Origin of the sequence: Tenacibaculum retecalamus, from assembly GCF_027941755.1 — a bacterium.
GTDB lineage: Bacteria > Bacteroidota > Bacteroidia > Flavobacteriales > Flavobacteriaceae > Polaribacter > Polaribacter haliotis_B.
In genome coordinates, this window is sequence record NZ_CP115916.1 from 785,960 (window position 1) to 901,302 (window position 115,343).

Sequence of the window (115,343 nt, forward strand, 5' to 3'; positions counted from 1 at the left end):
AGATGCTATTGAAACAATTGCATTGGCAACTAAAAATGCTGGATATAAATTTGGAGAAGAAGTAATGATCGCTTTAGATTGCGCTGCTGCCGAATTTTTTGTTGATGGAAAATATGATTATACAAAGTTTGAAGGTGCAAAAGGAAAAGTGCGTTCTAGTAAAGAACAAGCTGATTATTTAGCAGAATTGGCAGAAAAATATCCTATTATTTCTATTGAAGATGGAATGGATGAAAATGACTGGGAAGGATGGAAATATTTAACTGAAATTTGCGGTGATAAAGTGCAGTTAGTTGGAGACGATTTATTTGTAACCAACGTAGAGCGTTTATCTAGAGGAATTGAAAACGGAATTGCAAATTCAATTTTAATTAAAGTAAACCAAATAGGAACGTTAACGGAAACTATTGCTGCAGTTAATATGGCGCATAACGCAGGTTATACTTCAGTTATGAGTCACAGATCTGGTGAAACAGAAGACAATACTATTGCCGATTTAGCAGTAGCTTTAAACTGTGGACAAATAAAAACTGGATCGACTTCTCGTTCTGATCGTATGGCAAAATACAATCAACTTTTACGTATTGAAGAAGAATTGGATGATGTTGCTTATTATCCGCAAGAAAAAGCTTTCAAAATAAAGTAATTTAAAATTTACGATTTTAATCAATATAAAAACCTTGCCTAGATGGCAAGGTTTTTGCTTTTACAGAAATCAAAAATCAATTATTTTACAGCTAACAATAACAGTGATTAATGCATAAGAAGAAAATACTAAAAAGTATGGAGAGGTATCTATAGATAGGTTTTTAGTTTGAATTATAGCCTAACTTAGTAATGCGTAATTCTGAATTCACTTCAGAATCACATCGTTATTATAAATAATATTTTATAGCAATGGTTTTAAACAAGTTTCGCTTAACGTAGAGTGAGTTATTATTAATTATCGATAATCAAAATGTAAACTACAAAAACCACACAAATAGACGTTTTTTGGTTTTTTTTTATGTAATTAACAATAAAATATATCTATTTTCAGATATTAAAAATCTATCAAAACCTATTTTTAAAATACTACAAAAAATGGTATCTTCGCAATTCACTTCAATCATAAAATTCAAGAGATAAAAATGGCAGATATAGCAAAACTACAAATTGGTGATAAGACGTATGAGTTCCCTATAATAGAAGGAACAGAAAAAGAGAAAGCGATTGACATTAAAACGTTAAGAGGTGCAACCGAGGGGGTTATTACTATTGATCCAGGATATAAGAATACAGGTTCTTGTAAAAGTGCTATTACATTTTTGAATGGAGAGGAAGGAGTTTTAAGATATAGAGGATATTCTATTGAAGAATTAGCAGAAAAAGCAGATTTTTTAGAAGTTGCTTATTTATTAATTTTTGGCGAATTACCTAACAAAGATCAGTTAGAAAAATTCCATAACGATATTAGAGAAAAAGCAATTGTAGATGAAGATATCAAAAAAATCATCGAAGCTTTTCCTAAGAATGCCCACCCGATGGGAGTTTTATCATCATTAACAAGTGCATTGATAGCATTTAATCCTTCTTCAGTAAATGTAGATTCTGAAGAAGAAATGTACAATGCAATCGTTAAAATTTTAGCAAAGTTTCCAGTATTAGTTGCTTGGGCAATGCGTAAAAAACAAGGATTACCATTAAACTATGGTTCTAAAAAATTAGGATATGTAGAAAACATTATGAAAATGATGTTTGAGCAGCCTAATGAAGATTACACCATAAACCCAATTATAAAAAACGCTTTAGATAAATTATTAATCTTACACGCTGATCACGAACAAAACTGTTCAACATCAACAGTAAGAATTGTAGGTTCTTCTCATGCAGGTTTATTTGCTTCTCTTTCTGCAGGGATTTCTGCACTTTGGGGCCATTACATGGTGGAGCAAATCAAGCAGTATTAGAAATGCTTGAAGCTATTAAAGAAGATGGTGGTGATACTAAAAAGTACATGACAAAAGCAAAAGATAAAAACGATCCTTTCCGTTTAATGGGATTCGGACACCGTGTTTATAAGAATTTTGACCCAAGAGCAACTATTATTAAAGTAGCTGCCAAAGAAGTATTAGAAGATTTAGGCGTTAAAGACCCTATTTTAGAAATCGCTAAAGGATTAGAGCAAGAAGCATTAAATGATCCTTATTTTGTTGATAGAAAATTATATCCAAATGTAGATTTCTATTCTGGTATTATTTACCGCGCAATGGGAATTCCTGTAGAAATGTTTACAGTAATGTTTGCTTTAGGTCGTTTACCAGGTTGGATTGCTCAATGGAAAGAAATGAGAGAAAACAAAGAACCAATTGGGCGTCCTCGTCAAGTTTATGTAGGTGAAAACCATAGGGAATTTGTAGACGTTAATAAAAGATAAACTAACAAAAAATGCCATTTAAAATTTAGATGGCATTTTTTATTAAATATAATTGATGATGAAAGAAATTAAAATTATCAAAAACAGGTCTGATATTGGAGCAGGAACACGCGGATCAGATATGGGAGTAGATGCTATTGAAATTGCTGCTATTAATCAAAACAACGATTTTTTTAATCGTTTTGATTATGAAGATGTAATTACAGAAAATGAATCGGTTTACAACAAAAAAAACAATTCGTTTGGTAAGCAAATAAACAGTGTTTTTAATCAATGTAAAAGATTAAGTAACCACGTAAAAGTAAATTTACAAGAAGGTAAATTTCCAATAGTTCTTTCTGGAGATCATTCTTCAGCTTTAGGAACAATAAGTGGAGTTAAGGCAGCGAATCCAAATAAAAGAGTTGGAGTAGTTTGGATTGATGCGCATGGAGATTTGCACACGCCGTATACATCTCCTTCAGGAAACATTCACGGAATGCCATTAGGAGCCGTTATTTCAGACGACAATTTAGATTGTCAGATAAACGATGTAGATAGAGATACTACTGAAATATGGGATCGAATGAAAAACATCGGGATGCCAGGGCAAAAAGCTTTACCAGAAGATATTGTCTTTTTCGGAGTTAGAGATACTGAGGAACCAGAAGAAAAGCAAATGGAAAAATATGGTATTAAAAACTATATGGTTGCCGAAGTTCGCTATCGCGGATTAGAAGTTTGTGTAAACGAAGCTTTAGAAAAGTTATCTGATTGTGACATCATTTATGTGTCTTTTGACGTTGATGCGATGGATTGTGATATGATTTCTTACGGTACAGGAACACCAGTTCCTAAAGGTTTTGACGATAAAGAAATTGTTAAAATTATAAACGGTTTACTAGCTAGTAAAAAAGTAGCTTGTGTAGAATTTGTAGAAGTAAATCCATTGTTAGATTTAAAAGGAAATAAAATGGCGGAAACAGCTTTTAAAGTCTTAGAAGAAGTTGCTAAAACTATTCAAGCATTATAAGTAATAGACTATTATAAATAGGTAAAAGCATACAAATATATATTTGGATGCTTTTTTTTATTACAAAATAGCTGTTTTTTAAAAAATAAGAATACATTTGTCTCGTAAACTTTAGGAGTAGCTATTAAATTAGTTTGAGAAAAATCCTTAGAACCTGATTTGGTTAATACCAGCGTAGGGAAAAGTTATCTTCGATAAAATTATATCGAGTTACTACCATTCGGTTTACAGTAATATTATATAAATATGATTACTATAAAAGTAAACCAAAAAGACCATCAAGTTTTAGAAAACCAAACATTACAAGAGTTTGTTGAATATTTAAAAATTCAAACAAACGGAATTGCTATTGCTATAAATAGTACTGTGGTAAAAAGAACAGATTGGTCTTTAAAGTTACTTCAAAATAATGATGATATTTTAATTATAAGATCTACTCAAGGAGGATGATTTTTATTTTAAAAGCAAACTATTTTATCAAATGAAGAACAAAGACACAGCACCAAAGCAAAACGGAATTACAAGAAAACCATTTCCGAATTCTAAGAAGATTTATGTAAACGGAAAAATTCACCCGCAAATTAAAGTAGCAATGCGTGAAATTTCGTTAAGTGACACGGTTGATTCTATGACAAAAAAGAAAACGCCAAACGAACCTGTAACAGTTTATGATACTTCAGGGCCTTATACTGATCCTACTAAAGAAATAGACGTGCATAGTGGAATTGAAAGAATTCGTGAATCTTGGATTAAAGACCGTGGTGATGTTGAGCAGTTAACTGAGTTTTCTTCAGAATACTGTAACGAACGCTTAAACGATGCTAGTTTAGATCATATGCGTTTTAAGTTATTAAAAAATCCTTTAAGAGCTAAAAAAGGACAAAACGTAACACAATTACATTACGCTAAAAAAGGAATCATTACTCCAGAAATGGAATATATTGCTATTCGTGAAAATCAGCGAATAGATGAAATGACCGAAATAAGAAAACAACACAAAGGAGAACATTTTGGAGCTAATATTCCAGATAAAATTACTCCAGAATTTGTGCGATCAGAAGTAGCTAGAGGTCGAGCAATCATACCATCAAACATAAATCACCCAGAAGCTGAACCTATGATTTTAGGAAGAAATTTCTTAGTGAAAATAAATGCAAATATTGGTAACTCTGCCGTAACATCATCAATTGAAGAAGAAGTAGAAAAAGCTGTATGGGCTTGCCGTTGGGGAGCAGATAATATTATGGATTTATCTACAGGAGAAAATATTCATGAAACCCGCGAATGGATTATTCGTAACTCACCAGTACCAGTAGGAACAGTGCCAATTTATCAAGCATTAGAAAAAGTAAACGGAGTTGCAGAAGATTTAACATGGGAAATTTTTCGTGACACGTTAATAGAACAAGCCGAGCAAGGAGTAGATTACTTTACTATTCATGCAGGAGTTTTGTTACGTTACGTACCAATGACAGCAAAACGTGTTACAGGAATTGTATCTCGTGGAGGGTCAATTATGGCAAAATGGTGTTTAGCACATCATAAAGAAAGTTTTTTGTATACACACTTCGAAGACATTTGCGAAATATTAAAACAGTATGATGTTGCCTTTTCATTAGGTGATGGGTTACGTCCAGGTTCTGTAGCCGATGCTAATGATGAAGCACAATTTGCAGAATTAGAAACCTTAGGAGAATTAACACAAATAGCACGTAAGCACGAAGTACAGTGTTTTATTGAAGAGCCAGGGCATGTACCAATGCACATGATTAAAGAAAATATGGAGAAGCAAATAGAACTTTGCGACGAAGCTCCTTTTTATACTTTAGTGCCTTTAACAACTGATATTGCACCTGGTTATGATCATATAACATCAGGAATTGGTGCCGCTATGATTGGTTGGTACGGATGCGCAATGTTATGTTATGTAACGCCAAAAGAACATTTAGGTTTACCAAATAAAGAAGATGTACGAGTAGGAGTTATAACTTATAAGTTAGCAGCCCATGCTGCCGATTTAGCAAAAGGACACCCAGGTTCTCAGCATAGAGATGATGCTTTAAGTATGGCACGTTTTGAGTTTCGATGGGAAGATCAGTTTAATTTAGGATTAGATCCAGAACGCGCACGTGAATATCATGATGAAACTTTGCCTGCTGCTGGTGCTAAAATTGCACACTTTTGTTCTATGTGTGGTCCAAAATTTTGTTCAATGAAAATTTCACAAGAAGTACGAGACTTTGCTGCGGTAAATAAAGTAGAAGGAACAGAAGTTTTTGCCAAAGGAATGGAAGAAAAATCGAAAGAATTTAAAGAAAAAGGATCAGAAGTATATTTGTAAAATAATAAGGAAGTTCCTACGCCTTGAAAAAAGGCGTAGTCGGGCTTTCCGTTATATCTTTTGCTTGTTCTCGATATAAATTTATTTCGTTTTACTACATAAATTCACTCGAACAGACAGCAAAAGGATGCCACTACAACCCCTAACCTAAAAAAACACCTGTTATTACGAGGAGGAAACGACGAAGTAATCTAGCATTTCAATAATAAATTAGATTATTTTTGTATAAAATTAATAGCTATTAAAATCAAACTAATATGATTGTACTTATTGCCCCAGAAAAAGATGTAGAAAACGAAATTGTAATTCTACACCAATTATTTGAAGCAGGATTAGCATATTATCATCTTAGAAAACCATTTAAGAGTTATGAAGAACATGTATCTTATTTAAATCAAATATCAGAGAAACATCACACTAAAATAGTTGTTCATTATTTTCATGAATTAACAAATGAATTCAATTTAAAAGGAATCCATTTTCAAGAACAAAAAAGACGAGATGCTTTAGAAAACGGAAGTCGATATTTTATAGGATTAAATATGTTAGGAAAAACAATGAGTAGTTCTTTTCATGAACCAGAAGAATTAGCCGCTTGCGATATCGAATTTGATTATCATTTATTAAGTCCAGTTTTTTCATCTATTTCAAAAGAAGGATATGAAGGAAGAGGTTTTAATGTAACAAATATTGATAAATCAATTGTTGGGATGGGGGGAGTTAATGTAGAAACGATAACTGAAACCATGCAATTAGGATATAAGGGTATTGGAGTATTAGGAGGTGTTTGGAATACAGAAAATCCTGTAGAGAGTTTTAAGAAGATAAAAGATAAGTTTGATTCCTTAGTTTGATTAAAAGAAAATTCTAGCTGTCAGTTCGAGTGTTTTATGAAGTGATAACGGAATAAAAATGTATAGAGAATATGTTTCTAAAACTAAGTTATTCAGAAAATTAAAATGTAATTATCAGTTTAAACGCAGTCTAGAACTAAATAAAAATAATTTGAATACTAAAAATTATATACTAACCATTGCAGGTTTAGATCCGTCAAGCGGAGCAGGAATTACTTCAGATATTAAAACATTTGAGGCACATGGTTTATACGGATTGTCGGTATGTACTGCGGTTACTGTTCAAAATGATGTTGATTTTAAAAATTGTGTTTGGATAGATGAGCAAATAATTATAGCACAAATTGAAACATTGTTTGAACGTTTTCCTATCTCAGTAGTAAAAATAGGAATTATTCAATCTTGGAATGTTTTGTTAGCTGTAATTCAAACGTTGAGAAAATTAAATCCAACAATACAAATTGTAGTAGATCCAATTTTAAAAGCAAGTGCAGGATTTGAATTTCATACAAATCAAAATTTAAAAACACTCGAACAAGTATTAGATAATTGTGATTTTATAACACCAAATTACAACGAAATAAAAGCGTTATTTCCTGATAAGGATATAGAAGAAACTATAGCCTTTATTTCAGAAACAACAAATGTTTATTTAAAAGGAGGTCATAGAACAGATAAAAAAGGATGGGATGAAGTATACTATAGTAAAATAGTAAAAATGAATATTCCGCCTATATCCGATACCGTTTTTGAGAAACATGGTAGTGGATGTGTTTTATCATCAACATTGGCAGCTAATTTAGCTTTAGAATTTTCTTTAGAAGATGCTTGTAAAAATACAAAAAGGTATACCGAACAATTTTTAAATTCAAACGAATCACTTTTAGGAACCCATAATTATAAATAAAATGATAAGTAAATTACATTATATAACACAAGGTAAAACAGCACAAGAACATTTAGATAATATTCAAAACGCTTGTGCATCTGGAGCCGAATGGGTACAATTACGATTAAAAGGTTTTGATCCTAAAACGATTTTAGAAACGGCAAAAAAAGCAAGAGAAATAACAGGGCACTTTCAAACCCGTTTAATTATAAACGATTACTATAAAGTAGCTAAAGAGGTAAATGCAGATGGAGTTCATTTAGGGAAAAGTGATGCTTGTCCGTTAAAAGTACGTGCTTATTTAGGTAAATTCTATTCAGTTGGGGGAACAGCCAATACTTTAGAAGATTGTAAAAAATTACTAGAAAAGAAAGTTGATTATATTGGTTTAGGCCTTTTCAATTTACTGAAACTAAAAAGAATTTAAGTCCAGTTTTAGGAGTTGAAGGATACCAGCAGATTGTTAAAGAATTACAAACAGAAACGCCAATAATAGCTATCGGAGGTATTACTTTAGATAATGTTACAGATGTTTTAAAAACAAAGGTTTACGGTGTAGCCGCATCAGGCGTAATAACAAAAGACTTTACTAGTATTCCTGTTTTTCATAAAATTTTAAATACACCAAGTATGCAAGAGCAAGTATACAAAATGGATGACAAGTAGTTTTGTGTGTCTCCTCGAGCGCAGTCGAAAGGTTTTTTAGCTTCATAAATTATTTAAAAAGACTCGACTACGATCAACCTAACAAGAAATAAGATGAATAATATATTAAAAATAGCAGATAAAGAATTTACATCGCGTTTATTTACAGGAACAGGAAAATTTAGTTCTTCAATTTTAATGAAAGAAGCACTCCTAGTTTCAGAAAGTGAATTAATAACTGTAGCTTTAAAAAGAGTAGATGTTCAAAATAAAGAAGATGATATTTTAACACATTTAAATCATTCAAGAATTAATTTATTACCCAATACATCGGGTGTTCGAACAGCAAAAGAAGCTGTGTTTGCCGCAGAATTATCAAGAGAAGCATTGGAAACTAATTGGGTGAAATTAGAAATACATCCCGATCCTAGATACTTATTACCCGATCCTATTGAAACTTTAAAAGCGGCAGAAGAATTGGTGAAATTAGGATTTGTAGTAATGCCTTATATTCATGCCGACCCTGTTTTATGTAAGCGATTAGAAGAGGTAGGAATACAATGTGTAATGCCATTAGGTGCGCCAATAGGAAGTAATAAAGGATTAAAAACACAAGATTTTTTAGAAATAATTATAGAACAATCTAATGTTCCTGTAATTGTAGATGCAGGTATCGGAGCACCATCTCATGCAGCTTATGCAATGGAGTTAGGAGCCGATGCTGTATTGGTAAATACTGCTATTGCAGTATCTCAAAATCCAGTAGCAATGGCAAAAGCATTTAAAATGGCGGTAGAAGCTGGTAGAATGGCGTATGAAGCAAAACTAGCACCGATAAGACAAGAAGCAGAAGCAAGTAGCCCGTTAACATCGTTTTTAAATTAAAAAACATCACTTCGAGTAGGTTTATTGAAAACGAATGAAAATGATTGGTGTCGAGAAATATTATAAATTAGGTTCTCGATATATTTTAATTCGTTTCACTTATTAAAATTACTCGAACTGACAATAGAAAAAATGGATAATACATTTAATACAATATTCGACACTTATAATTGGGATGATACCTTAAAAAGTATCTTTCATAAAACTACTGTTCAGGTAGAGCTTGCTTTATCAAAAGATAAACTCGATTTAGAAGATTTTAAGGCATTAATATCTCCAGCAGCAAGGCCGTACATCGAGCAAATGGCACAGAAGAGTAGTTTACTTACTAAAAAACGATTTGGAAATACCATACAAATGTATGCACCAATGTATTTAAGTAATGAATGCCAGAATATCTGTACATATTGTGGTTTTAGTATGACGAATAAAATACCCAGACGTACTTTAACTGATACTGAAATTTTAAAGGAAGTGGCTTTTTTAAAAGAAAAAGGGTACGATCATATTTTGTTAGTTACAGGTGAAGCGAATAGAACAGTTGGTGTTGCTTATATAAAAAATGCAATCGAATTAATTCGTTCACAATTTTCAAATATTACGATTGAGGTGCAACCTTTAGATCAGGATGAATATGAATCTTTAATTGAAGCAGGATTGTACGCTGTATTAGTTTACCAAGAAACGTATCATAGAGATGAATATAAGAAACATCATCCTAAGGGGAAAAAATCTAATTTTGATTACCGTTTAGATACGCCAGATAGATTAGGAAAAGCAGGGATTCATAAAATAGGATTGGGTGCTTTATTCGGATTAGAAGATTGGCGTGCTGATAGTTTTTTTACAGCCTTGCATTTAAAATATTTACAGAAAACATATTGGAAAACAAAGTATTCTATTTCGTTTCCAAGGTTACGACCTCATTCTGGCGGATTAGAACCAAAGGTAGAAATGACTGATGCCGATTTAGTACAATTAATTTGCGCTTTTCGTTTGTTTGATGAAGATGTAGAGTTGTCAATGTCTACCAGAGAAAGTGAAATTTTTAGGAATAATATTGTTAATTTAGGAGCTACATCAATTAGTGCAGAATCTAAAACGAATCCGGGAGGCTATACGGTAGAACCACAATCGTTGGAGCAATTTGAAATTTCTGATGAACGAAGTACAGAGGAAGTGGTAAAAATGTTAAAAGATAAAGGTTTAGAAGTCGTTTGGAAAGATTGGACGCATTTTGAGTCAATAGAAAAATAATGAATTTAACTAGCGAAGAACAAAAACAATATAATCGTCATCTTATTTTAGATAAAATAGGAGAAGCAGGTCAATTAAAATTAAAGGAAGCAAAAGTTTTGGTGATTGGAGCTGGCGGATTGGGTTGCCCTGTATTGCAATATTTAACAGCAGCAGGTGTTGGAACAATCGGAATTATAGATGACGATATTATTGATCAAAGTAATTTGCAGCGTCAAATTTTATATACCATTGATGATATTGGTTTGTCGAAGGCTGAAACAGCAGCAAAGCGATTATCGAGGTTAAATCCGTTTGTGAATTTTAAAGTATATAAAGAAAAATTAACAAACGAAAATGCCATTTCATTGTTTGAAAAATATGATGTTATTGTTGATGGGAGTGATAATTTTTCAACTCGATATTTAACAAATGATGCCGCTGTAATTACCAAAAAACCATTGGTGTACGGCGCAATTTTTAAGTTTGAAGGTCAGGTTAGTGTGTTTAATTATAAAAGTAGCGCAACTTACAGATGTTTATATCCGACACCACCAAAACCAGATGAATCTCCAAATTGTTCTGAAATTGGCGTTTTGGGAGTTTTACCAGGAATTATTGGTGGCTTACAAGCAAATGAAACGATTAAAATTATTTGCGAAATAGGGGAGGTTTTAGCTAATAAATTATTGATGTATGATACTTTAAGTATGCGTCAAATGATTTTAAAATTTGAGAAATCAGCTGATACAGCGGTTACAGAATTAGAAAAAGACTATGATTTTTTCTGCGGAATAAAATCAGTGAAAAATGAAATTACTTTTGATGAGCTTCAAAAGAATTTACCGAAATATAATTTATTAGATGTGCGTGAAAATTGGGAGCGTCAACAACATCATATTAAAGGACAACATATTCCTTTAGGAGAATTACAAAATAGATTTAAAGAGTTAAATTTTGATAAACCTCTCGTTGTGTATTGTAAATCGGGAATAAGAAGTAAAAAAGCAATCGCCTTTTTAGAAGAGGCAATTGATGAGGTTATTTTTATCAACCTAAAAAACGGATTGAATTAAAAAAATGCGTTTCCTTTTTTATAAGAGAAACGCATTGTGTAAATTATGGATTGGTTGACCATAAAGAAGCTCCTTTAAGCATGGCTCTTCTAGGTAAAGATAAACCAGCTACAATTAATTCTGCAAAGTCATCGGGTTGTAATACTTTTTCAGGATTCCCATCTGTAATTCCTAACTCTAAAGACATATCTGAAGCAATAGTACTTGGTGTAAGCGTACAAACTCTAATGTTGTTTTTACGAACTTCTTTCATTAATGATTCCGATATTCCGATTACTGCAAATTTAGAAGCAGAATAAGCTGAGGTGGTTGCATTACCACTTAATCCGGCAGTAGATGCAATATTAATAATATCACCTTCGTTTTTTTCAATTAAATAAGGTAAAACTTCTTTGGTAACATAATACATTCCCATTAAATTGGTTTGTATAATTTGTGTCCAATCTTCAACAGGCATTTCGTTCAGTGAACCAAAAGCAGCAATACCCGCATTGTTTACTAAAATATCAACAGTGCCAAATGTATCTATAATCTCTTTTATTCCTTTTTGAACTTCGTTGTAATGGCTAACATCAAAGACAGCATAAGTCGCCTCAACACCATATGTTTTTATTTCGGTAACTGTACTAAGCAGTTGTTTTTCGTTTCTACCAGTAATGGCAACATTTATTCTTTTTTTAGCAAAAGCAATAGCGGTGGCTTTTCCTAAACCTCTACTACCTCCAGTTATGATGGCTTTTTTATTCGTTAAATTTTCCATTTATATTATAATTGGTTTTTATAGATAAAGGTATTATTTTTTATGTAATTAAACTGTTAAAAGGATGGTTAGTAATGTCAAATTAAAAATTAGAGAACTACTCGTGTTTAATTTTTATAAGAGGAACTATCCGAAGGTTTTTTTATCTTTTTTTATATTTATGGTTGATTTTCTGTAATTTTGAATAATTCATATAAAATAAAAAACTCACCAACTTGGTGAGTTTTTTTTATACTAAAATATATTTTTTACTTTGTAGTTTCTCCTTTATCAACAGTTACACGGTTCTCGCGATTAGCAAGTTCCCATGCCGTATGAAAAACTAAACGAGTTCTGTTTTCTAACATCTCGTAGTTAATTTTGTCAGGTGTATCTGTTGGCTGGTGGTAATCATCGTGTGTACCGTTAAAATAGAAAATAACAGGAATGTTATTTTTTGCAAAATTATAATGGTCAGAACGATAGTAATAACGATTCGGGTCTTTTTCGTCGTTATATTTATAGTCTAAAGCTACGTTTGTGTATTTCTTGTTCATTGCTTCAGAAATGTCATGTAACTCGGTACTTAACTTATCAGCTCCAATTAAATACACATAATTAGGGTTTCCTTTATGGCGATCATCAACTCTACCAATCATATCAATATTTAAATTAGTAACGGTATTAGCTAAAGGGAAAATAGGATTTTCAGTATAATACTTAGAACCTAATAAACCTTTTTCTTCACCTGTAACATGTAAAAATAAAATAGAACGCTTTGGTTTTTTACCTTCGTTATAAGCTTGTTTAAAAGCTTCTGCAATTTCTAAAATGGCAACAGTACCTGAACCATCATCATCGGCACCATTATATATTTTTCCGTTTTTAACACCTTCGTGATCTAAATGTGCAGAAATCACTAAAATTTCCTCTGGTTTTTCTGTTCCTTTAATGAAAGCAACAACGTTTTCAGAATCTTTTAAAATCATTCCTCTACGATTATTACTTAAGTAAGCAGAAGGAACTTTTTGAAAATAGTTATCGCTTCCTAAAGGAGATACAATTCCTTCATTTTTATAAAAATCTCTTAAATAGTTAACTGCTTTTTTTTGCCCTGGCTCTCCAGTATTACGTCCTTCAAATTCATCAGAAGCATATATAAATAAATGTTTTCCTAAATCTTTAGCAGTAATAGTTTTTGCATATTTCGCAGCATAATCTACGTTAGCATCATCTTTATGCTCTGTACTTGAAGTGTCTTTACTTGCTCCACATGCTGTAAAAACAATAGCACTTGCTATATAAAGTAATTTTTTCATTAAGGTTTTTGGTTTGATTAGTTTTCAAAAATAATAATTGGTAATAAACAACAATTTTAGTTTTTCTTTATTATGAATTGTTCTAATGTTTTGTTAAAACTAATCAATTCTTTTGGGAATAATTGTTCAAAAGCATTTTGATTAATTAGTTCTTTAGCTGTTCCGCTATAAATTTGTTGTTCAGAAAGCAAAACAAATTCATCTGCTAATTGAATCGCAATGTTTACTTCATGAGTAGAAATAACAATGGTTTTTCCTGTTTTTTCAACTAGTTGTTTTAATAATGAAAAGATTTTAAATGTATGATGGATGTCTAAATGAGCAGTTGGTTCATCTAAAATAATAATTGCTGTATCTTGAGCTAAAGCACGTGCGATAAGAACACGTTGTAACTGTCCGTCACTTAATTCGTAAAAACGTTTGTCTTTTAAGTGTTCAATAGCTGTTTGTTCAATTGCCCAAAGAATTTTTTTAAGGTCTTTGGATGATAATTTGTCTATCCAATTCGTATATGGTTGGCGACCTAAAGCGATTAATTCGAAAACGGTAAGTTGACTTTGGGGTAAGCGTTCAGTTAGCACCAAGCTTAAAGAAGTTGCTAGTTCGTGGTGCGAATAATCAGTAATCTTCTTTTTGTTAATTTCTATGCTTCCGCTCAAAGGATTTTGAACTTTAGATAGTGTTCGTAATAAGGTAGATTTACCGATTCCGTTTTTACCTAAAAGCGCTACAAATTTTCCTTTTTCAACAGAAAAATTAATGTTGGAAGCAATAATAGTTTGTTGCTTTTTTGTTTGATAACCTATTGAAAGGTTTTCAGTTTTAAGAACGATATTTTTTTTAGAATCAGTCAACTTTATACGTATATTTTCTTTTTTCGTACTAATAACCAAATAACTACAGGTGCACCAAATAAAGAAGTGATTGCGTTAATTGGTAAAGTAAATTCACTTGTAGGTAATTGCGCAATGGAGTCGCAAATTAATAAAGCAATCGCACCAATAAATGCAGATGCAGGTAATAGTATTTTATGATTTGAAGTAACAAAAATCATTTTAGCTATATGAGGTATTGCTAAACCTATAAAAGCAATAGGTCCCGAAAAAGCAGTGATAACGCCAGTTAATAAACTTGTGATTAATAAGATAATGTTTCTGCTTTTTTTGATGTTGATACCTAAGCTTTTTGCATAATTTTCACCTAATAAAAAACTATTTAAAGGTTTTATGATGGTAAATGTGCCTAAAATACCAATGCTATAAATAATTCCGAAAACAATAAGTTCTGTCCACGATAAGTTTCCTAAGCTACCAAAACTCCAAAACATATACTGTTGAATTTGATCTGCTTCACTAAAATAAGATAAAACACTTATTACAGCTGAAGTTAACGACCCAAACATTAATCCGATAATTAAAATAGACATGGTATTTCTAACTCTATTTGCTGCAATAATTACTGCCGATAAAACAAGAAACGAGCCTAAACTAGCTGCGATTGCCATAGCCCAATTAGAAAAAATAAAGGAAGAGAAAAATCCTCCAAATAAGCCAGAACCTAAAATGAGTAAAGCCACACCTAGGCTAGCACCCGAAGAGATACCTAATACAAATGGGCCTGCTAAGGGGTTTCTAAATAGGGTTTGCATTAATAATCCGCAAATAGCCAAACCAGAACCTACCATGATTGCTGTAATAGCTTTTGGTAAGCGGAAATTTAAAATAATGGTTTGCCAGCTGTCTTTAGAAGCGATACCACCAGTAAGCGAATTAAAAATATCTTTAAAAGGAATAGATACCGAACCTAAACTGATGTTTATAAAAAAGCATAGTATTAGTAAAACTAATAAAAAAACAAAGTGTTTTGTGTGTTTTCTTGACGAGTTCAATTAATCGATTGATTTTAAAAATTCAACTAATTTTTGAATTGCTAATCCACGGTGGCTAACAATATTTTTTTCTTCAGAAGTCATCTCTGCAAATGATTTATTAAATCCTTCAGGCTTAAAAATAGGATCGTAGCCAAAACCTTTTTCTCCTTGCTTTTGAGTTAAAATAGCACCTTTACAAATGCCATCAAATAGAAATTGTTTTCCATTTAAATTCAAACAAATAGAAGTTCTAAATTGTGCTTTTCGATCAGTTTTCCCGTTTAATTCAGTCAATACTTTTTGCATATTATTTTCTGAGTTGCTAGGTTCACCAGCATAACGTGCAGAATATACTCCGGGAGCTCCGTTTAAGTTTTCAATTTCTAAGCCAGTATCATCAGCAAAACAATTAAAACTAAATTTTTGGGTAATGTAATTTGCTTTTATTTTTGCATTTCCTTCTAAGGTAGTTGCAGTTTCTTCAATGTCATCAAAACATTCAATATCTTTTAAACTTAATAATTCAATATTGTTTGGTAACATTTTTTGAACTTCAGCAAGTTTATTTAGGTTATTTGTGGCAAAAACAAGTTTCATTAATCAATTTTTTAGAGTAACAAATGTATTGTTTTTTATCATCTTTGTAGCTGCTGTTTTTAAGCAAATAATAAGCTACTTAAAATTATTATTTTTAGTAGAAAAAACTAATATAGTAAAAATGAAAAAGCGAAATTTAGAACACTCTAAATTTCGCTTTTTTAAATTGGTTTTTTAAAAGTCGTTTATGCTTTTAATTTGCTTAATTCTAATTTTTTAGAATTAATTTCTTCTTGTATTTTATTTAATCGTTCTTGAATTTTAACGATAATAGCTTCTTTACGAGCAATACTTTCTTTAGAAGTAGTAGGGGCTTGTTTCGCTTTTTCTAACTTCGATTTCATTCTAGCCAAGCCTTCTTTACCACTAATTAAAATTTCTTCATTAATGCTAATGTCATCTTCATAATCGCTAATTAAAGTACCTTTTTCTTTAACGATAGATTTTTCTTCAGCTTTAATTTCATTGTCTAATTGTTCTAATTTTGCAACCTCTAAACGTAAAGCTTCTTGTTCTTTTAAATAAGCAATTTCTTTTGCTTTACGGTTTTCTTCTAATTTTTTACGTGCATTTTCTAATTTTTGCTTACGTAAAGCTAATTCACTAACGTTGTCTTTTATAGGAGTGTCTACAGTATTCTCTACTTTTTTAGCAACAGTTTTTTTAGGCGTGTTTTTCTTAGTTTTTCTTGCTAATTTTCTTTCAAGAGATGTTAAATCTTCTTTTTGACTATCAATTTGAGAATTTAACTTTGTAAGTCTATCTTGCATGCTAGCAACAACTTTCTGTTTTCTGTTAACGTTAGTTTTAGTTGCTTTTCCGCTTTTTTTAAAATCTTCTAAATTTGCAGTAACACGTTTTAAGGCTTTTATACCACTCATTAGAATTTCTTCATTAGCACTAACCTGATCTTTTTTTACTTTTATTTGATTTCTTAAATCTTTAAAACCGTTTTGAGCGTTTATTTGTTGTAAGCCAACAAAAAAAATAAAAAAAGAGCTGTGAATAAATGTTTTAATGTTTTCATTATGATTTGTTTATTGGGGTTTTCAAAAGTGTTTTTTAAGGGCGACAAAATTACGATTTTTTTTGTAATTAAAATAAAGTTTAAAATAAAACTATTCATGATGATAAGGTTCATTCTTAAGAATTGTAAATCCACGATAAATTTGTTCAATAATTAATAAGCGGATCATTTGATGAGAGAATGTCATAGTTGATAACTATAATATTAAGAGAGAAAATTAAAATGTAAATTGCAAACAAATTGAACTAAAAGCACCGTTGTGTCTGATATGTCATGTAAATGTCGGGTTAAATTCAATAAGAATAATTAATAAGAATTAAAATAGAAGTTAACATTGTATGATAAATAAGAACATTCATATTATGAAACAACCAGAATTAGGAAAGCGTATTTTTCAATTAAGAAAAGAAAAAGGATTAACACAAGAAGAATTAGTAGAACAATGTAATATTAATGTAAGAACAATTCAGCGAATTGAAGCAGGAGAAGTAAATCCTAGAAGCTATACTCTTAAAACCATTTTAGAAGCTTTAGGGGAGGATTTTAAAATAATAGATAAAAATAATTCTTCAAAAAACAATCAGAATGAATGGACTAATAATGAATTAAAGATATTAAGAAATAGTAGAGTTTTTGCAATTCTTTACTTAGTAATTACTTTAATTGGGCTAATTATTGAAACGTATCTTGTAGCTAATCACATACAATATGAAAAAGTATTTTTTTTAAGAACACTTTACATGATCCCTTTTTTTATAATATTAATTTACTTTCTGAAAGGGTATAAAATAATAGCAGAAAAATTTAATAATAGTTTTTTAATTAGCGCGGTTAAAGTTTATATAGTTACAAGTATTATTATGCTTATAATCACTTTTTTTACAACCTCGCCAGGATTTTTAAATAGTTTAGATATCGTTTTAAGCATTTTGTTAATGTTGGCTTTTGGAGCGGGAGAATTAATTATGGGACTAGGTATTTTAAAGTTAAAAGAAAATTTAGGGTCATTAGCTCAAATAACAGGTGTTGTAAAAATTGTAAACGGATGTATGTTGATTACAGTAATATTGTCTCCAATTTCTTTGTTTTTTATGATTCCAATATTAACTCTTGAAATAGTATTTATATTCAATACATATAATAAGGTTGAAAAACAGCTTTTAACTACTCATGATGATAAGGTTCATTCTTAAGAATCGTAAAGCCTCTGTAAATTTGTTCAACAATAAATAAACGAATCATTTGATGAGAGAATGTCATTTTTGATAAAGATATTTTTCCGCTTGATTTTTTGTAAACCGCATCCGAAAATCCGTAAGGACCACCAATAACTAATACGAGTTGTTTAATGCCCGAATTCATCTTTTTTTGAAGATATTGAGAAAATTCAATCGATGTAAAATGTTTTCCTTTATCATCTAATAAAACCAACTGATCGGTATTTTGAAGCTTCGATAAAATTAATTCGCCTTCTTTTTCTTTTTGCTGAGATTCGCTTAAGTTCTTTACGTTTTTAATATCCGCAATAATATCAAGCTCAAATTTTATATAATGTTTTAGCCTATTCTGATAATTATCAATTAACTGAATCAAATTTTTATTATCAGTTTTACCAATAGCAAGTAGTTTAATTTTCATGCTGTAAAATTATGAATTATGAGCTACGAATTAGTATTTTTACATCAGAAATTATTAAAAACATGATATCAAAAGAACAATTTAATACAGAACTAGATTTAATTATTTCAAATGCCATTCGCGAAGATATAGGTGATGGAGATCACACCTCACTTTCTTGTATTCCTTCGGATGCTACCGGAAAAGCAAAATTACTGGTAAAAGATGATGGAATTATAGCCGGAGTTGAGTTTGCTAAAATGGTTTTTAAGTATGTTGATGCTGATTTACAGGTAGAAACTTTAATTAATGATGGTGATGAAGTTAAGTTTGGAGATATTGTTTTTTATGTTTCAGGAAAATCGCAAGCTATTTTAATGGCAGAACGTTTGGTGTTAAATGCCATGCAACGTATGAGTGCCATTGCAACGAAAACAAAGTTTTTTGCTAATTTATTAGAAGGCACAAAAACAAAGGTTTTAGATACTCGTAAAACAACGCCAGGTATTCGTGCTATAGAAAAATGGGCAGTTAAAATTGGTGGCGGAGAAAATCACAGATTTGCCTTATATGATATGGTAATGATAAAAGACAATCATATCGATTTTGCAGGCGGAATTACACAAGCAATTACTAAAACTAAAAAATATTTAACAGAGAAAGGTTTAGATATTAAAATTATAGTTGAAGCACGTAGTTTGGAAGAAATTAAAGAGATTTTATCAAACGAAGGTGTGTATCGTATTTTAATAGATAACTTTAATTATGAAGATACGCGCAAAGCAGTTGCCTTAATTGGTGATACTTGTTTAACAGAATCTTCAGGCGGAATTAACGAAGAAACAATTCGTAAATATGCTGATTGTGGGGTAGATTTTATTTCATCAGGAGCTTTAACACACTCGGTTTATAATTTAGATTTAAGTTTAAAAGCAGTTGATTAATTTAATATCAGTAAAATGAAAAAACAAATAATTATTGTAGCGTCTTTAGTATTTGCAATGTCTTGTAATACTGACAAAGCAAAAGAAACAAAGCAAGAAAGTAAAAAAGATATGGCTGTAGAAAACCCGTTATTAATTAAAAGTACCTTAGATTATGGTGCGCCAGATTTTACTAAAATACAAGATGCACATTTTATGCCAGCTATTTTAAAAGGGATGGAATTGCAAAACGAAGCAATACATAAAATTGTTGCAAATACGGATGCTCCAACTTTTAATAATACCATTTTAGCTTTAGAGGAAAGTAGTAAAACCTTAGACAATGTAACGGCTGTTTTTTATGCTTTAGCTGGAGCAAACACCAATGATGTTTTAAAAGAAAATGAGAAAGAATTAGCACCTAAGTTTTCTAAACATAACGATGATATTTTGTTAAACACGCAGTTGTTTGCTAAAGTAAAGGCCGTTTATGATAATTTAGAAGAATTAGAACTTGATGTAGAATCGAAACACTTAGTAAAAGAATATTTCAAAAACTTCTCAAAAGCAGGAGCTGATTTATCAGAAGATAAAAAAGAAAAATTAAAAGAAATTAATTCAGAAATAGCAAGTCTAGCTAATGATTTTGGTAAAAAATTATTAGATGCAAGTAAAAAAGGTGGAGTTGTAGTTGCAGATAAGGAAAAGCTAAAAGGATTTTCTGAAGAAAAAATTAAATCTATTGAGAAAGATGGGCAATTCGAAATTCAGTTGATAAATACAACGCAACAACCATCATTACAAACGTTAGAAAACAGAGAGGTTCGTAAAGAATTATTTGAAAAATCAATCCATAGATCTGATGCTGGTGAATACGATACAAGTGAGTTGGTTAAAAAAATGGTGGCTTTAAGAGCTCAAAAAGCACAAATTTTAGGTTTTGATAATTACGCAAGTTGGAGCTTACAAGGAACCATGGCGTTAACACCCGCTAAAGTTTTTGAAATGTTTGAAGGATTAATTCCGGGTGCTTTAACTAAAGTTGCATCAGAAACAAAAGAAATTCAAGCTGAAATAAATAAAGAAGGTAAAGATTTTAAATTAACTGCCTATGATTGGAATCATTATGCTGAAAAAGTGCGTAAATCTAAATACAATTTAAATGAAGAAGAGGTAAAACCTTATTTCGAATTAACAAATGTGTTAGAAAAAGGGGTGTTTTTTGCGGCTACAAAATTATACGGAATCACTTTTAAAAAACGTACTGATATTCCGGTTTATCATCCAGATGTTGTAGTGTATGAGTTATTTGAAGAAGACGGAAGTAAATTAGGATTATTTTACGGTGATTTTTTTGCAAGAGATAGTAAACGTGGAGGTGCGTGGATGAGTGCTTTTGTAAAACAATCTAAATTACGTAACCAAAAACCAGTAGTTTATAATGTGTGTAATTCGCCAAAACCAGCAGCAGGTGAACCTGCTTTAATTAGTTTTGATGAAGTAGAAACGATGTTTCATGAGTTTGGGCATGCATTACACGGTTTATTTGGTAATCAAACATACGCATCGATTTCAGGAACAAGTACTGCGAGAGATTTTGTTGAGTTTCCGTCGCAATTTAACGAAAACTGGTCAACACATCCAGCTGTTTTAAATAATTATGCGGTACATTATAAAACAGGAGAGGTTATTCCTGCCGAATTATTAAAAAAGATAAAAGATGCCGGAACTTTTAATCAAGGATATTCAATGATTGAAAACTTAAGCTCATCAAGTTTAGATATGCAATGGCATACAATTTCGGTGGATACTAAAATTAAAGATGTTGCCAAGTTTGAAGCAGCGGCATTAGAAAAAATGAAATTAAAAGTAGCGGAAGTACCACCAAGATATCGTTCAACTTATTTTGCACATATTTTTAGTGGAGGTTATGCAGCTGGATATTATTCTTATTTATGGACAGAAATGTTAAGTCACGATGCTTACGATTGGTTTAAAAACAACGGATTGTTAACACGTGCAAACGGAGATAAATTTAGAAACGAAGTGCTATCAAAAGGAAACACGATGGATTATGCAAAAATGTATCAAGTATTTGCAGGAAGAGATCCGAAAGCAACACCAATGTTAAAAGCAAGAGGTTTACAATAGTTAGATTGTCATATCGAGTAAATTTTGAGGAACGAATAAATTTGTATCGAGATGTTTTTAGTATTCATAAACGTCATAAGATTATTTTAAAATGAACGATTACTTCGATAGTGAAACATTTAATAAAATAGATTTTGCACAAGCAAAAATCAAAAAAGGAGAATATGATAATTGTACGTTCACGGATTGTAATTTCGAGAACGTACATGCATCAAATATCCAATTTGTGGAGTGTGAGTTTATCGATTGTAATTTTAGTAATGCAATAGTTGCAAACACTGCTTTTAAAGAAGCTTCGTTTATTAATTGTAAAATGATAGGTGTAAAATTTAATGAGTGTGATTCGTTTTTATTACAGTTTAGTTTTAAAGAATGTCAATTAAATTTCTCGTCATTTTATCAATTAAAAATTCCGAATACAAAATTTATAGATTGTAATTTACAAGAAGTAGATTTTACAGAAACTAATTTAACAAATTCGGATTTTGAAAATTGCGATTTGAAAAAAACGATATTTGATAGAACTATTTTAGAAAAATCAGATTTTAAAACTGCTTTTAATTTTAATATTGATCCTGAAGAAAATAAATTAAAAGGAGCAAAGTTTAGTAAAGAAAATATTATAGGCTTGTTACAGAAATATAATATTGTAGTTGAGTAACTTTTAACATAGTTTATTTTATGATAACTTTGTTTGATGTTATTTTGAAACAAGTTGAAAAAGAAGATTATGTATTTAATTTTTAACGTCAACCTGAATTTATTTCAGGTTCGTATATAGATTAATTAAAATGTGTCATTCCTGCGAAGGCAGGAAACTCATTCTAAAAAAAGATACTTTCAGATAGGGTATCTATTTTAAAAAAAAATGATAGTGAAAAGGAAACACCAATAAATGACCAAACAAACAGAAAGTAACCTAGAAAAAATACCAGTAGTAAACATTTTGGTAAAACTTGGAAAAAAAATAAAAATTCCAGGTTTACAAGGTATGTCATTATACGATGTAATTGAAATGTATATTATAGGTATTGTAAAAGGGGCTTTAACAACGCGTGCAGGTGGAATTGCATTTAGTTTTTTTATGGCAATATTCCCTTTTTTACTGTTTATTTTATCACTGATTCCTTATATTCCTATCGAAGGATTTCAGGATAATCTCTTCTGGTTAATTCAAGAAATGTTGCCTCCTAAAACTTTTGATGCCGTAGATGTGGTGTTAAAAGATATTATAAATAATCAATATAGCGGATTATTATCTTTCGGATTTTTAGCTTCAATATTTTTAATGACAAATGGTGTAAATGCTATTTTTGGAGGTTTCGAATATTCGTACCATGTAACAGAGATGAGAAACGTTTTTACAGCATACATTGTTTCGTTAGGAGTTTCGTTATTAATGTCTCTTTTCTTAATAATAACAGTAGTTGCAATCATTTTTTATCAAATAGCATTGTCAAGAATAGATAATATAGGTTGGTTAGATACCAGTGATTTAGATTTGTTTTATTGGGGAAAAGGCTTGTTGTTTTTAATAATGATTTTCACGATTGTTTCGTTGCTATTTCGCTTTGGTACTAAACAGGGTAAGGAAGTGAAGTTTTTTTCACCAGGAGCTATTTTAACCACAGTATTATCATTATTTACATTTTATATATTCGGTGTTTATGTAACAAATTTTGCAACTTATAACCAATTGTATGGTGCAATAGGTACGTTATTAATACTCATGTTATTTGTGTGGTTAAACGCAATTATATTGCTTTTAGGGTTTGAGTTAAATGCATCTATTTATAGTTTAAAACGTGTAAATAAAACTTTATAATTCGCCTATAAATTCAGATATTTGCCAATTAAATTGGATTAAGTATTTCACTCTTGTGAAATACTTACTTTTAAGAAGTAGAATACAGCATACAAACATTTAAAAAATAAGTATTTTAAGTTTTGAGAAAAACCTCATAATTTATAATTCATAATTCATAATTATTTACATGAAACCATCAATCCCAAAAGGAACTAGAGATTTTTCATCAAACGAAGTAGCAAAAAGAAATTATATTTTTAATATAATAAAACATTCGTTTGAAAATTTCGGATTTCAACCTATTGAAACACCAAGTTTCGAAAACTCATCAACTTTAATGGGAAAGTATGGGGAAGAAGGAGATCGTTTAATTTTTAAGATTTTAAATTCTGGGGATTATTTAAAGAAAGTTGATGATACTTTATTGACTGAAAAAAATAGTCAGAAAATAATATCAAAAATTTCAGAAAAAGCATTGCGTTACGACTTAACAGTGCCATTTGCACGTTATGTGGTACAACACCAAAACGATATTACGTTTCCTTTTAAAAGATATCAAATTCAACCTGTTTGGAGAGCTGATCGCCCGCAGAAAGGACGTTTTAGAGAATTTTATCAATGTGATGCCGATGTAGTAGGAAGTAAATCCTTATTGCAAGAAGTAGAGTTTGTACAGTTATATGATACTGTTTTTAGTAAGTTAGGTCTACAGGGTACGACTATCAAAATAAATAACAGAAAAATTTTATCAGGAATCGCTGAGGTAATCGGAGCTTCAGATAAATTAATCGATTTTACAGTAGCTTTAGATAAATTAGATAAAATTGGTAAAGAAGGTGTTGTAAAAGAAATGCTTGAAAAAGGAATTTCGGAAGATGCTATTGAAAAAGTAGCTCCGTTATTTAATTTTTCTGGAACAAATAAAGATAAACTAGCTTCTTTGCAAAATATGTTGCAAACTTCGGATGAAGGTTTACAAGGTGTAGCAGATTTACGAACTGTGGTAAGTATGATTGAAGAAATTAGCTTATCATCAGCATCGTTAGAGTTAGATGTAACTTTGGCTCGTGGACTAAATTATTATACAGGTGCCATTTATGAAGTTGCTGCACCAGAGGGTGTAAAAATGGGGTCTATTGGTGGTGGAGGTCGTTATGACGATTTAACAGGAATCTTCGGATTAAAAGATGTAAGTGGCGTAGGTATTTCTTTCGGATTAGACAGAATTTACTTAGTGATGGAAGAGCTTGGTTTATTTGAAGAAGTTGAATTGCCTAAACCAAGAGTATTGTTCTTAAATTTTGATGAAACTGAGAATTTATCAAAGGTAAAAGCAATTAAAAACTTAAGAGAAAATAACATAAAATCTGAGTTGTATCCTGATACTGCAACGAGCAACAAACAGGAAAAGAAGCAATGGAAATACGTTAGCAATAGAGGCATACAATTTGTGGTAACTACTATTGAAAACAATATGTTTGTTTTAAAAGATATGATAAACGGAGAGCAAACTACTTGTTCTTTAGATGAATTGATAAGTAAAGTACAGTAAGTTAACAACTAATTTGTAAATTTGCGCCCTAATAATTGAAAGAAATGTTTGAAGTTAAGAGCAACAAAATGAATGACGAGAGAATAGACGAGATAGGAGAAAACCACATAAGCACATCAGCAGAATCGCCAATACGCTCAGATGCTTTTGATATCTCGGATCAAGAAAAAATTAAAAGAATTGAAGAAAGTGTTAAAGATATTTTAATCACTTTAGGAATGGATTTAACAGACGATAGTATGCAAGGAACACCAAAGCGTGTTGCAAAGTCTTTTGTAAATGAAATTTTTATGGGATTAAACCCTGCAAATATGCCAAAGGCATCTACGTTTGACAATAATTACAATTATGGTGAAATGTTAGTGGAAAAAAATATCGTAGTATATTCTACTTGTGAGCATCATTTATTACCAATAATTGGTCGCGCACATGTTGCTTATATTTCTGATGGAAAAGTGATTGGCCTTTCTAAAATGAACCGTATTGTAGAATATTTTTCTAAACGACCGCAAGTACAAGAGCGTTTAACAATGCAAATAGTGCAAGCAATGCAAGAAGCATTAGGAACACAAGATGTAGCTTGTATTATTGATGCAAAACATTTATGTGTAAATTCAAGAGGTATAAAAGATATTGAAAGCAGTACTGTTACCGCTGAATTTGGAGGTAAGTTTAAAGAGAAAGATAGAAAACGAGAGTTTTTAGATTACGTAAAAATGGATACAAAATTTGATTAATATCAAATATTTAAATATAAAAAGTCGATTAGCTAAAGGTAAATCGACTTTTTTTTGCGTTAGTTTTATTTTTTAGTGGTATTTCTAACTCATTTATGAGGTGTATTTTAGTAAAGGTTATTACTTAGGATAAAACAATGTGAGCAGATTATATAGAGGATTTTACATTTTAGTAACTTGTAAGTCAGTAAGTAAGGTTTTTTTTCTGTATTTGTGTAAAATATAGGGGCAAAAAAGAGTAATTAAGAAATGTTTATTAAAATAAAATGTAAATTTATGTTGTTTCTAATATTTTGGCATTACATTTGCAATTCAATAAACGTTGTTAGCACTTAAGCAAGCAACAAATAATTTTTTATTATGAATAAAGGTACCGTAAAATTCTTCAACGAATCAAAAGGATTTGGATTTATCACAGAAGAAGGAAGCAACAAAGAACATTTTGTACATGTTTCAGGATTAATCGACGAAATTCGTGAGAATGACGAAGTTGAATTCGAATTACAAGAAGGAAAAAAAGGATTAAACGCTGTTGACGTAAGAGTATTATAATATATATTATTACCAGAGTAAACTTTTTAAAAAAAGCCTATCAACTATTGATAAGCTTTTTTGTTTTTACTTGTTAAATAACCTTAGCGAAAGAGTATACATGTGAATAAATTTACAGCTAATTTTAATAAAATCAATTATTTATGTTGATTTTATAATTTTTGGCATTACATTTGCAATTCAATAAACGTTGTTAGCACTTAAGCAAGCAACAAATAATTTTTTATTATGAATAAAGGTACCGTAAAATTCTTCAACGAATCAAAAGGATTTGGATTTATCACAGAAGAAGGAAACAACAAAGAACATTTTGTACATGTTTCAGGATTAATCGATGAAATTCGTGAAAACGATGAGGTTGAGTTTGACTTACAAGATGGAAAAAAAGGATTAAACGCTGTAAACGTAAGAGTATTATAATATATATTATTACCAGAGTAAACTTTTTAAAGACAAGCCTATCAATTATTTGATAGGCTTTCTTATTTTTTTATATAAAATATTTTAAATGAAAGACGGTAGAAATAGAAACCATATTCGTGTTGGTTGTGAGGTTGAGGTTATTCAAAAAAATCATCAAAGATCAGGTGAATTAACTTCGGGTATTGTAAGTAGAATATTAACAAATTCAGCTAATCATCCTCATGGAATTAAGGTGCAATTAGATTCTAGAATTGTAGGAAGAGTAAAAAATATAAAAGAAGATTAGATGAACTAATCTTCTTTTATATTTTTTAATTTTTTTATTCCGTCAACTAAAAACCAACCTGCAAACAATACCCTAACTAATAAAAATAGGTATTTGCTTTCGGTTCTAAAGCTTAAAAGTACTCTGTAACTTTCTTTATCTTGAAAAAACTGAGAGAAAGTTGCTGTTAGAATAAATAATCCAATGATTATATATAGGTAAGGCAATACTTTTTTCATTAATGAACAGGTATTTTTATGGTGTATGTTTTTCTGCTTTTATTATTAAGTTTAGTTTCTCGTAACCAAGGATTCACTAATTTTAAATCCTTATAAGTAATTCCGCAGTTCTTTGCAAAATCTGCAATATTTGTTATGGTGGTATCTACTTTAACTTCGTAGGTGTCTGGATAGGTATATAAATCTTCTTGATCGTAAGAAAAACCGTATTTTTTAGGGTTTGATAAAACTTCTTTTAAAGCTAAAATCCTAAAAATATATCTACCTGTTTCAGTGTTTAAGAGTAAATCATAATAGTCATCAACTTGTTGTTGTCTTAAACGTTGAGAGATTCTACCATTCCCCGCATTATATGCAGCAGCAGCTAAAGTCCAAGAACCTAGTTTTTTTTTAGCTCTTTTTAAATATTCGGCAGCAACTCGTGTCGACTTTTCTAAATTATAACGTTCATCTACGTTTTTATTAACTTCTAACCCATATTCACGACCCGTAGCAGGCATAAAGTGCCAATATCCAGCAGCACCTTTAGTAGAAGGGATGTTAATTAAAGCACTTTCTGCAACGCATAAGTATTTAAAATCATCAGGTAAGCCATATTCTGCTAATAATGGTTCTATAATAGGGAAAAATTTATTGGCGCGTTTTATCAGTAATAATCCGTTAGATTGCCAGTAAGTATTTACCAATAATTCACGATCCATACGTTCTTTTATATCAGCTTTTTCTAAAGGAACTCGCTCGCCTGCTAATTCCATATGACTAGGCGTTTTTACGGCTCTAATTTCATAACTTTCAGCAACATTTTTTATTTCGGGTTCGTTCGTTTGACTAATTGTATTTGTAAATAGTACAGCTACAAAAACAATAGTTAGTAGCGATAAAAATCGGATATATTTATTCATTTTCTTTCTGTTTAATTTTTGAACATTCTTTCTCTAAAATATTAGAAATAGTTTTGGCTTTATTTAAAACCATTATGTGTGTACCATTTTCTATTTCAATGCTGTTTTTAATGTGTTTAAAAGGAAAAACTTCATCTTTTTTTCCATGTATATGTATAATATTGGCCAATGGTTTATCTTGTTGCCAATGTAGTACATTATATATTGCCCATTGCAAATATTTAGGATCTCTAACAGAAAGATACATTTTGTATAATTCTGCTCTTTTCTTTAAATAATCATTAAAAAAATAATGTTCATATTTTTCGATATTTGCAATAATTTTTGAAGGGAAAATTTTATAAATCTTAGTTATTTGAGCTAATTTTAATCGTTTAGGAAGCTCTTCATTACTTTTTACACTAGATATAATAATTACCTTTTTACAAGTGATAATTTTACTCATTTCTTGTACAAGTATGCCTCCGAAAGAAACACCAATTAATATGGGGTTTTCATGTTGAATTGCATTACACATTCTCTGTGCATACTCTTGTATACTTTCATTTATTGATGTTGGGATTAACCATTCTAAAAAATAAAGTTCGAAGTATTCTTCAGGCAATGAAAGGTACTCAAATATTTTAGAACTAGCGGCTAAACCAGGCATAAAATAAATAGGCGTTTTTGCCATTATTCAAAGAGTTTTTTATCAAGTAAAAGACCTTCAATATATTCATGTATATCAATTAATTCATCCGGAATTTCATTCCATAAACGAATTTTAACTTGTTTTCCGTTACTTACAATATACGTACTTGCTAAATCAGTTATACGCGGGTCATCGTATGTGTCTTTAAACTCGTTAAAATCTTTTTTAGCAAGCATTTTAGTAAGTTGTTCTAACTGGTTACTGGTAAGTGTAAACTCACGAGTTCCTTTTTCAAGTACGTATTTAATTCCGTTGTAGGTAACATTACCATTTTTATCAATAGTAACATTATAAACAACGCAATCTCCAAAACAAGGTGTTTTTCGAATGCTTATTAGTGTGTTTTCTTCTTTGTTAATTAATTCACTCAATGTTTCTTTTGTATTGATATCAACCAATCTAAAAGCATTTGTTTTTTGTAATTTATCTAACCAAAAAGTTCTTTTTCCTTCGGGAACGGCAATTATTCCAATCTTTGAAGAGTTCTTGTTATATGCCATTTTACGAAACGTTAAACCGCTATTTTTAAGCAATGATTTAGCATCTTCTATTTTCTTAGGATTTTTAAAAACTACAATTAATTCGTTTTCAGCTATTTTAGGTTTTTCGATTGCTTTTTCAACTACTATTTCTTTTTCGATAGGTTTAACCTCCTTTTTTTGTTCCTTTTTAGGAGCGTTACAGGCTAAGATTAAAGCGAAAAACAATACTAGTAGGTATTTCATAATTTTATTTTAAGGTAGTTGAAAAACTATTCACAATTTAAGCAATAACTTCGTTTTTTACAAAGTTAAAACGAACTAAACCGTCCTCGTCAATTTCGGTTAAGTTAACAGTATGAAGTGTGTTAACTAATTCTGGGTTCCAAGGTGTTTTTACTTTTACATAATTCTGAGTAAATCCGTGAATATAACCTTCTTTATTTTCACTTTCAAAAAGTACCGTTAACGTATTTCCTATTTGAGTTTCATAAAAAGCTCTACGTTTTTTAACAGATAAACCACGTAACATTTTACTACGTTTTACACGTACATTTTTGGCAACTACACCATCCATATCAACAGCTTCTGTATTAGGTCTTTCAGAATAGGTAAATACATGTAAATACGAAATATCCATTTCGTTTAAATAGTTGTAGGTTTCTAAAAATAATTCATCTGTTTCACCAGGAAAACCAACAATAACGTCTACACCAATACAAGCATTTGGCATTACTTCTTTTATTCTAGTAACTCTATTTGTATAGGTTTGCGTTAAATAACGACGCTTCATCTTTTTTAACAATTCATCAGAACCAGATTGCAACGGAATGTGGAAATGCGGAACAAAAGTGTCAGATTTAGAAACAAAATCGATCGTTTCATCTTTTAATAAATTAGGTTCGATAGACGATATTCGCAAACGGTGGATTCCATCAACTTTATCTAATTCTTTAACCAATTCTAAGAAAGTATGTTCATGTTTTTTGTTACCAAACTCACCTTTACCGTAATCACCAATATTAACTCCTGTTAAAACGATTTCTTTAATTCCCTTTTCTGATATTTCTTTGGCATTTTTTAAAACGTTCTCTAAAGTATCAGATCTAGAAATTCCTCTTGCCAACGGAATTGTACAATACGTACATTTATAATCACAACCATCTTGTACTTTTAAGAAAGCACGGGTACGATCGCCAATAGAATAGGCACCAACATAAGAATCGGCTTCTTCAATTTCGCAAGAATGTACTTCGCCAATATCGTTTTTAGTTAAATCGTTGATGTAACTAGTAACATTAAATTTTTCGGTAGCACCTAAAACTAAATCTACACCATTAACATTGGCTAATTCTTCTGGTTTTAATTGCGCATAGCAACCTACACCAATTATAAAAGCATCTTCATTTTGTTTTAAAGCTGATTTTACAATCGATTTAAAACGTTTATCAGCATTGTCAGTAACCGAACATGTGTTAATTACATATATAGCTGCTTTTTCATCAAACTCAACACGTTCAAAACCTTCAGAAACAAAATTTCTAGCAATAGTTGAAGTTTCAGAAAAATTTAATTTACATCCTAAAGTGTAAAAAGCTACTTTTTTATCTACGTTCATTCTTTTAATATCCTTAATAAAAAACAAAAGCCTTGTGTAAGTCTTTAATTTTTTAGAAGTTCGTATGGTGTATTTTTATAAATCTGTTTTAAACAGTATTTATCAACTGCAAAATTACAATTTATTCATGATTTTTGAAACCGAAAGATTACGCATTAGAAAACTTCTTTTAACTGACTTAAAACCTTTTTTTAAGTTAGAAAGCAATCCTATTGTTTTACAATACGCTACAGGTGAAATTAAAACAATTATTGCGTGTGAAATAGAGCTTAAAGAATTGATGGATAAGTATGATAAGTTAAAAAACGATTTTTGGATTTATGCTATCGAACGAAAATACGACAACAAATTTATAGGAACCGTTGCTTTGGTGAAAGACAATATAGATGATGAAATAGGGTATCGGTTTATTGAAGAATATTGGGGTAAAGGATATGCAACTGAAATTTGCAAAGGACTAATTTCTTATTGTAAATTTGTAGGAATGAAAAAAATTGTAGGCTATGTAGTTGATGAAAATATCGCTTCAGCTAAAATATTAAAGCGATTTAATTTTACAGAAGTAAAGAAATTTATTAGTGATGATATCGGCTTACCAGAAACTAAATACGAATTAATATTATGATTGAAGATTCATTAACACCACCATATTACGCGGTTGTATTTACAACTGTATTGTCTGAAAACCAAGAAGGGTACGAAGACATGAACAAAAGAATGGTAGAATTAGCAAAACAACAAGAAGGTTATTTAGGAGTTGAATCAGCTCGTTCGGAAGTTGGAATTACGGTTTCCTATTGGCGAAGTTTAGCATCAATTACACAATGGAAAAATAATTTATTACACATAGAAGCTCGAGAAAAAGGAAGAGAAAAATGGTATACAAAATACCAACTCCGAATTTGTAAAGTAGAGCGAGAATATGGATTTGAAAAATAATAACAATTAAATGTACGCAACAATATCTAAGGTTTTAAGTACTTTTTTAAAACAAAGCACTATTTTTAAATACGGATTTAATATTTCGCCAATGTATCGAAGATCTACAGGTAAGATTATAGAAGTATCTGATGATTTATTTAATGTGAAAGTTAAAATTCCTATTAGTTATAAAAACAAAAATTACGTAGGTTCTATATTTGGAGGAAGTTTATTTTCAGCCACCGATCCTGTTTTTATGATTCAGTTAATGAATATTTTAGGAAACGATTATGTAGTTTGGGATAAAAGCGCCAATATTAAATTTAAAAGACCTGCAAAATCAAATTCGTTTGCTGATTTTATATTTACTGAAGATGAAATTCAGCAAATAAAAGAACGACTAAAAGATAAGCAAGAAATAGATTTGCAAAAAGAAATTAAAATTACAAATAAAAACGCTTCAATTATATATGCTGAAGTTTCTAAAATCATATACATTGCAGATAAATCATATTATAAAAATAAAAGAAAAAACAAGTAAATTTCTTATTTTAATAGTCCTTTTTATAAGTTTTTATTCTTGTACTAAAGAAGCCAGTTCTTTTTCAGAAACTCAGGTTTTTCGTTATAACGAACACTCTAATATTACCTCTCTTGATCCTGTATTCGCAAAAGATCAACGTAATATTTGGGCGGTAAATCAACTGTTTAATGGTTTGGTTCAGTTAGATGATAGTTTGCATGTACAACCCGACATTGCTAAAAACTGGGCGATTTCTGAAGACGGAAAAACATATAAGTTTACTTTAAGAAATGATGTAGAATTTCATAAACATTCGCTATTCGGAAAAGATTCAACAAGAAACGTAACAGCTCATGACTTTGAATATTCATTTAATAGATTATTACATAAAAATGTAGCCTCTCCAGGAGGTTGGGTTTTGCAGAATGTAGCAGATTTTAAAGCAGAAAACGATTCGCTTTTTACCATCAATTTAAAACAGCCTTTTCCGCCTTTTTTAGGGTTATTGGCAATGAAATACTGTTCGGTAGTTCCGAAAGAAGCTATAACTTATTTTGGTAATTCTTTTAGAGCAAATCCAATAGGTACAGGTCCTTTTAAATTTAAATTATGGGTAGAAAATACAAAATTAGTATTACGTAAAAATCCGTTGTTTTATGAAAAAGATATAGCAGGAAATTCGTTACCATATTTAGAAGCTGTCGCAATTACTTTTTTACCTGATAAGCAGAGTGAATTTTTGCAATTTATACAAGGAAACCTCGATTTTATGAAAAGTTTAGATGCTTCTTATAAAGATGATATTTTAAATACAAACGGAACTTTAAAAGAGAAATATGTTGGTAAAATTAAGATGGAAACCGGTGCATATTTGAATACTGAGTATTTAGGGATTTATTTAGATGGAGAAAATGAACATCCAACGAAATCAAAATTAATAAGACAAGCTATAAATTACGGATTTGATCGTGTAAAAATGATTAAATTCTTACGAAACGGAATAGGAACACCTGCTACAAGTGGATTTATACCAAAAGGATTACCGTCATTTAATAATCAAAAAGGATATTCTTATCAGCCAGAAAAAGCGGCTGCTTTGGTTTCGGAATATATAAAGGTAACAGGAAATGAAAATCCAGAAATTACAATTACTACGAATGGTAATTATTTAGATTTATGTGAGTTTATTCAGCGTGAATTGCAAAATATTGGATTACAAACTAAAGTAGATGTAATTCCGCCCTCAACTTTACGACAAGGAAAATCGAGTGGAAAGCTACCTGTTTTTAGAGCAAGTTGGATTGCTGATTATCCTGATGCAGAAAATTATGTCTCGTTATTTTATAGTAAAAATTTTACACCAAACGGACCAAATTATACACATTTTAAGAATGAAAAATTTGACGAGCTATACGAGAACTCAATAAAGGAAGTCGACGTTAAAAAGCGTTATGAATTATATCAGCAAATGGATAGTATTATTATAGAGGAAGCTCCGATTGTTCCGTTATATTACGATGAAGTAATTCGTTTTAGTCAAAAAAACATTCAAGGATTGGGAATAAATCCTATTGATTTACTGAATTTGAAGCGTGTTAAAAAGAACTAATTTAATTACCAGTGTAAGCGTGTCATAATAGGGTAGTGGTCTGATAATTTAATGTCACTATATGTTTTGTATTGATTTATAGTGGCTTTATTATCCGTGAAAATAAAATCGATACGCATTGGATACATATATCTAAAAGATTTACCTAAGCCAGTACCAGCCTTTAAAAACGCATCTTTTTTGTTTTTTGATAGTTTTTGATATACCCAAGAATAAGCTGTATTATTAAAATCGCCACACACGATTTTTTTCCCTTTCCAAGAATATTCATGTTGTAAAATAAGTTCTGCTTGAGCTACTTGTTTTTCAAAACCATTTGCGAGACGTTTAAATAAACGCTCAGAGTCTTTTTGCCCGAAATTTACTTCCTCCGGATTTATTTTTAAAGATTCTAAATGCACATTGTATACACGTATAGTATCCTTGTTTTTTACAATATCAGCAAAAATAGTATTGTTAGCGCTTTTTTTGAAATTTAAAGAACCAGAGTTTACAATTGGATATTTTGAGTAAATGGCAAGTCCGAATTTATTGGCTTTCGATTTCGTTTTAATGTATTTATACGGGAGTTTTATGTCTAATAATTCTGACCTATAAAATTCTTGCATTGTAATAACATCAGGATTCTCGTTGTTAATAAATTCATATATTTTTTGTTCGGTAGTAACGTCATCCAAATGCTTGTAATGATTAAATAAACGAACATTATAACTCATTACTTTTAAGTCGTTATTTAGTATAATTTCTTTTCCTGAAAACTTTATGAGCGGAGGTGAAATAAACCAGCCTATCACTAATATAACTAGAGATAAAAAAGCATTTTTGTGTGCTTTAAGTAACCAATACACAAAAAAAGTGATATTTAAAATAAATAAAAGAGGTACAAACAAACTAAAAACCGCAAGCGCAGGAATTGTTTTAGGAGATATAAAAGGCAACACATAAGAAAGTAACAAAACAGTTGCGAAAACTGAATTGATAAAGAATAACAACTTATATACAAGTGATTGTTTTTTCATTTAATTATTTACCTTCTTTGAATAAAAAATCTTTTTCACTTTTGGTTAAAGTGTCATAGCCCGATTTACTTATTTTATCTAAAATAAGATCTATTTCTTTTTGGTTTTCTGATTTTTTAAAAGTGTTTTTTGACTTTTTTTATTTGATTTATAAACTGTTTTTAAAGGTTTTTCTTTCTTTTTAAAGAATTTTTTTAAAGGTTTTAAAATCTCTAATTCTTTATTGCTTGCTCTTACAACATATAAAAAACCAAATAAAGCACCACCGATGTGCGCAAGATGGCCGCCAGCATTACCAGCAGGAATTTGTATAACATCAATAGCGATCCAAATGCAAGCTAATACCCATAATTTCACAAAACCAATTAAAGGAAACTTTAATTCGTAATTAGGAATATAGGTTGCAATACCAATAAAAATTGCCGAAATACCTGCGGATGCTCCTAAAAGCACACTGTTGTCTGCTATTCGTTGCAATGCAGGAAAAAAATTATAACTCGCAATAAAAATAATCCCACCAAAAAGTGTTCCTAAAAGATAAAAATTTAGCAGTTGTTTTGAGGTAAAATATTGTTTAAAAAGGTGACCAATATAAAATAAAGCAATTAAGTTTAAAAGGATATGAAGAAAACTAGTGTGTAAAAATCCGTAGGTAATAATTGTCCACGGTTTAGATAAAAAATCATCAAAATTGGCAGGCAAAGAAAACCATTCAACCAATAAATTATTATTAGATTGAAATAAAAAACCAAAGGTATTGGTAATAAAAACTAATAAAAAAACAGCAAGGTTTACGTAGATAAGTTGTTCTACAATACCTGCATTTTTAAAACGATATTTTAAGTTTTCTAATATGTTCATTAATTTATGATTTTATGAAGCTCTGTAACCAAGTATAAATAGCAAACATTATTATTGGTATAAAAAAAGGAATATTTAAAACAAATATAAAATTAAATAAACCTAGGGCAAAAATAAGAACACCATATAAAAAACCAATATTTTTTATAAGATTAAGATTTTTTTGTAAAGAATGGGTAATTGGAATAATCGAGCAAAGTAAAGCAATAGTTAAAAATTGTAAATAGTAGTTTAAATCAAATATATAGTAAAGAGCAGTTGATGTAATAATGCATAAAGATAAGAAAATAAAGGCTATAGCAGTATTTTTTTCTTCTTTACTTAACAAGTGTTTACTATAAGTATTTGTAATAAGTATAGCGCTAGATATAGGTGTAATAATCCAAGAACCTAAAACAAATGTAAAATATAGTAGTGCTAATATAGGAATCATAAAAGAATAACCTAATTGTTGACTTAGAGAGTCTGAAAATCTATACAATAAATAAAGACCAATAATAAAACCCCATTGATATTTTGAACTTTTATTTTGTATCCAAAAAGAGTATTTTAAAAAATATCGGTAAATAATGTTTTTTGCTTTTATAGATTCTATCATACCTTCTTTAGCATACTCATCATTAGGATCATTTTGTAATGCTTCTTTAAAATGTACGTTAGCTTTTTTATGATCACCTAGTTCTAAATTTGTCCATCCAGCATTAGCATGTGTAAAATAATCATTAGGGTTATCTTCTAGGGTATTTTGTAAAGTTTCGAAAGCTTCTTCTTTTCTATTTAATTTAGTAAGCGCTTTTGTTCTAGTATTTAAAGATAATGAGTTTTTTGGGTCAATCTTTAAACCTTCATTTGCAGTTTCTAAAGCTTTTTCAAATTGTTTTTTTGCTATTTGTATTTGAGCTTTATAACCGAAGTAGTTTGCTTCATGTGAATCTAAAGAAATAGCTTCAATTATATGTTTATAAGCACTATCTATATTTTCAATTGAAAAATAATAAATTGATAGTAAATAATGTATTTCATCTCTATCAGGATGATTTTCAAGAAGAGATTTGGTTATTTTGCCTAAAGATTCTATTTCATCTAATTGATAGAAACATAAAGCTAAATAATATTTTGAATAATAATCATTTGGTTCTTCTAGTAAAAATTCTTTAAATGATTTTATAGCATCAGCATATCTATTAATATTATAAAATTGTAACCCTCTGTTATAATGGTTATTCATATTTTATTTTTTTATATTTAAATATGAAAGAATATTATCATACAATCCTGATTCATTAGAATATAAAGCATAATTTTTTGCAGAGTTAAACCACTCTTTAGTGCTAGGTTTATGTTTCTTTATTGCTCTACTTAAACTACTCATCGTTATCGGTTCTAATTTGCCTGTTTTGAATGATTCTTGTAATTTATCTTCTATAGAAATATCTATTGCTGCTTGAATATCAGCTCCTGAAAAATCATTAGATGCTTTTGAAAGTTTATTAAAATTAATACCCTCTTTAGGTTTTTTTTCTAGTAATAGTTCAAAAATTTCTTTTCTAGCATTTTCATCAGGAGGAGACACAAAAATAATTCTGTCAAACCTACCAGGACGTCTAAAAGCTGGGTCAAGATGCCAAGGGGTGTTAGTTGCTGCTAAAACTAGAATTCCATCATTGTTTGAACTCAAGCCATCAAGTTCCGCAAGAAACTGATTTATAACAGTTCTATTTCCACCTTTATTAACATCATTTCTATTTGCTCCAAGAGCATCAATTTCATCAATAAATATTACACAGGGTGTGTTTTGTCTAGCTTTTTCAAAAATTTCATGAAGATTACGTTCGCTACTCCCTATCCACATGTCTAAAATGTCATTAATACCAATATTGATAAAGTTTGCATTGATTTCTCCTGCAGTAGCTCTAGCTATATGTGTTTTTCCACATCCAGGAGGTCCATATAATAAAATACCACCACCAATCTTTTTACCATAAGCTTTATATAATTCAGGATGCTTAAGAGGTTGAATTATTTTTAGAGAAATTTCATTTTTAACTTCTTCCATTCCTCCAATATCACTAAAATTAATTGTAGGTCTATCTAATGAATCAATAGCATCTTCATCAGTTTCCTCAGAAAAAGGAATATGATTTTCACGTAATTGGCTATCTATTTCTTCGTTGCTGTATTTTGAATTTATTTCTAAAATATGCTTGTAAACCTCTTGCGCTTCAGTGAATTCACTTAACTTTATTAATACTTTACATTGTAATTCTAAAAGAGCTATATTATTAGGTGTTTCTGGTAATATGTCTTCAATAATAACTAATGCAGTGTCATTTTTCTCTAAAGAATAATATATACTAGCTAAATTTTCTTTTGCTTTAATATTTTTATTGTCAATTCTTAGTACTTCTAAATATTGCTCTTCAGCACTTTTCAAATCGAAAATGGCTTCGTAACATTTACCTAAACGTAATTTTAAAGGTAAATTTTGTGGTGATAAATTTAGAGCTTCTTTTAAATCTTTAATTAATTCGTTATACATAACAATTTATTTGTTTTTTTTCCAATACCAAGCAATAATAAAACCAATAGCTGCACCCGCAACATGTGCAAATCTAGCAACGTTATCTCCAGGCAAACTAAATGTTCCTATAAAAAAGTCAGAAACTACTAAGGATATAATTAACATACTCAGAGGAATTGGAAAAGGAATAGGGAAAACTAAAATTTTGGCTTTAGGGAAAAATGTTGCAGAAGCGGCAAAGATACCAAATACAGCTCCAGAAGCTCCAAGGCTTACTTTATGGTAAATATTTACAATTTTATTAAATTGTTCCTGTGTAATAGCGCCAGTTATTCTTTGGTCATTTGTGCTTCTTGAATCCAGAATGTTAATTATTTCTAGTTTATTTAATCCCGCATTATTAAAAATGGAATAGATTTCATTAAATTGATAGTAATCAATAAGTGTATAAATTAAGCTAGCACCAATACCAGCAGATAAATATAGAAATAGAAAACGCTTAGCTCCTAAAAATTGCTCTAAAGCACTACCAAACATCCATAAACCTAACATATTAAATAATAAATGCCCCCAACTACCATGCATGAACATACTTGTTATGCATTGCCAAATACCAAAAGTATCATTTAAAGGAAAATGTAAATTAGTAATGTTAGTTAAATCCATATTAAGAAACATTGGAAAAACAAACATTATAAAATTTATTATTATTATATGCTTTATAGTATCAGTTAGTTTAGGTATCATTTTTATCTTATTTATTAAAAATGGTGTCAATTTCGTTTAAAGTCAATGTTTTAAACGTTGGTTTACCAAATGGTGATGTGTTTGGTTCTTTACAAGAAAATAAATCGTCTACTAAATTTTCTTGTTCTTTAATAGCTAACACAGTTCCTGTTTTTATAGCTAGTGATTTTGCAAAAGATTTTGCCATTACATCAAAATGACTAAAACTAGTATCAGGTACTTCTAATTTAATGTCGTCTAATAATTGTTCTAAAATCAAGGTAATTTGGCTTTCACTGATTGATGTAGGTATTCCGCCAATAACGACACTTTCTTTAGTGAATTCATCAAACATAAAACCAGCACTTTCTAAATCCGATTTTATCGTATATATCATTTCAATATCCGCTTTAGAAAAAGAAATATTTACAGGAAATAACAATTGTTGACTACTAGCTTCTTTTACGGTTATATTCTCTAAAAACTCTTCGTATAAAATACGTTGATGCGCTAATGATTGATTGATTAATACAACCCCTGATTTAATAGAACTTAATAAATATTTTTTTTGAATTTGAAAAGTTTTACCCGTTTCAGTTTCTTGATGACTTTCAAAAAGTTGTTCTTGTTTTACGTTGTCTAACGGTGCTGTATTGGTATATAAAGCTTCCCAATTACTGGTGTCTTTTTTGAAGTTAGATTGATAACTTACCGATTTTGAACCCTGTGAATCGTTTGAGTTATTTGATTTTGATTCGTAGCTGGTTTCTGTTTTAAACGGATTAAATGTAGGGTCTACACTAATCGGAGGGACAGAAGATGATGTGTTTTTTTTGCTGTAATCATAAGGGGTATCAAGCGTGGCATCTCTATTAAAATCTAGTATAGGGGCAACATTGTATTGCCCTAAACTATGTTTTACGGTAGCACGTAAAATAGCATATAGAGCTTTTTCATTATCAAACTTAATTTCCGTTTTTGTTGGATGTATGTTTATATCAATACTATTCGGCGGCACTTCTAAATATAAAAAATAAGAAGGATGCGAACCATGTTCTAGTAAGCCTTCGAAAGCGTTTGAAACGGCATGATTTAAGTAAGAACTTTTTATAAATCGGTTATTCACAAAAAAGTATTGTTCACCTCGTTTCTTTTTAGCAAATTCAGGCTTTGCTGTAAAACCATTGATGGTAATAATATCGGTTTGCTCAGAAATAGGAACTAATTTTTCGTTCATCTTTGCGCCGAAAATAGCTACAATTCGTTTACGTAAATTACTTTTTTTTAAATGATAAACTTCTGTATTGTTATGGTGTAATAAAAATGAAATATTAGGATGTGCTAATGCAACTCTTTGAAATTCATCTACAATATGACGTGTTTCAATCGTATCTGATTTTAAAAAATTTCTTCTAGCAGGGATGTTGTAAAACAAGTTTTTAACCGCAATACTTGTTCCTTTAGAAGTTGAAACAGCTTCTTGAGAAACAATTTTACTTCCTTCTATTTTTATTTGAGAACCTAGTTCTTCCTCTTCTTGTTTAGTCTTTAACTCAACATGTGCAATGGCAGCGATAGAAGCTAAGGCTTCGCCACGAAAACCTTTGGTGTTTAAGTTAAATAAATCTTGGGCATCTTTAATTTTAGAAGTCGCATGACGCTCGAAACTTAGGCGAGCATCGGTAGCACTCATTCCTTTACCGTCATCAATTACTTGAATTAAAGTTTTACCAGCATCTTTTATTAACAGTTTTATAGAACTAGCACCTGCGTCAATCGAATTTTCTACCAATTCTTTAACTACAGAAGCAGGTCGTTGTACTACTTCACCTGCAGCAATTTGATTCGCCACATGATCAGGAAGTAATTGTATAATATCTGACATTAGTTGTTTTTAGATAAAAATATAGAAAGATCAAAGTCGATAAAAAATAAAAATAATAACAGTAAAATAGCAATTATAATTAAGATTGTTGGGTTGAATCCGCCATTTTCAGAACTTTTAAATTCATTAATTGCAGCAGTAAATTTTCCTTTTAAATTTTTTGATTTACCAACAGTTGTACGGTATTTATCAAATTTATGTTTTACTTGATACGGATTTCCTTCGCCTTTGTAATAAGTAGGCTTGTAATCGAACTTTTTATTTTCTCTTTTAATAAATCCCATAGAATGCGGTTGTTTTGAATACTGTAGTGTAACAAAAATCACACCAAATTAAGACGAAATTCAAAGTTACTGAATTATGAATAATTGGTCAAAAATTATGACTAAATTAAAGTTAAAAAAAGAACCAAAATGATAAACATCTTGGTTCTTTATATTTTAATTGTATTTTTTATGATCTCTAAAACCCTAAAGAGCCTTTAGGTCTTTCTAGGTTTTTAATAGCAGCCATTTTTACAGCAGCTACAGCACATTCAATACCTTTATTTCCTAATTTTCCTCCAGAACGATCTATAGATTGTTGCTTAGTGTTGTCAGTTAAGACACAGAAAATAACAGGAACATCGTATTTAATATTTAAATCTACAATTCCTTGTGTTACTCCTTCACAGACAAAATCGAAATGTTTTGTTTCTCCTTGAATTACGTTTCCAATAGCAATAACAGCATCTACTTTCTGAGATTCTATCATTTTTTTACAGCCGTACACCAATTCAAAACTTCCTGGTACATCCCAAGAAACAATATTACTTTCTATTGCGCCACAGTCTAAAAGTGTTTCAATAGCACCTTTTTGCAGGTTACCAGTAATTTCAGGATTCCATTCTGAAACAACAATCCCAAATCGAAAAGATTTCGCATTTGGGATTGAAGCTTTATCGTAATATGATAAATTTGTTGTTGCCATTATTGAGCATATTTTGCGCTGTTGATATATTTTTCAATATCTCTACCTTGATCAGTAGTAGCGTATTTTTCTTTAATGCTTGTATATAATTTTTCAGCAGTACTGTATTCCTTTAAGTCCATCGCAATTTGAGCTGCTTTGAATAAAAATAAAGGAGATGTAAAGTCGTTGTCTTTTTTGTTGGCTGCTTTTTGGTAATAAGCTAAAGCATCTTCAGGTTGATTAATATCAGCAAAAGCATCCCCGATAGCACCTAAAGCAGTTGGACCTAATAATTCATCTTCAGAATTAAAGTCGCTTAAATACTCGATTGCTTCTTCGTATTTTTTCATTTTTAAGTAAGAAATACCTGCGTAGTAGTTTGCTAAGTTTCCAGCTTTAGTTCCACTAAATTCAGCAGATATATCAGTAAAACCATATTTTCCATCACCACCAGTTAATCCTAAATTATATAAAGAGTCTGCGGCAACACCTGCTGAAGTACTTGCTTTATCAAAGAAACTTCTTGGGTAAGCTAATTCGTTAGAAGCCTCTTTTTCATTTGGCTCTGAAACAAAATTAGTATAGGCTAAATATCCTAAAATTAAAGCCGCTACAGTTATCAATCCATAAAATAATGGTTTGCTGTTTTTTTCAATCCATTGTTCTGATTTGTTGGCTGTATCGTCTAAAGTATTAAATACTTCGGCAGTAGTACTTTGAGATTCATCAAAGTTTTCTACTTCTTCTTGTGCAAACTTTTCTTTTTTAGGTTTATAACCTCTTTTCTTGTATGTAGCCATAATTGCTTAAAAATTAGTGGCGACAAAAATAGGTTTTTAAATTGGATTTTAAAAATCGGTTATTCGTAAAAAATTTGATAATTTGCGCTTTCTTTTTCGAAACAATTCTCATTCATGTATTTGCAGAAAATATCACTAGTAAATTTTAAAAATATAGAAACACAAACCTTTGATTTTCAGAAGAAAATAAATTGTTTTGTGGGAGATAACGGAATTGGAAAAACCAATGTGTTAGATGCTATTTATTATTTATCTTTTGCAAAAAGTTATTTTAATTCGGTCGCTGGACAGAATATTCGTCATGGTCAAGATTTTTTTATGATCGAAGGAGATTACTTATTAGGCAACAGAAATGAGAAAATTTTGTGTTCTTTAAAAAGAGGTCAGAAAAAAATGCTAAAAAGAAACGGTAAGGCTTATGAAAAGTTTTCTGAGCACATCGGTCAGTTACCTTTGGTAATTATTTCACCTGCGGATAGAGATTTAATTGTTGAAGGAAGTGAAACTCGTAGAAAATTTATAGATGGTGTTATTTCTCAGCAAGATAAAAACTATTTACAAGGTTTAATTTCGTATAATAAGATAATAAGTCAGCGTAACGCATTGTTAAAGTATTTTGCAGCAAATAGAATTTTTGATGCCTTAAATTTAAAAGTGTACGACGAACAATTAGTTGAGTACGGAACCGTTATTTATAACAAAAGAAAAGCTTTTTTAGAGGAGTTTGTGCCTATTTTTAATGAAAAACACCAAATTATATCGGGCGCTAAAGAAGAGGTGAATTTACGTTATAAAAGTCAGTTACACGATTTTTCTTTAACAGATTTGTTTGCGCAAAGCTTAGAGAAAGATAGGTTATTACAATACACGTCGTCAGGAATTCATAAAGATGATTTAAATTTCGAAATAGGAGAATATCCGATAAAAAAATTCGGCTCTCAAGGACAACAAAAATCATATTTAATAGCTTTAAAGTTAGCGCAGTTTGAGTTTATAAAAAAGCAATCTAACGTAACTCCGATTTTATTATTAGACGATATTTTTGATAAATTAGATGAAAATCGTGTTGCACAAATAGTAGATTTAGTAAATAATGACGCTTTTGGACAGATTTTTATTACCGACACACATTTTAATCGTACCGAGAGTGTTATCAAAAAGAGCAATCAAGAATATCAGATTTTTAAATTATAATGTCATGGATAAGAGAAAACGGTGAAGCAATTATTAAAAAAGTTACTTCATTTTGTTAGTAATGACGTATTATCATAAATAATTATGGCAAAAAGAGAAAGCGATAGTCTTTCAATGAAAGATTTATTGGGGAGTTATATAAAAGAAGGAAACTTACATAAAGGTTTTCAAAAAATCCATATAGATGAAGCCTGGGGTAAAATGATGGGGCCAGGCGTGGTATCTTATACAAGTGAAGTGAAATTGCAAAACGGAACTTTAATAGTTAGTTTAACTTCATCAGCTTTAAGAGAACAATTAAGTTACGGAAAAGATAAAATTATAACTATGATTAATGAAGAAATGGGAGAAGAGCTAGTAAAAAAGTTAATGTTAGTATAATAATCTCCCCAATTTGTGGTGTTTTTATCGTTGGTTTTTAGATAGCTCTATTAAAACTTTAATTGCTTTGTTAGCATCTTTTTTATCAACGAAAATATGATCGTGATAATAACCAGCAATTACATTGCAGCTAATATTGTTTTTTGCTAATTCAGTTGAAAAAACAGCTGTTAAACCTACAGCATCAAGAGATGAGTGAATCATAAGTGTAATCCAAGAAGCAATATATTCATAATTTAAGCTCAGTTTATCTGCTTTTTCTTTCTTAATAACAATAGTTGTTCCTTCCTTTTCTTTAAATTCACAAATAGTATCTTTCCTATCAATTATACTAATGTCTTTTACTGTAGAAAACACATAATCCCCATCCATCAATTTAGGTGTCATTTTTTTTATTAATTCAGATAAATTTGTTTCTCCAGCCATTTGATTTATATTTAATGAGCTAAATTAGTATTTTTATTTTTCTAATTATTTTTTAGTATGCATACTATTAAATAAGCTCTAATTGTACTGGTTTGTTTTAGAGGTAAATTAAAGAGTATAAAAATGTTAAAATGATTTTTGAAACAAACCTGTAAAAAGATTAAAGTTAGAAGCATAAAAAAACTCGTTACTGTACAGTAACGAGTTTTTTTATATTTTAAGAAGTTAGCTCTTAGAACATTTCTCTACCAGAAAAATGGAAAGCACCTTCAATAGCAGCATTTTCATCAGAATCAGATCCGTGAACAGCGTTTTCACCAATAGAAGTAGCAAACATTTTACGAATAGTTCCTTCAGCAGCATCAGCAGGATTTGTAGCACCGATTAAAGTTCTAAAATCTTCAACAGCATTGTCTTTTTCTAAGATAGCAGCAATAATTGGCACGCGAGTCATAAATTCAACTAATTCACCAAAGAAAGGACGTTCGTTGTGCACAGCATAAAAAGCTTCAGCATCACGCTTAGTCATTTGAGTTTTTTTCATTGCTACGATTCTAAAACCTGCAGCATTAATTTTGTCTAAAATTGCACCAGTATGTCCGTTTTCAACACCATCTGGTTTAATCATTGTAAAAGTTCTATTTGTTGCCATCTGTATTTTTTTTAATAGTTATACGTGTGAACGTCACACAAAATCGGCGCGAAATTACACAATTTTTTTAATTTAATTGTATATTCGCCACTTATGATTTTAAAACACTTTACAGAACTCAAAGAATTTTTATCACAACCTAAAAAAATTGTGATCATTGGTCATAGAAATCCAGATGGTGATGCCGTTGGCTCTACTTTAGGATTAAAACATTATTTAGATAAAAAAGGACACACTGCTCAGGTGGTTATGCCGAATGAATACCCAGATTTTTTACATTGGATTCCTGGTTCAGATACCGTATATCGTTTTGATCACCAAAATAAGCAAAGTGTTCGGTCTTTAAGTAATTCAGAAATTGTATTTCTTTTAGATTTTAATGCATTACACAGAGTAGGAGGTGATATGCAGAATACTTTAGAGCAATATGGGAATGATTTTGCATTGATAGATCATCATCAACAACCAGACGATTTTACCTATATGTATTCTGATACTATAATGTCATCAACTTGTCAAATGGTTTATAATTTCATCGAAATGATGGGTGATGTTGATTTGATTGATAAAAACATAGCTACCTGTTTATATACAGGTATTATGACCGATACAGGTTCGTTTCGTTTTAGATCTACCACAAGTACAACACACCGTATTATTGCAGATTTAATAGATAAAGGAGCTGAAAACGATAGAATACACAGTAATGTGCTTGATGCAAATTCATACAGTCGACTTTTATTGTTGGGGCAAGCATTAAGTAATATGAAGTTGTTGCCAGCATATAAAACAGCGTTTATAACTTTATCCGAAGAAGAAAAGAAAAAGTTTAATTACGAAAAAGGAGATACAGAAGGGGTTGTAAATTACGCGCTTTCTTTAAAGGGAATTGTATTTGCGGCTATTTTTATTGAAGATAAAGAGCAAGGAATCATTAAAATGTCACTTCGTAGTAAAGGGAAGTTTTCTGTAAATCAGTTTGCTAGAAACCATTTTAGTGGTGGCGGACACGACAATGCTGCTGGTGGTAAAAGTTTAGAGTCGATGGAAGATACGATTGCAACATTTACAGCGTTATTACCTAATTATCAAAAAGAATTAGCAGCGTCTTATGAAGTTTAATATAGTTTTTTTCTTACTAGTTGTTTTAAGTATAAGTTCTTGTAAAGAGCCTGAAGCAAGAAGGCCTAAAAAACAAGGAACCGTTAATTTTTATAAAGAAGTTGTTGCTAAAAACAAAAAACTAAATGCTTTAGAGAAAGAGCGATTAGAAAACTTTATTTCTAAAGATACAATTCATAAATATATAGCTTCAGAAAGTGGATTTTGGTATACTTATGTTGTTAAGGATACTTTAAATACCGTAAAACCTAAATCGGAAGATCTTGTTTTGTTAAGCTATAATGTTTCTGATGTACAAGGAAATATTATTTATCAGAATAAAGAAAGAAATTATAAAGTAGATAAAGAAGATTTTATTCCTGCATTACAAGACGGAATAAAGTTGATGAAAAAGGGAGAAACAATTACATTTGTAATTCCGTCTTATAGAGCTTTTGGTGTTGTAGGAGATGGAAATAAGATAATTGTAAATCAACCAATAAAAAGTACTGTAACATTAATCGAAATTAAATAACAAATAAATAAAAATGAAATTAACTAAAATTTTAGCAGCAGCAGTTGTAACCTTATCAATTGTATCATGTGGTAACAGTCAATTTGAAACCAAAAAATCATTAACAACAGAAATAGATTCTGTAAGTTATAGTTTAGGATTAGATATGGCTAATAAAATTAAAATGAATTTTGACGATATAGATCAAGGTTTATTTGTTCAAGGGTTTACAAACGGAATGGACTCTACCAATCTGCTAGTTGAATCTAAGGATATTCATAACATTTTAAGAACATTTTTTCAGAAACAACAACAAGAAAAAATGAAAGAGCAACAAGCGGCACAAGCTAAAAAAGCAGAAGCTGAATTTGGAGGTAATAAAACTGCGGGAGAAAAATTCTTAGCTGAGAATAAAGTAAAAGAAGGTGTGAAAACTACCGATTCTGGTTTGCAATATATTGTTTTAAAAGAAGGAAATGGTGATGCGCCAACAACAGCTTCACGTGTAAAAGTTCATTATCATGGTACATTAACTGATGGAACTGTTTTTGATAGCTCAGTAGATAAAGGTGAGCCAATAGAGTTTGGCGTAACACAAGTTATTAAGGGGTGGACAGAAGGATTACAATTAATGAAAACAGGCGCTAAATATAAATTCTTTATTCCACAAGATTTAGCTTACGGAGCACAACAAAGAGGTGCTGTAATTAAGCCTTTTTCTGCTTTAGTTTTTGATGTAGAGTTACTTGAGATCAAGTAATAAAAAGATAAATAACTAAAATACAATTAGGTTAGTACTCGTTACTAACCTAATTGATTGTTTATAAGAGAATCTTAAAATAATAATAAATGAAATTTTATAAAGTTTTAATAGCAATTTTAGTATTGTTTTCAGCTTGTAAATCTGTTAAGTATCCAGATTTAGAAAATGGATTGTATGCAGATATACAAACAAATCGTGGAGATATCTTAATAAAGTTACACGAACAAGAAATGCCAATGACGGTTGCTAATTTTGTGTCGTTAGCTGAAGGAAACAATCCGAAAATGACTGATTCTTTAAAAGGAAAGTCATATTATAATAATACAAAGTTTCATAGAGTTATTAAAGATTTTATGGTTCAAGGAGGTGATATTACTGGTACTGGTAGAGGTAATGCAGGTTATAGATTTGGAGATGAATTTCCGATGAATGAAAACGGAGAATTAATTTATAAGCATGATTCACCAGGAGTGTTATCTATGGCGAATTCAGGAAAAGCAACAAACTCTAGTCAGTTTTTTATAACGCATAAAGAAACGCCTTGGTTAGATGGTTTGCATTCGGTTTTTGGTAAAGTATTGTTAGGGCAGAACATTGTTGATTTAATAAAACAAAACGATTATATCAATCAAGTAGAAATAATAAGAGTAGGTAAGGAAGCTAAAAAATTTAAGGCAGTTAAGGTATTTGAATATGAACTTACGAATGTAGCAAAGAGAGAAGCTGAACGTGAAGAAATAATAGCAGAATTAAAACGTAAATTCCAAGAAGAAAAAGGAATTAAAGAAGCTGTTGAAACGGATTCTGGTTTAAAAGTATTACAATTGGAAAAAGGAACTGGTGAGAAAGTTAACCCAGCTATTCCTACCACAGTTCATTATACGTTGTTTTTGGCTGATGGAAAAAAAATAGATTCGAGTTTAGATAAAGCTACTCCATTTACATTTATAATTAATGATCCGAAACTACCTTTAATTACAGGTTGGAAAGAAGGTGTGAAGAAAATGAAAAAAGGGGGTAAATCAAGGTTTTTTATACCTTATTATTTAGGATACGGAGAAAGTGGTTTAGGCCAATTATTGGAAAGACAGATTTAGTTTTAGAAATAGAAGTATTAAAAGTAGGTAAATAATTTTGATAGAAAATATTATACAAAAAGACAAAGAGCTTTTAATTTATTTAAATAATTTAGGAAGTGAGCAATGGGACGGACTTTGGTTGGTAATAACGAATCAATTTTACTGGATTCCTTTTTTTATATTTATTCTTTTTTTAGTTTTTAAACATTTAGGATGGAAAAAAGGATTGTTTACAATGTTGTTTATAGCGGCTTTAATTACTTTTTCAGATCAGATAACAAATGTTATTAGAGGTGTTTTTGAGCGATTACGACCAAATAATGATCCAGCGATTAAAGATTCATTAAGAACGCTTATAAGACCTCAGAGTTTTAGTTTTACTTCTGGTCATGCAACAACATCTACAGTTATTACTGTTTTTTTAATCATGCTTTTAAGAAAACACGTAAAGGCTATTAAGTTTTTGATATTTTTCCCATTAGTTTTTGCTTATAGCAGACTGTATTTAGGAGTTCATTTTCCTATTGATATATTATGTGGTTTTATAAACGGAACAGTAATAGGATGCCTTGCGTATAAATTATATGAAATTATATCAAGAAAAATATTTGATTAATTCTACTCTTTTGTAATGTAAATACTTAATATTAGAAAAAAAATAAAACGATCTCTACTTTTCTAAAAGTAGAGATCGTTTTATTTTTTTTGAGTTTCATTTTAATGCATAAAAAAACCCGAAGCATTTGCTTCGGGTTTTGCGGAGAAAGAGGGATTCGAACCCCCGATCCTGTAACAGACAACGGTTTTCAAGACCGCCGCATTCGACCACTCTGCCATTTCTCCTGACATGCATATCAAGTATGTTCTGATTGCGGGTGCAAATATACAACCTTTTTTCACTTCTAAAAAACTTTTAGTTGATTTTTTTATGGAAATTTAGAGTGATTAAAAGCTTTTGGAGGTAATTGTTTTGATACCAGTAAGTTTGCTCTGAAAAAATAAATATTTTTTTTCTGTAGATTGTATTTTAGTATCTTCATTTTTAAGATTTGTATTAATATTTGGAGTTTTTAGGTTTCTTTTTAGATAATTATGATTCAAAAATTATAGTTTTAATCGCAAATAAATTACTTTCGTTTAAAATAGAGAGCGTATGTTTAATTCATTTGGAAATATATTAAAACTAACCACTTTTGGAGAATCACACGGAATTGCAATAGGAGGTGTTATAGATGGTTTTCCGGCAGGAATGGAAGTTGACCTTAGTGCGGTTCAAAAAGAATTAGATCGCCGTAAGCCAGGGCAATCTAAAATTGTAACCCAACGTAAAGAACCAGATATGGTTGAATTTTTGTCAGGAATATTTGAAGGAAAAACAACAGGAGCTTCTATTGGCTTTCAAATTAAAAACACCAATCAAAAAAGTAAAGATTACAATCATAATACCAATGTATACCGTCCTTCTCACGCAGATTATACCTATGATAAAAAATATGGGATTAGAGATTATAGAGGTGGCGGTCGTACATCAGCTCGTGAAACTGCTAATTGGGTAGTTGCGGGTGCTTTGGCAAAGCAATTAATAAAGCATATTAATATAAACGCTTTTACATCATCCGTTGGTGATGTTTTTATGATGAAACCTTATCAGGATTTAGATTTTACGAAAACAGAAAATAATGCTGTTCGTTGTCCTGATGAAGTGTCGGCAGAAAAAATGATTACTAAAATTGAAGAAATAAAAAAAGCAGGCGACACTATTGGAGGAACAATTACATGTGTAGCACAAAATATGCCTATTGGTTTAGGAGAACCTATTTTTCATAAATTACATGCAGAGTTAGGTAAAGCTATGTTATCAATCAATGCTGTAAAAGGTTTTGAGTTTGGAAGTGGGTTTTGTGGAGCAAAAATGCAAGGTTCTGAACATAATGATATCTTTAATGAAGATGGTACAACACAGTCGAATCTATCAGGAGGAATTCAAGGAGGAATTTCTAACGGAATGGACATTTACTTTCGTGTAGCTTTTAAGCCAGTGGCTACCATTATGCAAAATCAACAAACAATTAATTCGGAAAATGAGTTAACCGAAATACATGGTAAAGGTCGTCATGATCCTTGTGTTGTGCCAAGAGCGGTGCCAATAGTTGAAGCTTTAACAGCGTTAGTTTTAGCAGATTTTTGGTTGTTAAATAAAATGAGAACGATATAGTTTATAATGAGTTTTTATGAGCAGCTTTTAAAAATTCTTTCATTAAATTGGGAAGATCAGATAGTAATAAAGAGAAACGACTTTTTAGTAACTAAAGGAAACATAAGTACGCAAATGTATTTTGTTGAAGAAGGTAGTTTACGTGTTTTTATTAATGATGAAGAGGAGGATCATACAATCCGTTTTGGATATAAAAATTCATTAATAACAGCGTTAGATTCATTTTTAACAGATAAGCCTACCGATTTTTATATTCAGGCATTAAAAAAAAGTACTTTAAAAGTAATATCTAAAAAACGTTTTAATGAAGTGATGCAATCTTCCGCAGAAAATAAAAAAGTGTGGGAACAGATGTTGCAAAGTTTTGTGTACCAACAAATAGAACGAGAAATAGATTTAATAACTTTTTCTCCACAAAAACGTTTTGAAAGAGTATTGCATCGAAGTCCGCAGTTATTTCAAGAGATTCCATTAAAATACATTGCCTCCTATTTAAGGATGACACCTGAAACGGTATCTAGAATTTTAAAAACTCTTGATTAGCCTCAAGAATTATCAATTTTAAAATCATCAACTTTGAATAAAATTTAGTAGATATGATTTTAAAATCTGAAGAATTAATAAATGACTTAAAAAAGTATGTAGAAAATCACATTACTTTTGTCGAATCAATAAAAAATATTTCTGAAGAAGAATTACAGCAAAAAGAAAACAAGTCTTCTTGGTCGGCGGTAGAGTGTATAGAGCATTTAAATTTATATGCGGCGTTTTACAATCCAGAAATTAAGGGTAGAATTAAAAAAGCAAAACAACAATCAAACCCTAATTTTAAACCTGGTTTTTTAGGTAATAAATTCTCTTTAGATATGTTGCCGCAAGAAAAAATGAAAACAATGGATACCTTTAAGAGTAAAAACCCGATACATTCTTCACTTGATGTTAATGATGTTTTAACTCGTTTTATAGCGTTTCAAAAAGAGCTTTTACAGCTGTTAGAGTCTTCTAAAAAAGTTAATTTAACTAAAGTGAAAACATCAATAACATTGCCTTTATTAAAATTTAGATTAGGTGATACTTTTCGATTTACAATTTATCATAACGAACGACATATTGTACAAGCAAAAAAAGTCTTAAACTAAAAAAAGCTCGCAAATTGCGAGCTTTTTTTTATAGAATATTATTGAAAAACTATGCTAACATTGTAACAGGGTTTTCAATAAATGTTTTTAATGTTTGTAAAAACTGAGCACCAACTGCGCCGTCAACCGTTCTGTGGTCACAAGCTAAAGTTAATTTCATAGTGTTACCAACTACAATAGCTCCGTCTTTAACAACAGGTTTTTGTATAATGGCTCCAACAGATAAAATTGCTGAGTTAGGTTGGTTTATAATAGAAGTAAAACTTTCAATACCAAACATACCTAAATTAGAAACCGTAAAAGTACTACCTTGCATTTCTGTAGGAGTAATTTTCTTATCTCTTGCTTTACCTGCTAAATCACGAACCGAAGCTCCGATTTGAGTTAAGCTTAAAGCATCTGTATGTTTTACAACAGGTACCACTAAACCTTCATCAACTGCTACTGCAACACCAATGTGAATATGACTATGGAATAATGTGTTATTGTCTGTCCAGCTAGTATTTACATTTGGATGTTTTTTTAATGTCATAGCACAGGCTTTTACAACCATATCGTTAAATGATACTTTAGTATCAGGAATCGAATTAATTGTTTTACGAGAAGCCATTGCATTGTCCATATCTACTTCAATATTTAAGTAGAAGTGAGGTGCAGAGAATTTAGAATTTCCTAATGCTTTAGCTATTGCTTTACGCATTTGAGAATTTTTAACTTCTGATGTGTTTTCTTCTCCGGCAACAGCAAAATTTGTTACTGCAGATGGAGTAGGAGTATTCGTTGTCGCCGAGCTAGGTGTTACTTGTTTTGCAGAAGGAGTATAGTTTTCTACATCCTTTTTAACAATACGTCCGTTTTCACCAGAACCTTTAATATCAGCTATGTTAAAACCTTTATCTTTTGCTATTTTTTTAGCCAATGGAGAAGCAAAAATTCTTTTTCCTAAAGAAGTTGTTGTAGTTACAGCAGTTTCTGTAACAGCTTTAGTTTCTTCTTTTGTTGTTGTATCTTCGGTTTCCTTTGTAATAACAGTGTTTCCTGATGCTTGAGCAGCTAATACAGTAGCAACATCTGTTCCTTCTTTACCAATAATAGCAAGTAGTGTATCTACAGGAGTGGTTTGTCCTTCTTCAACACCGATGTGTAATAGAACACCTTCGTTAAAAGATTCGAATTCCATTGTCGCCTTATCAGTTTCTATCTCAGCTAAAATATCACCTTCTTCAACTTTATCACCTACATTTTTTAACCAAGAAGCTACAGTACCTTCTTCCATTGTATCACTTAAACGAGGCATGTTTATAACAATTGCACCTTCGGGCATTGTTATAGTATCATTTTGTGATGTAACTGAACTATTTGTAGTTTCAGATTTTGTTTCTTCTTTAGCTTCAGAAGTTGTATTTCCGTTTAATAAAGCAGAAATATCTTCACCTTCTTCACCAATAATAGCTAACAAAGTATCTACAGGAGAAGTTTCTCCTTCTTGTACTCCAATGTATAATAAAGTTCCTTCGTTAAAAGATTCAAACTCCATTGTCGCTTTGTCAGTTTCAATTTCAGCTAAAATATCACCTTCTTCAATTTTATCACCTACATTTTTTAACCAAGAAGCTACCACTCCTTCTTCCATCGTGTCGCTTAAGCGAGGCATGTTTATAATTATAGCCATGGTTTACTTAGATTTTATAAATGGATAATCTTCTTGTTCGTATACCATATCTTGCAATTGATTTAATTCTGGATATGGAGAGTCTTCAGCGAATTTTTCACATTCTTTTACTGAATCTTTTACTTCTTGTTTAATTGCTTCTATTTCGTCGTTAGAGGCGTATTTGTTTTCCTTAATGATGTCTAAAACTTGTGTAATAGGATCAATTTTTCTGTATTCCTCAACCTCGTCTTTTGTACGATAGTGTTGCGCATCAGACATTGAGTGACCTCTATAACGGTATGTTTTCATTTCTAAGAAAGTTGATCCTTCTCCACGACGTGCTCTTTGAATAGCTTCATCAACAGCTTCGGCAACTTTAATAGGGTTCATTCCATCAACAGGACCACAAGGCATTTCGTACCCTAAACCTAGTTTCCAAATATCAGTATGATTTGCAGTTCTTTCAACAGAAGTTCCCATGGCGTATCCATTGTTTTCAACAATAAAAATCACTGGTAATTTCCAGTTCATAGCCATATTAAAGGTTTCATGTAAAGAACCCTGACGAGCTGCTCCATCACCAAAACAACATAATGTTACAGCATCATTACCTTGGTATTTATCACCAAAAGCTAATCCTGCTCCTAAAGGAATTTGACCACCAACAATTCCGTGACCACCATAAAAACGGTGTTCTTTAGAGAAAATATGCATAGAACCTCCCATACCTTTAGAGGTACCGGTAACTTTACCATATAATTCAGCCATTACACGTTTAGGATCTTCTCCCATACCAATTGGTTGCACGTGATTACGGTAGGCAGTAATCATTTTATCTTTAGATAAGTCCATTGCGTGCAATGCACCTGCTAAAACAGCCTCTTGACCGTTATATAAGTGTAAAAAACCTCTTACTTTCTGTTGAATGTAAACAGCAGCTAACTTGTCTTCAAACTTTCTCCAAAATAGCATGTCTCTATACCAGTTGATATAGGTTTCTTTGGTGATTTTATTCATTATATATTAGTTGTTTATTTAAAGTTTGTTTGTTTTACGTGTTTTAAAACGTAACTACAAAAGTAAGTAGTTTTTGGTAATTTTAAAAAAGTTCTTGTTAAAAGTTACAGTAAGGTTTTTTTAGTACTAAAACCTGCTCGTATTAATCTTTCTGTTTAGCTATTATAATTGATGCTTTTGCACCAGTAGCTAGGTTCCATTGATTGGTTGAAATTAACGATCCGGCTTCGCTGTAAATTTTAAAACCAGCGGTATTTGGCCCGAACTACCTTGGTTTATAGCTAAAATTTCGATAGTATTTATACCTTTATCTAAAGGGATATTAAAAGATTGGTAATTTTGTTTAAGAATTAGGTTGCTAACCACAGGCATATTATTGATAAGAATGGTTACTTTATCGCCATCAGGATACTGAAAATCTCTGCAAATAATAGTTACACTTTTAGATTTTGTACTAAAACTACCTAAATCTTGATCGATGATAGGGTATTGGTACATTCCATTTATCTTTTGAAAAGCTTTTAAGTAGCGTTCTTCCGATATTTTTGCTTTCGTTAAAATACCTTTATTGGCTAAATTTCTTTCAGCTTGTTTCTTTTTTAAATCTTTTTGCTGTTTGTTATGCGCAGTTTTAAAACCATCATTATTTTTAAAATCTAATGAAGTTGGTTTTTTAACTTCTTTTGCTGGAGCGGTTATAATACCAAAAGAGGAGTTGTTGTCTTTTTTATTTTTAAATGAACCATCAAGTTGCGCAAAACCATAAGAGTTTACACAAAGTACACATACAAATAAAAAATAATCTAAGCTTTTTTTCATATCAAAATAAATATGAGCAAATATAATGCCGATGTTTTTTTTTTTTCTAAACAAAGCGTTAAAAATTAGTTCGTTGAAATAAAAAATATAAATAGTTTATTTAACAGGAAAGCTAAAATAAGTTTTAGGAAAAGGTTCGTGGCGCAAAGTAAAATGCCACCATTCTTTACTATATGACCTAAAATTATTTTTATTCATTATTGTTTGTAATAACTGTCTGTTTTTTTTCTGATGATTGGTTAATTTAGGGTAAGCAACATGAGATGATACACCAAAAAAATCAAACGGACTTCCCATATCTAACTCTTTTTTTGTTTTTAAATTGATAATTGTTAAATCGACGGTACTACCACGAGAATGCCCAGACCTAGACGATATATAGCCTTTTTTAAATAAGTGTCTCTTATTTACACTTGGGTAGTATTGGTGTTTCATTAATGTGTCATTAATAACACGAGCCCATTTTACAAAATGATTTACAGCTCTTTGTGGGCGGTATGCATCAAAAACTTTAAGACTTAATTCTTTTTTTAATAACTCGGCTTGTACTTTTTTTAATGCTTTTGCTGCTTGCGTAGTAATAATAAGTACATTTTTTTCATAACCATTTATAGATGTGCCAATAAAATTATTGTCAGAACAATATCTAAGTTCTTTTTTTACCGTAGGAATTACTTCTTGAAGATAAGAAAAACCATTTGGCAATTGTTGAGATTGAACAAGAGCAGAAAAAAATAATAATATAAAAATAATACATTTCATAGGGTAAAAATAAGAAAATGATTTTAAAAATATTCGTTTAAATTAGAGAGTTTATAACCAAAGATGAGTATTTAGGTGTGTGTTTTGTTATGTGTGTTATTTTAAGTGATTTGTTGTTGAATTGTAATTGTTAACATATGTTTATTGTATTATAGTTGTTTATTTAGTATATTTACTGAGTATTATATTTTGTATACTTATTAGAGAATAACCTATAATCCCCCAGTTATATGAACACAGTTAACAACGTCCAAATTATTGAAAAAGAACAAATTAAATTTTTAACTTTTTCAAAATCAGAAGTTTTAGGTAAAAAAGATGATCAATTGAACCGATTTTTAGATTTAAAAAGAGCTTTAGCGCTTGGTAATCTTGAAAAAGGAAAGGTAAGAATTACCTTTGTAGATGACACAGGTTTAAAAATGGTAGAAACTACTATATGGGCATTGACAGAAAAGTCGGTTATCTTAAAAAAATCAACAATTATTCCGTTACAAAGAATTTTAGGAGTCGCTTAAATAGTAAAAAAAACCTCACTTTATAAAGTGAGGTTTTTTTGTGAAAAATTAATGATGTATAGAAATGGCTTTTTTATCCGTGTCAATAGCTACAAATGTAAATGATCCTTCTATGGCTTTTTCTCTTTGCTCACTATACATTTGTTCAATATAAATAGCTACATTTACTTTTAAGCTGGTGTTTCCTACATGAATAACAGTACCAATTAATTCTATAATCGTTCCAGCCGGAATTGGTTTTTTAAAATCAATCTTATCACTACTAACCGTTACCATTTTTTGCCGACTAAAACGGGTTGCGGTAATAAAAGCAACTTCATCCATAAGATGTAATGCAGTGCCTCCAAAAAGAGTATCGTAATGATTTGTCGTGCTAGGAAAAACAGCTTTAAAAATACGTGTTTCTGATTTTTTAATTTTTTCGTTAAAAGTCATTTTAATATATAAATAACCCAAGGTGCATTAGTTTTGGGGATGGGTTTGCACCTTGGGTAGGGGTTATTTACTTTGATAATTTAATTGCGCTTCTTTTGCAGCAGCAACCATTTCAATTAAAGCTTTTTTAGTTTCATCCCAATGACGTGTTTTTAAACCACAATCTGGATTTACCCATAATTGATCTCCAGGAATAACTTTTTTTGCTTTTTCTAAAAGTAGTACCATTTCTTTTTTTGATGGAACTCTTGGAGAGTGAATGTCATAAACACCTGGATCAATTTCATTTGGATACTTAAAATCAGCAAAAGCATCTAATAATTCCATTTGCGAACGGGAGCATTCAATAGTTATTACGTCAGCATCCATGTCTGAAATATTTTTAATAACATCATTAAATTCAGAATAGCACATGTGGGTGTGAATTTGAGTTTCATCCTTTATGCCACTAGCTGATATTTTAAAAGCATTTACAGCCCATTGTAAATAGTTTTGCCATTCTTTTTTTCGCAAAGGCAAGCCTTCTCTAATGGCAGGTTCATCAATTTGAATAATATTGATACCTGCTTTTTCTAAATCAACAACTTCATCTCTAATTGCTAAAGCTATTTGGTTACAGGTTACGTTGCGAGGTTGATCGTTACGAACAAAAGACCATTGTAAAATGGTAACAGATCCTGTTAACATTCCTTTTACCAATTTTTTTGTTAAAGATTGGGCAAAGTTAGTCCAATAAACAGTCATTGGGTTAGGTCTATGCACGTCTCCGTAAATAATTGGAGGTTTCACGCATCTACTACCATAACTTTGTACCCAACCTTTTTTGGTAAAAGCAAAACCAGCCAATTGTTCACCAAAATACTCTACCATATCATTACGTTCAAATTCTCCATGAACTAGTACGTCAATATCAATTTCTTCTTGCCAGCGAATAGATTTTTCGGTTTCTTCTTTTAGTAAAGTATTGTATTCTGAATTAGAAAGTTCTCCTTTTTTTAAATCGAGCTCTCCAACTCCTAACTTCTTTTGTTTGCGGAAAAGAACCAATAGTTGTGGTTGGAAATAGCGGTAAGTTTAGTGCTTTTTTCTGTGATATTTTACGAACAGAAAAAGGATTATTTCTTGTAGCGTCTTTTAATGTTATTGCATTTACTCTATCTTTTACTTTTGTGTTATGAATAAGTTTAGAGGTAGTGCGGTTTTTTATAGCTTCTTTATTAGCAGCTAATTTAATTTTAGCTTCCTTACTTACATTTTTAACGCTTAATGTTTTTAAAACTACAACTTCATTTATTTTTTGCTTAGCAAAAGCCATCCATTGTTTAATTTCAGGTGATAAAGTTTTTTCATCAGTTTCTAAATCTAAATCACATGGAGTATGTAAAAGTGAGCAAGATGGAGCAATTAATACACGATTTTCTCCAATTTTATCAATTGCTTTTTTAATGAAAGATAACGATTTTTCGAAATCATTTTTCCAGATATTTCTACCGTCAACAACACCTAAAGATAAGCTTAACTGTTTAGGGAATGTATTTAAAACATCGCTTAATTGCTCAGGGTTACGAACTAAATCAATATGTAAAGCACATACGGGTAATGAGGTTGCTAGGGATACATTGTCCTTTAAACCATCAAAATAAGTAGCTACTAGTATTTTTAATTTAGGAAACTCTTTTTTTAAAGTTGCGTAAACATGTTGATACGCTTCTTTAGTTTTTTTATCAATATCTAAAGCTAAAAAAGGCTCATCAAACTGAATCCATTCGGCACCTTGTGCGGTTAATTCTTTTAAAATATTAATGTATACAGGTAAAAGATTTTCAACTAAATCAAGTTTGTCAAAATTTTCTTCTTTTTCTTTTCCTAAAAGTAAATAAGAAACCAGTCCAATAATTACAGGTTTAGGATTTATACCAATTTGTTTTGCCCCTACAAATTCGTTGATAATTTTGTTTGAAAAAAGTTTAAATTCTTGATTTTTATAAAATTCAGGAACTATGTAATGGTAGTTAGTGTCAAACCATTTGGTCATTTCCATAGCAGTAATATCAATACCATCTTTTTGATATCCTCTGGCCATGGCAAAGTATAAATCGAGTTCGTTAGTCGATTTTTTTAAAGCTATTTCGTTGTATCGCTTTGGAATAGCACCAACAGTTAACGACATGTCTAAAACTTAATCATAATAAGAAAAATCATTGCAGGGAATTAAATCGATTCCTGCTTTTTGTTGAGTTTTCCAGTTTTTAATGGTAAGATTTCTTCCTACGTTTAGCAATTCATCTGCCAAAATTTTGCCTGACCAATATTGCTCGCAGGCTTTTTTGAGTTTTCTGTTGCTACCAATTCGCGGATAGCCAAGATTGTGCGTTTGCATTTTCTTTTAACTTTAAATGATTAATAAATTAGTTAAAAGCTCTTTTAAGCACTTCGCAATGCTTTTTTGAGAGAAAAATTAAGAAAGAAAATGCATTTTAGGAGCTAACAAAGCGTAGCTGTCCCTTTCAAGTTGGTTGACTTGTAAAATATGCATCTGTCTGACTAAAAGCTTCAAATCGCGAAAGCATTGTCAATTCGGAATAGGCAGGTCTCCTGACTTGTAACAGTTTTATTTTCCTTCCCATTTTAATTAAAAAACAGTGGATTTTTAGTAATAAAACCTTTGGTGTGTTACTTACAGTTGCGCGACAGTTCGTGATTTGCACACGATTCCCTATTAATCTACAGCTAAGTAAAACCTTTCCGGTTGATGAAGTATGTAAAGAACTTATTGGGGTCAAATGTAACTATAATTTTAAAAGAATAGCTTTTTTTATTTAGGATAAGTATAAGTTAGTTTTTTTATTAAGTAGTATTTTTTTGTAAATAGCATAAAAAAGCCAAAGCAATTAAGCTTTGGCTTAGTAAACTAATAAAACCAAGTATTAGTATCATTGGAGTTAGCTATAACAAATGAACTAATGTTTTTAGTAAGAACTGTATTTTAATGTAGGCTAATAACTTTTTTAGATCTCATTAGTAAGTTCTTGTTCCTGACCAATTACCTTCTGTATTTGATTGGCTATTATTCCAAATTCCGTTTATTTTATTCCCATTAATATTTCCAGAAAAATTAGTTCCAGTTGAGGTGGTTCCAGTAGTTATTATAGTATTGTTTACTTCCCCTTCTGCTGTGAAATTTATATTTGCATCTAAACTATGAACTAAAGCTTTAAACTCATCTTGATAAATGATAGCATTAAATATACCTGTTTGCTCTCCATTATATGAGCCTTCAAATAGCTTTACGACGGCATTTGATGTTTCTTTTATAGCAATTATAGAAGCATTTGAATGTCCGTTTATAGCTAGTTCTGTAAAAGTTGGATTGTTTCCATCCGAAGAAACGGAAAAAGTAAAAGTGTCATTACCGTTTTCAAAAACTATATTGGTTGCTTGGTTTTCTTGAACTGTTTGACTCGTTGTATAATCATATTGCATACCATCTATTGTTAATTTTGCAGATATTGTATTGTCATTATTAATGTTTACAATAATTATTCCGCTAGAACCAACAAAGATACCTTTATATATACCAAAGTTGTTGTTGTCAAATTCAGCCATTGCCTCTGAAGAATTAATGAATTCATTATTTGAATCATTGTTATCTGAACAAGAAATAATAAATAAGCTTAAAAATAATAAAATTGTTAATGTTAATTTTTGTTTCATGTTTTTTGTTTTAAAATGTTAGTTTTTTGTTTAATTATAACCAAACAAACTTATGATATAACTTTTTTAAGAAGAAGTATCAAGTGATAGCTAAGTTCTGTAAAATTTATTTTAAAAACAAACTAAGTTTTACATATAAAAAAGCCAAAGCAATTAAGCTTTGGCTTAGTAAACTAATAAAACCAAGTATTAGTGTCATTGGAGTTAGCTATAACAAATGAACTAATGTTTTTAGTAAGAACTGTATTTTAATGTAGGCTAATAACTTTTGTTATTTTCCATTGTTTGTTTTTTTGTTTCCAAATAACAATAAATTTACTGGGAGTTGATTTTGCATTAGGCTCTTGATTATTGTAAAATTTATGATAGCCAATTTGCACTGCGCCGTAATTTTTTATAGGATATACTTCAATGCTTCCTTTTATTAAAGTTCGGGTTACTTTGCCACATATGTTTTTTTCTAAAGTTTTTAAAAGGTTACTTTTAGAAGTTGATAAACCTCCTTTGTCATGAAAAAACTCTAAATCTTCATCATACAAATTTGCTTGGGTTTTCATATCACAAGTATTGTAAGCGGTAAAATAAATGCTATCCATTTTTACAATTTCATTGTGTAAATTAAGATCTACAGCTTTGTAATTCGGAATTTCATCTACTTGTGCATTTGTTATTAAAGAGAATAATAACGCATACAATAGCGTAATTAATTTTATGAAAAAATTACCTTTAAAGAAAAAATCGAAAATAGCTCCCATAGTTTTTGTTTTTGATTACCAAGTTTTAAAGGCTATACCTCTGTGTTCTTGATTATAAGTTCGTCTAAAACCTTTAGAAATGTCATTTAAAGTATTGTTAGAGATTGTTAATTCTCCTCTATAACCATCATTACAGTTTATTCTTAGCGTAACTTTATCTATTTGATTATTGTTATTGTATTTAGAATCTACAATATTAATGTCAATGTTTTTTTTGTTTTTAAACCATCTAACTAACTTCTCTAATTCTTTTTTAGTGGTTTTTTTACTGATAATAAACTCAGCTTTTACATCGTTAATAGTGCTATCGAATAAAAAACTTACATCTTCATCGTTGTCAGAATTCCAATCATTATCTTCATCGTTATCCTCGTTGCTGTTCTCAGAACCACAATCTGTACAATTAAAACCTTGAGAAGTCATTTTAAAGTGATGGTTCCCCATATCTCGATCGTAAATATCTTGAGTATTCTTAACGTCATTTAAAAATCTTCGAGACGAGCCTTCAAAATATATTACAGTTCCTTCAGGAATAAAAACGGTTGCTTTAACTTCTTCATCTTTCCATATGTTTTTATATTCACTTAAAAAGAAAGCGTCAAAAACAATTGTGTTGTTTGCTGATTTAAAATTATACTGAATCGCCTCTGCATTATCGTTGGCATTATTACGTTTTCTTCCTTCGGATGTTTTTTTAATTTCGATATAAGCATTACCAGTTTCACTTTTACGAACATCAATATTTATATCGTTAGAATATTTCATTTTTGTGTCGTTAAAATCAACACTTATAGCGTTGTTTCTATTACGTAAGTTGTGATTGTAATAGATGTTATCATCATTAACAACTCTAATTTTTAAAGGGTCACTTTTTGTGTAAGTAATACTTTGTTTGCTAACATTAGTACCATTATAAGCATGTGTTGTAGCATATTCAATTCCAGAAAAAGCAACAGCTAATAATGAAACCAACCACACACCTAATAATGTTAAAATAGCAGCGGTACTTAATTTTTTAACATTAGGAGACAATATTCTTAAACCTAAAATAAATAAAACGATAAAAGGTATTCCTATTAACATAAATAATGAAATAGATAATAACCATTTTGGTAGTGCTGAATTATAAAAGAAAGGAGGATAATTAACAAATTCATTGTCAACATTTAAAAACTCTAAACTACCTACAGAAAAAACACCTAAAAGTAAAGAAACAATAGTTATACCAGCGATAAATATTAATAATACACCCATAAATTTACCAAACACTTTAAATAATGTCAGTAAAATTTTACCCATAGTATCTATAAAATCTTGAAATCCTGATTTTGTTTGTGCGCGCAATTTTTCATAATCTGCACTCGATATTTTGTCTGTTAAATCACTAGCACCGTCTTTTAATTTTGATGATAAAGATTCAAACTCGTTACGAATTTTTTTTCGATGTTGTCAATATTTACAGCTTCGCCTTCCATCTGTAATTTCTCTGTAGTTGTTGTTGCTTCAGGTAGTAAAATCCAAAGGATAATATATGCTAAAGGAGAAAACCCAGAGGCTACTAAAACGATAAAAGCAATTCTAATCCAAATAACATCAATACTAAAATAATGAGCGATACCAGAACAAACACCTCCTAAAAACTTATCATCACCATCTCTAAACAATTTTTTAGATGATTGCTTTCTTGATTTTGTATTGTATGAAGAGTTATCATTATAATTTTCTTCAGCTTCAGCATAGTCTTCAGGTTGTCCCATAATTGTGATAACCTCTTCTATGTCATTCTCATTTATAACCTGTCGAGCATCTGTAATTCTTTCAGATAATAATTCGCTAATACGAGCTTCAATATCTGATATGATTTCATTTTTTCCTTGAGGATCATCACTTAAAGAGCGGCTAATGGCTTCTAAATAACGTTTTAATTTCTGATAAGCAATTTCATCTATATGAAAGAAGAATCCACCTAAGTTTATATTTATTGTCTTATTCATTTGTAGTTGATTTTGTACTTGTTACTAGGTTTACTGCGTTTACTAAATTACTCCACGTTTTGTTTAGCTCTTTTAAAAACATTCCTCCGTTTTCAGTTAAAACATAATATTTACGTGGTGGTCCTGAGGTTGATTCTTCCCATCTATAGCTTAGTAGTCCTGCATTTTTTAAGCGGGTTAGTAGCGGATAAATAGTTCCTTCAACCACAATCATTTCTGCACTTTTTAGTGTTGATAGTATTTCAGAAGTATAAGCATCACCATTTTGTAAAATTGATAAGATACAGTATTCTAAAACACCTTTACGCATTTGTGCTTTTGTATTTTCTATCTTCATATAATGCGGTTTATGAGGTTATTTTATAAAATTAATTGTAAAAGGATATTTGTATGTTTCTCCTTTATTTGCTTTCATTGAAGCGATAATGATTAGTGCAATTTTAATAAGTGAAACAATACTTACTAAAGATGCAATACCAATAAAACCAAAGAGACCATTGTATGAATGATGTCCCCCAAAGTCAATGTCAATTCCATTAAAAACATCTAAAAAACTTCCGAAAAAGAATGAGAAAAAAGAAGCGCTTAAAATAAAAATATATAAACCAAAACTAACGTTAAAGTTTACAGCTTCTTTTCCGTGTTCATCTAAAAAGTTACTTTTATCTTTTAGTGTTTGCCATAAAACTAAAGGTGTTACAATACTTCCTAGTGGAAATAAATATCCAGCGAAAGCAGATATATGTATTAAAAAAGCATTGGTGTTTTCGTTGTTTCGTTGCATGATTAAATATTTTATATAATACTTGACTATGCAAATATATGTCTTTAAAAAGGTATTGTGCAATACATAGTACTGTATTTAACATTTTTTTAACATTTATTATGTTTTAGGAAGTGTTGAAAAAAAGCTTTAAATTGCCCATAAATACTGATAAAATGAAGTTTACACCACGAAAAATAAATTTTTTCACCTTATTTAAATTGCCTTCAGCTTATATCTGCGGAATTAAAGTAAAATCAATTTCTGAAGAGAAATCTTTGATAACGGTAAAGCATCGATGGATTAATCAGAATCCTTTTAAGAGTATGTTTTGGAGCCGTTCAAGGAATGGCTGCAGAATTAGCTACCGGAATATTAGTGATGCAATCTATTGATAAATCTAAAAGAAAAGTATCGATGTTGGTAACTAACATGAGTGCAACTTTTACTAAAAAAGCAACTGGTAGAATTGTGTTTGAGTGTAATGATGGATTGGCAATTAAAGAAGCAATTCAAAGATCGGTTGAAACTGGTGAAGGACAAACAGTTTTAGTAACTTCAGAAGGTATAAATAAAGAAGGGGTTTCAGTATCTAAGTTTCAGTTTGAGTGGAGTTTGAAAGTGAAACCGTAACAAAAAATAAATTTATACGTCTAATTATTGAATATTAAAACTTAAAAGATGAACGCACACGAAATAGATTATCGCATTTTCGGAGAAGAAATGCAGTATGTAGAAATTGAATTAGACCCGCAAGAAGGAGTTGTTGCTGAAAGCGGAAGCTTTATGATGATGGAGGCTGATGTGAAAATGAGTACTATTTTTGGTGATGGTTCTAATCAAGAAACAGGTTTGTTAGGGAAAATATTCTCGGCAGGAAAAAGAATTCTTACTGGTGAGAGTTTGTTTATGACAGTTTATACTAACGAAGGTAGGGGTAAAAAACAAGTTTCGTTTGCTTCCCCATATCCAGGAAAAATTATACCGATCGACTTGTCAGAGTTCGATGGTAAATTTATCTGTCAGAAAGATGCTTTTTTATGTGCAGCGAAAGGAGTTTCTATTGGTATAGAATTTTCTAAGCGACTAGGGAGAGGTTTGTTTGGAGGTGAAGGGTTTATTATGGAAAAGTTAGAGGGAGACGGAATGGCTTTTGTGCATGCAGGTGGTACAATGGCTAAAAAAGTTTTACAAGCGGGTGAAATTTTAAAAGTAGATACGGGTTGTATTATTGGTTTTACAAAAGATGTGGATTATGATATTGAGTTTGTAGGCGGAATAAAAAACACTGTTTTTGGTGGCGAAGGCTTATTTTTCGCGAAACTTCAAGGTCCAGGAACAGTATATATTCAATCATTACCTTTTAGTAGGTTAGCGGGGCGTGTGTTAGCAATGGCACCACAAACAGGAAGAGGAGATAAAGGAGAAGGTAGTATATTAGGAGGAATAGGAAATATTTTAGATGGTGATAATAGGTTTTAAAAGTGTATATAATTACCATAAAAAAAAACCGCCAATTGGCGGTTTTTTTATGCTTAGTGAAATTAGATTAGACACCTAATTCATCAAATATATTTAATAATTTTTCTCCTTCAGAAGGTCTTGGAGCATTTGGATTTACAATATTTCCGTCAGGATCAATAATTATAAACTTAGGCAATCCTTTTATTAAGAATTTCTTCGCCCATTCTAATTCAGATTGTTTTTTACCGCTAAATAATTGTATTCCTGTCATTTCACGATCAACAATTGTTTGCTTCCATTTTTCATGCTGATTTTTATCATCAACACTAATGCTTACAAATTCGATGTTTTTTCCGTGATATTCCTCTTCTAATTTTTTTAATAAAGGAATTTCTCTTTTACAATAAGCACACCAAGTAGCCCATACATCAATGTATAAGTATTTTCCTTTCCCTAATAAATCATCTAAAGAAGTAGTTCCTCCTGCATAATTTTCAAAATCTTTAAATTTTGGAGCAGGTTGTCCTTTGGCTGTAGTTTTTAAAATATTATAACTTTTAGATATTTCTTCTTTATGTTCTTTATCGGTAGAGTATGCCATGAATTTATCATGAAACTCTTTTAAATTGTTAGTGTAAGTTATACCTTCTTTGGCACTTTTGTATAATAAATCGTTTTTAGCTATAGTATCGTTAACCTCAGTTTGTAAGGTTTCTAAATACGTTAAAGAGTAATCTTCACCTTCTTTGTTTTTATCTTTAGCGATAACTTCTAGTTGTGTTTCTAACATTTTACGGTAAGAATATGAGTTAACATAATCATCACCGCTACTGTAGTTAAAGTTTTCAAGAGGGTCTGGGAAGTCTTCTGAAACCTTAAATTCACTATCACCAGTTAAAGTACCGTAATAATCTTGGTAGTTGCTTAAATTCCTTAAATATTCGTATTCAATATTTTTAACTTCACTTTTTAAGAATTCAGGCGATAAATTATTAGCAATAGACAACTCGGTTAAAGCATCTTTATATTCATCCATTTTGTCTAAGAAGTCTTCTTCATCTAAAGAAAATAGCTTGTTTGCGTTTATTAAAATTTCAGTAAATTTTCCTTTTTTCTGAACAAAATAATTATTGATATTCGCATTGGTACCTTCGTATGCTACTGCATCAGCATTTTTGTAGTCAAAAGTAATTTTTGTATCAACAGTATCAGAAAGGTATAGATCAAAATTTCTTTTATTAGCTGTTAAGGTATAGTACCCCTTTTTGTCAATTCTTAAGGTATCTGAAAAATTTCCAGTTTTTTTATCAAATTTTATTTTTTTAGTAAAATTGAAACCATTTAAGGTTACATCTCTTTTTTTGAAATTTTCTATTTTACCTGATAAAATGAGATAATCTTTTACCGGCTTTTCTTCTTTTTTACAAGAGATAATGGTAATTCCTACGAAGGCTAAAAGTATTAATCTTTTCATCGTTTAATGTTTATGTTAATAAGGGATTAAGTGGGCTAAGATACTTTTTTTAGATTTTTTATCAAAAAAATTAACAAAATATTTGATATTTATGACTATCTAAAAGGTGTTTACTTATGAATAAGTAAGGTTTATTGGATAAAAAAACCTCAAGTAGTTAGCTTGAGGTTTTAGTGTTTTTTATTGATCTATTTCTGTACGAGATTCTTCAGGTTTTTCTCCTTTTTCTATTTTGATGATCAGTTTATTGTCTTTATCATCTAAATCCATAAAAATAGTATCTCCTTCTTCTAATTTTGAGTTTACAATTTCTTCAGCTAAAGCATCTTCAATATATTTTTGAATTGCTCTCTTTAAAGGTCTTGCACCATATTTTTTATCAAAACCTTTGTCTGCTATGTAGTCTTTTGCTTTTTCGCTTAATGTTAGCTTATAGCCTAAATCAGCAATACGATTTAATAGTTTTTCTAATTCAATATCGATAATTTTATGAATGTCTTCTCTTTCTAAAGAGTTGAAAATTATAACATCATCAATACGATTTAAAAATTCTGGGGCAAATGATTTTTTTAAAGCACCTTCAATAATACTCTTTACATGTGAGTCTTCTTGTTCTTTTTTCGATGAAGTTCCAAAACCAACTCCCGAGCCAAATTCTTTTACTTTACGAGCTCCTATGTTAGAAGTCATAATAATAATGGTGTTTCTAAAATCTATTTTTCTACCAAGACTGTCGGTGATGTGTCCATCATCTAAAACTTGTAATAACATGTTAAAAACATCTGGATGTGCTTTTTCAATTTCATCTAAAAGAATTACAGAATATGGTTTTCTTCTAACTTTTTCAGTTAACTGACCACCTTCCTCATAACCTACATATCCGGGAGGCGCACCAATTAAACGAGAAATAGCAAATTTTTCCATGTATTCGCTCATATCGATTCTAATTAAGGAATCGCTAGAGTCGAATAACTCGCGTGCCAATACTTTTGCTAATTGTGTTTTTCCAACTCCTGTTGATCCTAAGAAAATAAAAGAACCAATCGGTTTATTAGGGTCTTTTAAACCTACACGATTACGTTGTATTGCTTTTACGACTTTGGTAACAGCTTCGTCTTGTCCGATGACTTTACCTTTAATCATATTTGGTAAATCAGCTAAACGATTACTTTCTGCCTCTGCAACTCTGTTTACAGGTATTCCTGTCATCATAGAAACAACTTCAGCAACATTATCTTCGGTAACAACTTCTCTGTTTAATTTAGCATCTTCTTCCCACTGGTTTTCTGCGGATGCTAATGCGGTTTCCATATTTTTTTCGTCATCACGAAGCTTTGCTGCTTCTTCGTATTTCTGACCGCTTACAGCTTTTGTTTTTTGTTCGCGAATTTCTTCTAATTTAGCTTCTAATTCTAGAATTTGCTGTGGAACAACAATGTTTGTAATATGAATTCTAGATCCAGCCTCATCCAAAGCATCAATAGCTTTGTCTGGTAAAAAGCGATCTGTCATATAACGATTTGTTAATTTTACACAGGCATCAATAGCTTCATCAGTAAATGATACTTGATGGTGTGCTTCGTATTTACCTTTAATATTGTGTAAAATTTGTACTGTTTCTTCAACGGTTGTTGGTTCTACAATTACTTTTTGAAAACGACGTTCTAAGGCGCCATCTTTTTCAATATTTGTTCTAAATTCATCTAAAGTAGTTGCTCCTATACATTGAATTTCTCCACGAGCTAAAGCTGGTTTAAGCATGTTAGAGGCATCTAAAGAGCCTGTAGCACCACCTGCACCAACAATTGTGTGAATTTCATCAATAAATAAAATAATGTCGTCATTCTTCTCTAATTCGTTCATTAGAGCTTTCATGCGTTCTTCAAACTGACCTCTGTATTTTGTTCCGGCAACTAAGCTGGCTAAATCTAAAGAAACAATTCTTTTATCAAATAAAATACGAGATACTTTTCGTTCTACAATTCTTAAGGCTAAACCTTCGGCAATGGCAGATTTACCCACACCAGGTTCTCCAATTAACATTGGATTGTTTTTTTTACGTCTACTTAAAATTTGAGAAACACGTTCAATCTCTTTTATTCGACCTACAACAGGATCTAGTTTACCAGAAACTGCTAGTAATGTTAAATCGCGTCCGAAATTATCTAATACCGGAGTTTTAGATTTTTTAGTTTGTTTTCCTTTGGGTGTTTGCTGCCCGAAAGGATTCGATTTGTCATCTGTAAACTCATCATCAGAAGGAGTTTCTGCAGTAGGAGAGGGAAAGGTGTCTTCCATATGAAGTTCTTTGTAAAGTGCTTTTGCTTCTTCGTAGCCTACATCATATTTCTGAAGCAGTTTTGTTGCAGGGTCATTTTCATTACGTAAAATACATAATAATAAATGAGCAGTGTCAATTGAACTACTTTGGTATAATTTGGCTTCTAAAAATGTTGTTTTTATTGCTTTTTCTGCTTGTCTTGTAAGGTGCAAACTCTTTTTTTCGATGCTTGCTATTGATGGGGTAGTCGGATTTAGTTTTTCTAATTTATTACGCATCAAATCTAAATCTACATCAAAAGTAGTTAATATTTCAATGGCTTTTCCGTCTCCTTTTCTAATCAAACCTAACAAAAGATGTTCTGTTCCAATAAAATCGTGTCCTAATCGTAAGGCTTCTTCTTTACTGAAAGTAATTACATCTCTAACTTGTGGTGAAAAATTATCGTCCATAAATTTAATTTGTATAAATGTAAAGTTAGTAAGTTTTTTTCTTAAAAATTACAAAAAAGGTGCCAATAGTTTTTAACAGCCATTCTGACAAAGTAAATGCACATGAATAATGTTTGAAAAACGCTTAAAATTGTTGATAAGTATCATTAAAACAATAAAAATATTTTTTGTGTAAAAGAAGCCATTATAGTATCTTGCAATGTTTTAAAAAATACAGCTAATTTTAGTGTATTTTAGAAGTGAGTTTTATCAAGTGTAAAATTCACTTTTTTAACGAAAATGAGAATTAATATTTTAAAAAAATATATATGGCAGATGGCGAAAAGTTGATTCCTATCAACATTGAAGAGCAAATGAAAGCGGCGTATATCGATTATTCAATGTCGGTTATCGTATCAAGAGCATTACCAGATGTAAGAGATGGTTTAAAACCAGTTCACAGAAGAGTTTTGTTTGGTATGCATGAGCTTGGAATTAAAGCAACAGGGTCATATAAAAAGTCGGCAAGAATTGTAGGGGAAGTACTAGGTAAGTATCACCCGCATGGTGATACCTCTGTATATGATTCTATGGTGCGTATGGCGCAAAGTTGGAGTCAGCGTTATATGATGGTTGATGGGCAAGGTAACTTTGGTTCTGTTGATGGAGATTCTCCTGCAGCAATGCGTTATACCGAGGTGAGAATGCAGAAGATATCAGAAGATATGTTAGCTGATATTGAAAAAGATACTGTTGATCATCGTTTAAATTTTGATGATACTTTACAAGAACCAACAGTTTTACCAACACGTATTCCTAACTTATTAGTAAACGGAGCATCTGGTATTGCAGTAGGTATGGCAACAAATATGGCACCGCACAATTTAACAGAAGTTGTGAATGGTACAATTGCTTATATCGAAAATAGAGATATTGAGATTGATGAGTTAATGCAGCACATTAAAGCACCAGATTTTCCTACAGGAGGAACCATTTATGGTTACGAAGGTGTAAAAGATGCTTTTCATACTGGGCGTGGACGTATAGTGATGCGTGCCAAAACTAGTTTTGAGGAGGTAAAAGGAAGAGAGTGTATTATTGTTACTGAAATTCCTTATCAGGTGAACAAAGCAGAAATGATTAAAAAAACTGCTGAGTTAGTAAATGATAAAAAGTTAGAAGGAATAGCTAATATACGTGACGAGTCTGATAGAAACGGAATGCGTATTGTTTATATTTTAAAGCGTGATGCAATTCCTAATATTGTATTAAATAAATTATTTAAGTACACGCAATTACAAACATCATTTAGTGTAAATAATATTGCGCTAGTTAATGGTCGTCCAGAGCAATTAAACTTAAAACAATTAATTCATTATTTTGTTGAGCATAGACATGAAGTTGTTGTTCGTAGAACTGAGTTTGAATTAAAGAAAGCAGAAGCAAGAGCTCATATTTTAGAAGGATTAATTATTGCTTCTGATAATATTGATGAAGTAATTAAGATTATTCGTGCATCAAAAAACGGTGATGAAGCTCGTGAGAAATTAATAGAGCGTTTTGAATTGACAGAAATTCAGGCGAAAGCAATTGTAGAAATGCGTTTGCGTCAGTTAACAGGTTTAGAACAAGACAAATTACGTGCTGAGTTCGACGAGATTATGTTAACGATTACCGACTTAAAAGATATTTTAGCAAACGAGCCAAGACGTTATCAAATAATTACAGATGAGTTGACTCTTGTTCGTGATAAATATGGTGATGAGCGTCGTTCTGAAATTCACTATGCTGGTGGAGATATGCGTATTGAAGATATGATACCAAACTCTAAAGTTGTGGTAACTATTTCTCATGCAGGTTATGTAAAACGTACCAATCTAGACGAATATAAAGTTCAGAATAGAGGAGGGCGTGGACAAAAAGGAGCAACCACTAGAAATGAAGATTTCTTGGAACATTTATTTGTAGGTACAAACCATCAATATATGATGTTCTTCACGCAAAAAGGAAAGGTGTTTTGGATGCGTGTTTATGAAATTCCAGAAGGAGGAAAGAACACCAAAGGTAGAGCAATGCAAAACTTAATCAATATCGAATCGGATGATAAAGTAAAAGCATTTTTAGTTACACAAGATTTAAAAGATGAAGAGTACATCAAAAATCATTATGTAATTATGGCTACTAAAAAAGGACAAGTTAAAAAAACGCCTTTAGAGCAATATTCTCGTCCAAGAACTAATGGTATAAATGCCATTACAATTAAAGAGGGAGATGAGCTTTTAGAAGCTAAATTAACCACTGGTGATAGCCAAGTAATGTTAGCCTTAAAATCTGGTAAATCTATTCGTTTTGAAGAAGCAAAAACCCGCCCAATGGGAAGAACTGCATCAGGAGTTCGTGGTATTACTTTACAGCACGATAAGGATGAGGTTATTGGTATGATTGCAGTAAATGATATGGATAGTAATATTTTAGTAGTTTCTGAAAAAGGATATGGAAAACGATCTAAATTAGAAGATTATCGTGTTACAAACCGTGGAGGTAAAGGAGTAAAGACATTAAATATATCAGAAAAAACAGGAGAATTAGTTGCTATTAAAAATGTAGATGATTCAAATGATTTAATGATTATTAATAAATCAGGACTTACAATCCGTATGGCTGTAGAAGATTTACGTGTTATGGGACGTGCAACACAAGGTGTTCGTTTAATAAATATTAAAGATTCTGACAGTATTGCAGCTGTAGCAAAAGTAATGCGTGAAGAAGACGAAGAAGAAGATGGCACGGAAATTGAAAATGAAGATATAACAAACGAAGAGCAAGAATAACAATAAATTTAAAAGTAACAAAAATGAAAAAACAAATACTAACCTTTTCTTTAGGATTGATGACATTAGGTTTAATGGCACAAAAATCTGAATTAAAAGCTGCTGAGAAAGCAATAAAAAAACAAGATTTCACTACTGCTATTTCAACTTTAAATAATGTTGAAGGTACTGTAATGATTAAGGGAGAAGATAAATATAAATCTAAATTTTACTTTTTAAAAGGTAAAGCATTAGCTGCAACAAAAGATTATAAAAATTCAGCTGAAGCTTTCAGTGAATTGTCAGCAATGGGTAAAAATAAATACTCTGTAGAAGCTAAACCTATCTTAGATCAAATGATTAAAGAAGTTTCAGAAAAAGCAGTTGATTTATATAATAATAAAAAAGATTTTAAAAAAGCTTCTGAAAATTTCTATTTAACGTATGTATTAAGCCCTACAGATACTTCTTTTGTTTATAATGCAGCTATTTCTGCAACACAAGCAGAAGAATATGATACTGCAATTAAATATTATAAAGAGTTAAGAAGGATTAACTATACAGGTGTTCAAACGCAATACTTAGCAACAAATAAGTTAACAGGTAAAGTAGAAAACTTAGGTACAAAACAGCAAAGAGATTTGATGGTAAAGTCTAAGCAATATCTTAAGCCAGAAGATAAAGCATCAGAATCTAAGACTGCTACTATAGTAAAGAATATCGCATTATTGTTAAAACAACAAGGAAAGACAGACGAAGCAATAGAGGCGTTAGCTGAAGCAAGAAAAGCAAATCCTAAAGATTTAAATTTACTATTAAATGAAGCTGACATGTATATTCAGCTTAAACAAATGGATAAGTTTGGAGAGTTAATGACTGAAGCAATTGCTTTAGATCCAGAAAACGCTACGTTATATTACAATTTAGGTGTAGTTAATTTTAATCAAGGTAGAGTTGAGGATGCTAAAAAGTATTATCAAAAAGCGATTGAATTAAAGCCTGATTATGGTGATGCTTACATGAACTTAGCAGTAGTTGTTTTAGATAAAGACAAGAAAATTGTTGAAGAAATGAATAATAATTTATCAAACTTTAAAAAGTATGACGAGTTAGCTTTACAACAAAAAGAAGTTTATAAAGAGGCATTACCGTTTTTAGAGAAAGCAGATTCTTTAAATAGAAGTATTGATACAGTTAAGACATTAATGAATTTATATGAAGTTTTAGAAAATGAAGCGAAAGCAACAGAGTACAGAGATTTATATAAGTCAATGAAATAAGCTTATTTCACTAAATAAAAAAACCGAAACTTTTAAGTTTCGGTTTTTTTGTGCTTTATTTTATGAGAATTCTAAATAAAACGTTTAATTACTCTTAATTTATGAGTGTGTTTATTGGTGTCTATATTATAAATACCGCTATGATCTAGCTTGTCTATGCGTACTTTACCATGTGCATGAATAATATTATAATCATTCATAATAATACCAACATGCGTAATATTACCATCTTCATTATCAAAAAACGCTAAATCACCAGGCTCACTTTCTTCAATAAAACTTAAAACCTCACCTTGGGTAGCTTGTTCTTTAGCATCGCGCAATAAATTATAACCACATAATTTATATACAGTTTGCGTAAAGCCAGAGCAATCAATACCAAAAGGAGATTTCCCTCCCCATAAATAAGGTACATTTAAAAACAGAAAAGCAGTATCAATAATAGCAGATTTAGCTAGTTTCGTATTACATACTTTTCCTTCGTAAGAATATAAAGTTTTATTTATATTGATATTCTTGTCTTTGTAAAAAGGAAGTCTAGCTCCCATCGGAATAGTAGTTAAGTTGTGATTATTATCAGTAATAAAATCAATTAACTCACCAGCATAGTTTTTGTTTTCTTCGGATAAAGAATTATAAACATCCTCTGTAATTTCTTCATATTGCTTATTATCGATAAAACCTTCGTAATTATCGAAAGCTAAACGAATTTTACTCCATTTTTTAGATTTTTCTAAAACCTTAAAATGTTCGCCAAAAACTACTTGATTTACCATTTCTGATGGATCAGCAGGTTCAAGACGAAGAGGTACAATACTTAAATTACAAATTCCGAAAGACATTGATTAATAGATTAAAAATTAAACTCTCTCGATTACTATTGCACTAGCACCACCACCACCGTTACAAATACCAGCAGCACCAATTTTAGCGTTATTTTGTTTTAAGATAGAAGTTAAAGCGATAACAATTCTTGCTCCAGAAACCCCTAATGGATGTCCTAAAGAAACAGCTCCACCATTTACATTTACTTTATCAGCAGTTAAACCTAAAATTTTCATATTAGCTAAACCAACAACAGAAAATGCTTCGTTTAACTCAAAGTAATCTACATCATCAATCGCAAGTCCAGCTTTCGCTAATGCCTTTGGTAATGCCTTAGCAGGTGCAGTGGTAAACCATTTAGGTTCGTGTGCAGCATCGGCATATCCTTTTATTTTAGCTAAAGGCGTTAAGTTTAATTCTGCAGCTTTATCCGCAGACATTAAAACTAAAGCAGCTCCACCATCGTTAATTGTTGATGCATTTGCAGCAGTTACTGTTCCGTCTTTAGTAAAAGCAGCACGTAAAGCAGGAATTTTCTCCATTTTTACATTTTTATATTCTTCATCTTCAGAAAAGATAACTGGTTCGCCACGACGTTGAGGTATTTCTACGGGTACAATTTCATCAGCATATTTACCTTCGCTCCATGCGTTAGAAGAACGTTTGTAAGATTCGACAGCAAAAGCATCTTGATCTTCTCTTGAAAAACTATATTCAGTTGCACATTCATCAGCACAAACTCCCATTGCTACTTGTTCATAAGCATCAACTAAACCATCTTTTTGTAAACCATCTTCCATTTTAATAGAGCCAAATTTAGACCCAGTTCTTGCATGTTGATAATGAGGAATCATACTCATGTTTTCCATACCTCCAGCAACCACAATCTCTGCATCACCTAAAGCAATTGTTTGCGCAGCTAACATGATAGATTTCATACCAGAAGAACATACTTTGTTAACAGTGGTACAAGGTACCGTATTCGGAATTCCAGCAAAAATTGCTGCCTGACGTGCAGGTGCTTGACCTAGTCCAGCAGAAACTACATTACCCATAAAAACTTCTTCAACTAATTCAGGTTTTAAGTTGATTTTTTCTAAAGCTCCTTTTATTGCTACGGCACCTAATTTTGGTGCAGGTATCGTTGATAAAGTTCCTAAAAAACTACCGATTGGTGTTCTTGCAACTGATACAATAACTACTTCTTTCATATATTTGGGTATATTGTGTTAAGATTTGTTCTGCGAAAATAACCATTTTATAACCAATACTCAAATAATAGAGAAAGGTTATATTTACATTTTTAAACATAGAAAATGAACGATTTCATTAATAAGTTATATAAAAATAATGCAATTATTTATAAAGCATTGTTGTTTTTAATTACAGTTGTTTCAATTGTATACTTGTTTCCTAAAGGAGGACAATTTAAGTACGATTATCCCCAAGGTAAGCCTTGGCAGTATGATAATTTTTATGCGCCATTTGATTTTGCTATTCAAAAAACGGCTCAAGAAATAGATGCGGAAACTCGTGAGATTAGATTAAATATCAAAAAGTATTTTGTTTACGATCAAGAAGTAGAAGCAGAGGTTTTATTTTCTTATCAAAATAAATTAACTCATTCAGATTCTTTATCAGTTAAAGATTTAGATATTTTAAAAAAGACAGGGAGCAAAATCATAAAAAAAATATACAAATATGGTTTTTTAGATGATGAAAGTGCTACTAGAGCGAATGAAAGAGAATTGGTGATTTTACGAAAAGGAAATTCAATAGATGATATTTATTTTTCGAGATTAATTCGATCTAAAGATGTGTTGAAATTTATTTCAGATAATAGTGCAAATATTGATGAATATCAACAAGAGATTGTTTTAAATTGCTTATCAGAAGCCTTAAAATCAAATGTAATTTTTGATACAAAGTATAGTGATAAAGAATTAAATGGAGCAATTAAGAATATTTCTTATGCAAAAGGAAAAGTATCTAAAGGTGAATTAATAATATTGAAAGGAGATATTGTAGAAGGAAGAAAATTTAATGTTTTAAAATCGTATGAAACTGCGTCAAGTTCGCAACTTTGGGCAAAATCTAATTACTATTGGATTATTTTTGGATATACTATTTTAGTAGCTTTAGCTTTATTAATGTTACTGCTTTTTCTACAAAAATATCGGTTCGAAATTTTTAATGATAACAATAAAGTAACCTTTATTTTCTTTAACGTTTTTTTGATGATTTTCGTGCAAACATTGGTTGTTAAATATAATTCAGAATACTTGTATGTTGTTCCGTTAAGTATCTTGCCAATTGTATTAAAAGCTTTTTTTGATGCAAGGCTAGGGTTGTTTACACATGTACTTACTGTATTGTTATTAGGGTTTATTGTGCCTAATAGTTTTGAGTTTATCTATTTGCATATTATTGCAGGAATTGTAACTATATTAACAGTTTCTGAACTTTATAAAAGAGCAAGTTTATTTGTTTCAATAGGGCAGATAACTTTAATTTACATGATTACTTATTTTGCTTTTTCAATTTTAAAAGAAGGAAATGCAGATAAAATAAATTGGTTGTATTTCGGGTTGTTTGCTGCAAACGGGTTATTATCTTTCTTAGCGGTATTCTTTATTTATTTTTATGAAAAATTGTTTGGTTTGGTTTCTGATGTGACCTTATTAGAATTGTCAAACACAAATTCGAAATTGTTAAGAGATTTAAATGAAAAAGCACCAGGAACTTTTCAACACTCAATGCAAGTAGCAAATTTAGCAGAAGCGGCAGCAAATGAAATTGGAGCCAATTCGATGCTGGTTAGAACAGGAGCATTGTACCATGATATAGGTAAAATGGCAAATCCGATGTACTTTACCGAAAATCAATCTACAGGCGTAAACCCGCATAATGATTTATCACCTAAAGATAGTGCTCGCATAATTTTAGATCATGTTATAAAAGGAATTGAAATAGCAAAGAAAAATAAGTTGCCAGATAGAATCATCGATTTTATTAGAACACACCACGGAACAAGTGTTACTTATTATTTTTATAAACAGGAAGTAGAAAATAACCCAGCGGTAGAGGTAGATAAAAAAGAAGTTTCAATACCAAGAGCCTATTCCGTTTTCTAAAGAAACAGCTATTTTAATGATGTGTGACGCTGCAGAAGCTGCTTCTAAAAGTTTAAAAAACCCAACAGCACAATCAATAGATAACTTAATAGATAAGATTATTGATAAGCAAAAAAACGACAATCAGTTCATGAATTCTGATATTACGTTTAGAGAAATAGAAAAAATAAAAAAAATTATTAAGAATAAGTTAATGAGTATCTATCACTTACGAGTTGAATACCCAGATTAGCGTAATTTTTTTTCAAAAACACTTGTGAAAGCATTTAAGTGGTTGTATATTTGCACTCGCAATTTAAAACTCTTATTTATTAAGTAGTTTAAATTTCAAGGAGAGGTGCCAGAGTGGTAATGGAGCAGATTGCTAATCTGTCGACGGGTAACTGTCGCCAGGGTTCGAGTCCCTGTCTCTCCGCAATTAAATTGCACTCGGGGTGTAGCGTAGCCCGGTCATCGCGCCTCGTTTGGGACGAGGAGGTCGCAGGTTCGAATCCTGCCACCCCGACACTGTTTTCGTAGAAACATAAAAACTACGGGCTCTTAGCTCAGCTGGATAGAGCACCTCCCTTCTAAGGAGGCGGTCGGAGGTTCGAATCCTCCAGGGCTCACTTAAAGCTTCACTAGAAATAGTGAGGCTTTTTTGTTGTTTAGTATTTACGGTACTTCAAGGCTGTTTTGTAGTCTTTCTTGGTATTCTATAATTATCAAATTTACATTAAATAAGGTATTTTAAAAGTACCCCACTTTTCCTGAAAGTACCCCATTTTATAAACTTAGATGTATAAAAAAAGGAGCCCATGTTTTGAGCTCCAAATAATTCTAAATAGATTTATTTTTTATGATAAATCTTCAGTAGAGGCTGATGGAGCATTACTCTTTACAGATGCAATACCATTATCTCTACCACTTGTACTTTCATACATTTCACTAGTGCCAATTATCTGACCATTACTAGCTTTCAAATTGAAATATGGCTTACCATTAGATGATGTTTTTTTATCAAATTTAGAATCATCTTGAGAGTTAGTTTTAACTGATGAAATACCATTCTCACAACTTGCTTTTGAAGAGTACCCCTCACTAGTTAAAATCACTTGACCATTATCAGCTTTTAAGTTAAACTGAAACTCACCATTGGTTCTTTTAGAAATAATAAATTTTCCCATTCTTTTAATTTTTAGATTAATAAAACGAAAGGTAGAAAAAATCTATAAATACCTGTATAAAAAGTTTTTCACATTTCATTAACAATTAAAAAGATAACACAATGACATCATATAAATTACACATATTATTCTATATAGATAAAGTTAAAATAAACCAAAAAGGAGAATGCCCTATGAAATGTAGAATTACATATAGGAAAACAAGAAAACAGTTTTCTACAGGGATATTTATAAATCCTAATGTTTGGTTGAGTAAGAAACAAAAAGCTTTACCTGAAAATAAAGAAAACACCATATTAAATAACAAGTTAAGCCTTATTCATCAACAGATAGATAAGGCTTTTTTATTTCTTCAAATCTCACAAGATAGCTTTGATGTAGATGATATTTATAGAAAGTATAAAGGTGAAGATGTTAAAACAGAAATAACAATATTAGGAGCTTATGACTTACATAATGAGAAAACTAAAAAACTAATAGGAGTTGATTTTAATGAGTTGTCTTGGAGTAGATATGTAGAGAGTAGAAGAAAAGTAGCAAGTTTTATTACTAAATTTTATAAGAGGAAAGATGTTAAGTTAAAAGACTTGGATTTAAAATTTATAAAGGATTTAGAGTATTACTTTAAAACAGAATTACATTTAAAACAAGCTACCATTTATAGAAGTATGCAGAGAGTAAAAAAGATAGTACACTTTGCTATTGCTGAAAATTATTTACAACGAGACCCTTTTAATTTATATAAGAATAAGAAGTACAAAACTAAAATTATTTACTTGTCAGTAGAGGAATTAGATAAACTTGAAAAGCATCATTTTAATCAATTAAGGTTGCAAAAAGTAAAAGATTTATTTGTGTTTTGTTGCTATACAGGTTTAGCGTATTTAGAAATGTCAACTTTGACAACTAAACATATTAAAATTGGATTTGATGGCAATGAGTGGATTGAAATGAATAGACAAAAAACAGATGCTAAAATTTCAGTTCCATTACTTCCAAAAGCAAAAGTTATTTTAGAAAAATACAATAATGAATTACCTAAAATATCTAACCAGAGATTCAATTCATATTTAAGAGAAATAGCTGAGGTTTTAGAGATAGAAAAGAAGTTAACTCACCATATAGCAAGAAAAACATTTGCAACTACTGTATTGCTTTATAATGGTGTTCCTATGGAAATTGTATCTGAATTATTAGGTCATTCTAAAGTTACAGTAACTCAAGAACATTATGCTAAGGTTGTTAAGAAAAGAGTAAGTGATGAGGTTTCTATGCTTCAGGTTAAATTAAAAGATAATTCTTAGCAGTAAATTAAATGGTTAAAATTAACAAAGATATTTAGGTTTATCTTTTTGTTTTTAATTTGAGTTTTTCTTCAAAATTAAATAATTCAGATATATGTATATCAAGAGCTTTTGACAGAGCTCTCATAGTAAATAGAGTAGTGTTTATTTCAGCTCTTTCTATCCTTCCTACTTGATTGATTGGTATATCAGCATCTATTGCTAGTTGCTCTTGTGACAGCCCTTTATCCTTTCTTAACTTCCTCAAGTTAGAACCAAATAATTTTATATATAAATCATCTTTAAACTTCACGGGTCTAAAGTCATCAAACAAATCAAATATTGTAAACACATATATGTGTGATTAATGTATATTTGGATTAAAAAATATACGCTTATGAAAACAATAATTAAAAATTCAATTATGAAAAACCTTTTAGTATTAACAGTAATAATTACCACGTTATTATCATGTTCATCTAGCGATGATAATATTTCAGGAAACTCAATAATAGGTACATGGAAAATGATTAGTCATTCAGATTTGAGTACATTCCCTGAATGCATGAAAAAAACAGTTATAATTTTTAACTCTGACAATTCTTTAGGAGGAACAAGCTATGAAGATTGTACAGGTAATAATGACCTAGGTGAGCCATTTAGTGGTGAGTATTCTAAGTCAGATACGAACGAATATACTTTAAAATTCAATAATTCATCAAGTCGTAATATTATTACAGCCAAAGTAGATAACAAAAGCCTTGTGATAACAGATAAAGGTTTATCAATAAGAGTTACTAATTGGGTAAAACAATAATAAAATTATGTCTTTTTTAATAATAGCTTGTTCTTTTTTTGTTTTCTTTATTTTATATTTAATTAAAAAAGGAATCATTAAAGATGGTAGTTGGTCTGTTTCTGACTCTACTCAAAGTATAGTGAAACACACAACGAATATAGAAATCAGAACTATAAAAAAAGACATAAAACCATCTCAAAAAGAATTAGAGAAGTTAAGACAGATGTTGAGTAATAAATACTCGTTAGAGTATTTAAAAAACAATTTTAAAAAAATAATTCATTTATATGATTTATCATTATCATGTAATGGTATACTTTTTTTTAGAAGATATATTTCTAATTATGATGAATTTGAATTTTCTGAAAGTGAAATAACTAAGCTATATAGCTTTATAAAGTATTTAAATAAAAAAGAAAAAAACATATTAGAAAATGTTGTTAATCTAAGCGAAAAAAGAAGAAGTCTTAAAAAAGAGTATGACTTAGAAAAATGGAGAGAAGAAAAATTTTATGAGCTTGATTCGTATCAGAGTGTTTTTCAGCTCATTAATAATAAGTCTAAATCAGAAATAAAATATTCTGACTTATTAAAATGTTTTGAATGGAAACTAAAAAGGTTTAAAATTCTTTTTAGAGACAAATATAAATGTCAAAAATGTAACACAGTAAGTATACATAATCATGTACATCATAAATATTATTTAAAAAACAAACTACCATGGGATATAAGAGATTATGCTCTAATTACCTTATGTGAAAACTGTCATTTAGAAACTCATAGAAATGAGAAAATTTCAACATTTGAAGAAAGTAAAGATGGTTTAAAAGAAGTTATTACACATTTTGTTATATGTAGTAGATGTAATGGAACTGGATATTTATTGCAGTATTCTTATAATCAAGGAGGGGTGTGCTTCAAATGTAAAGGGAATTTCCTCTCAAAGAGTTTTTTTGAAGAAGCGTTAAAAAATGTTAGGTTGAAAAAACACAACTCTTCAGGTAAATTAGAAAAAGCATTGAGTTTTATTGAATCTATAACGTATGAGGAGTTTATAACAATTACCCCAGATATTGATAAATACCAATTTAGTAATGTCCCAAATAAAAGAGAATATTATAATGAAAATGATGATTTACCTTTTTAGATGTTTTGTTAATATTTTAATTTTCACTTCTATATTTAATTGTTGTAAAACTTATTCTCAATCCATAACAAATTACGAAGCAAAAACATCATCGTTTAGGTTTAAAAATAATAATGATACTTGGAAGGATTGGAGTAAGCCAATTAACGTAGATTTAAACTTTAAAATAGATTTTAATAGAAAAGAAATATATTTCTATAACGACAATATAGAGATTAATAAAATTATAGGAAAAGAAAATGAAAATCCAGAAAATGATGATATTGTTTTATGGTGTTTAAACTCTGACAATGAAAGATTCGTTTTTAAAATAAGACCAATAAAAGATGAAAAATTACTGTTTTTTATAGAGCTTGAAAAGTTTCAATTTGTTTATAATGTAAATTATCTAGGAGAATGAAAGAGTATACAGAAGAATATAAAAAATTAAGTTCAGGACAAGTTATTAAAGAAACAAGATGTGTTTCTCCAGAAAATGGAAAGTTATATGCTAAAACTACTCTTTGTTACAATGATGAAGGCATAGTTTATAAAATTACTGATTGGGTACAAAACAAAGATAAGTCAATTACATACAGTAGTAGGATTATACCTCACCTTAATTGTTTTGGCAAACTAAATTTACGGTAGACAGCCAATTATTTAAAATAAAAACTTGGCATTTTGATATCAGTCAACTCGCCAAGTTTTATTATTTAAAGAGTGTTTTAACTATTTTTTATACATGTTATTAGTTCCAGTCTTTGCTATATCTTTAGAATAATTAATAATCCTCCAATCAGGGATTTTACTTACCTCTATTTTAGTTTGTTCATCAATTATTAACTTCTCCCATGTTTTTTTCAAAGTAATTGCTTTTGGGGGAGATGATTTTTCCCAAGTGTTTATACCTAATTTTAAAAAATATAATGAATTAAGTTTTTCTTTTGTTAACTTAAGAATGTTAAATATCCAAGAAGCAGCATAGCCTATGTTTAATTTTGAATGACTATTATCTTCTTTAAATAGAATAGTGATAGATATGTAATAACAGGTTAGCGCATTTGATTGGTCATTAAGAAGTTCTAAGCATTTACCTAGATTTCCATAAAAGTGTCCACCCAAATCTTCATTCACATTGTTTATTACATTTTCTATATTTTCTCCTTTGAGAAAATAAGTCAAAGCATCTTTTATGTTTTTTTCTATTTCGGAATCCCTATGTGATAAAGCTAAATTATGTCTGAGAGAATAATTATCTGCGATACCAGATTCACTTAATAAAAAGACTCCATACTCACCAATTTCTATAGCTTCCTTAAATTTTTCTTGATACCAAAAAAAGTAACATTTCTGACTACAATATGATAAGAATTGTGAACTTTTACCTGGAATTAAACTAGAATACTGATTTAATAATTCTTCACACTCCGTAAATTTACCAAATTGAGTTAAAGTTGTAGTTAAAATTGAAAATTGACTGTCAAAATATGGGTATTCATTTTCGATTGCTTTATTCCAGTCAATTAAGTGAAATAATTTCTCAGCTACTCTTAAATATTCTTCTGAAAAACCAGCAGATAATATAGTAGAAGAAACTTCTTCTAGAGCAACTAAAGCTGGTTTGTAATCTCCTTTATTTATTTGTAGTTCAATTTTAGATGTCCAGTTTTGAAAGGATGATAAATTCATGTCAGAGCTAAGTTTTGGTTTCAATATATATATGAATTGATCATAATACTGAACCAATAAAGTAATATACTTAGCTCTTTCTGTTTGTGGGAATTTAGATGAAATGTACTCTTTAACTAATGGATGAAGTTCTATTTGATCTTCACTGATTGTTGAAGATTTTATTTCAATTAAATTTAAATTTTTTAGAACTTTAAATGCTCTATTGAATTGATTATTTTTTAATTCAGGTTCAATAATTTTTTTTAAGTTAGAAACTGTTTCTGGTTTTACTATTTCAGAAATACCTCTAAGTAAAGTTCTTTGCTTTTCATTAAGAGAATACCATACTTCATTTAAAATTTTGTCTGAAAGTATAGAAGAGAAACCATCTTCATTAAAATCTGTTTTATCCTCAATACTTTGTATGAATTTTGTAACGGTTTGTATTCCTCTTAATGCTTGTGCAGCAATTAAGTTCAGCCACAAAGGATGTCCATTAGTTAATTTATAGGCTTTTTTACTTAATTCATCTAATTGTTTTTTGCTTACTGGAATTTTATATAAAGTAAACATTTCTTCACTTTCATTTTCAGACAAACCATTTAACTTTAATTGATAAAAATTTAAACTGGCTTCTCTAATAAAAGGACGGCAAGTAAAAATGAATTTTGATTCATGACTTATTTCTAAAGCTTGTTCAAAAAAATACTTCATACCTCCTGAAGGTGTAAAAGTTTCTAAATCGATGTAACTATCAATATTATCAAAGACAAAAACAATTTTTTTATTAGATAGTTTTTTAAAAAAGATATCAACTAACTCTATGTTAGAAGCGTTATCTAACTGTTTAGGTGTGATTTTATTTTTAGAAATTCTCTTTATTATAGAAATTAATTTTGTTTGAAATCGATTAGTTTCTTCTTTAAAATCTCTCCAATCCCCAAATTCAAATAAATTTGAATCAAAACAATTCTTTAAATAATGAGCAGCAAGTGCTGATTTTCCTTGACCTCCGATTCCTGTAATGAAGATAACTTTAAAAATGTCTGTAGATATATTTTCAAGTTCTTTCTCTCTTCCAACCCAAAACTTATTATTAGGAGGTAAATCATACTCTAAGGAATCAGATATTTCAATGATATCTTCACCACCAACATTTAACTTATTGAAAAACGTTTCTTTTGTTTCTTTTGTTTCTTTTGTTTCTTCCTTTATCTGTAGTAGAACTTTTTCGGTATCTAAATGTGAGTCAATTTGAATTGGAGATACTTTTTTGGCCAATTTTTATGTTTTTCTGAAGTAATTATAAAATGTTCTGGAGTGAAACCACTGTAAAGGTTTGTTATAAAATTAAATACATAATTTATGTGTGGGTCTGATAAACTAAAACCTATAAATAGAATTGATTTATCCGAAATTATTTTTTTTAATTCAAAAACTGAAGTTTGTTCTTTTTGGCTATATAATTCTTCATATTGAGAAGGAAAAAGTATGCATTTGTCAGGCTCATGAATATCACCATGAATTTTAAATATGTATTTTTCATATTCAGAAATTTTAGAGACTTTAAAGGTATTAGAGTATTGAATTTTTTCAAAATCTTGAAACTGATCTTCTAGTAAACAATCATAATTTGTTGTTATTATTTTAGTTGAAATTTCACTTAAGAGTTTGTGTATTGAAGTCGGTTTTTTATCATCATAAGACCTTATTTTTTTTTCTAAAGCTTCAAACGCATATTCTTTATGAGGCTCTATTTTATTTAGAACATCTAGAGGATTCATTATATCATCATTCAATGCAGTTTTGTATTTTTCAGCTTTAGGTTCTTGTTCATTAATTTCCTCAAGAATACTTATAATTAGTTCTTTCCAACTAGGAAGTCCTGCATTCATTGATAACCCTGCACCAGCAAAAATTACAACTTGTTTTTTATTTATTTTTTCAATTAGCGATTTTGGAATTTTCATATTTTTCAACCAGTCTTTTATTTATTTAAATAATTTCTTTCTTTCAATATTATATTAATTAATTTAAGTGTTTCGTATTGTTTTTTTTCAATGTCATTTGACTTCCATAAGTTAGATAAAGGAGTTATAATTGTTATTAGTGAAGCTAAAATACTCAAAGTTAATCCTGTGTTTTTATCTTGAATTGTTCGATTAACAAAATCCAATATTACATTTTCTTCATTTTCATATTTATTTAATAAAAAAGGAACTAAAAAATAAATTAAAATAAATATGATTAGTGCAGAAATTAAATAATTGAGAGTAGTTTTTAGTTTTTGATTAGTTATTTTTTTTAAAATAAGATTGGCATCTGTTTTTTTTATTAAGAGCTCCTTTTTTTCATATTTCTCAATATTGTTCTTTTCAATATTAATATTTATATCTCTTCCTACTTTTACATTTTTATTCTTGTCAAACATTTTATTATCTATACTTTTTATATCCTTTTTTTATTTTAGTTAGGATGGTTTGGAGTTAATCCTTTATTATAAACTTAATGAATCTTATTATAATGTTTTCTTTATATCAAAGAATAAAGGATTAATCCCGGAACTAACATTGCTAATAGATATACTAATTTTGTTTTATAAAAAAAATATCTGAATTCCCCACCAATAATACCATTTTAAATATTTATAATACTCCATGTTATCAGCTCTAAATTTATAGGTATCTAATTGAGAGTGATTGTTATATCGTCTTAATATATTTTGGCATTTTATTTGTAATTTACTACAGAAGTCTAGTATTTCAGTATCTGTAGATTCAGTTTGGTAAGATTTGAAATTTTGAAGTTCATTATATAAATCTGCGATATATAAAGAGCAGTCATGGAATTTTTCTGCCTTTACTAAATAATTTTGAGAGCTCTCAAAAATTGAAAAAATTAATAGTCCAATAGAAATAGCAGTTATTGAAAAAGCAAATAAATTTTCATTTTGCTTTGAAGGGTTGTAAATATTATATACAGAAAGAAGTCCAAATATTATCAGATAAACTGATAAAACACTTGAGCATATATTAGAGGTTTTAGATAATCCTTTTAATCTATCACTAGCATAAAAACGAATTCCTTTAGTAGACCATAATTTATGTTTTAACTCTTCTGAAAAATTTTTATCTAAATGTCTTTTACCTTCGGGTTTTTCAAAGCTTTTTGGTTTTGTCATGTTTTTAAATCTTTCTAATTTTACAGCTATTTATGAGGAAACTAATGTACTAATTTATCTTTTTATTTTTTTGAGATTTATTAAGTGATTTCTTTAAATAAAACTTCTAAACTTGACTAAAGTCATAAAGCCAACTTTATTTTAGAAAATTTTCATCATTTTTTTTAAAACTCCTTTTGTGTACGGGAGACCATAATAATTAGACAAACACTCCCCCCTAAGATTGCAGATGGGTTAGTACCCCGTCATTGTTTAATTAAAAAATAAAATTATGGTTACTATCAAAAATTTCAAACAAAGAGAAAATTCAGAAGGAGAAAAATTTAATGTATTAGTAGTTCAAGGAGGAGTAACTCCTGTGAAAAGTAAGGATACAGGAAGAATGTATTTTACAGCTAAAACAGCTACAGTTTCATGTACTTTCGATGAAGATATGTGTAAAGATTTAATCGGAACTAAATTTCCTGGTGAGATTGTTAAAATAGAGTGTGACCCATTCGAATTTGTAATTCCAGAAACAGGCGAAGTTATTACACTAACTAGTCGTTACGAATACAAAGATGAAGTTTTGGAAGAAATCAACGAGCAGTTAATTCCTGAAAGGGATGTGATATAACTACTTTTTAATATTACGAATAATGAAAGAGCCTATAAGGGCTCTTTTTTTTGATATATACATTAACTAAAATTCATATAGATGAAATTACAACAAGCAAAAAAAGAACAAGTAAAACTCCGTATTGGTTTAAGTGGTGCTTCTGGATTTGGAAAAACTTATTCAGCACTTTTATTGGCATACGGAATAACAAATGATTGGAGTAAAATAGCAGTTATTGATACTGAAAATGGTTCTGCTAATTTATACGCAGAATTAGGAAGCTACAATACTGTTGCATTGCATGCACCGTATGCACCTGAAAGATATATTGAAGCAATAAAGCTATGTGAAAAAGAACAAATGGAAGTAATTATCATTGATTCAATTACTCAAGAATGGAGTGGAACAGGTGGCTGTTTACAAATTCAAGAGCAATTAGGTGGAAGATTTATGGATTGGGCAAAAGTAACACCAAGACATCAAGCTTTTATTGATGAAATATTGGAATCCAATTGCCACATTATAACTACGGTTAGAAGAAAAATAGATTATTCATTGGATGTAGGTTCAAATGGAAAATCGAAAGTAATTAAGCACGGAACTAAGGAGATTACTCGTGAGGGATTTGAGTATGAGTTAACGGTGAATTTTGAATTGATAAATGACAAACATTTAGTAGTAGCAAGTAAGGATAGAACAGGGTTGTTTATGAATAAGCCTGAATTTATTGTCACTTCAGGACTCGGTAAGAAACTTAAAAAATGGTGCAATGTAAATATTAACGTAGAAGAAATTCATGATGAAATAAATCAATGTTTAACTATAGAAGGCTTAAGGCATGTTTATGCTAAATATCCAAATTTACAAGAAACTATAAAAGAGAAAATTTTGGAAAGGAAGCAAGAGATTGAATTATCAAAATCAGAAATATTAGATAATAAAGAAATTGTAGAATCTGTAAAAACTAACAACAATGGAATTAGTTCTTAATAAGGTAAATACTCAATCGAGAGATTTACATCCAGAAAAACGAAGTAATAAAAGGTTTAAAAGCCCATTCATTGAAGCTAATACAAAAGAGGTTACAGTACAGCATTTGACTAATGATACTATTCTTCCCGTATTTTCAAAAGATAATGAAGTAACGATTAGTCATGCGGAATTTGTTAACGCTACTAAAAACGCCATAGAGCAAGTATTTCCACTGCAAGAATATGAAGAGTCAAATATTAGAGTATCACATATTGTAAAAGGAAGAATACCTACTGCAATTGGTAAATCAGTAAAGGAATTATTAGACACAGAGAAAACAATCTACTATGAGAGAATGGCTTTTTGTATAGAGATTCCAAGTATCACTAAAAATATTAATGGAAATGAATTATCACTTGTTGTTGGTGGAGTCAGAGCATTTAATAATGAGAATCTTTATAGTAAAAAATCTTACGAGAAGTTTAGAGTATTTATAGGTTTTGTAAATGCAGTATGCACCAATTTGTGTGTTGCTACTGATGGATTTAAAGATGAATTAAAAGTCTTAAATGTAAATGATTTACAATTTGGGATTGAAACTCTATTTAGAGAGTATAATCAAGAAAAACATCTGGGTAATATGAAGCGTTTAAGCGGGTTTTATTTGTCAATGGAACAAGTAGCTCATTTAGTAGGGAAGATGAAAATGTATCAATATTTGAGTGCTTCTGAAAAGGATAATTTATTCCCGTTAAATTTAAATGATTCACAAATAAATACGATTGCTAAAAACTACTTTAAAGATGAGAATTTTAATGTTTCTCCTGAAGGTGTGATAAGTTTGTGGCAATTATACAATTTATTCACAGGAGCAGTTAAAAGTAGTTACATAGACAGCTTTCTACAACGAGAGTTACGAGCGTATGAGTTTATTCAAGAACTAGCTAATTCGATACAAAATGAGAAGCCTAATTTTTTCTTGCATTAGTATTATATGGCTAAAACTTAAAAATGAAGAATATTAAATTGAATGTAAATGTAGTATGAGTAAAAGTGAAATAGTAACGTTTGATAAATATTATGCACCCAATAGAATTTTAGTTGTCACTCAATGGAATGAATTAATAACATTGTATTGTCCATTTCCTGTACAGTTTATTTATAATGTTGATAGGTTTAAGAAAAATAAAATAGTGTTAGTAGAAGAAACCACATTGTCCCAAAACGGTAAATATGTATTTAAAATTAAGGGTAAATGGTTCTTCTACTACCATTTTGAAATACTTTGTTATAATATATAGCTGAAAGTATAATGATGGAGTTATGCTGTATTAACTTTTGAGACGGTTTCTCCTATATCAAAAAACCCCTGAAAAGAACTCTTGAGATTCTGAATTTGAAAACACCTCTGTTTTTCTATTATTTTATTAATGGTAAAAATTATTTTATAAAAACTCAGGTGTTTTTGAAATCAGATTAAAATACTCATCAGATAATTCTTGAAATATAATAAGATTGGGACTTGGGACAATTTTATAGTCATTAGGAATATAAAACTGGCTTTCTTGCTCATACAAAACAAGTGAATCCTTTCCTTTATAATTCTTTGGGTAGCTCACATGAAAAACTATACTGTTTATTTTATTTTTATCACTTTGTGTAATTTTTGATTCTTTTTCCTTTGTAAAGAATATAGCATTTAAAATAGCTCTTACTTTTTCTTTTTTAAATCCATTTTCATTGTAGTAGCTATTAGGAATGTTTTTTAATAAACCCATTGTTTTAAACTTATCATCTAAATATTCTTTAAGAGCAACTAAAGGAATATTTTTTTCTTTAAACAGAAATCAAAAATTAATTTTATTAGTTCAATAAGAGCTTCATCTTTTTTATCTGTAATTATAACCTCAGGGCTTCTAATTATTTCATAATCATTATTTACTCTATTTATATTTAAATGAGTTTTAATAAAGCTACTTATAATTAAACTCTGTTTTAATCTATTAAACTTCAATGTAGATAAATGGCTATTTAGATAAATGGTTTCCTTTAAAGACTTAAAGTATTCAAAATTTTCAATGACAGGAACTAATATCTTCTGTTCAAAATATGGTGATTTAATTAACTTTACAATCTTATCATTTGATTTAACATCTTCTAGGTTTAAATGTTGACCTATTTTATTATCAAATAAATATGATACAAATTTATCTATGTTTGTACCATTGATTATTTCGTATGAAAACTCTTTAGGGTTTTTAATAAATTCACATGCTAAGTTATTTAAAGTATCTTTCACTTTTTCAGGACTAAGTACTTTCGCTACTTCTTGTGGCATTTCTGTCGCCATAGCATTAATATCACTATATTTATTTAACTCTTCTTTTAATTTTGATGGAGTAATAAAGTAATTAGCTCTTAATTGCTCTAAATAATACGTCTGCATCAGATATCGTTTAATAAGGTCTTTAATTATAGCACTTTTAGTCGCTATATCAGATATATCAAAAGTATTTAGATACTCATCAGGAATGTCAGAGGATTCAAAAGTGTTTATTAATTTAGAAATAGTGGTAAGATCACTTTTAATAGTTGAAATGTTTTTTGAATTATCTTCAATAGCCTTAGCTTTATTCACTACATGAATATGAATGTCTAATTTTTGTCTAAATCGTTTAGAGAACTGTTTTATTTCTTTTGGATTAGATTCAAAAAGAACTAAAGCCATTCCTATATTTTTATTTTTTATGTTAGCTCCTGTACTAATTACACTTGTGCATATTAGGAAATCAATATCAGGATTAATTATCATTTCATGGACTAAATCATCGTATAAGTCTTCTTTTTTATGATGTGAAGTTAGCACCCTAGATTTATATTCTAAATCGTTTAATGCTTTATTAATTTTTTCACACTTAACTGTGTTGTTTATAAAGATAGTATTGAGATATCCAGAACCGAATTGTCTTATAGCACTTCTAGCGAACTCAATAGCGATTTTAGTTTCATCATGATTTGAATTATAGAGACTAATATTAGCTTTTTTCTCATCTTCTTTTCTAACTTGTATGTGAGTTAAATTAAAGAGTTTATTGACCTCTTCACTAGGAGTGCCAGTCATTAAAACCAACTTAGCACTTGTATTTAAAAAAAGAGAGATTTCTTTTTCAAAGTAAGTTCTTTTATCAAAATTCTTATAAGAATAGGTTAGAGAATGAGCTTCATCTAAAACAATAATATCATCCTCGTTAAGGCTATTAGCAATATGTTTTAAACTTTGGTAAGTGCTAGATATAATTTTATCTGTTTCAATAAGTTTTTTTCTTTCGGAATTAGCATTTAAAACTAGGTCAATACTATGTTTTCTTTCTTTTAAAGCTACGGAAAATTGTGATTGAATAATCAGAAATGGAGCACAAAATATTAACCTTCCTTTTCTTTTATTCTCTTTTATATCAATTCCAATTTCAACAAATAAAGAGGTTTTACCAGTGCCAGGATTTGAGTCAATTAATATTGTTTTATTCTTATCGAGTATTTCTAAAATAGCTTGCTTGTGAACAGATAAATATTCTTTTTCTTTTAGTTGTATTTTTTTCATTTAAAACTTTTTGAATTTGCTAAATTCAGGTTTGCTTTGTGAGTTGTCATTTTTTTGATTGTTGAAAATTTTCTCAGCTGTAGATTTACTTACTGCTAATTCAGTTCCTTTAAGTTCTAATTCTATTTTCCTATAAGAAAAACCTTTGTCTTTTAACTCAATAACTTTTTTTATAAGTTCTGGATTTCCATTTTTGGAACCCACTTGTTTATTGGTGATTGTTTCAGTATGCTCAAAAAGAAGATTTTTATTTAGTTTTAAAATTTGACCATTTTTTTTATACTTAGATTCTAAAAAATTTGATTTTAACACCCATAAACTAGTATGACCTCCTTGAGGTCTTAATTCAAGGACTGCTCTCATTTTAGCTTCAAAAGCTTGAGAACCAATTATACTATCTTTTGTAGGTGCATTATTTTGAGTTCTCTTTCCAATATGATGTAGAAAAATAACCAAACAATTAAACTTTTTAGCTAGTTTATCATATTCATTCAGGAAATTTCTGACTTGAGTATTGGCATTAATTTCTTTTGTAAAAACGTCTGTAAATGCATCAATAACAACTAAGTCAACAGGGTTTTCTTTTAATTTTTTAGATAAGATTGTGAGTAAATCTGTTGTGTCAAAAATAAAATCTAAATTCTTTAAATGTGATAGATCAATATCAGGATTGTTTATTTTTAAAGTATCAACTTGTTTTCGAATAGAATAACTTAAAGAAGTAGAATCATCTTCTGTACTTACGTAAATAACTCTGTTTTGTTTTGAATTTAACTTGTAGCCTAAAAAGTTATCTAATTTTAAAGCTATGGAAATACTTAACTGTCTTAAGAAAGTTGATTTACCGCTATCAGATGTTCCAACTAAAGATGCTAAACCTACTGTTTGAAGAAATGGATCTAATAATCTAGGTACTTTTGCTGTTTTAAAGTTATATAGTTCGAAAGCAGAATAATTAGTCTTATCAATAATGGGAGGCGTAGCCTCAATTGGAGATTGAATTTTTTCTCCTTTGTCACTTTTTTTTCTTAACTCTTTTAATGATAGCTCAGTTTTTTTTACATTGGATAACTCTTTTTTATCTTTTGAAGTTTTTTTAAGAAACTCTTGAAATTCATCTGGATTACCTAGATTATAAGTGTCTAATTCTTTCTTTTCTGACATAGAGAACAAGTAGTATAAATTTTGTGTCCAAAATATATATTTATATAAGGACAGGACAGTTAGCAATTTTTCTTTTTTCAGGATAAGGAACTAAGATAAAGAAATAAACTAAAGGCACACTTTTAGGGATACCTATTTTTGTAAATAGGCTAGAACTATTATAAATACTAGAGATAATGGAAGGAATTCGAATCCTCCAGGGCTCACTTAAAGCTTCACTAGAAATAGTGAGGCTTTTTTGTTGCTTTAAGGTTTGTTTTATTAGTGTTTCTATGGGGTATTCTCAAAAGTTCTGTGTGAATTGAAATAGGAGTACGATTTTTGTATTCAAAAACATCTTTTGAGAATGATCCGTAAAAGGCACACTTTTAAGGTATCTAGTTTTGAGTTGAAAAGTAATATTTTAAAAAAAAAGGAATAAAAAAACTCTAACCAGTGAGTAGTTAGAGTTTTTTGTTGTTTAGGTAAAAATATTAATTTTTACGATGCCAATAAGTAGTTCTACCAAAAGCAGCAAAACCAATATATCCTCGAATTTTTAATTTATTGTTGCTGTCAAGTTTGATGTAGCATTTGTATTCTTTTCCATTTTTAGGATCTAATATTTTTCCGCCACTCCATTCATTATTATTTTTTGATAGTCCGGTTAAAATATTCATTCCCAAAATAGGAGCATTTTTACTTTTTCCGCCACATTTATCACATAAAACTTTCTGCCTGTCTTTGTCGGTAATTTCAATAATTTTAGCAAATGCTTTTCCGTTTTTTTTGTAAACTTCAATAACAGAATCGACCTTATTTGTTTCTTCATCTCTATTTTCCCATTTTCCGAAAATAGTTTGAGAGCTGATAGAAGAACTAATAATAAATAAAAGGATAAAAAGTGATTTTTTCATTTTGTAAAATTTAATTAAATTATATTTTCAATAATCGTTCCAATCAATCCTATTGATCATTAACATTACGATCCCATTTTTTTTGAACACGTAAAACTTGTTCAATTATATCACGTGCACAACCTTCGCCACCATTTTTATCAGAAATGTATTTTGATACTTGCTGAATTTCACGAACAGCATCATTAGGGCAACACGGCATACCTACTAATTTCATTACAGGGTAATCAGGAATGTCATCACCCATATAAACTATGTTTTCGGGGTTTAAATTGTACTTTTCTACAATTTCATTAAACTGCTTAATTTTATTATGAGCTCCTAGGTAAATATCCATAATTCCTAAATTAGCCAAACGCGTACGAACACCTTCGTTTTTTCCGCCAGAAATAATACATACTCTAAAGCCAGATTTTACGGCAGCTTTTAAAGCGTATCCGTCTTTAATATTCATTTGGCGTACTAATTCACCATCAGGAAAAACGGTTACGATTCCGTTTGTTAAAACACCATCTACATCAAAAATTAAAGTATCTATTTGTGGTAGTATTTCTTTATAGCTTTTTTCCATTTCTTTGGATTGATTTTGTAATAATTTGATAAATTTCTTGTTGTTCTTTGTTGAGTAATTCTAAATGATTCTGAATCGTTTTTTGATCGTTTCTCTTCGCATACCAGTTTGAGCTTCTTCTGGATTTAAGGAGATGATTTTTCTTGCTGTTTCCTGAATTAAAGGTTGTAAAATTTCAAAAGGAACCTGGTGTTCTTTACAAATGTCTTCACCAATTTTGTAAAAGTGGTTTGTAAAATTATTTACAAAAACAGCAGCGACATGTAAGGTTTTACGTTGTTTAGAATTTATATGATATGTTTTTTTTCCGATTGATGTTGCTAATTTTTCTAATATATTTAAATCTTCCTCGTTTTCAGCTTCTAAACAAAATGGAATTTCATCAAAATTAACAGTTTTGTCCTTCGAAAAACTTTGTAACAAGTAAAAAACACCTTTCCGGCTCTTATTTTTTAAAGAATTTAAAGAGGCACTTCCAGAAGTATGTACAATCAAACTGTTTTTTTTATCAATTTCTGATGAAACTTCAGAGATAGCATCATCTGAAACTGCAATAATATACACGTCGGCATCTATTAATAGCTTTAAACTATTGGTAATGGAAACATCTTCCTTTAAATGTTTAATTTGCTGCAGGTTTCTGGCGTACACTTGCACTAAAGAAACTACTTTCGTTTTATTAAAAGCTTTTGCTAAGTGAGTTGCTACATTTCCGCCGCCAATAATCGCAATTTTAATCATAAGCACGAAGATATTGATTTTATGTTATAGTAATTTAGCTAATTCAAAAAAGGTAAAAGTAAAATAATAAAGGTTTAAAGTTGATTTTGTAGATTAGCTTATTAAAAGAGATACATATGAAATTAGATATATTGGCGTTTGGAGCGCATCCCGATGATGTAGAGTTAGGTTGTGGAGCAACTATTGCAAAAGAAATTTCATTAGGTAAAAAGGTTGGAATTGTAGATTTAACTAGAGGAGAACTTGGTACAAGAGGTTCTGCAGATTTAAGAGATAAAGAAGCGGCAAAAGCTGCTGATATTTTAGGTGTTTCAGTACGTGAAAACTTAGGTTTTTCAGATGGGTTTTTTATAAATGACAAAGAGCACCAATTGGCAATTATAAAGATGATTCGTAAATATAAGCCAGAAGTGGTATTGTGCAATGCAATTGATGATCGACATATTGATCATCCTAAAGGAAGTAAAGTGGTTTCTGATGCGTGTTTTTTAAGTGGCTTATTAAAGATTGAAACTATGTTAGGGAATGAACAACAAGAAAAATGGCGTCCCAAACAAGTATATCATTATATACAATGGAAAAATATTGAGCCAGATTTTGTAATTAATGTAACCGGGTTTATGGATAAAAAGGAAGCTGCAGTTTTAGCATACGCTTCACAGTTCTTTGATCCGAAAAGTAATGCTCCAGAAACGCCTATTACAAGCAAGAATTTTACAGATAGTATAAGATATAGGGCTAAAGATTTAGGAAGATTGATTGGTGTAGATTATGCAGAAGGTTTTACGTCAGAACGTTACGTGGCTGTTGAAAATTTAAGTAAATTAATTTAAAAAAAAGTTTTGCAGATATCAGAAACTGTTATATATTTGCACCCGCAAGTTACATGGTGGTTGTAGCTCAGTTGGTTAGAGTATCGGTTTGTGGTACCGAGGGTCGCGGGTTCGAATCCCGTCTTCCACCCAAAAAGTCTTCTCATTTGAGAAGACTTTTTTAATTTACAGCAAAAAAAAACTTCTCAATTATCTTTGAGAAGTTTTTCTGATTTTTAACCATTCGTCGTATTTGTCTTTATGTTTAAAGCGTTTGTGTGTCCATAAATAACACTCAGGTTGTTTGTTTATATTTCTTTCTGTTATTTCTATAAATTTATCCGTTATTTCGAAATTGTCGTAGCTCTTAGGATTGTCTGTTATTAGTTCGAATTCAGTTTCAAAATATCCTCTTTTAATTTTAGTCGTATTCATGTTAACAACTATTAAATCGTATTTTTTTGCTAAAATTTCAGCGCCAGTATGTACGGGTACTTTTTCATTTAAAAAATGAGACCAATACCTTGTTTTACGAACTTTAGGTGATTGATCACTTAATAATATGTATAGCGTTTGTATTTTTTTAGCTTCTCTGCTGCTAATTGTTTTGTTGAAGGCAATAGTAGGAACTCCTTCGAAACCAAATTTAGTTCTCGAAGCCTTTATTTTTTTTTCAAAAAAAGGATTTTGTATTTTGGTGTAAGCGCCATAGCAGTTAATGTTTAAATACTTTGGCATTGCAAAAGCCCATTCCCAGTTAGCTTGATGGGCACCAACTAAAGCAATACTTTTTCCTTGTTTAGTTAATTCGTTTATTAGTTCAGGGTTTTTGTATTTGTATCTTTTTGATATTTCTTTTTCGCTAATGGTAAAAGATTTTATGCTTTCGAAAATTAAATCAACAAAGTGTCTAGAGAATTTTCTTGATAATTTATTTATCTCTTTTCTTTTTTTATTAGGAAAAGCTGTTTTTAAATTACTAAGAATGGTTTTTTTTCTATAACCGATAATATGATATAGTATAAAAAAGAAAAAGTCAGAAAGTAGGTATAAGATTCCCATAGGTAATCTTGATAACATCCATATAAAAGGATAGGTAATCGCAAAAGTAAAAAACTTCATAATTTAAATTTAAAACGCAAATATCGGATTAAATTATCAATCATTTGCTTTATTAACTTTTGATTATGTTTGTGGTATAAATATATATAATGAGTCAAATTATTTTAATATTAATAGTTGCAAACGTTTTAGTGTCTTATAAGGGATTTAATGATCTTGTTTTTTTTGATAGATACAAGTTTCAAGTGCAAAAAATACTAGGAGGAGAAAAGTTAAGAATGTTAACATCGGGTTTTTTACATGTAGATTGGATGCATTTGGGCTTTAACATGTATGCATTGTATCTTTTCGGAAAAGTAGTTGTTGTTAATTTCGGAATTCCTTATTTCTTGTTGATTTATGTGGGGAGTTTGGTTGCGGGGAGTCTGTATTCATTGTATCAGCATAAAAATGAATTTTATTACAGTGCTGTCGGCGCTTCTGGTGCCGTATCGGGTATTATTTTTTCATCAATAATGTTGTATCCAGATATGGAGTTAATAATGTTGCCAATTCCAATTCCTTTACCAGGGTATATTTTTGGTATTGGGTATTTATTGTATTCAATCTACGGAATGAAAAATCAGGTAGGTAATGTTGGGCATTCTGCGCATTTAGGAGGTGCGATAGGTGGTTATGTATTAACATTACTATTAAAACCAAGTGTGATAGGAAACAATACTTTAATGATAGGAATTATCGGAGTGATTATAGTGGGGTTGTTTTTATTTGGAGATAAATTAAAGAAGTAAAAATAAAAAAGCCGAAACAAATGTTTCGGCTTTTTGAGCGAAAGACCAGGTTCGAACTGGCGACATTCAGCTTGGAAGGCTGACGCTCTACCAACTGAGCTACTTTCGCATTGGTAAATAAAGGTTTTAGAGTCTACCTTTTAAAGACTTGGAGCGAAAGACCAGGTTCGAACTGGCGACATTCAGCTTGGAAGGCTGACGCTCTACCAACTGAGCTACTTTCGCATTGGTAAATAAAGGTTTTTAAAGTCTACCTTTTAAAGACTTAGAGCGAAAGACCAGGTTCGAACTGGCGACATTCAGCTTGGAAGGCTGACGCTCTACCAACTGAGCTACTTTCGCATTGGTAAAGATTATTGCAATTACTTGCACTTGCTTTTTAATAAAATAAATTATGTTGTAAAGCGGTTGCAAATATAAGATGTTTTCTAGTATTTGCAATGGTATTTTTAATAAAATTAATAAAATTTTTGATCTTCTCTCATAACTTTCACGAAATGAAAACCATAGATCTCAAATCCTTCATTGTAATAAAACTTTTGAGACTTTCTATTAGCTGTATAAGTGTTTAATTCTGCCGCTTCACATCCTTTAGCCTTGGTGTATTCGTAAATCCATTTAAAAAATAACTTCCCTAAGTTTTGCCCACGATATGTTTCATCAATAATAACATGATCTGGTTCTACACTTTTGCCAAGATAATGACGCATGCTATACCAAAGACCGGAAATACCAATTAACAAATCATCATCAAAAACACCAACACATTCATAGGTATTATACGTTACCATTTCTAAAACACGTTCTTTTAAAACTTTATCAGGGGTGGTGGTATTTACTTTTCTTAATAACGGAAGAATACTTAGTATGTCTTTTTTATCAATAGGTTTAAAGTTGATGTTCATTATTTATTAAATTAATAGTTAGAAAGAAATAAAAGACTAAATTACTATACATAAACGTAGTAGTTTAGAATAATAGTTTTCTATTTAAAAGAGCAAAAATTTAAGATTTTAAAAATAAGAAATGATTAAGATTAAAAAGATAAAAGCAGAAGAAACTTATGCTATGCGATTAGCAATCTTACGTAATGAAATTGAATTACCATATAAATTCAAAGAGGATTTTTTTGAAGAAACATTTCATTTAGGTGCATATTACGAAGAAGAGTTGGTGGGAATCGCCACTTTTATGAAAAATAAAATGGAAGGTTTTGAAGAAGCGCAATATCAATTAAGAGGAATGGCAACGTTAGAAAAAGTAAGAGGTAAAGGTTTCGGAAAAGAGATTATTGAGGAAGCAAAAAAGATTTTAAGCAAAAAAGAGGTATTTATTTTATGGTGTAATGCTCGAAAAGAAGCAGTTTCTTTTTATGAAAAGCTATCTTTTAATAAGGAGGGGGAAGCTTTTGATGTAGTGAAAGTAGGGGTGCATTTTAAAATGTACACTAAAATATAAGCATAAAAAAAACTCAAACCGTTAAGTTTGAGTTTTGTAGCGAGAAGCAGATTTGAACTGCCGACCTCAGGGTTATGAATCCTGCGCTCTAACCAACTGAGCTATCTCGCCATTTTCGGCTGCAAAGATAGAACTTATTTGTTTTTAAGCAACAAATAAATGTGATTTTTTTTTAAAAAAATAAAGATATATATTGCCGCCTTAAGAAAAAAACAAATGAATAAAGTAAAGTTCGAATTAGAGTTTCCTATACACGCATCACCAAGTATGTTGTATAATAGCTTAGCAACTCCTTCAGGATTAGAAGAGTGGTTTGCAGATAGAGTGAATTCTCGAGGAAAATTAATCACTTTTATGTGGGACGATTCTGAGGAAGAGGCCAAAATATTAGCGAAAAAAAACAATGAACGCATAAAATTTAAGTGGGTTGAAAGTGAAGATGATGAAAGTTATTTTGAATTTAGAATAGAAGTAGACGCATTAACCAAAGATGTAGCGGTAATTGTTACTGATTTTGCTGATGATGAAGATGCTGTGGAAGAAGCAAAAATGTTGTGGGAAAGTCAAATTGAAAGCTTAAAAAATAGTATTGGAGCTTAATTTTTATCTAAGATATTAAAAACTCGACATTTTGTCGAGTTTTTTTATGGCTAATAATTACCTAAGCTGTAAATTTGCAATCAAATTTTTTGAGAGATGCTAAATTTTAACGGGAAAATAATATCAGCAAAAGAACTACAATTATCTAATGATAATAGAGCCTTTAAATATGGTGATGCTATTTTCGAGACGGTAAGAGTACTTAATGCGAAAGTTGTTTTTATTGAAGATCATTATTTTAGATTGATGGCATCAATGAGAATGTTGCGTATGAAAATACCGATGAAATTTACGCTTGAATTCTTACAAGAAGAAATTTTAAAGACTACAAAAGTACTTCCGAAGGCTGAAAATTATAGAGTCCGATTAACTGTTTATAGAAAAGATGGAGGATTGTATAATCCGAAATCGAATGAAATTGATTATTTAATAGAAGCATCTGAATTTAGTTATGTAGAAAAATCTAGTTATAAGGTAGATTTATTTAAGGATTTTTATAATTATTCGGGTTTATTATCAACCATAAAAACTACAAACAGAATGCTAAATACTTTGTCTGCTATTTTTGCTGATGAAAACGATTTAGATAATTGTGTGTTGTTAAATGAACGAAAGGGAGTTGTTGAAGTAACCAGCGGAAATGTATTTATAATAAAAGATTCAATTATAAAAACACCAGCTTTAACAGAGGGATGCATAAAAGGAATAATTAGAAAGAAAGTAATTGAAATTTTAGAAAAACATCCTGATTATACTATTGAAGAGACTGTAATTTCTCCTTTTGAATTACAAAAAGCAGATGAGGTTTTTATTACCAACGCTATTGTAGGTATTCAGTCGGTTACAAATTATCGAAAGAAGGAATTTAAAACAGAAATAACAAATAAAATAAAAAGTAGTCTTAAATTATTAACGATAACAGGTTAATTCATTTGAACATCGCTGGGAGCATTCGCCCAAATTTTATATTTACCACCTTTTTGAAGCAATTTCTCTTTCCATAAGCTTTTGTCATTACTTGTTAAGATGTTTGCATAGTCGTTTTCTGAAATAAACCAAGAATCAGTATTTAACTCATCTTCTAGCTGATTAGTTTCCCAGCCAGAATATCCTAAAAAGAAACGAATATCGGTAGGCTTTAATTTGTTGCCTATTAAAAGTTCTTTTAAAAGCTCAAAATTACCACCCCAATAAATACCATTAGCAACTTCAATGCTATTCGGAATTAACTCTGGTACTTTATGTATAAAATATAAATTATCTTGTTCTACAGAGCCACCTTGATATATTGTAAAATCACAATCAATTTCGGGTACTAAATCACTTAAAACATGTTCTAAAGGTCTGTTTAAAATAAAGCCAACAGCATTTTTTGAAGTATGTTCGGTTAATAAAATAATGGTTCGTTTAAAAGAACTATCATTTAAAATAGTAGGCTCTGCAATTAATAATCTGCCTTTTTCGGGTTTAAGTGCAACCATAATAATTAATTATTTATGTTACTAAAATAAGTAAAATTTAATAAAATTTTAACACAATTGTTAAAATATATAAAAAATAACAAGAAAAGAGTTATATTTTTTCTAATTTTAGAATAACTTCATTGCGTTTTCTAACCGATACAGGAATCGTTTTTTTATTTTTTAAAACTAAATAACCTCCATCTGATTTAATGAACTCTTTGATATACTGCGTGTTAATTAAATGACTTTGGTGTACTCTTATAAAGTCAAACTCTTTTAGCATGTCTGCAAAATACTTGAGCGTTTTGCCTACTAAAATTTTTTGATTATCGATTAAAAAGAACTCTGTATAGTTATTATCGGACTTACAACGGATAATATCATCTAAATTAACGACAATAATTTTGTCAGAAGTGCTTAAGGAAATCTTTTTAGGACGTTGATTCGGCTGATTTATCGATTGTTGTAAAACAGTTAATTGTTCTTTATCTGGCTTAATTTGAATTTTAGCTTTATTAATTGCGTTTGATAAATCTTCGTTTGAATAAGGTTTTAAAATATAATCGATAGCAGCGAATTTAAAAGCTTTAATAGCAAATTCGTCACTAGCAGTTACAAATATAATTTTTGAAGATAAATTAGGATGAATTTCAAGTACATCAAACCCAGTACCATCACCAAGCATGATATCTAAAAATAGAATATCTGGTTGTTTTTTTCTTAATAATACAGCTGCTTCTACCACACTTTTTGCGGTACCAATTATTTCAATTTCTTTATGATGCTTTATAATGTCGTTTTGTAACATTTTTAAAGCAGATGGCATATCATCAACAATAATAGCAGTTAGTTTACTCATGTTAAAAGTCGGTTTTTAAAGGGATTTTAAAAGATACTTTTGTTCCGGTTGGGTTCTTTTTTTCGATGATTTCATCAATACTAAAAAAGTTTTTTTTAGACAACGATCTAATACGTTCTTCGGTAATTTTAATGGCAACCGAATTATGAGAACTTGAATTTTTGTGTTTTTTTGATTGATGAATCCCAATACCATTATCAACAATAGTACATTGTAAAAATTGCTTTTTGGTTGAGAAATCAACTGTGATTTTTCCCGTTTTTTTTGTTTTAAAAGCATGTTTGATGCTGTTTTCTACAAAAGGTTGAATAAGCATTGGCGGAATTAATATTTCTTCAGAATCGATATTTAAATCTGTAGTGATTTGATATTCAAAAGCATTTGAATTCATTTGTTGTTCTAATTCGATATAGTTTTTTAGTACTGATATTTCTTCAGCTAAGCTTATTTCTTCTTGTCTAGAGTTATTTAAAACACCACGTAGTAGGGTAGCAAATTTACTTATCGTTGTATTTAGTTCTATTGATTTTCCTGAATTTCCTAAGGCTTTAATTCCGTTTAAAACATTAAAAATAAAATGCGGATTCATTTGTAATTGCAAGGCTTTTTGTTCGAGAGATAACAAATGATTCTCTAGTTGTAATTTTTTTACTTTAGCATTGTTTTTGGCTTTAATTTTTCGAATGTAAAAGAAAATTATTCCGATTAAAAAAAGTGTCGTTATGGCAATAATCCCCCATATAAACCAACTTTTTTGATGTATTGGAGTATCAATAAAAAAATGAAACTGTATAGGTGTGCTTGTTTTTTCATCAATTTTAGATTGTACTGAAAAAGTATAGTTTCCTGGATTTAAATAAGGTAAATCAACAGTGTTTTTGGTTGTCCAATTACTAAATTCACTATTTAATTTATAACGATATAAAATATTTTTCGGGTTATTTATATTCACCGTTTTGTAGGTAAATGAAATATGGTTTTTTGAAGGTTTTAATTGTAACGTTTTGTTGTACTTATTAATATTTATACTGTCTAAAGATTTGTAAACAACCTCGATATTTTGAAATGTAATTATTGGTTTTTTTTGAGTTGAAACCTCACTATTTAGCTTGTATATACCTTGGTTATTCGTTGCTATCCAAATATTTTTTTGTTGATCTTGAAAAACAGCATTTATTTGATTTGTTTTTAACGTATTGTATTTATTGATGCTTTTTATGAAGTTGAAATTTTTATCAAGGAGTTCAATTCCTTCATCTTTTGTAAGAATCCAAAATTGATTATTTATAAATTGAATACCTTTTATCTTTTTTAATGAACTTGTTATCGTTTTAATTTCACCGTTAACAATTAATTTAATGCCGTTATTGTAAGTAGTTGTAATGATGTTTTTTTTATGAAAGATAATAGAAGTGTAATTACCTAAATCTATTCTTTTTAAAAGAGTCGGATTAATTAATTTATCTAGTTTCCACAACCCTTTGTTGGTCGCAATCCAATAAAAAGAACCATCAAACTTTAAATCGTTTATTTTATTTAAATCAATCTGAAAATTGGTTCGAATGTTTGAAAGGAAATCTTCACGAACTCTAAGTATTCCTTTGTCTGTTCCTAAAAAAGTATGTTGCGATGTTGTTAATACGCAGTTTATTTTTTTGTCTTCAAAATTACGAAACTTATTATTTTTTCTGATACTTAATCCGTTATCGGCACCAATAAATAGCGTGTTTTTTGTAGCACTAACAACTGTTGTTTTATTTGAAATTAAGCCTTCTTTTTTGGTATAAGTAATAAAGTCATTTCCATCAAAACGAGCAATACCTTTATTGGTTGTAAACCATAAATAACCAATATTATCTTGAGCGATAGCTGTTACCGCTAAACTTGGTAATCCGTTGTTTAAATTATAGTTTTTAGGTGTGTTTAATTGCCCAGTTGCGTTGGTTGCAATCGATATGATGATAAGCAATAATAAATTCTGAAAAAATTTCATATAAACAAACTTAACTAATTTAAACGTCATCGCGATAAAGTATGTTAAAGTAATCTTTTAATATAGATTGCTTTACTTTGTTCGCAATGACGTTCCCCTGTATATTTATTTCATAGCATACAAACGTTTGTTATTTGTATCTGGTTTCAGGTGTTTTAAATCTCCATAAGGTTTTGTTAAGGGTTTTAATACGCATAGCACAGATGTTTTTCCTTTAATAAGTAATTTACTATCTTTTATTTTATAAGTCCATCTAAATTTTTCAACAGGAATATTTAATTTATTCATCTTTTTCATTAAGTCTTCATCATTGGCAATAAAATCCATAATTTCTTCTTGCATTACAAAAGTTGGAATTTCTTCATCCGAATGTAAATAATCAAGCTCTAAATTTACCGGTACGCTAAATTGTTTTGTGTATGGTTCACCAATATAACGTTCTCTTTCGTTTGTTAAAGCATCAAACCATTCGATCTCTCTTTCGTTTGGATATTTTTTAGCAATCTCTTTAGATAAATCTACTTTCCCTGGCGAATTAGCTGTTGGATAAAATACGTAGTATGGCGCTGCTAAATAATGATTCGAAAACTCGCCTCCAAATACATTAAAGTAAGGTGAAGCTACAACTTGCGGAACTTCATTCGCAGAAAAGGCTTGTTTTAAACTATTTAAAAGTGCTTCGTTTTTACCTAAGCCGTTTGAATGAAATACAATTTTTGTATCTGTGTTAATCACTTCTTTTAAGGTTGGTAAATTACCTTTAGCGATACTTTTTTGTAAAGATTCAGTTGTGATTTTTTCTCCGTTAATAACAGTTTCAAGATGCATTCCTTTAAAAGGATTGTTGTAATTAACAATGTGAATATCACCGTACGGATTTTTAGTTGCGTTATTGTTCATCCACGTAATAATTTCTTCTAACGAATATTCTTCATTTATAACACGATAGTTTTTTTCTTTAAAATAAGCCCTAGCACTGTCGTAAAACTTACTTTCATTTTTATCGTATCCGGCAATAAATACAATAGGTTTCCTTGAGCTTAAATTAATTTTGTTTACAGTTTCTTCTTTTTTAGCAATATTTCCCAGCTCTTGTGTGTCACTTTTTTTTGTTTCATTGCAGCTTGTAAATGTTCCGATTAGTAGTAGTAATCCCATTACCATTCCTACTTTTAAAATGTGTTGTTTCATAGGTATTGTTTTTAAGGTTATTATTTTGTTATTGTTGTAATATGATCGTCACGTTCTTCTCTAAGTTAAAATTTGTAGATAATTTATTTAAAATGTTTGGCAGGTTTCTGTCGCTAATCCACAACCCATTTTTTTGTTTTTCAACAGAAGCTATTAATCCGTTGTTGTTTATCTGTAATTTTAAGCTGTTATATTTGCTTAAATACATTTTTAATACTGATGAGTAATTGTTGTCTGACCACATAATATTTGTTTTATACAGTCAAAATTAGCGAGGAAGTAAGGTGTAATTTGAAGTTAATTAGAATTCGTAGTAGATAAATTAGAATTCGTTGAAAAATGAAGTTTTCTAAAAAGAACTTCTTACCTAAACGAGTAAATAAGAAGTTACTTTAATAACAATCGGTTTTAATTTGATTTGTTTTTTGAAAAGTACTTAAGGGAGTGTTTAATTGATGTAAAGAAATTTTTTCTAAAACTTTTATAACACCATTCATCATACTAATAGAGCCACAAATCATTATGGTTCCATTATTTTTTAATGTGGATGCAATTAAGGCTTGTTCCTTTAAAATAAGATCTTGTACGTATTCTTTATTTTGTTCTTTCGAGTAAGCAATATGAATATTTTCTTCATTTAAATTTGTTAAAAACGGCGCATACATTTTTAATGATTCTTTAGTTCTTGCTCCCCAAAATAAATGAGTTTTTAAAGGACTGTGTAACATCCCTAAAAAAGGTGCAATACCTGTTCCGTTGGCTATTAGAATTGTTTTTTTTGATTTTTCAGAAAAATGAAACGTTTTGTTTTTTTCAATTCTAGCAAGTAAAGTATTTGCTTTTTTAAGATTGAAAAGTAAATTTGAGCAAAACCCAAATTCGTGTTTTTTTACGCTTAATAAAATGTCATTGTCAATTTTACCTACAGAGTATAAACGCTTCACGTTATCATTTTTAGGAGTGATTGCTAATAAATCACCCGATGAAAACCGCATTTTTTTAAGAGGTCTTAAACGGATTAAAAAAGAAGCATCTGTATTTAATTCAGTAGTATTTATTACCGAAAAAACTTGCTGTTTTTTAGGTTCAACTAGTTTTTGTTTTAGTTGTAAGTTGATATTTGTTTTTTGAGACCATTGTATTCCCCAGGTTTTAAAATCATTAAAATTTTGATTGTTAATTTTATAAAGAGGTAAAACAGACGTAAAGTTTTTGTTTGTTTTTAAAGCATTATTAACATCAATAGCAAACTTGCAATATTCAGGATATGCTAATGAGCCAAAACCAACTATAGCATAATTTATTGAATTTGGCTGTTCAATTTTTTCAACTAACGTTAAGAAGTTGTTTGCATTTGAAGGAGGTTGTCCTTCTCCATAAGTTGCCGTCAAAACAATTAATTGGGTTGCTTTATTATAAGATGTGTAGTTGTTTAAATGGTCTATATAAACAGTTTTTTTATCAGTAATTAAAGCATTGTATAAAGAAGATGCAATACTAAAAGTACTGCCTGTTTCTGAGCCAACTAATATAATAATTTCTGAATTTTCTTTTTTAAACTTGTTCTTCGGTAATGAGCTTTTACGTTTTCTTTCTAACGTCATGGCAAAACCAGAATAGATAAAAAATAAAATAGCAAGACAGGATAAAAGTAAAATTATGGATCAAATAATAGTACCACGACCGGTATGTAAAAACAAACTCCAATCGGATAGTATTTGTGTTAAATGTAATTTTTTTGCACTAATTATTTCACCAGAATATTGATGAACAATCAGCTCTTTGGTTTTTAATTTTAAGAAAAAATAATCCTCGGGATCGTCAGAAAATGGAAATTCAATACTTTTAACTTCATTTAATTGAATATTTTTAAAGCTGGAAAACTCCTCAGGGGCAATTTTTTTATCTGAAGAAATATCTGAAAAATCAAAAGTATGGTTAATGTTGTTTTCTGGTAAAAGAGAAAATTTTTCTAGAGATAAATATACCCCGGTTACTGTAATTATTAATATAGGAATTAAGGTGAATCGACCAATAATTACGTGATAATATTGGTTAAAACCTTCCTTTACAACTTTAGTGAAGAAACGTATAATTCCGCCTTGTCTTTTAATGATAAGAATGCTTCCTGTTATAGTAATTAAAAATAGGAGGAAAGAGAAAAAACCAACTAAAAAACGACCAGTAGATTTTAAAAACAAAGAACGATGTAAATTGGTTGTCCATTTAAAAATAGATGATTTAGAAACAACACTACTTATTTTTTTACCAGTACTAGGATTAATGTAAAACGTTTCATTTTTTCCGTCTTTGGTAATTACGGCAGCGGTAACAAAATTATGTTCATTAACATCTAAAGTAATTACCTCTTCGTATTCTTTTTTTAATGAAGAAATTGTTTGAGAAAGGGAAACATTATCAGTAGTTACTGCATACGGTTTTAATTGATTCGATATCGGTTCGAAACTTAAAATTATACCGGTTACAGCAGCAATAAGTATAAAAATAGAGGAAGATATAGCCAGTGTTAAATGGCTATACCTCCATACAGAAGTAGTTAATTTCATTAAATGGTATTTTACTAATTATTGCGGAATCATGCGGATGTAACGTATAAATCCTTTTCCTTCAATCTTGTTTTTTACGTTTTCTGTAGTAAGTTCAAATTGAACATCGTCTTTATAATACTCTTGATCTTCTACGGCAGATTCAAATCTAATTTTATAACCTTTATTTAATTTGCTTTCCGGAATTTTAAGAATACTAATGGTTCTATTACCTCCACTAACTGTAGCTCCTGTTATGGCATCAATATCAGCTCTTTTTGTGCCTTGAAACTTCCACCATTCTGTTATGTCCGAATACCAATCTTCATCATCACCTTGTACATATAGCGTTTTTTCATATTCGCCATCTGGGTTTAATAAAGAAACTGTAATATAAGCACCTTCGCCTGTATAATTTTTTAATTGAATCATACATTTATAAGTAGTATCATCAGAAGTAGTAAAAGCCATCGCTCCGAAAGCCAAGAATAAAATTATAAGTGTTTTTTTCATGTCATTTATGTTTAATTACTTGAGTTTATTTTAAAAAACTGATATCGGTATTTTTTAGATTTTCATTTTCTTTAGCTAAATCATATAAAGTTTCATCAAAATCTGTTTTTACATTTTTGTCTGCTCCTTTGCTAAGTAAATGTTTTATGATTTTATGATCTTTAGCAATTAAAACAGCTTCTTGTAATGCTGATAATCCTTTTTTGTTTTTAGCATTGATATCAATTTTATATTCAGCTATAAAATTTAGCATAGCAATACTTTGTTTTTTAACAGCTAAATGAAATAAAGTATTTCCGTCTTTTTGCGTTTGTTCAACATTTAAACCTTTAGTTTTTAAAAGCGTTAGTTTTTGTTGAAATTCTGCTGTTTTTTTAGCATTGAAAGTTTTAAATAAGTAATAGTTAAGGTTATTACCTTTGGCGTCAACAATAGTAGTTTTGGCTCCTTTTTCTAATAAAAATTTAACAATCTCAGAACTGTTGCTTAAGCTATTTGTAAGGGCAGATTTTCCTTCTTTATTAGTGTGGTTAAGATTTGTAGTTTTTGATACTAACAACTTAATTACCTCTAAAGAGTTTCTTCTAGTTGCATTTATTAAAGGAGTATTTCCATTAACATCAGCTTTATTGATATCTATTCCTTTTGATATAAAATAATTAAAAGTAGCGATGTCTTTATTTCCATAAGCTAAATTATGAATAGGATTTTTACCTTGGTTATTAGTTATGTTAGGGTTGATGCCTAGATTTTCTAAATATTTGAAAAATTCTAGTGAATTGTAACCACTTCTAGAACCTCTTGAAGCTAACAAAAAGGCATTTCCACCATTTTTATTTAGGTTTTTATATGGGATTCCTTTTTTTAATAATAATTCAGCTATTTTTTTATTACCATTTTTGGCAGCATAATTAAACGCTCCGTTACCATCATTATCTAAACTAGTAAGTGACAATCCTTTTGCAGTAAAATAATCAACCAAGGTGAAATATTTTAAATTAGGAATTACTAGTAACAACGCATTAGCACCATTTTCGTTTACATCATTTTTAATATCGATACCGTTTTTAATAAGTACATCGTATATTTTTGTATTGGTTAGCCCTGCTGCCGCAGCAAAAGTTAACGGTGAAAAATTATGAGAATCTTTTAAATCTAGTCGCGCTTTATTATCAATAAGATGTTTAACTAATTCTAAATTTCCTTTATAAGCAGCCCAAAACACGTAGGTTCTTTTATCGTGTGTTAGCTTATTTACATCATTACCTTTTTGTTTAAGAAGATGTTTTATGCTCGTATTTGGTGCTTCAGCTAAAATAGCATTAGTAACAGCATCAAATCCATTAGATGTTAATACACTTGGATTATTATTATCTTTTATTTTTTGATCAATAATAGCAACAGTTGGTTTTGTTTTCCAGAAAGCACGATCCAAAAAAACGTTTTTTGTTTGTGCTTGTAGCATACTTGTAATGAAAACAAGTAAAAATGTAAATTGTAAATTTTTCATGTGTTTTATTTATTTTTTAACGAAAGATTCAATCGTTTTATCTATTTGTTGTTGCTCGGTTATTTGGTCTGAAAATAAGTGTTTGTATAATGGTTTGTTCTGTACTTTTTTCTCTAGAGAAAGATTGGTGTTTCTTCCATAAACTTCATCCCATTTACTTCTAACTAATAGCCATTTGTTGGTGTTTTTTTTCCACCAATCTTGCGATGCTTTACATTTACTATCAGCTACTTTAACATAAGTGTTGTAGCCTTTTTCATGTGCTAATACAATATCTTTAGTGTCTGCTTTTCTAATTATTTTCTTGTTATCTTGATCGTGTACCCAACCATAATTTGTAATTTCATGACGATTTCCTCTTTCGGTTACATTATAATCACTTCTTTTAGTGTATTCTCTACGAGGTAAAGGCGCATCAGTAGTATTTTCCCAGTAACTTTTTCCATCTACATGTACCCAAGTTCCTGAGCCTTCGTAACGCGGACTATCATCAACCTGATATACTTTTTGTGTCCATTGTTTTTTTACATCAGCTTTAGTTTTTTTCCCAAATAGCCAGTTATTATCTCCATTAAACATATAAAAGTCTTGATTTTGATAAGCCCAGTCTTGTCGCCAATGTTTTACAATATGTGGCTTTGCAGGATTACCTACTTGCAGTAAATGTTGAATTGATATGTTGTTTTTACCATCTTCAATTAATTGTGCCCATTCTAAACCTTTTGCAATTTTTGTTTTTGAAGGCTTGTATAAAGAATCTTTACTATTATTAAAAGTTTCCGCAAAATTAAAAGTCACTTCAAAACAACCGCACATTTTTTTTATTGCTGCTTTGTCTTTTGCTTTTTTACTTTGAGCATTTATTGTTAAAGCAGTTAATAATAGCATGCTTCCTAATAATACTTTTTTCATTTTATGATTTATTTTTAGTTGAATTAATTTTTTGACAAAAATATAAATTTTATTTAGATTGATTTAAAATAAAGAATATATTTGTCGAAAATTATTAAGAATGTTTCTAAATAGAAAAATAATAGGTTTTTTAACTTTTATAAGTTTAACTGTTTTTTCGCAAGAAAAAACAGTTAAAAATAACGAGACTCTAGAAATAAATGAGTTAGAAGAGGTAATTGTTACAGCAACAAGAACTAAACGACAGTTATCATCAATACCAATGCCTGTTACGCTAATATCTAAAGAACAGCTTGTGAAATCGGGTGCAATACGTTTAAAAGATATTTTGTTAGAACAAACAGGAATCGCTTTAGTTTCTGACTTTGGAGGCTCAGAAGGAGTCCAACTACAAGGTGTTGCGGCAGATTATACTTTAATTTTAATTGATGGTGTTCCGATTGTAGGAAGAACCTCTGGAAACATCGATTTAAATAGATTAACGGTTAATAATATAAAACAGATTGAAATTGTTAAAGGACCATCTTCTTCTTTGTATGGATCTGAAGCAATAGGTGGTGTAATTAATATAATTACCGAGCAGCCTAAAAATGATAAAGTAGAAGGTTCTGTTGGTTATTTAATAAAAGGAGGTGCTACTAACGAATTAGATATAAATACAAACGTTCAGTCGAAAAGAAAGGGGTTTGGTGTGGTTTCAGGAATAAATTTAAACTCCAGTAATGGTTTTGATTTATCACCTGAAACTGCTCCAAAAACAACCGAAGCACATCAAAATTTTACAGGAGATTTAAAGTTAAGTTACGATTTTTCTAATCTACTAAAAGTTAGTGTAGCGAATCGATTTTATCAACAAAATCAACATAAAAATCAACATAAAAATAAACAAACCGATTGGAATGTTAATGCTACAATTAATCATGAAATAAGCGATAAATGGCAGTTAGATTATAATTTTTACACCACAAAGTATAAGGCAGAAAGTGTATTTAATAATGATGAAACATTGTATAAACAAACTTTGCTACGACCAGAAATCAAATCGACAAATAAGTTTAATGACGGAATTTTGATTTTAGGAGTAGGAGCTAATTTTGACGCTTTAGAAAGAACTGAATTTAAAGGCACTAAAAAATACGATACACCTTATGTTTTTGGACAGTTTGATTTTAATCCTACCCCAAATTTAAATGTAATTATAGGTACTCGATTTGAAAATAGTAATCAATATAAATCAGCATTTACACCAAAAATATCATCAAGCTATAAAATTAACAATTGGCTTACTACAAAAGCGTCGGTAGGTTACGGATTTAAAGCACCTGATTTTAGACAGCTATATTTTAATTTTAGAAATTCCGCAAGCGGATATGTGGTTTTAGGAACCCAAACATTACACAATTTGTATGGTAATTTACCAGAAATACAATCCATAGAAAAAGAATTAAAACCAGAAAGTTCTATTGGGTATAACTTCGGATTTGAATTAAAACCAGCAGCAGGATTAAAAGTAAATATCAACCTGTTTAGAAATGATATTAAAGACTTGATAGATACTTTTGATACGCAATTAAATGCCTCAGATATAGGGTTGCCCGCTGGAACACGTATTTTTTCTTACAGAAATATCAATAAAGTATATACGCAAGGGGTGGAGCTAGAGGCGAATTATAAACTATCCTCTAATTTTAACATCTTAGGAGGGTATCAATTTTTGGATACGGGAGATAAATCGCAAGAAGATTTAATAAAGTCAGGCAAGGTTTTTTACAGAAGAACACCATTATCTTCATCAGAAAAAATGACAATTTCAAATTATTACGGATTACCAAACAGGTCTAAACACATGGCAAACTTTAAAGTTTTTTATGAAAACTATCAATATGATTTTTCTGCAAATGTTAGGGCAGTGTACCGAAGTAAATATGCTTTGTTTGATACTAATAACAGTCAAGGAATTATTGATGAGTATGACGATTTTGTAGCAGGAAATATGCAAGTAAATATTGCCATTCAAAAAACATTTTTTGATTTAATGAACCTTCAACTAGGTGTTGATAATATTTTCGATGAAAAAGGAACCGAAAATAAAAGCACCTTCAAAAATAACGATAGTGTTTTACGTTTAGGAAGCACTTATTATGGTAGAATCCAATTTAATTTTTAATATATAAATCAATAAAAAATGAGAATTTTAAAGTCAATTTTAATCGTTGCAATGTTAAGTTTTGTAGCTGTATCATGCAGTGAAAATAACGATATAGTACCAGGTGAAGTTTCTACAAATCAAGTGGTTAATTTACATGCAAAAGAAACAACAGATCGATCAGTGCACCCAGCAGTTGAATCAGGAGAGTTTGTTAAGTTTAGTTTTAAGAGCGGTACAATTGTAACCAATGATAATTGGGATATTGCTTTTAGAGGAACTACTATTTTGGTAAATGGAGGAGTGCCAACAGGTAAGACTCAAGAACCAAATAGAACAGGTAATGCCGCTTTAACCATAGTAGAAGGTAAGTTTTCTAAAATAAAAACAGTACCGTCAGCAGCAGTGTTTAAACAAGATGCAGCGAATGCATTAGCACTACCAAAAAGTACTTGGTATACTTATGATAGAGAAGATCATAGTATAGACCCTGTAACAGGAAAAGTTTTAATTATAAAAACAAATGATGGCCATTATGCAAAAATGGAAATTATAAGTTATTATAAAGATATGGATAGCTCAAATTCAGCAAATCCTGCTAATTCAGGCGCACAATATTATACATTTAATTACGTGTATAACCTTAATACTGGAGATAAAAATTTTCAGTAATTGTTAATTATTTTGTTAGTTTTTGTTAATGAAAAGCTGTTCTGGTTATTAATCAGGCAGCTTTTTTATTGGTTTAATATGTGTTCGATATAAAAATTTTGATTTTTAAATTGTCACTTCGAGTAATTTTCGATAGAAAATTGTATCGAGAAGTATAATAAAAAAAACAAAAATGTTGTTTTCTATAATTAAATTCTTGCATAATTTCACTCGAACCGACAGCTTTTCTTATACCGAACTTATATTAATTTAGTTTCTCTTGTAAATACTTAGCGGTATAAGACGCTTTATTTTTAATTAACTCTTCAGGAGTTCCTGCAAAAATTAAATTACCTCCATTTTTACCACCTTCTAAACCAAGATCAATAATATAATCGGCACATTTTATTAATTCAATATTATGTTCAATTACAATAATCGAATGTCCTTTTTCGATTAAAGCATTAAACGAAGCTAAAAGTTTTTTAATATCATGAAAATGCAATCCGGTTGTAGGTTCATCAAAAATAAATAAAGCTTTGTCTTTAGTGTTTCCTTTTATTAAGAAAGAAGCTAGTTTAATACGTTGTGCTTCTCCACCAGATAAGGTTGATGACGATTGCCCTAATTGTACATAGCCTAAACCAACATCTTGCAAAGGTTTTAGTTTTTTAGCAATTTTAGGTTGTTCGTGTTCCGAGAAAAAAGCAACAGCATCATCAATAGTTGAGTTTAAAATATCATCGATAGATTTTCCTCCAAAAGTAACCTCTAATACTTCTTTTTTAAAGC

General features: G+C 29.9%; 119 protein-coding genes, 9 tRNA genes, 5 pseudogenes and 2 riboswitches (2 of these 135 running past the window's edge). Of the genes and pseudogenes, 61 read left to right on the forward strand and 72 right to left on the reverse strand.

Annotation, left to right across the window (positions count from 1 at the left end):
* From eno to moeB, 11 genes and pseudogenes are all read left to right on the forward strand, one after another.
* Positions 1–646, forward strand: partial view of a phosphopyruvate hydratase gene (gene eno / locus PG912_RS03870; RefSeq protein ID WP_275688542.1) — the 3' portion only. It extends 644 nt beyond the left edge of the window; the window shows 646 of its 1,290 coding nt (coding positions 645–1,290); the start codon falls outside the window, past its left edge; it ends in the stop codon at positions 644–646.
* Between the two features lie 484 nt (positions 647–1,130).
* Positions 1,131–2,416, forward strand: a pseudogene (locus PG912_RS03875) (citrate synthase).
* Positions 2,417–2,471: 55 nt separating this feature from the next.
* Positions 2,472–3,428, forward strand: a complete 957-nt coding sequence (locus PG912_RS03880; RefSeq protein WP_260585034.1) for an arginase — start codon at positions 2,472–2,474, stop codon at positions 3,426–3,428.
* Positions 3,429–3,531: 103 nt separating this feature from the next.
* Positions 3,532–3,626: riboswitch (TPP riboswitch) on the forward strand.
* A gap of 48 nt (positions 3,627–3,674) precedes the next feature.
* Entirely contained in the window at positions 3,675–3,878 is a 204-nt protein-coding gene (gene thiS / locus PG912_RS03885) for a sulfur carrier protein ThiS (RefSeq protein ID WP_275688543.1), read from the forward strand.
* Between the two features lie 31 nt (positions 3,879–3,909).
* Complete coding sequence (gene thiC / locus PG912_RS03890; protein WP_275688544.1) at positions 3,910–5,769, forward strand: phosphomethylpyrimidine synthase ThiC; 1,860 nt, start codon at positions 3,910–3,912, stop codon at positions 5,767–5,769.
* 257 nt (positions 5,770–6,026) lie between these two features.
* Positions 6,027–6,623 carry a thiamine phosphate synthase gene (locus tag PG912_RS03895; RefSeq protein WP_275688545.1) on the forward strand — a complete coding sequence of 199 codons (597 nt, stop codon included), beginning with the start codon at positions 6,027–6,029 and terminating at the stop codon, positions 6,621–6,623.
* A gap of 58 nt (positions 6,624–6,681) precedes the next feature.
* A complete protein-coding gene (locus PG912_RS03900; protein WP_333780684.1) occupies positions 6,682–7,530 on the forward strand; it encodes a hydroxymethylpyrimidine/phosphomethylpyrimidine kinase in 849 nt (282 codons plus the stop codon).
* Between the two features lies 1 nt (position 7,531).
* Positions 7,532–8,178, forward strand: a pseudogene (gene thiE, locus PG912_RS03905) (thiamine phosphate synthase).
* A gap of 93 nt (positions 8,179–8,271) precedes the next feature.
* Complete coding sequence (locus PG912_RS03910) at positions 8,272–9,042, forward strand: thiazole synthase (RefSeq protein ID WP_275688546.1); 771 nt, start codon at positions 8,272–8,274, stop codon at positions 9,040–9,042.
* Between the two features lie 132 nt (positions 9,043–9,174).
* Complete coding sequence (gene thiH / locus PG912_RS03915; protein WP_275688547.1) at positions 9,175–10,299, forward strand: 2-iminoacetate synthase ThiH; 1,125 nt, start codon at positions 9,175–9,177, stop codon at positions 10,297–10,299.
* A complete protein-coding gene (gene moeB / locus PG912_RS03920) occupies positions 10,299–11,354 on the forward strand; it encodes a molybdopterin-synthase adenylyltransferase MoeB (RefSeq protein WP_275688548.1) in 1,056 nt (351 codons plus the stop codon). The genes thiH and moeB overlap by 1 nt, the downstream gene beginning before the upstream one ends.
* A gap of 43 nt (positions 11,355–11,397) precedes the next feature.
* Here moeB and PG912_RS03925 read toward each other — a convergent pair whose 3' ends face one another.
* From PG912_RS03925 to PG912_RS03955, 7 genes and pseudogenes are all read right to left on the reverse strand, one after another.
* The gene (locus PG912_RS03925) at positions 11,398–12,114 is read right to left on the reverse strand and encodes a 3-ketoacyl-ACP reductase (protein ID WP_275688549.1); all 717 of its coding nucleotides are present in this window, start codon (positions 12,112–12,114) and stop codon (positions 11,398–11,400) included.
* Between the two features lie 248 nt (positions 12,115–12,362).
* Positions 12,363–13,412, reverse strand: coding sequence for a M28 family metallopeptidase (locus PG912_RS03930; RefSeq protein WP_275688550.1), 1,050 nt, complete (start codon positions 13,410–13,412; stop codon positions 12,363–12,365).
* A 56-nt stretch (positions 13,413–13,468) separates the two neighbouring features.
* Positions 13,469–14,266: an ABC transporter ATP-binding protein gene (locus PG912_RS03935; protein ID WP_275688551.1), complete on the reverse strand. Its 798-nt coding sequence runs from the start codon at positions 14,264–14,266 to the stop codon at positions 13,469–13,471.
* Positions 14,267–14,268: 2 nt separating this feature from the next.
* Positions 14,269–15,300 carry a FecCD family ABC transporter permease gene (locus PG912_RS03940; RefSeq protein ID WP_275688552.1) on the reverse strand — a complete coding sequence of 344 codons (1,032 nt, stop codon included), beginning with the start codon at positions 15,298–15,300 and terminating at the stop codon, positions 14,269–14,271.
* A complete protein-coding gene (locus PG912_RS03945; protein WP_275688553.1) occupies positions 15,301–15,879 on the reverse strand; it encodes a non-canonical purine NTP diphosphatase in 579 nt (192 codons plus the stop codon).
* Positions 15,880–16,064: 185 nt separating this feature from the next.
* Entirely contained in the window at positions 16,065–16,760 is a 696-nt protein-coding gene (locus tag PG912_RS03950) for a hypothetical protein (protein ID WP_275688554.1), read from the reverse strand.
* Between the two features lie 237 nt (positions 16,761–16,997).
* Positions 16,998–17,102 (reverse strand): annotated as a pseudogene (locus PG912_RS03955) (23S rRNA (pseudouridine(1915)-N(3))-methyltransferase RlmH); the annotation flags it as partial.
* Between the two features lie 166 nt (positions 17,103–17,268).
* On the opposite strand from PG912_RS03955, the gene PG912_RS03960 reads away from it, so the two are divergent.
* A complete protein-coding gene (locus PG912_RS03960; protein WP_260585048.1) occupies positions 17,269–18,099 on the forward strand; it encodes a helix-turn-helix domain-containing protein in 831 nt (276 codons plus the stop codon).
* Here PG912_RS03960 and rlmH read toward each other — a convergent pair.
* Positions 18,071–18,544 (reverse strand): 23S rRNA (pseudouridine(1915)-N(3))-methyltransferase RlmH, encoded by a 474-nt coding sequence (rlmH, locus tag PG912_RS03965; RefSeq protein ID WP_275688555.1) that lies wholly within the window; start codon positions 18,542–18,544, stop codon positions 18,071–18,073. The genes PG912_RS03960 and rlmH overlap by 29 nt on opposite strands.
* Positions 18,545–18,606: 62 nt before the next feature.
* Here rlmH and nadC point away from each other — a divergent pair, with 62 nt between their 5' ends.
* The 9 genes from nadC to PG912_RS04010 all read left to right on the forward strand — a co-directional run bounded on the left by nadC (position 18,607) and on the right by PG912_RS04010 (position 26,954).
* Positions 18,607–19,467 (forward strand): carboxylating nicotinate-nucleotide diphosphorylase, encoded by an 861-nt coding sequence (nadC, locus tag PG912_RS03970; RefSeq protein ID WP_275689012.1) that lies wholly within the window; start codon positions 18,607–18,609, stop codon positions 19,465–19,467.
* A gap of 15 nt (positions 19,468–19,482) precedes the next feature.
* A complete protein-coding gene (locus PG912_RS03975; RefSeq protein ID WP_275688556.1) occupies positions 19,483–21,597 on the forward strand; it encodes a M3 family metallopeptidase in 2,115 nt (704 codons plus the stop codon).
* A 91-nt stretch (positions 21,598–21,688) separates the two neighbouring features.
* Positions 21,689–22,258: a pentapeptide repeat-containing protein gene (locus PG912_RS03980; protein WP_275688557.1), complete on the forward strand. Its 570-nt coding sequence runs from the start codon at positions 21,689–21,691 to the stop codon at positions 22,256–22,258.
* A 234-nt stretch (positions 22,259–22,492) separates the two neighbouring features.
* Positions 22,493–23,422, forward strand: a complete 930-nt coding sequence (locus PG912_RS03985) for a YihY/virulence factor BrkB family protein (RefSeq protein ID WP_260585052.1) — start codon at positions 22,493–22,495, stop codon at positions 23,420–23,422.
* 169 nt (positions 23,423–23,591) lie between these two features.
* Positions 23,592–24,956, forward strand: a complete 1,365-nt coding sequence (gene hisS, locus PG912_RS03990; RefSeq protein WP_275688558.1) for a histidine--tRNA ligase — start codon at positions 23,592–23,594, stop codon at positions 24,954–24,956.
* Positions 24,957–25,024: 68 nt separating this feature from the next.
* On the forward strand, positions 25,025–25,693 hold the full coding sequence (gene folE / locus PG912_RS03995; protein ID WP_260585054.1) for a GTP cyclohydrolase I FolE: 669 nt from the start codon (positions 25,025–25,027) through the stop codon (positions 25,691–25,693).
* Positions 25,694–26,053: 360 nt separating this feature from the next.
* Positions 26,054–26,245 (forward strand): cold-shock protein, encoded by a 192-nt coding sequence (locus PG912_RS04000; RefSeq protein WP_260585055.1) that lies wholly within the window; start codon positions 26,054–26,056, stop codon positions 26,243–26,245.
* Between the two features lie 228 nt (positions 26,246–26,473).
* Positions 26,474–26,665: a cold-shock protein gene (locus PG912_RS04005; protein WP_218771141.1), complete on the forward strand. Its 192-nt coding sequence runs from the start codon at positions 26,474–26,476 to the stop codon at positions 26,663–26,665.
* A gap of 88 nt (positions 26,666–26,753) precedes the next feature.
* The gene (locus PG912_RS04010) at positions 26,754–26,954 is read left to right on the forward strand and encodes a YwbE family protein (RefSeq protein WP_275688559.1); all 201 of its coding nucleotides are present in this window, start codon (positions 26,754–26,756) and stop codon (positions 26,952–26,954) included.
* A 5-nt stretch (positions 26,955–26,959) separates the two neighbouring features.
* Here PG912_RS04010 and PG912_RS04015 read toward each other — a convergent pair whose 3' ends face one another.
* The 5 genes from PG912_RS04015 to mtaB are packed head-to-tail and all read right to left on the reverse strand — an operon-like array spanning position 26,960 to position 30,862.
* A complete protein-coding gene (locus PG912_RS04015; protein ID WP_275688560.1) occupies positions 26,960–27,172 on the reverse strand; it encodes a hypothetical protein in 213 nt (70 codons plus the stop codon).
* Positions 27,172–28,074 (reverse strand): lytic transglycosylase domain-containing protein, encoded by a 903-nt coding sequence (locus PG912_RS04020; protein WP_260585058.1) that lies wholly within the window; start codon positions 28,072–28,074, stop codon positions 27,172–27,174. Before PG912_RS04020 ends, PG912_RS04015 begins: the two co-directional genes overlap by 1 nt.
* Positions 28,067–28,747, reverse strand: coding sequence for an alpha/beta fold hydrolase (locus tag PG912_RS04025; protein WP_275688561.1), 681 nt, complete (start codon positions 28,745–28,747; stop codon positions 28,067–28,069). The genes PG912_RS04020 and PG912_RS04025 overlap by 8 nt, the downstream gene beginning before the upstream one ends.
* Positions 28,747–29,490 carry a DUF6438 domain-containing protein gene (locus PG912_RS04030; protein ID WP_275688562.1) on the reverse strand — a complete coding sequence of 248 codons (744 nt, stop codon included), beginning with the start codon at positions 29,488–29,490 and terminating at the stop codon, positions 28,747–28,749. Before PG912_RS04030 ends, PG912_RS04025 begins: the two co-directional genes overlap by 1 nt.
* Positions 29,491–29,527: 37 nt before the next feature.
* The gene (gene mtaB, locus PG912_RS04035) at positions 29,528–30,862 is read right to left on the reverse strand and encodes a tRNA (N(6)-L-threonylcarbamoyladenosine(37)-C(2))-methylthiotransferase MtaB (protein WP_275688563.1); all 1,335 of its coding nucleotides are present in this window, start codon (positions 30,860–30,862) and stop codon (positions 29,528–29,530) included.
* Between the two features lie 127 nt (positions 30,863–30,989).
* On the opposite strand from mtaB, the gene PG912_RS04040 reads away from it, so the two are divergent.
* The 4 genes from PG912_RS04040 to PG912_RS04055 are packed head-to-tail and all read left to right on the forward strand — an operon-like array spanning position 30,990 to position 33,915.
* Positions 30,990–31,487 carry a GNAT family N-acetyltransferase gene (locus PG912_RS04040; RefSeq protein WP_275688564.1) on the forward strand — a complete coding sequence of 166 codons (498 nt, stop codon included), beginning with the start codon at positions 30,990–30,992 and terminating at the stop codon, positions 31,485–31,487.
* Complete coding sequence (locus PG912_RS04045; protein ID WP_275688565.1) at positions 31,484–31,801, forward strand: antibiotic biosynthesis monooxygenase family protein; 318 nt, start codon at positions 31,484–31,486, stop codon at positions 31,799–31,801. Before PG912_RS04040 ends, PG912_RS04045 begins: the two co-directional genes overlap by 4 nt.
* Before the next feature lie 10 nt (positions 31,802–31,811).
* A complete protein-coding gene (locus tag PG912_RS04050) occupies positions 31,812–32,324 on the forward strand; it encodes a DUF4442 domain-containing protein (RefSeq protein ID WP_275688566.1) in 513 nt (170 codons plus the stop codon).
* Positions 32,281–33,915, forward strand: coding sequence for an ABC transporter substrate-binding protein (locus tag PG912_RS04055; RefSeq protein ID WP_275688567.1), 1,635 nt, complete (start codon positions 32,281–32,283; stop codon positions 33,913–33,915). Before PG912_RS04050 ends, PG912_RS04055 begins: the two co-directional genes overlap by 44 nt.
* A gap of 5 nt (positions 33,916–33,920) precedes the next feature.
* Here the strand turns inward: PG912_RS04055 and PG912_RS04060 are convergent, their stop codons facing one another.
* The 10 genes from PG912_RS04060 to PG912_RS04100 form a co-directional block, all read right to left on the reverse strand.
* Complete coding sequence (locus tag PG912_RS04060; protein WP_275688568.1) at positions 33,921–34,934, reverse strand: endonuclease/exonuclease/phosphatase family protein; 1,014 nt, start codon at positions 34,932–34,934, stop codon at positions 33,921–33,923.
* A gap of 4 nt (positions 34,935–34,938) precedes the next feature.
* Positions 34,939–35,028 (reverse strand): DUF6576 domain-containing protein, encoded by a 90-nt coding sequence (locus PG912_RS13645; RefSeq protein WP_333780699.1) that lies wholly within the window; start codon positions 35,026–35,028, stop codon positions 34,939–34,941.
* The gene (locus tag PG912_RS04065; RefSeq protein WP_275688569.1) at positions 35,025–35,795 is read right to left on the reverse strand and encodes a rhomboid family intramembrane serine protease; all 771 of its coding nucleotides are present in this window, start codon (positions 35,793–35,795) and stop codon (positions 35,025–35,027) included. Before PG912_RS04065 ends, PG912_RS13645 begins: the two co-directional genes overlap by 4 nt.
* A 4-nt stretch (positions 35,796–35,799) precedes the next feature.
* A complete protein-coding gene (locus PG912_RS04070; RefSeq protein ID WP_275688570.1) occupies positions 35,800–37,023 on the reverse strand; it encodes a tetratricopeptide repeat protein in 1,224 nt (407 codons plus the stop codon).
* 3 nt (positions 37,024–37,026) lie between these two features.
* A complete protein-coding gene (locus tag PG912_RS04075) occupies positions 37,027–38,334 on the reverse strand; it encodes an AAA family ATPase (protein WP_275688571.1) in 1,308 nt (435 codons plus the stop codon).
* A gap of 6 nt (positions 38,335–38,340) precedes the next feature.
* Positions 38,341–39,063, reverse strand: coding sequence for a rhomboid family intramembrane serine protease (locus tag PG912_RS04080; protein ID WP_275688572.1), 723 nt, complete (start codon positions 39,061–39,063; stop codon positions 38,341–38,343).
* 7 nt (positions 39,064–39,070) lie between these two features.
* A complete protein-coding gene (gene mutL / locus PG912_RS04085; RefSeq protein WP_275688573.1) occupies positions 39,071–40,927 on the reverse strand; it encodes a DNA mismatch repair endonuclease MutL in 1,857 nt (618 codons plus the stop codon).
* Positions 40,927–41,211: a riboflavin synthase subunit beta gene (locus PG912_RS04090; RefSeq protein WP_260585072.1), complete on the reverse strand. Its 285-nt coding sequence runs from the start codon at positions 41,209–41,211 to the stop codon at positions 40,927–40,929. The genes mutL and PG912_RS04090 overlap by 1 nt, the downstream gene beginning before the upstream one ends.
* 178 nt (positions 41,212–41,389) lie before the next feature.
* Positions 41,390–41,896: a 6,7-dimethyl-8-ribityllumazine synthase gene (ribH, locus tag PG912_RS04095; RefSeq protein ID WP_260585073.1), complete on the reverse strand. Its 507-nt coding sequence runs from the start codon at positions 41,894–41,896 to the stop codon at positions 41,390–41,392.
* On the reverse strand, positions 41,896–42,678 hold the full coding sequence (locus PG912_RS04100; RefSeq protein WP_275688574.1) for a tetratricopeptide repeat protein: 783 nt from the start codon (positions 42,676–42,678) through the stop codon (positions 41,896–41,898). The genes ribH and PG912_RS04100 overlap by 1 nt, the downstream gene beginning before the upstream one ends.
* A 114-nt stretch (positions 42,679–42,792) precedes the next feature.
* Here PG912_RS04100 and recF point away from each other — a divergent pair, with 114 nt between their 5' ends.
* Entirely contained in the window at positions 42,793–43,872 is a 1,080-nt protein-coding gene (gene recF, locus PG912_RS04105; RefSeq protein ID WP_275688575.1) for a DNA replication/repair protein RecF, read from the forward strand.
* A gap of 84 nt (positions 43,873–43,956) precedes the next feature.
* Positions 43,957–44,253: a DUF721 domain-containing protein gene (locus PG912_RS04110; RefSeq protein WP_260585076.1), complete on the forward strand. Its 297-nt coding sequence runs from the start codon at positions 43,957–43,959 to the stop codon at positions 44,251–44,253.
* Between the two features lie 24 nt (positions 44,254–44,277).
* Here PG912_RS04110 and PG912_RS04115 read toward each other — a convergent pair whose 3' ends face one another.
* Complete coding sequence (locus PG912_RS04115) at positions 44,278–44,679, reverse strand: ACT domain-containing protein (RefSeq protein ID WP_275688576.1); 402 nt, start codon at positions 44,677–44,679, stop codon at positions 44,278–44,280.
* 232 nt (positions 44,680–44,911) lie between these two features.
* Positions 44,912–45,331 (reverse strand): nucleoside-diphosphate kinase, encoded by a 420-nt coding sequence (locus PG912_RS04120; protein WP_275688577.1) that lies wholly within the window; start codon positions 45,329–45,331, stop codon positions 44,912–44,914.
* Between the two features lie 93 nt (positions 45,332–45,424).
* Here PG912_RS04120 and PG912_RS04125 point away from each other — a divergent pair, with 93 nt between their 5' ends.
* From PG912_RS04125 to PG912_RS04145, 5 genes are all read left to right on the forward strand, one after another.
* Positions 45,425–46,453, forward strand: a complete 1,029-nt coding sequence (locus PG912_RS04125) for a DHH family phosphoesterase (protein ID WP_275688578.1) — start codon at positions 45,425–45,427, stop codon at positions 46,451–46,453.
* Complete coding sequence (gldI, locus tag PG912_RS04130) at positions 46,443–46,967, forward strand: gliding motility-associated peptidyl-prolyl isomerase GldI (protein WP_275688579.1); 525 nt, start codon at positions 46,443–46,445, stop codon at positions 46,965–46,967. Before PG912_RS04125 ends, gldI begins: the two co-directional genes overlap by 11 nt.
* 13 nt (positions 46,968–46,980) lie before the next feature.
* Entirely contained in the window at positions 46,981–47,706 is a 726-nt protein-coding gene (locus PG912_RS04135; RefSeq protein WP_275688580.1) for an FKBP-type peptidyl-prolyl cis-trans isomerase, read from the forward strand.
* 89 nt (positions 47,707–47,795) lie between these two features.
* Positions 47,796–48,806: a peptidylprolyl isomerase gene (locus PG912_RS04140; RefSeq protein ID WP_275688581.1), complete on the forward strand. Its 1,011-nt coding sequence runs from the start codon at positions 47,796–47,798 to the stop codon at positions 48,804–48,806.
* Between the two features lie 37 nt (positions 48,807–48,843).
* The gene (locus PG912_RS04145) at positions 48,844–49,404 is read left to right on the forward strand and encodes a phosphatase PAP2 family protein (protein ID WP_260585083.1); all 561 of its coding nucleotides are present in this window, start codon (positions 48,844–48,846) and stop codon (positions 49,402–49,404) included.
* A gap of 142 nt (positions 49,405–49,546) precedes the next feature.
* Here PG912_RS04145 and PG912_RS04150 read toward each other — a convergent pair.
* Positions 49,547–49,631, reverse strand: a tRNA-Ser gene (locus PG912_RS04150).
* A 310-nt stretch (positions 49,632–49,941) separates the two neighbouring features.
* On the opposite strand from PG912_RS04150, the gene aroC reads away from it, so the two are divergent.
* The 3 genes from aroC to PG912_RS04165 are packed head-to-tail and all read left to right on the forward strand — an operon-like array spanning position 49,942 to position 52,142.
* Positions 49,942–51,003, forward strand: coding sequence for a chorismate synthase (aroC, locus tag PG912_RS04155; protein WP_275688582.1), 1,062 nt, complete (start codon positions 49,942–49,944; stop codon positions 51,001–51,003).
* Between the two features lie 6 nt (positions 51,004–51,009).
* Positions 51,010–51,546 carry a Crp/Fnr family transcriptional regulator gene (locus PG912_RS04160; RefSeq protein ID WP_260585085.1) on the forward strand — a complete coding sequence of 179 codons (537 nt, stop codon included), beginning with the start codon at positions 51,010–51,012 and terminating at the stop codon, positions 51,544–51,546.
* Between the two features lie 53 nt (positions 51,547–51,599).
* Positions 51,600–52,142 carry a DinB family protein gene (locus PG912_RS04165; protein ID WP_275688583.1) on the forward strand — a complete coding sequence of 181 codons (543 nt, stop codon included), beginning with the start codon at positions 51,600–51,602 and terminating at the stop codon, positions 52,140–52,142.
* Positions 52,143–52,191: 49 nt separating this feature from the next.
* Here the strand turns inward: PG912_RS04165 and PG912_RS04170 are convergent, their stop codons facing one another.
* The 4 genes from PG912_RS04170 to PG912_RS04185 all read right to left on the reverse strand — a co-directional run bounded on the left by PG912_RS04170 (position 52,192) and on the right by PG912_RS04185 (position 56,394).
* The gene (locus PG912_RS04170; RefSeq protein WP_275688584.1) at positions 52,192–53,814 is read right to left on the reverse strand and encodes a pyruvate dehydrogenase complex dihydrolipoamide acetyltransferase; all 1,623 of its coding nucleotides are present in this window, start codon (positions 53,812–53,814) and stop codon (positions 52,192–52,194) included.
* A gap of 3 nt (positions 53,815–53,817) precedes the next feature.
* Complete coding sequence (gene pdhA, locus PG912_RS04175; protein ID WP_275688585.1) at positions 53,818–54,813, reverse strand: pyruvate dehydrogenase (acetyl-transferring) E1 component subunit alpha; 996 nt, start codon at positions 54,811–54,813, stop codon at positions 53,818–53,820.
* A 213-nt stretch (positions 54,814–55,026) separates the two neighbouring features.
* Positions 55,027–55,632 carry a hypothetical protein gene (locus PG912_RS04180; protein WP_275688586.1) on the reverse strand — a complete coding sequence of 202 codons (606 nt, stop codon included), beginning with the start codon at positions 55,630–55,632 and terminating at the stop codon, positions 55,027–55,029.
* A 96-nt stretch (positions 55,633–55,728) separates the two neighbouring features.
* The gene (locus PG912_RS04185; RefSeq protein ID WP_275688587.1) at positions 55,729–56,394 is read right to left on the reverse strand and encodes a M15 family metallopeptidase; all 666 of its coding nucleotides are present in this window, start codon (positions 56,392–56,394) and stop codon (positions 55,729–55,731) included.
* A gap of 230 nt (positions 56,395–56,624) precedes the next feature.
* On the opposite strand from PG912_RS04185, the gene PG912_RS04190 reads away from it, so the two are divergent.
* Complete coding sequence (locus tag PG912_RS04190) at positions 56,625–56,912, forward strand: hypothetical protein (RefSeq protein WP_260585092.1); 288 nt, start codon at positions 56,625–56,627, stop codon at positions 56,910–56,912.
* A gap of 48 nt (positions 56,913–56,960) precedes the next feature.
* On the opposite strand, the gene PG912_RS04195 is transcribed toward PG912_RS04190, so the two are convergent.
* From PG912_RS04195 to PG912_RS04230, 8 genes and pseudogenes are all read right to left on the reverse strand, one after another.
* Positions 56,961–57,347: an acyl-CoA thioesterase gene (locus tag PG912_RS04195; protein WP_275688588.1), complete on the reverse strand. Its 387-nt coding sequence runs from the start codon at positions 57,345–57,347 to the stop codon at positions 56,961–56,963.
* Positions 57,348–57,410: 63 nt separating this feature from the next.
* A pseudogene (metE, locus tag PG912_RS04200) lies at positions 57,411–59,727 on the reverse strand (5-methyltetrahydropteroyltriglutamate--homocysteine S-methyltransferase).
* Positions 59,728–59,915: 188 nt separating this feature from the next.
* A riboswitch (cobalamin riboswitch) is annotated at positions 59,916–60,107 on the reverse strand.
* Between the two features lie 258 nt (positions 60,108–60,365).
* On the reverse strand, positions 60,366–61,061 hold the full coding sequence (locus tag PG912_RS04205; protein ID WP_275688589.1) for a hypothetical protein: 696 nt from the start codon (positions 61,059–61,061) through the stop codon (positions 60,366–60,368).
* 248 nt (positions 61,062–61,309) lie between these two features.
* On the reverse strand, positions 61,310–61,816 hold the full coding sequence (locus PG912_RS04210; RefSeq protein ID WP_275688590.1) for a nuclear transport factor 2 family protein: 507 nt from the start codon (positions 61,814–61,816) through the stop codon (positions 61,310–61,312).
* Positions 61,817–61,831: 15 nt separating this feature from the next.
* Positions 61,832–63,160: an MFS transporter gene (locus tag PG912_RS04215; RefSeq protein ID WP_275688591.1), complete on the reverse strand. Its 1,329-nt coding sequence runs from the start codon at positions 63,158–63,160 to the stop codon at positions 61,832–61,834.
* A gap of 53 nt (positions 63,161–63,213) precedes the next feature.
* Positions 63,214–63,810 carry a PspC domain-containing protein gene (locus tag PG912_RS04220; protein WP_275688592.1) on the reverse strand — a complete coding sequence of 199 codons (597 nt, stop codon included), beginning with the start codon at positions 63,808–63,810 and terminating at the stop codon, positions 63,214–63,216.
* Positions 63,803–64,147, reverse strand: coding sequence for a PadR family transcriptional regulator (locus tag PG912_RS04225; RefSeq protein WP_260585280.1), 345 nt, complete (start codon positions 64,145–64,147; stop codon positions 63,803–63,805). Before PG912_RS04225 ends, PG912_RS04220 begins: the two co-directional genes overlap by 8 nt.
* An 18-nt stretch (positions 64,148–64,165) precedes the next feature.
* Positions 64,166–64,594 (reverse strand): DUF4870 domain-containing protein, encoded by a 429-nt coding sequence (locus PG912_RS04230; RefSeq protein WP_275688593.1) that lies wholly within the window; start codon positions 64,592–64,594, stop codon positions 64,166–64,168.
* 155 nt (positions 64,595–64,749) lie between these two features.
* Between PG912_RS04230 and PG912_RS04235 the strand changes: the two are divergent.
* Positions 64,750–65,206, forward strand: a pseudogene (locus PG912_RS04235) (DUF4442 domain-containing protein).
* 48 nt (positions 65,207–65,254) lie between these two features.
* Positions 65,255–66,055 (forward strand): TIGR00266 family protein, encoded by an 801-nt coding sequence (locus tag PG912_RS04240; RefSeq protein WP_275688594.1) that lies wholly within the window; start codon positions 65,255–65,257, stop codon positions 66,053–66,055.
* 67 nt (positions 66,056–66,122) lie between these two features.
* Here PG912_RS04240 and PG912_RS04245 read toward each other — a convergent pair whose 3' ends face one another.
* Positions 66,123–67,511 carry a redoxin domain-containing protein gene (locus PG912_RS04245; RefSeq protein WP_275688595.1) on the reverse strand — a complete coding sequence of 463 codons (1,389 nt, stop codon included), beginning with the start codon at positions 67,509–67,511 and terminating at the stop codon, positions 66,123–66,125.
* 180 nt (positions 67,512–67,691) lie between these two features.
* The gene (locus PG912_RS04250; RefSeq protein ID WP_275688596.1) at positions 67,692–70,244 is read right to left on the reverse strand and encodes an ATP-dependent Clp protease ATP-binding subunit; all 2,553 of its coding nucleotides are present in this window, start codon (positions 70,242–70,244) and stop codon (positions 67,692–67,694) included.
* Between the two features lie 308 nt (positions 70,245–70,552).
* On the opposite strand from PG912_RS04250, the gene gyrA reads away from it, so the two are divergent.
* Together gyrA and PG912_RS04260 are read left to right on the forward strand one after the other, a co-directional pair.
* Positions 70,553–73,054, forward strand: coding sequence for a DNA gyrase subunit A (gene gyrA / locus PG912_RS04255; protein ID WP_275688597.1), 2,502 nt, complete (start codon positions 70,553–70,555; stop codon positions 73,052–73,054).
* A 23-nt stretch (positions 73,055–73,077) separates the two neighbouring features.
* Entirely contained in the window at positions 73,078–74,313 is a 1,236-nt protein-coding gene (locus PG912_RS04260; RefSeq protein WP_275688598.1) for a tetratricopeptide repeat protein, read from the forward strand.
* A 71-nt stretch (positions 74,314–74,384) separates the two neighbouring features.
* Here the strand turns inward: PG912_RS04260 and PG912_RS04265 are convergent, their stop codons facing one another.
* Both PG912_RS04265 and PG912_RS04270 read right to left on the reverse strand, forming a co-directional pair.
* Positions 74,385–75,155 (reverse strand): C40 family peptidase, encoded by a 771-nt coding sequence (locus PG912_RS04265; protein ID WP_275688599.1) that lies wholly within the window; start codon positions 75,153–75,155, stop codon positions 74,385–74,387.
* Positions 75,156–75,173: 18 nt separating this feature from the next.
* A complete protein-coding gene (locus PG912_RS04270) occupies positions 75,174–76,349 on the reverse strand; it encodes an acetyl-CoA C-acyltransferase (RefSeq protein WP_275688600.1) in 1,176 nt (391 codons plus the stop codon).
* Between the two features lie 105 nt (positions 76,350–76,454).
* Here PG912_RS04270 and PG912_RS04275 point away from each other — a divergent pair, with 105 nt between their 5' ends.
* From PG912_RS04275 to PG912_RS04290, 5 genes are all read left to right on the forward strand, one after another.
* Positions 76,455–78,272, forward strand: coding sequence for an HD family phosphohydrolase (locus PG912_RS04275; protein WP_333780685.1), 1,818 nt, complete (start codon positions 76,455–76,457; stop codon positions 78,270–78,272).
* Positions 78,273–78,291: 19 nt separating this feature from the next.
* Positions 78,292–78,504: a hypothetical protein gene (locus tag PG912_RS13650; RefSeq protein WP_333780686.1), complete on the forward strand. Its 213-nt coding sequence runs from the start codon at positions 78,292–78,294 to the stop codon at positions 78,502–78,504.
* Between the two features lie 99 nt (positions 78,505–78,603).
* Positions 78,604–78,687: transfer RNA gene (locus tag PG912_RS04280), tRNA-Ser, on the forward strand.
* Between the two features lie 15 nt (positions 78,688–78,702).
* A tRNA-Pro gene (locus PG912_RS04285) sits at positions 78,703–78,777 on the forward strand.
* A gap of 29 nt (positions 78,778–78,806) precedes the next feature.
* Positions 78,807–78,880, forward strand: a tRNA-Arg gene (locus PG912_RS04290).
* Positions 78,881–79,108: 228 nt separating this feature from the next.
* Here PG912_RS04290 and PG912_RS04295 read toward each other — a convergent pair.
* A complete protein-coding gene (locus PG912_RS04295) occupies positions 79,109–79,438 on the reverse strand; it encodes a YegP family protein (RefSeq protein WP_275688601.1) in 330 nt (109 codons plus the stop codon).
* Positions 79,439–79,539: 101 nt separating this feature from the next.
* On the opposite strand from PG912_RS04295, the gene PG912_RS04300 reads away from it, so the two are divergent.
* Positions 79,540–80,742, forward strand: a complete 1,203-nt coding sequence (locus PG912_RS04300; protein WP_275688602.1) for a site-specific integrase — start codon at positions 79,540–79,542, stop codon at positions 80,740–80,742.
* Between the two features lie 40 nt (positions 80,743–80,782).
* On the opposite strand, the gene PG912_RS04305 is transcribed toward PG912_RS04300, so the two are convergent.
* On the reverse strand, positions 80,783–81,034 hold the full coding sequence (locus PG912_RS04305; RefSeq protein WP_275688603.1) for a helix-turn-helix domain-containing protein: 252 nt from the start codon (positions 81,032–81,034) through the stop codon (positions 80,783–80,785).
* 111 nt (positions 81,035–81,145) lie between these two features.
* Between PG912_RS04305 and PG912_RS04310 the strand changes: the two genes are divergently transcribed.
* Genes PG912_RS04310 through PG912_RS04325 form a run of 4 tightly spaced genes read left to right on the forward strand, consistent with a single transcriptional unit; the run spans position 81,146 to position 83,297 of the window.
* Positions 81,146–81,538 (forward strand): lipocalin-like domain-containing protein, encoded by a 393-nt coding sequence (locus tag PG912_RS04310; RefSeq protein ID WP_275688604.1) that lies wholly within the window; start codon positions 81,146–81,148, stop codon positions 81,536–81,538.
* 7 nt (positions 81,539–81,545) lie between these two features.
* Positions 81,546–82,667, forward strand: coding sequence for an HNH endonuclease (locus PG912_RS04315; RefSeq protein ID WP_275688605.1), 1,122 nt, complete (start codon positions 81,546–81,548; stop codon positions 82,665–82,667).
* Positions 82,651–83,067: a hypothetical protein gene (locus PG912_RS04320; protein ID WP_275688606.1), complete on the forward strand. Its 417-nt coding sequence runs from the start codon at positions 82,651–82,653 to the stop codon at positions 83,065–83,067. Before PG912_RS04315 ends, PG912_RS04320 begins: the two co-directional genes overlap by 17 nt.
* Positions 83,064–83,297 (forward strand): hypothetical protein, encoded by a 234-nt coding sequence (locus PG912_RS04325; protein WP_275688607.1) that lies wholly within the window; start codon positions 83,064–83,066, stop codon positions 83,295–83,297. The genes PG912_RS04320 and PG912_RS04325 overlap by 4 nt, the downstream gene beginning before the upstream one ends.
* A gap of 81 nt (positions 83,298–83,378) precedes the next feature.
* On the opposite strand, the gene PG912_RS04330 is transcribed toward PG912_RS04325, so the two are convergent.
* The 4 genes from PG912_RS04330 to PG912_RS04345 form a co-directional block, all read right to left on the reverse strand.
* Positions 83,379–85,601 (reverse strand): NB-ARC domain-containing protein, encoded by a 2,223-nt coding sequence (locus PG912_RS04330; protein ID WP_275688608.1) that lies wholly within the window; start codon positions 85,599–85,601, stop codon positions 83,379–83,381.
* Positions 85,559–86,290, reverse strand: coding sequence for an SIR2 family protein (locus tag PG912_RS04335; RefSeq protein WP_275688609.1), 732 nt, complete (start codon positions 86,288–86,290; stop codon positions 85,559–85,561). Before PG912_RS04335 ends, PG912_RS04330 begins: the two co-directional genes overlap by 43 nt.
* A 17-nt stretch (positions 86,291–86,307) precedes the next feature.
* Positions 86,308–86,751: a hypothetical protein gene (locus PG912_RS04340; RefSeq protein WP_275688610.1), complete on the reverse strand. Its 444-nt coding sequence runs from the start codon at positions 86,749–86,751 to the stop codon at positions 86,308–86,310.
* Positions 86,752–86,916: 165 nt separating this feature from the next.
* On the reverse strand, positions 86,917–87,501 hold the full coding sequence (locus PG912_RS04345; protein ID WP_275688611.1) for an SLATT domain-containing protein: 585 nt from the start codon (positions 87,499–87,501) through the stop codon (positions 86,917–86,919).
* Positions 87,502–87,772: 271 nt separating this feature from the next.
* Here PG912_RS04345 and PG912_RS04350 point away from each other — a divergent pair, with 271 nt between their 5' ends.
* From PG912_RS04350 to PG912_RS04360, 3 genes are all read left to right on the forward strand, one after another.
* The gene (locus tag PG912_RS04350) at positions 87,773–88,117 is read left to right on the forward strand and encodes a hypothetical protein (protein WP_275688612.1); all 345 of its coding nucleotides are present in this window, start codon (positions 87,773–87,775) and stop codon (positions 88,115–88,117) included.
* An 81-nt stretch (positions 88,118–88,198) separates the two neighbouring features.
* Entirely contained in the window at positions 88,199–89,089 is an 891-nt protein-coding gene (locus PG912_RS04355; RefSeq protein ID WP_275688613.1) for an AAA family ATPase, read from the forward strand.
* A complete protein-coding gene (locus PG912_RS04360) occupies positions 89,073–90,059 on the forward strand; it encodes a DUF3871 family protein (protein WP_275688614.1) in 987 nt (328 codons plus the stop codon). Before PG912_RS04355 ends, PG912_RS04360 begins: the two co-directional genes overlap by 17 nt.
* A 457-nt stretch (positions 90,060–90,516) precedes the next feature.
* Here PG912_RS04360 and PG912_RS04365 read toward each other — a convergent pair whose 3' ends face one another.
* The 7 genes from PG912_RS04365 to PG912_RS04390 all read right to left on the reverse strand — a co-directional run bounded on the left by PG912_RS04365 (position 90,517) and on the right by PG912_RS04390 (position 96,044).
* Positions 90,517–90,849, reverse strand: coding sequence for a hypothetical protein (locus PG912_RS04365; protein WP_275688615.1), 333 nt, complete (start codon positions 90,847–90,849; stop codon positions 90,517–90,519).
* A gap of 38 nt (positions 90,850–90,887) precedes the next feature.
* The gene (locus tag PG912_RS04370; RefSeq protein WP_275688616.1) at positions 90,888–92,672 is read right to left on the reverse strand and encodes a DEAD/DEAH box helicase family protein; all 1,785 of its coding nucleotides are present in this window, start codon (positions 92,670–92,672) and stop codon (positions 90,888–90,890) included.
* Complete coding sequence (locus PG912_RS04375) at positions 92,673–93,836, reverse strand: AAA family ATPase (RefSeq protein WP_275688617.1); 1,164 nt, start codon at positions 93,834–93,836, stop codon at positions 92,673–92,675. It lies immediately after the preceding gene.
* Positions 93,837–94,309: 473 nt separating this feature from the next.
* Complete coding sequence (locus PG912_RS04380) at positions 94,310–94,732, reverse strand: DUF2147 domain-containing protein (RefSeq protein WP_275688618.1); 423 nt, start codon at positions 94,730–94,732, stop codon at positions 94,310–94,312.
* A 49-nt stretch (positions 94,733–94,781) separates the two neighbouring features.
* Positions 94,782–95,303, reverse strand: a complete 522-nt coding sequence (locus PG912_RS04385) for a KdsC family phosphatase (protein ID WP_275688619.1) — start codon at positions 95,301–95,303, stop codon at positions 94,782–94,784.
* Entirely contained in the window at positions 95,287–95,379 is a 93-nt protein-coding gene (locus tag PG912_RS13780) for a hypothetical protein (RefSeq protein WP_408648413.1), read from the reverse strand. The genes PG912_RS04385 and PG912_RS13780 overlap by 17 nt, the downstream gene beginning before the upstream one ends.
* Entirely contained in the window at positions 95,364–96,044 is a 681-nt protein-coding gene (locus tag PG912_RS04390) for a Rossmann-like and DUF2520 domain-containing protein (RefSeq protein WP_408648407.1), read from the reverse strand. Before PG912_RS04390 ends, PG912_RS13780 begins: the two co-directional genes overlap by 16 nt.
* 116 nt (positions 96,045–96,160) lie before the next feature.
* Here PG912_RS04390 and bshB1 point away from each other — a divergent pair, with 116 nt between their 5' ends.
* Positions 96,161–96,877, forward strand: coding sequence for a bacillithiol biosynthesis deacetylase BshB1 (gene bshB1 / locus PG912_RS04395; RefSeq protein WP_260585296.1), 717 nt, complete (start codon positions 96,161–96,163; stop codon positions 96,875–96,877).
* Positions 96,878–96,932: 55 nt separating this feature from the next.
* Positions 96,933–97,008, forward strand: a tRNA-His gene (locus tag PG912_RS04400).
* A gap of 58 nt (positions 97,009–97,066) precedes the next feature.
* Here the strand turns inward: PG912_RS04400 and PG912_RS04405 are convergent.
* The gene (locus tag PG912_RS04405; RefSeq protein WP_275688620.1) at positions 97,067–97,978 is read right to left on the reverse strand and encodes a lysophospholipid acyltransferase family protein; all 912 of its coding nucleotides are present in this window, start codon (positions 97,976–97,978) and stop codon (positions 97,067–97,069) included.
* Between the two features lie 89 nt (positions 97,979–98,067).
* Here PG912_RS04405 and PG912_RS04410 point away from each other — a divergent pair, with 89 nt between their 5' ends.
* The gene (locus PG912_RS04410) at positions 98,068–98,709 is read left to right on the forward strand and encodes a rhomboid family intramembrane serine protease (RefSeq protein ID WP_260585299.1); all 642 of its coding nucleotides are present in this window, start codon (positions 98,068–98,070) and stop codon (positions 98,707–98,709) included.
* A gap of 36 nt (positions 98,710–98,745) precedes the next feature.
* Here PG912_RS04410 and PG912_RS04415 read toward each other — a convergent pair.
* From PG912_RS04415 to PG912_RS04430, 4 genes are all read right to left on the reverse strand, one after another.
* A tRNA-Gly gene (locus PG912_RS04415) sits at positions 98,746–98,818 on the reverse strand.
* Between the two features lie 40 nt (positions 98,819–98,858).
* Positions 98,859–98,934, reverse strand: a tRNA-Gly gene (locus tag PG912_RS04420).
* Positions 98,935–98,978: 44 nt separating this feature from the next.
* Positions 98,979–99,051 (reverse strand) — tRNA-Gly (locus PG912_RS04425).
* 116 nt (positions 99,052–99,167) lie between these two features.
* Positions 99,168–99,614 (reverse strand): GNAT family N-acetyltransferase, encoded by a 447-nt coding sequence (locus PG912_RS04430; RefSeq protein ID WP_275688621.1) that lies wholly within the window; start codon positions 99,612–99,614, stop codon positions 99,168–99,170.
* Between the two features lie 121 nt (positions 99,615–99,735).
* On the opposite strand from PG912_RS04430, the gene PG912_RS04435 reads away from it, so the two are divergent.
* Entirely contained in the window at positions 99,736–100,167 is a 432-nt protein-coding gene (locus PG912_RS04435) for a GNAT family N-acetyltransferase (protein WP_275688622.1), read from the forward strand.
* Positions 100,168–100,204: 37 nt separating this feature from the next.
* Here PG912_RS04435 and PG912_RS04440 read toward each other — a convergent pair.
* Positions 100,205–100,278 (reverse strand) — tRNA-Met (locus tag PG912_RS04440).
* 105 nt (positions 100,279–100,383) lie between these two features.
* Between PG912_RS04440 and PG912_RS04445 the strand changes: the two genes are divergently transcribed.
* Together PG912_RS04445 and PG912_RS04450 are read left to right on the forward strand one after the other, a co-directional pair.
* Positions 100,384–100,767, forward strand: coding sequence for an START-like domain-containing protein (locus tag PG912_RS04445; RefSeq protein WP_260585302.1), 384 nt, complete (start codon positions 100,384–100,386; stop codon positions 100,765–100,767).
* A 96-nt stretch (positions 100,768–100,863) separates the two neighbouring features.
* Complete coding sequence (locus PG912_RS04450) at positions 100,864–101,694, forward strand: aminotransferase class IV (RefSeq protein ID WP_275688623.1); 831 nt, start codon at positions 100,864–100,866, stop codon at positions 101,692–101,694.
* On the opposite strand, the gene PG912_RS04455 is transcribed toward PG912_RS04450, so the two are convergent.
* The 10 genes from PG912_RS04455 to PG912_RS04500 form a co-directional block, all read right to left on the reverse strand.
* On the reverse strand, positions 101,691–102,248 hold the full coding sequence (locus tag PG912_RS04455; RefSeq protein WP_275688624.1) for a YqgE/AlgH family protein: 558 nt from the start codon (positions 102,246–102,248) through the stop codon (positions 101,691–101,693). The two genes, PG912_RS04450 and PG912_RS04455, sit on opposite strands and share 4 nt — an antisense overlap.
* 91 nt (positions 102,249–102,339) lie before the next feature.
* Positions 102,340–103,089, reverse strand: a complete 750-nt coding sequence (locus tag PG912_RS04460) for a LytR/AlgR family response regulator transcription factor (RefSeq protein ID WP_275688625.1) — start codon at positions 103,087–103,089, stop codon at positions 102,340–102,342.
* A gap of 1 nt (position 103,090) precedes the next feature.
* The gene (locus PG912_RS04465; RefSeq protein ID WP_275688626.1) at positions 103,091–105,082 is read right to left on the reverse strand and encodes a sensor histidine kinase; all 1,992 of its coding nucleotides are present in this window, start codon (positions 105,080–105,082) and stop codon (positions 103,091–103,093) included.
* Between the two features lie 105 nt (positions 105,083–105,187).
* On the reverse strand, positions 105,188–106,273 hold the full coding sequence (locus PG912_RS04470; protein WP_275688627.1) for a hypothetical protein: 1,086 nt from the start codon (positions 106,271–106,273) through the stop codon (positions 105,188–105,190).
* Between the two features lie 28 nt (positions 106,274–106,301).
* Positions 106,302–106,517 carry a hypothetical protein gene (locus tag PG912_RS04475; RefSeq protein WP_260585308.1) on the reverse strand — a complete coding sequence of 72 codons (216 nt, stop codon included), beginning with the start codon at positions 106,515–106,517 and terminating at the stop codon, positions 106,302–106,304.
* A 148-nt stretch (positions 106,518–106,665) separates the two neighbouring features.
* Positions 106,666–107,877, reverse strand: a complete 1,212-nt coding sequence (locus tag PG912_RS04480; RefSeq protein ID WP_275688628.1) for an NADPH cytochrome P450 oxidoreductase family protein — start codon at positions 107,875–107,877, stop codon at positions 106,666–106,668.
* A 60-nt stretch (positions 107,878–107,937) separates the two neighbouring features.
* Positions 107,938–108,840 (reverse strand): PepSY-associated TM helix domain-containing protein, encoded by a 903-nt coding sequence (locus tag PG912_RS04485; RefSeq protein WP_275688629.1) that lies wholly within the window; start codon positions 108,838–108,840, stop codon positions 107,938–107,940.
* A gap of 18 nt (positions 108,841–108,858) precedes the next feature.
* Positions 108,859–109,332 (reverse strand): DUF2271 domain-containing protein, encoded by a 474-nt coding sequence (locus tag PG912_RS04490; protein WP_275688630.1) that lies wholly within the window; start codon positions 109,330–109,332, stop codon positions 108,859–108,861.
* Between the two features lie 25 nt (positions 109,333–109,357).
* On the reverse strand, positions 109,358–110,842 hold the full coding sequence (locus PG912_RS04495) for an ankyrin repeat domain-containing protein (protein ID WP_275688631.1): 1,485 nt from the start codon (positions 110,840–110,842) through the stop codon (positions 109,358–109,360).
* A gap of 9 nt (positions 110,843–110,851) precedes the next feature.
* A complete protein-coding gene (locus tag PG912_RS04500; RefSeq protein WP_275688632.1) occupies positions 110,852–111,754 on the reverse strand; it encodes a DUF6607 family protein in 903 nt (300 codons plus the stop codon).
* A 100-nt stretch (positions 111,755–111,854) separates the two neighbouring features.
* Here PG912_RS04500 and PG912_RS04505 point away from each other — a divergent pair, with 100 nt between their 5' ends.
* Positions 111,855–113,921, forward strand: a complete 2,067-nt coding sequence (locus tag PG912_RS04505) for a TonB-dependent receptor plug domain-containing protein (RefSeq protein WP_275688633.1) — start codon at positions 111,855–111,857, stop codon at positions 113,919–113,921.
* 18 nt (positions 113,922–113,939) lie between these two features.
* Positions 113,940–114,572 carry an HmuY family protein gene (locus tag PG912_RS04510; protein ID WP_275688634.1) on the forward strand — a complete coding sequence of 211 codons (633 nt, stop codon included), beginning with the start codon at positions 113,940–113,942 and terminating at the stop codon, positions 114,570–114,572.
* Between the two features lie 244 nt (positions 114,573–114,816).
* On the opposite strand, the gene uvrA is transcribed toward PG912_RS04510, so the two are convergent.
* Positions 114,817–115,343, reverse strand: partial view of an excinuclease ABC subunit UvrA gene (uvrA, locus tag PG912_RS04515; RefSeq protein WP_275688635.1) — the 3' portion only. 2,263 nt of this gene lie beyond the right edge of the window; the window shows 527 of its 2,790 coding nt (coding positions 2,264–2,790); its start codon lies off the right edge, out of view; its stop codon occupies positions 114,817–114,819.

What these genes read in the sequence shown, in the direction of transcription:
- PG912_RS04030 (WP_275688562.1), bottom strand. Translation starts at nt 29,490, where the DNA reads ATGAAATACCTACTAGTATTGTTTTTCGCTTTAATCTTAGCCTGTAAC.
- PG912_RS04275 (WP_333780685.1), top strand. Translation starts at nt 76,455, where the DNA reads ATGAACGATTTCATTAATAAGTTATATAAAAATAATGCAATTATTTAT.
- PG912_RS04165 (WP_275688583.1), top strand. Translation starts at nt 51,600, where the DNA reads ATGATTTTAAAATCTGAAGAATTAATAAATGACTTAAAAAAGTATGTA.
- PG912_RS04355 (WP_275688613.1), top strand. Translation starts at nt 88,199, where the DNA reads ATGAAATTACAACAAGCAAAAAAAGAACAAGTAAAACTCCGTATTGGT.
- PG912_RS03960 (WP_260585048.1), top strand. Translation starts at nt 17,269, where the DNA reads ATGAAACAACCAGAATTAGGAAAGCGTATTTTTCAATTAAGAAAAGAA.
- PG912_RS04170 (WP_275688584.1), bottom strand. Translation starts at nt 53,814, where the DNA reads ATGGCTATAATTATAAACATGCCTCGCTTAAGCGACACGATGGAAGAA.
- PG912_RS04480 (WP_275688628.1), bottom strand. Translation starts at nt 107,877, where the DNA reads ATGACGTTAGAAAGAAAACGTAAAAGCTCATTACCGAAGAACAAGTTT.
- recF (WP_275688575.1), top strand. Translation starts at nt 42,793, where the DNA reads ATGTATTTGCAGAAAATATCACTAGTAAATTTTAAAAATATAGAAACA.
- PG912_RS04180 (WP_275688586.1), bottom strand. Translation starts at nt 55,632, where the DNA reads ATGAAAAAAAGCTTAGATTATTTTTTATTTGTATGTGTACTTTGTGTA.
- mtaB (WP_275688563.1), bottom strand. Translation starts at nt 30,862, where the DNA reads ATGAACGTAGATAAAAAAGTAGCTTTTTACACTTTAGGATGTAAATTA.
- PG912_RS04370 (WP_275688616.1), bottom strand. Translation starts at nt 92,672, where the DNA reads ATGAAAAAAATACAACTAAAAGAAAAAGAATATTTATCTGTTCACAAG.
- PG912_RS04015 (WP_275688560.1), bottom strand. Translation starts at nt 27,172, where the DNA reads ATGAAAAAAGTATTGCCTTACCTATATATAATCATTGGATTATTTATT.
- PG912_RS04065 (WP_275688569.1), bottom strand. Translation starts at nt 35,795, where the DNA reads ATGAACATATTAGAAAACTTAAAATATCGTTTTAAAAATGCAGGTATT.
- PG912_RS04315 (WP_275688605.1), top strand. Translation starts at nt 81,546, where the DNA reads ATGTCTTTTTTAATAATAGCTTGTTCTTTTTTTGTTTTCTTTATTTTA.
- PG912_RS04470 (WP_275688627.1), bottom strand. Translation starts at nt 106,273, where the DNA reads ATGAAACAACACATTTTAAAAGTAGGAATGGTAATGGGATTACTACTA.
- PG912_RS04335 (WP_275688609.1), bottom strand. Translation starts at nt 86,290, where the DNA reads ATGAAAATTCCAAAATCGCTAATTGAAAAAATAAATAAAAAACAAGTT.
- PG912_RS04160 (WP_260585085.1), top strand. Translation starts at nt 51,010, where the DNA reads ATGAGTTTTTATGAGCAGCTTTTAAAAATTCTTTCATTAAATTGGGAA.
- PG912_RS04090 (WP_260585072.1), bottom strand. Translation starts at nt 41,211, where the DNA reads ATGGGATTTATTAAAAGAGAAAATAAAAAGTTCGATTACAAGCCTACT.
- moeB (WP_275688548.1), top strand. Translation starts at nt 10,299, where the DNA reads ATGAATTTAACTAGCGAAGAACAAAAACAATATAATCGTCATCTTATT.
- PG912_RS03950 (WP_275688554.1), bottom strand. Translation starts at nt 16,760, where the DNA reads ATGAGTGGTATAAAAGCCTTAAAACGTGTTACTGCAAATTTAGAAGAT.
- PG912_RS04430 (WP_275688621.1), bottom strand. Translation starts at nt 99,614, where the DNA reads ATGAACATCAACTTTAAACCTATTGATAAAAAAGACATACTAAGTATT.
- PG912_RS04210 (WP_275688590.1), bottom strand. Translation starts at nt 61,816, where the DNA reads ATGGGAGCTATTTTCGATTTTTTCTTTAAAGGTAATTTTTTCATAAAA.
- PG912_RS04350 (WP_275688612.1), top strand. Translation starts at nt 87,773, where the DNA reads ATGGTTACTATCAAAAATTTCAAACAAAGAGAAAATTCAGAAGGAGAA.
- PG912_RS04270 (WP_275688600.1), bottom strand. Translation starts at nt 76,349, where the DNA reads ATGAAAGAAGTAGTTATTGTATCAGTTGCAAGAACACCAATCGGTAGT.
- PG912_RS04505 (WP_275688633.1), top strand. Translation starts at nt 111,855, where the DNA reads ATGTTTCTAAATAGAAAAATAATAGGTTTTTTAACTTTTATAAGTTTA.
- thiS (WP_275688543.1), top strand. Translation starts at nt 3,675, where the DNA reads ATGATTACTATAAAAGTAAACCAAAAAGACCATCAAGTTTTAGAAAAC.
- PG912_RS04230 (WP_275688593.1), bottom strand. Translation starts at nt 64,594, where the DNA reads ATGCAACGAAACAACGAAAACACCAATGCTTTTTTAATACATATATCT.
- PG912_RS03880 (WP_260585034.1), top strand. Translation starts at nt 2,472, where the DNA reads ATGATGAAAGAAATTAAAATTATCAAAAACAGGTCTGATATTGGAGCA.
- PG912_RS03945 (WP_275688553.1), bottom strand. Translation starts at nt 15,879, where the DNA reads ATGAAACTTGTTTTTGCCACAAATAACCTAAATAAACTTGCTGAAGTT.
- thiC (WP_275688544.1), top strand. Translation starts at nt 3,910, where the DNA reads ATGAAGAACAAAGACACAGCACCAAAGCAAAACGGAATTACAAGAAAA.
- PG912_RS04300 (WP_275688602.1), top strand. Translation starts at nt 79,540, where the DNA reads ATGACATCATATAAATTACACATATTATTCTATATAGATAAAGTTAAA.
- PG912_RS04380 (WP_275688618.1), bottom strand. Translation starts at nt 94,732, where the DNA reads ATGAAAAAATCACTTTTTATCCTTTTATTTATTATTAGTTCTTCTATC.
- PG912_RS04025 (WP_275688561.1), bottom strand. Translation starts at nt 28,747, where the DNA reads ATGGCAAAAACGCCTATTTATTTTATGCCTGGTTTAGCCGCTAGTTCT.
- PG912_RS04405 (WP_275688620.1), bottom strand. Translation starts at nt 97,978, where the DNA reads ATGAAGTTTTTTACTTTTGCGATTACCTATCCTTTTATATGGATGTTA.
- aroC (WP_275688582.1), top strand. Translation starts at nt 49,942, where the DNA reads ATGTTTAATTCATTTGGAAATATATTAAAACTAACCACTTTTGGAGAA.
- PG912_RS04195 (WP_275688588.1), bottom strand. Translation starts at nt 57,347, where the DNA reads ATGACTTTTAACGAAAAAATTAAAAAATCAGAAACACGTATTTTTAAA.
- PG912_RS03930 (WP_275688550.1), bottom strand. Translation starts at nt 13,412, where the DNA reads ATGAAAAAATTACTTTATATAGCAAGTGCTATTGTTTTTACAGCATGT.
- PG912_RS04110 (WP_260585076.1), top strand. Translation starts at nt 43,957, where the DNA reads ATGGCAAAAAGAGAAAGCGATAGTCTTTCAATGAAAGATTTATTGGGG.
- hisS (WP_275688558.1), top strand. Translation starts at nt 23,592, where the DNA reads ATGAAACCATCAATCCCAAAAGGAACTAGAGATTTTTCATCAAACGAA.
- PG912_RS03975 (WP_275688556.1), top strand. Translation starts at nt 19,483, where the DNA reads ATGAAAAAACAAATAATTATTGTAGCGTCTTTAGTATTTGCAATGTCT.
- PG912_RS04040 (WP_275688564.1), top strand. Translation starts at nt 30,990, where the DNA reads ATGATTTTTGAAACCGAAAGATTACGCATTAGAAAACTTCTTTTAACT.
- pdhA (WP_275688585.1), bottom strand. Translation starts at nt 54,813, where the DNA reads ATGAATAAAATCACCAAAGAAACCTATATCAACTGGTATAGAGACATG.
- PG912_RS04485 (WP_275688629.1), bottom strand. Translation starts at nt 108,840, where the DNA reads ATGAAATTAACTACTTCTGTATGGAGGTATAGCCATTTAACACTGGCT.
- PG912_RS04385 (WP_275688619.1), bottom strand. Translation starts at nt 95,303, where the DNA reads ATGGAAAAAAGCTATAAAGAAATACTACCACAAATAGATACTTTAATT.
- PG912_RS03910 (WP_275688546.1), top strand. Translation starts at nt 8,272, where the DNA reads ATGAATAATATATTAAAAATAGCAGATAAAGAATTTACATCGCGTTTA.
- PG912_RS04135 (WP_275688580.1), top strand. Translation starts at nt 46,981, where the DNA reads ATGAAATTAACTAAAATTTTAGCAGCAGCAGTTGTAACCTTATCAATT.
- PG912_RS04360 (WP_275688614.1), top strand. Translation starts at nt 89,073, where the DNA reads ATGGAATTAGTTCTTAATAAGGTAAATACTCAATCGAGAGATTTACAT.
- PG912_RS04365 (WP_275688615.1), bottom strand. Translation starts at nt 90,849, where the DNA reads ATGGGTTTATTAAAAAACATTCCTAATAGCTACTACAATGAAAATGGA.
- PG912_RS04435 (WP_275688622.1), top strand. Translation starts at nt 99,736, where the DNA reads ATGATTAAGATTAAAAAGATAAAAGCAGAAGAAACTTATGCTATGCGA.
- PG912_RS04495 (WP_275688631.1), bottom strand. Translation starts at nt 110,842, where the DNA reads ATGAAAAATTTACAATTTACATTTTTACTTGTTTTCATTACAAGTATG.
- PG912_RS04005 (WP_218771141.1), top strand. Translation starts at nt 26,474, where the DNA reads ATGAATAAAGGTACCGTAAAATTCTTCAACGAATCAAAAGGATTTGGA.
- PG912_RS04205 (WP_275688589.1), bottom strand. Translation starts at nt 61,061, where the DNA reads ATGAAACAAAAATTAACATTAACAATTTTATTATTTTTAAGCTTATTT.
- PG912_RS04225 (WP_260585280.1), bottom strand. Translation starts at nt 64,147, where the DNA reads ATGAAGATAGAAAATACAAAAGCACAAATGCGTAAAGGTGTTTTAGAA.
- PG912_RS04500 (WP_275688632.1), bottom strand. Translation starts at nt 111,754, where the DNA reads ATGAAAAAAGTATTATTAGGAAGCATGCTATTATTAACTGCTTTAACA.
- PG912_RS04245 (WP_275688595.1), bottom strand. Translation starts at nt 67,511, where the DNA reads ATGAAAAGATTAATACTTTTAGCCTTCGTAGGAATTACCATTATCTCT.
- PG912_RS04475 (WP_260585308.1), bottom strand. Translation starts at nt 106,517, where the DNA reads ATGTGGTCAGACAACAATTACTCATCAGTATTAAAAATGTATTTAAGC.
- PG912_RS03895 (WP_275688545.1), top strand. Translation starts at nt 6,027, where the DNA reads ATGATTGTACTTATTGCCCCAGAAAAAGATGTAGAAAACGAAATTGTA.
- PG912_RS04140 (WP_275688581.1), top strand. Translation starts at nt 47,796, where the DNA reads ATGAAATTTTATAAAGTTTTAATAGCAATTTTAGTATTGTTTTCAGCT.
- PG912_RS03980 (WP_275688557.1), top strand. Translation starts at nt 21,689, where the DNA reads ATGAACGATTACTTCGATAGTGAAACATTTAATAAAATAGATTTTGCA.
- PG912_RS04125 (WP_275688578.1), top strand. Translation starts at nt 45,425, where the DNA reads ATGATTTTAAAACACTTTACAGAACTCAAAGAATTTTTATCACAACCT.
- PG912_RS04250 (WP_275688596.1), bottom strand. Translation starts at nt 70,244, where the DNA reads ATGGACGATAATTTTTCACCACAAGTTAGAGATGTAATTACTTTCAGT.
- PG912_RS04465 (WP_275688626.1), bottom strand. Translation starts at nt 105,082, where the DNA reads ATGAAATTTTTTCAGAATTTATTATTGCTTATCATCATATCGATTGCA.
- PG912_RS04325 (WP_275688607.1), top strand. Translation starts at nt 83,064, where the DNA reads ATGAAAGAGTATACAGAAGAATATAAAAAATTAAGTTCAGGACAAGTT.
- PG912_RS04265 (WP_275688599.1), bottom strand. Translation starts at nt 75,155, where the DNA reads ATGTCTTTCGGAATTTGTAATTTAAGTATTGTACCTCTTCGTCTTGAA.
- PG912_RS04340 (WP_275688610.1), bottom strand. Translation starts at nt 86,751, where the DNA reads ATGTTTGACAAGAATAAAAATGTAAAAGTAGGAAGAGATATAAATATT.
- PG912_RS04070 (WP_275688570.1), bottom strand. Translation starts at nt 37,023, where the DNA reads ATGAATAACCATTATAACAGAGGGTTACAATTTTATAATATTAATAGA.
- bshB1 (WP_260585296.1), top strand. Translation starts at nt 96,161, where the DNA reads ATGAAATTAGATATATTGGCGTTTGGAGCGCATCCCGATGATGTAGAG.
- PG912_RS04410 (WP_260585299.1), top strand. Translation starts at nt 98,068, where the DNA reads ATGAGTCAAATTATTTTAATATTAATAGTTGCAAACGTTTTAGTGTCT.
- ribH (WP_260585073.1), bottom strand. Translation starts at nt 41,896, where the DNA reads ATGGCAACAACAAATTTATCATATTACGATAAAGCTTCAATCCCAAAT.
- gyrA (WP_275688597.1), top strand. Translation starts at nt 70,553, where the DNA reads ATGGCAGATGGCGAAAAGTTGATTCCTATCAACATTGAAGAGCAAATG.
- PG912_RS04050 (WP_275688566.1), top strand. Translation starts at nt 31,812, where the DNA reads ATGTACGCAACAATATCTAAGGTTTTAAGTACTTTTTTAAAACAAAGC.
- PG912_RS13650 (WP_333780686.1), top strand. Translation starts at nt 78,292, where the DNA reads ATGTGTGACGCTGCAGAAGCTGCTTCTAAAAGTTTAAAAAACCCAACA.
- PG912_RS04190 (WP_260585092.1), top strand. Translation starts at nt 56,625, where the DNA reads ATGAACACAGTTAACAACGTCCAAATTATTGAAAAAGAACAAATTAAA.
- gldI (WP_275688579.1), top strand. Translation starts at nt 46,443, where the DNA reads ATGAAGTTTAATATAGTTTTTTTCTTACTAGTTGTTTTAAGTATAAGT.
- PG912_RS04295 (WP_275688601.1), bottom strand. Translation starts at nt 79,438, where the DNA reads ATGGGAAAATTTATTATTTCTAAAAGAACCAATGGTGAGTTTCAGTTT.
- PG912_RS04320 (WP_275688606.1), top strand. Translation starts at nt 82,651, where the DNA reads ATGATTTACCTTTTTAGATGTTTTGTTAATATTTTAATTTTCACTTCT.
- PG912_RS04510 (WP_275688634.1), top strand. Translation starts at nt 113,940, where the DNA reads ATGAGAATTTTAAAGTCAATTTTAATCGTTGCAATGTTAAGTTTTGTA.
- PG912_RS04115 (WP_275688576.1), bottom strand. Translation starts at nt 44,679, where the DNA reads ATGGCTGGAGAAACAAATTTATCTGAATTAATAAAAAAAATGACACCT.
- folE (WP_260585054.1), top strand. Translation starts at nt 25,025, where the DNA reads ATGAATGACGAGAGAATAGACGAGATAGGAGAAAACCACATAAGCACA.
- PG912_RS04100 (WP_275688574.1), bottom strand. Translation starts at nt 42,678, where the DNA reads ATGGCTACATACAAGAAAAGAGGTTATAAACCTAAAAAAGAAAAGTTT.
- PG912_RS04000 (WP_260585055.1), top strand. Translation starts at nt 26,054, where the DNA reads ATGAATAAAGGTACCGTAAAATTCTTCAACGAATCAAAAGGATTTGGA.
- thiH (WP_275688547.1), top strand. Translation starts at nt 9,175, where the DNA reads ATGGATAATACATTTAATACAATATTCGACACTTATAATTGGGATGAT.
- PG912_RS04490 (WP_275688630.1), bottom strand. Translation starts at nt 109,332, where the DNA reads ATGAAAAAAACACTTATAATTTTATTCTTGGCTTTCGGAGCGATGGCT.
- rlmH (WP_275688555.1), bottom strand. Translation starts at nt 18,544, where the DNA reads ATGAAAATTAAACTACTTGCTATTGGTAAAACTGATAATAAAAATTTG.
- PG912_RS04345 (WP_275688611.1), bottom strand. Translation starts at nt 87,501, where the DNA reads ATGACAAAACCAAAAAGCTTTGAAAAACCCGAAGGTAAAAGACATTTA.
- PG912_RS04375 (WP_275688617.1), bottom strand. Translation starts at nt 93,836, where the DNA reads ATGTCAGAAAAGAAAGAATTAGACACTTATAATCTAGGTAATCCAGAT.
- PG912_RS03985 (WP_260585052.1), top strand. Translation starts at nt 22,493, where the DNA reads ATGACCAAACAAACAGAAAGTAACCTAGAAAAAATACCAGTAGTAAAC.
- nadC (WP_275689012.1), top strand. Translation starts at nt 18,607, where the DNA reads ATGATATCAAAAGAACAATTTAATACAGAACTAGATTTAATTATTTCA.
- PG912_RS03925 (WP_275688549.1), bottom strand. Translation starts at nt 12,114, where the DNA reads ATGGAAAATTTAACGAATAAAAAAGCCATCATAACTGGAGGTAGTAGA.
- PG912_RS04120 (WP_275688577.1), bottom strand. Translation starts at nt 45,331, where the DNA reads ATGGCAACAAATAGAACTTTTACAATGATTAAACCAGATGGTGTTGAA.
- PG912_RS04220 (WP_275688592.1), bottom strand. Translation starts at nt 63,810, where the DNA reads ATGAATAAGACAATAAATATAAACTTAGGTGGATTCTTCTTTCATATA.
- PG912_RS04450 (WP_275688623.1), top strand. Translation starts at nt 100,864, where the DNA reads ATGCTAAATTTTAACGGGAAAATAATATCAGCAAAAGAACTACAATTA.
- PG912_RS04045 (WP_275688565.1), top strand. Translation starts at nt 31,484, where the DNA reads ATGATTGAAGATTCATTAACACCACCATATTACGCGGTTGTATTTACA.
- mutL (WP_275688573.1), bottom strand. Translation starts at nt 40,927, where the DNA reads ATGTCAGATATTATACAATTACTTCCTGATCATGTGGCGAATCAAATT.
- PG912_RS04075 (WP_275688571.1), bottom strand. Translation starts at nt 38,334, where the DNA reads ATGTATAACGAATTAATTAAAGATTTAAAAGAAGCTCTAAATTTATCA.
- PG912_RS04060 (WP_275688568.1), bottom strand. Translation starts at nt 34,934, where the DNA reads ATGAAAAAACAATCACTTGTATATAAGTTGTTATTCTTTATCAATTCA.
- PG912_RS03900 (WP_333780684.1), top strand. Translation starts at nt 6,682, where the DNA reads ATGTATAGAGAATATGTTTCTAAAACTAAGTTATTCAGAAAATTAAAA.
- PG912_RS04010 (WP_275688559.1), top strand. Translation starts at nt 26,754, where the DNA reads ATGAAAGACGGTAGAAATAGAAACCATATTCGTGTTGGTTGTGAGGTT.
- PG912_RS04260 (WP_275688598.1), top strand. Translation starts at nt 73,078, where the DNA reads ATGAAAAAACAAATACTAACCTTTTCTTTAGGATTGATGACATTAGGT.
- PG912_RS04240 (WP_275688594.1), top strand. Translation starts at nt 65,255, where the DNA reads ATGAACGCACACGAAATAGATTATCGCATTTTCGGAGAAGAAATGCAG.
- PG912_RS04080 (WP_275688572.1), bottom strand. Translation starts at nt 39,063, where the DNA reads ATGATACCTAAACTAACTGATACTATAAAGCATATAATAATAATAAAT.
- PG912_RS04185 (WP_275688587.1), bottom strand. Translation starts at nt 56,394, where the DNA reads ATGAAATGTATTATTTTTATATTATTATTTTTTTCTGCTCTTGTTCAA.
- PG912_RS04020 (WP_260585058.1), bottom strand. Translation starts at nt 28,074, where the DNA reads ATGAATAAATATATCCGATTTTTATCGCTACTAACTATTGTTTTTGTA.
- PG912_RS04390 (WP_408648407.1), bottom strand. Translation starts at nt 96,044, where the DNA reads ATGATTAAAATTGCGATTATTGGCGGCGGAAATGTAGCAACTCACTTA.
- PG912_RS04455 (WP_275688624.1), bottom strand. Translation starts at nt 102,248, where the DNA reads ATGGTTGCACTTAAACCCGAAAAAGGCAGATTATTAATTGCAGAGCCT.
- PG912_RS04460 (WP_275688625.1), bottom strand. Translation starts at nt 103,089, where the DNA reads ATGAGTAAACTAACTGCTATTATTGTTGATGATATGCCATCTGCTTTA.
- PG912_RS04310 (WP_275688604.1), top strand. Translation starts at nt 81,146, where the DNA reads ATGAAAAACCTTTTAGTATTAACAGTAATAATTACCACGTTATTATCA.
- PG912_RS04445 (WP_260585302.1), top strand. Translation starts at nt 100,384, where the DNA reads ATGAATAAAGTAAAGTTCGAATTAGAGTTTCCTATACACGCATCACCA.